At 66.0% G+C, this 112,364-nt stretch carries 110 protein-coding genes, 2 tRNA genes, 2 pseudogenes and 2 riboswitches (1 of these 116 running past the window's edge); of the genes and pseudogenes, 80 read left to right on the plus strand and 34 right to left on the minus strand.

Annotation, left to right across the window (positions count from 1 at the left end; all coding sequences use genetic code 11):
* Positions 1–436 precede the first annotated feature (436 nt).
* Both aroB and QOL68_RS01975 read right to left on the minus strand, forming a co-directional pair.
* Positions 437–1,531, minus strand: coding sequence for a 3-dehydroquinate synthase (gene aroB, locus QOL68_RS01970; RefSeq protein WP_282946473.1), 1,095 nt, complete (start codon positions 1,529–1,531; stop codon positions 437–439).
* Positions 1,519–2,094 carry a shikimate kinase gene (locus tag QOL68_RS01975; protein ID WP_082657529.1) on the minus strand — a complete coding sequence of 192 codons (576 nt, stop codon included), beginning with the start codon at positions 2,092–2,094 and terminating at the stop codon, positions 1,519–1,521. The genes aroB and QOL68_RS01975 overlap by 13 nt, the downstream gene beginning before the upstream one ends.
* Before the next feature lie 274 nt (positions 2,095–2,368).
* On the opposite strand from QOL68_RS01975, the gene QOL68_RS01980 reads away from it, so the two are divergent.
* The 4 genes from QOL68_RS01980 to QOL68_RS01995 all read left to right on the plus strand — a co-directional run bounded on the left by QOL68_RS01980 (position 2,369) and on the right by QOL68_RS01995 (position 7,704).
* A complete protein-coding gene (locus QOL68_RS01980) occupies positions 2,369–4,183 on the plus strand; it encodes a hypothetical protein (RefSeq protein ID WP_282946476.1) in 1,815 nt (604 codons plus the stop codon).
* Between the two features lie 20 nt (positions 4,184–4,203).
* The gene (locus QOL68_RS01985) at positions 4,204–5,127 is read left to right on the plus strand and encodes a tyrosine recombinase (RefSeq protein ID WP_282946478.1); all 924 of its coding nucleotides are present in this window, start codon (positions 4,204–4,206) and stop codon (positions 5,125–5,127) included.
* A 9-nt stretch (positions 5,128–5,136) separates the two neighbouring features.
* A complete protein-coding gene (locus tag QOL68_RS01990; RefSeq protein ID WP_282946480.1) occupies positions 5,137–6,084 on the plus strand; it encodes an acetyl-CoA carboxylase carboxyltransferase subunit alpha in 948 nt (315 codons plus the stop codon).
* A gap of 126 nt (positions 6,085–6,210) precedes the next feature.
* Positions 6,211–7,704 carry a M48 family metalloprotease gene (locus QOL68_RS01995; protein ID WP_502957367.1) on the plus strand — a complete coding sequence of 498 codons (1,494 nt, stop codon included), beginning with the start codon at positions 6,211–6,213 and terminating at the stop codon, positions 7,702–7,704.
* 77 nt (positions 7,705–7,781) lie between these two features.
* Here the strand turns inward: QOL68_RS01995 and QOL68_RS02000 are convergent, their stop codons facing one another.
* Complete coding sequence (locus QOL68_RS02000) at positions 7,782–7,946, minus strand: Flp family type IVb pilin (RefSeq protein WP_282946482.1); 165 nt, start codon at positions 7,944–7,946, stop codon at positions 7,782–7,784.
* A gap of 147 nt (positions 7,947–8,093) precedes the next feature.
* Positions 8,094–8,264 (minus strand): Flp family type IVb pilin, encoded by a 171-nt coding sequence (locus tag QOL68_RS02005; RefSeq protein ID WP_282946484.1) that lies wholly within the window; start codon positions 8,262–8,264, stop codon positions 8,094–8,096.
* 83 nt (positions 8,265–8,347) lie between these two features.
* Here QOL68_RS02005 and QOL68_RS02010 point away from each other — a divergent pair, with 83 nt between their 5' ends.
* Complete coding sequence (locus QOL68_RS02010; protein ID WP_282948244.1) at positions 8,348–8,758, plus strand: (deoxy)nucleoside triphosphate pyrophosphohydrolase; 411 nt, start codon at positions 8,348–8,350, stop codon at positions 8,756–8,758.
* 13 nt (positions 8,759–8,771) lie between these two features.
* On the opposite strand, the gene QOL68_RS02015 is transcribed toward QOL68_RS02010, so the two are convergent.
* Positions 8,772–9,620, minus strand: coding sequence for a class I SAM-dependent methyltransferase (locus tag QOL68_RS02015; RefSeq protein ID WP_282946486.1), 849 nt, complete (start codon positions 9,618–9,620; stop codon positions 8,772–8,774).
* A gap of 43 nt (positions 9,621–9,663) precedes the next feature.
* Here QOL68_RS02015 and QOL68_RS02020 point away from each other — a divergent pair, with 43 nt between their 5' ends.
* From QOL68_RS02020 to QOL68_RS02035, 4 genes are all read left to right on the plus strand, one after another.
* Positions 9,664–10,524: a ComF family protein gene (locus tag QOL68_RS02020; protein WP_283404269.1), complete on the plus strand. Its 861-nt coding sequence runs from the start codon at positions 9,664–9,666 to the stop codon at positions 10,522–10,524.
* Between the two features lie 12 nt (positions 10,525–10,536).
* Positions 10,537–10,797 (plus strand): glutaredoxin 3, encoded by a 261-nt coding sequence (gene grxC / locus QOL68_RS02025; protein ID WP_204993367.1) that lies wholly within the window; start codon positions 10,537–10,539, stop codon positions 10,795–10,797.
* 2 nt (positions 10,798–10,799) lie between these two features.
* Positions 10,800–11,270, plus strand: a complete 471-nt coding sequence (locus tag QOL68_RS02030) for a DUF1178 family protein (RefSeq protein WP_282946489.1) — start codon at positions 10,800–10,802, stop codon at positions 11,268–11,270.
* 47 nt (positions 11,271–11,317) lie between these two features.
* Positions 11,318–11,394, plus strand: a tRNA-Arg gene (locus QOL68_RS02035).
* A gap of 94 nt (positions 11,395–11,488) precedes the next feature.
* Here the strand turns inward: QOL68_RS02035 and dmpG are convergent.
* Genes dmpG through QOL68_RS02050 form a run of 3 tightly spaced genes read right to left on the minus strand, consistent with a single transcriptional unit; the run spans position 11,489 to position 14,262 of the window.
* Complete coding sequence (dmpG, locus tag QOL68_RS02040) at positions 11,489–12,523, minus strand: 4-hydroxy-2-oxovalerate aldolase (protein WP_282946491.1); 1,035 nt, start codon at positions 12,521–12,523, stop codon at positions 11,489–11,491.
* Positions 12,520–13,473, minus strand: coding sequence for an acetaldehyde dehydrogenase (acetylating) (locus tag QOL68_RS02045; protein WP_282946493.1), 954 nt, complete (start codon positions 13,471–13,473; stop codon positions 12,520–12,522). The genes dmpG and QOL68_RS02045 overlap by 4 nt, the downstream gene beginning before the upstream one ends.
* Before the next feature lie 3 nt (positions 13,474–13,476).
* Positions 13,477–14,262, minus strand: a complete 786-nt coding sequence (locus QOL68_RS02050; protein ID WP_282946495.1) for a 2-keto-4-pentenoate hydratase — start codon at positions 14,260–14,262, stop codon at positions 13,477–13,479.
* A gap of 84 nt (positions 14,263–14,346) precedes the next feature.
* Here QOL68_RS02050 and QOL68_RS02055 point away from each other — a divergent pair, with 84 nt between their 5' ends.
* The 3 genes and pseudogenes from QOL68_RS02055 to QOL68_RS02065 all read left to right on the plus strand — a co-directional run bounded on the left by QOL68_RS02055 (position 14,347) and on the right by QOL68_RS02065 (position 15,843).
* Entirely contained in the window at positions 14,347–15,108 is a 762-nt protein-coding gene (locus QOL68_RS02055) for an IclR family transcriptional regulator (RefSeq protein WP_282946498.1), read from the plus strand.
* Between the two features lie 136 nt (positions 15,109–15,244).
* Positions 15,245–15,421, plus strand: a pseudogene (locus tag QOL68_RS02060) (MFS transporter); the annotation flags it as partial.
* A gap of 245 nt (positions 15,422–15,666) precedes the next feature.
* The gene (locus tag QOL68_RS02065; RefSeq protein WP_156416441.1) at positions 15,667–15,843 is read left to right on the plus strand and encodes a hypothetical protein; all 177 of its coding nucleotides are present in this window, start codon (positions 15,667–15,669) and stop codon (positions 15,841–15,843) included.
* 82 nt (positions 15,844–15,925) lie between these two features.
* On the opposite strand, the gene phhA is transcribed toward QOL68_RS02065, so the two are convergent.
* Positions 15,926–16,759 carry a phenylalanine 4-monooxygenase gene (gene phhA, locus QOL68_RS02070; protein ID WP_282946501.1) on the minus strand — a complete coding sequence of 278 codons (834 nt, stop codon included), beginning with the start codon at positions 16,757–16,759 and terminating at the stop codon, positions 15,926–15,928.
* Positions 16,760–16,963: 204 nt separating this feature from the next.
* On the opposite strand from phhA, the gene QOL68_RS02075 reads away from it, so the two are divergent.
* From QOL68_RS02075 to maiA, 9 genes are read left to right on the plus strand one after another with little or no spacing between them, the layout of a single operon-like run.
* Positions 16,964–17,431 (plus strand): Lrp/AsnC family transcriptional regulator, encoded by a 468-nt coding sequence (locus QOL68_RS02075; protein ID WP_058454667.1) that lies wholly within the window; start codon positions 16,964–16,966, stop codon positions 17,429–17,431.
* Between the two features lie 19 nt (positions 17,432–17,450).
* Positions 17,451–18,359 carry a tryptophan 2,3-dioxygenase gene (locus tag QOL68_RS02080; RefSeq protein ID WP_282946505.1) on the plus strand — a complete coding sequence of 303 codons (909 nt, stop codon included), beginning with the start codon at positions 17,451–17,453 and terminating at the stop codon, positions 18,357–18,359.
* The gene (gene kynB / locus QOL68_RS02085) at positions 18,356–18,985 is read left to right on the plus strand and encodes an arylformamidase (protein WP_204993345.1); all 630 of its coding nucleotides are present in this window, start codon (positions 18,356–18,358) and stop codon (positions 18,983–18,985) included. The genes QOL68_RS02080 and kynB overlap by 4 nt, the downstream gene beginning before the upstream one ends.
* Entirely contained in the window at positions 18,982–20,217 is a 1,236-nt protein-coding gene (gene kynU / locus QOL68_RS02090) for a kynureninase (RefSeq protein WP_349252313.1), read from the plus strand. The genes kynB and kynU overlap by 4 nt, the downstream gene beginning before the upstream one ends.
* 10 nt (positions 20,218–20,227) lie before the next feature.
* A complete protein-coding gene (locus tag QOL68_RS02095) occupies positions 20,228–21,238 on the plus strand; it encodes a carbon-nitrogen hydrolase family protein (protein ID WP_204993344.1) in 1,011 nt (336 codons plus the stop codon).
* 20 nt (positions 21,239–21,258) lie between these two features.
* Positions 21,259–22,395, plus strand: coding sequence for a cupin domain-containing protein (locus QOL68_RS02100; RefSeq protein WP_282946510.1), 1,137 nt, complete (start codon positions 21,259–21,261; stop codon positions 22,393–22,395).
* A 33-nt stretch (positions 22,396–22,428) separates the two neighbouring features.
* Positions 22,429–23,337 (plus strand): fumarylacetoacetate hydrolase family protein, encoded by a 909-nt coding sequence (locus QOL68_RS02105; protein ID WP_282946512.1) that lies wholly within the window; start codon positions 22,429–22,431, stop codon positions 23,335–23,337.
* Between the two features lie 11 nt (positions 23,338–23,348).
* Positions 23,349–24,101 carry a maleate cis-trans isomerase family protein gene (locus tag QOL68_RS02110; protein WP_282946514.1) on the plus strand — a complete coding sequence of 251 codons (753 nt, stop codon included), beginning with the start codon at positions 23,349–23,351 and terminating at the stop codon, positions 24,099–24,101.
* A gap of 17 nt (positions 24,102–24,118) precedes the next feature.
* Positions 24,119–24,760 carry a maleylacetoacetate isomerase gene (maiA, locus tag QOL68_RS02115; RefSeq protein WP_282946516.1) on the plus strand — a complete coding sequence of 214 codons (642 nt, stop codon included), beginning with the start codon at positions 24,119–24,121 and terminating at the stop codon, positions 24,758–24,760.
* 11 nt (positions 24,761–24,771) lie between these two features.
* Here the strand turns inward: maiA and QOL68_RS02120 are convergent, their stop codons facing one another.
* From QOL68_RS02120 to manD, 4 genes are read right to left on the minus strand one after another with little or no spacing between them, the layout of a single operon-like run.
* Positions 24,772–26,475, minus strand: a complete 1,704-nt coding sequence (locus tag QOL68_RS02120) for an N-acyl-D-amino-acid deacylase family protein (protein ID WP_282946519.1) — start codon at positions 26,473–26,475, stop codon at positions 24,772–24,774.
* A 43-nt stretch (positions 26,476–26,518) separates the two neighbouring features.
* Complete coding sequence (locus QOL68_RS02125) at positions 26,519–27,232, minus strand: FadR/GntR family transcriptional regulator (protein WP_058454659.1); 714 nt, start codon at positions 27,230–27,232, stop codon at positions 26,519–26,521.
* A 34-nt stretch (positions 27,233–27,266) separates the two neighbouring features.
* Complete coding sequence (locus QOL68_RS02130) at positions 27,267–28,160, minus strand: DUF4861 family protein (RefSeq protein ID WP_282946522.1); 894 nt, start codon at positions 28,158–28,160, stop codon at positions 27,267–27,269.
* Positions 28,160–29,371 carry a D-mannonate dehydratase ManD gene (gene manD / locus QOL68_RS02135; RefSeq protein ID WP_204993338.1) on the minus strand — a complete coding sequence of 404 codons (1,212 nt, stop codon included), beginning with the start codon at positions 29,369–29,371 and terminating at the stop codon, positions 28,160–28,162. Before manD ends, QOL68_RS02130 begins: the two co-directional genes overlap by 1 nt.
* A 121-nt stretch (positions 29,372–29,492) precedes the next feature.
* Between manD and QOL68_RS02140 the strand changes: the two genes are divergently transcribed.
* From QOL68_RS02140 to QOL68_RS02165, 6 genes and pseudogenes are all read left to right on the plus strand, one after another.
* Positions 29,493–30,647 carry a glycoside hydrolase family 88/105 protein gene (locus QOL68_RS02140; RefSeq protein ID WP_282946525.1) on the plus strand — a complete coding sequence of 385 codons (1,155 nt, stop codon included), beginning with the start codon at positions 29,493–29,495 and terminating at the stop codon, positions 30,645–30,647.
* Positions 30,644–31,867, plus strand: a complete 1,224-nt coding sequence (locus tag QOL68_RS02145) for an alginate lyase family protein (protein ID WP_282946527.1) — start codon at positions 30,644–30,646, stop codon at positions 31,865–31,867. The genes QOL68_RS02140 and QOL68_RS02145 overlap by 4 nt, the downstream gene beginning before the upstream one ends.
* Positions 31,864–33,013: pseudogene (locus tag QOL68_RS02150) on the plus strand (alginate lyase family protein). Before QOL68_RS02145 ends, QOL68_RS02150 begins: the two are co-directional and overlap by 4 nt.
* Before the next feature lie 269 nt (positions 33,014–33,282).
* On the plus strand, positions 33,283–35,901 hold the full coding sequence (locus QOL68_RS02155) for a TonB-dependent receptor (protein ID WP_282946529.1): 2,619 nt from the start codon (positions 33,283–33,285) through the stop codon (positions 35,899–35,901).
* Between the two features lie 145 nt (positions 35,902–36,046).
* Positions 36,047–37,660, plus strand: coding sequence for a hypothetical protein (locus QOL68_RS02160; RefSeq protein ID WP_282946531.1), 1,614 nt, complete (start codon positions 36,047–36,049; stop codon positions 37,658–37,660).
* Positions 37,661–37,844: 184 nt separating this feature from the next.
* A complete protein-coding gene (locus QOL68_RS02165) occupies positions 37,845–40,379 on the plus strand; it encodes a TonB-dependent receptor (RefSeq protein WP_282946533.1) in 2,535 nt (844 codons plus the stop codon).
* Between the two features lie 122 nt (positions 40,380–40,501).
* On the opposite strand, the gene QOL68_RS02170 is transcribed toward QOL68_RS02165, so the two are convergent.
* Positions 40,502–43,453 carry a TonB-dependent receptor gene (locus QOL68_RS02170; RefSeq protein ID WP_282946535.1) on the minus strand — a complete coding sequence of 984 codons (2,952 nt, stop codon included), beginning with the start codon at positions 43,451–43,453 and terminating at the stop codon, positions 40,502–40,504.
* Positions 43,454–43,887: 434 nt separating this feature from the next.
* Between QOL68_RS02170 and folE the strand changes: the two genes are divergently transcribed.
* Positions 43,888–44,484 carry a GTP cyclohydrolase I FolE gene (folE, locus tag QOL68_RS02175; protein WP_058454650.1) on the plus strand — a complete coding sequence of 199 codons (597 nt, stop codon included), beginning with the start codon at positions 43,888–43,890 and terminating at the stop codon, positions 44,482–44,484.
* Positions 44,485–44,497: 13 nt separating this feature from the next.
* Here the strand turns inward: folE and QOL68_RS02180 are convergent, their stop codons facing one another.
* The 3 genes from QOL68_RS02180 to QOL68_RS02190 are packed head-to-tail and all read right to left on the minus strand — an operon-like array spanning position 44,498 to position 46,151.
* Positions 44,498–45,145: a heme exporter protein CcmB gene (locus QOL68_RS02180; protein ID WP_058454649.1), complete on the minus strand. Its 648-nt coding sequence runs from the start codon at positions 45,143–45,145 to the stop codon at positions 44,498–44,500.
* Entirely contained in the window at positions 45,142–45,726 is a 585-nt protein-coding gene (ccmA, locus tag QOL68_RS02185) for a heme ABC exporter ATP-binding protein CcmA (protein ID WP_282946539.1), read from the minus strand. Before ccmA ends, QOL68_RS02180 begins: the two co-directional genes overlap by 4 nt.
* Positions 45,723–46,151: a metallopeptidase family protein gene (locus QOL68_RS02190; RefSeq protein ID WP_204993329.1), complete on the minus strand. Its 429-nt coding sequence runs from the start codon at positions 46,149–46,151 to the stop codon at positions 45,723–45,725. Before QOL68_RS02190 ends, ccmA begins: the two co-directional genes overlap by 4 nt.
* A gap of 52 nt (positions 46,152–46,203) precedes the next feature.
* On the opposite strand from QOL68_RS02190, the gene QOL68_RS02195 reads away from it, so the two are divergent.
* Complete coding sequence (locus tag QOL68_RS02195) at positions 46,204–46,491, plus strand: 4a-hydroxytetrahydrobiopterin dehydratase (protein WP_282946542.1); 288 nt, start codon at positions 46,204–46,206, stop codon at positions 46,489–46,491.
* A gap of 102 nt (positions 46,492–46,593) precedes the next feature.
* Here the strand turns inward: QOL68_RS02195 and rplI are convergent, their stop codons facing one another.
* The 4 genes from rplI to QOL68_RS02215 all read right to left on the minus strand — a co-directional run bounded on the left by rplI (position 46,594) and on the right by QOL68_RS02215 (position 49,379).
* Positions 46,594–47,220 carry a 50S ribosomal protein L9 gene (gene rplI / locus QOL68_RS02200; protein WP_058454645.1) on the minus strand — a complete coding sequence of 209 codons (627 nt, stop codon included), beginning with the start codon at positions 47,218–47,220 and terminating at the stop codon, positions 46,594–46,596.
* Between the two features lie 13 nt (positions 47,221–47,233).
* Positions 47,234–47,458 (minus strand): 30S ribosomal protein S18, encoded by a 225-nt coding sequence (gene rpsR / locus QOL68_RS02205; RefSeq protein WP_058454644.1) that lies wholly within the window; start codon positions 47,456–47,458, stop codon positions 47,234–47,236.
* A gap of 11 nt (positions 47,459–47,469) precedes the next feature.
* Positions 47,470–47,835: a 30S ribosomal protein S6 gene (gene rpsF, locus QOL68_RS02210; RefSeq protein ID WP_058454643.1), complete on the minus strand. Its 366-nt coding sequence runs from the start codon at positions 47,833–47,835 to the stop codon at positions 47,470–47,472.
* A 158-nt stretch (positions 47,836–47,993) separates the two neighbouring features.
* Positions 47,994–49,379, minus strand: coding sequence for a Mur ligase family protein (locus tag QOL68_RS02215; RefSeq protein WP_282946547.1), 1,386 nt, complete (start codon positions 49,377–49,379; stop codon positions 47,994–47,996).
* Between the two features lie 149 nt (positions 49,380–49,528).
* On the opposite strand from QOL68_RS02215, the gene QOL68_RS02220 reads away from it, so the two are divergent.
* The 4 genes from QOL68_RS02220 to QOL68_RS02235 all read left to right on the plus strand — a co-directional run bounded on the left by QOL68_RS02220 (position 49,529) and on the right by QOL68_RS02235 (position 52,756).
* A complete protein-coding gene (locus tag QOL68_RS02220) occupies positions 49,529–50,356 on the plus strand; it encodes an LD-carboxypeptidase (RefSeq protein ID WP_282946549.1) in 828 nt (275 codons plus the stop codon).
* Between the two features lie 123 nt (positions 50,357–50,479).
* Positions 50,480–51,418 carry an ACP S-malonyltransferase gene (gene fabD / locus QOL68_RS02225; RefSeq protein WP_282946551.1) on the plus strand — a complete coding sequence of 313 codons (939 nt, stop codon included), beginning with the start codon at positions 50,480–50,482 and terminating at the stop codon, positions 51,416–51,418.
* A 23-nt stretch (positions 51,419–51,441) separates the two neighbouring features.
* Positions 51,442–52,182: a 3-oxoacyl-[acyl-carrier-protein] reductase gene (gene fabG / locus QOL68_RS02230; protein ID WP_282946553.1), complete on the plus strand. Its 741-nt coding sequence runs from the start codon at positions 51,442–51,444 to the stop codon at positions 52,180–52,182.
* Between the two features lie 34 nt (positions 52,183–52,216).
* Positions 52,217–52,756: a hypothetical protein gene (locus QOL68_RS02235; RefSeq protein WP_282946555.1), complete on the plus strand. Its 540-nt coding sequence runs from the start codon at positions 52,217–52,219 to the stop codon at positions 52,754–52,756.
* Positions 52,757–52,819: 63 nt separating this feature from the next.
* On the opposite strand, the gene QOL68_RS02240 is transcribed toward QOL68_RS02235, so the two are convergent.
* Complete coding sequence (locus QOL68_RS02240) at positions 52,820–54,889, minus strand: TonB-dependent receptor (RefSeq protein ID WP_282946557.1); 2,070 nt, start codon at positions 54,887–54,889, stop codon at positions 52,820–52,822.
* Positions 54,890–55,084: 195 nt separating this feature from the next.
* Between QOL68_RS02240 and QOL68_RS02245 the strand changes: the two genes are divergently transcribed.
* From QOL68_RS02245 to QOL68_RS02405, 33 genes are all read left to right on the plus strand, one after another.
* Complete coding sequence (locus tag QOL68_RS02245) at positions 55,085–56,056, plus strand: cysteine synthase A (RefSeq protein ID WP_204993323.1); 972 nt, start codon at positions 55,085–55,087, stop codon at positions 56,054–56,056.
* Positions 56,053–56,436 (plus strand): hypothetical protein, encoded by a 384-nt coding sequence (locus tag QOL68_RS02250; RefSeq protein WP_282946561.1) that lies wholly within the window; start codon positions 56,053–56,055, stop codon positions 56,434–56,436. Before QOL68_RS02245 ends, QOL68_RS02250 begins: the two co-directional genes overlap by 4 nt.
* Positions 56,433–57,581, plus strand: coding sequence for a Gldg family protein (locus QOL68_RS02255; protein ID WP_282946563.1), 1,149 nt, complete (start codon positions 56,433–56,435; stop codon positions 57,579–57,581). Before QOL68_RS02250 ends, QOL68_RS02255 begins: the two co-directional genes overlap by 4 nt.
* 304 nt (positions 57,582–57,885) lie before the next feature.
* On the plus strand, positions 57,886–58,386 hold the full coding sequence (locus tag QOL68_RS02260) for a division/cell wall cluster transcriptional repressor MraZ (protein ID WP_058454633.1): 501 nt from the start codon (positions 57,886–57,888) through the stop codon (positions 58,384–58,386).
* Positions 58,383–59,372, plus strand: coding sequence for a 16S rRNA (cytosine(1402)-N(4))-methyltransferase RsmH (gene rsmH / locus QOL68_RS02265; RefSeq protein WP_282946565.1), 990 nt, complete (start codon positions 58,383–58,385; stop codon positions 59,370–59,372). The genes QOL68_RS02260 and rsmH overlap by 4 nt, the downstream gene beginning before the upstream one ends.
* Entirely contained in the window at positions 59,366–59,980 is a 615-nt protein-coding gene (locus QOL68_RS02270) for a hypothetical protein (RefSeq protein WP_282946567.1), read from the plus strand. The genes rsmH and QOL68_RS02270 overlap by 7 nt, the downstream gene beginning before the upstream one ends.
* On the plus strand, positions 59,977–61,668 hold the full coding sequence (locus QOL68_RS02275) for a peptidoglycan D,D-transpeptidase FtsI family protein (protein WP_282946569.1): 1,692 nt from the start codon (positions 59,977–59,979) through the stop codon (positions 61,666–61,668). The genes QOL68_RS02270 and QOL68_RS02275 overlap by 4 nt, the downstream gene beginning before the upstream one ends.
* Complete coding sequence (locus tag QOL68_RS02280; protein ID WP_282946571.1) at positions 61,668–63,107, plus strand: UDP-N-acetylmuramoyl-L-alanyl-D-glutamate--2,6-diaminopimelate ligase; 1,440 nt, start codon at positions 61,668–61,670, stop codon at positions 63,105–63,107. Before QOL68_RS02275 ends, QOL68_RS02280 begins: the two co-directional genes overlap by 1 nt.
* A complete protein-coding gene (locus QOL68_RS02285; RefSeq protein ID WP_282946573.1) occupies positions 63,104–64,480 on the plus strand; it encodes a UDP-N-acetylmuramoyl-tripeptide--D-alanyl-D-alanine ligase in 1,377 nt (458 codons plus the stop codon). Before QOL68_RS02280 ends, QOL68_RS02285 begins: the two co-directional genes overlap by 4 nt.
* Entirely contained in the window at positions 64,480–65,550 is a 1,071-nt protein-coding gene (gene mraY / locus QOL68_RS02290; protein WP_058454627.1) for a phospho-N-acetylmuramoyl-pentapeptide-transferase, read from the plus strand. The genes QOL68_RS02285 and mraY overlap by 1 nt, the downstream gene beginning before the upstream one ends.
* A complete protein-coding gene (gene murD / locus QOL68_RS02295) occupies positions 65,547–66,854 on the plus strand; it encodes a UDP-N-acetylmuramoyl-L-alanine--D-glutamate ligase (protein WP_282946575.1) in 1,308 nt (435 codons plus the stop codon). Before mraY ends, murD begins: the two co-directional genes overlap by 4 nt.
* A 25-nt stretch (positions 66,855–66,879) precedes the next feature.
* Positions 66,880–68,097, plus strand: a complete 1,218-nt coding sequence (locus tag QOL68_RS02300) for an FtsW/RodA/SpoVE family cell cycle protein (protein WP_282946578.1) — start codon at positions 66,880–66,882, stop codon at positions 68,095–68,097.
* On the plus strand, positions 68,094–69,278 hold the full coding sequence (gene murG, locus QOL68_RS02305; protein WP_282946580.1) for an undecaprenyldiphospho-muramoylpentapeptide beta-N-acetylglucosaminyltransferase: 1,185 nt from the start codon (positions 68,094–68,096) through the stop codon (positions 69,276–69,278). Before QOL68_RS02300 ends, murG begins: the two co-directional genes overlap by 4 nt.
* Positions 69,278–70,711 carry a UDP-N-acetylmuramate--L-alanine ligase gene (gene murC / locus QOL68_RS02310; RefSeq protein WP_282946581.1) on the plus strand — a complete coding sequence of 478 codons (1,434 nt, stop codon included), beginning with the start codon at positions 69,278–69,280 and terminating at the stop codon, positions 70,709–70,711. Before murG ends, murC begins: the two co-directional genes overlap by 1 nt.
* Positions 70,708–70,854, plus strand: a complete 147-nt coding sequence (locus QOL68_RS02315; RefSeq protein WP_156416438.1) for a hypothetical protein — start codon at positions 70,708–70,710, stop codon at positions 70,852–70,854. Before murC ends, QOL68_RS02315 begins: the two co-directional genes overlap by 4 nt.
* Positions 70,851–71,750 (plus strand): UDP-N-acetylmuramate dehydrogenase, encoded by a 900-nt coding sequence (gene murB, locus QOL68_RS02320; RefSeq protein WP_058454623.1) that lies wholly within the window; start codon positions 70,851–70,853, stop codon positions 71,748–71,750. Before QOL68_RS02315 ends, murB begins: the two co-directional genes overlap by 4 nt.
* Positions 71,747–72,673 (plus strand): D-alanine--D-alanine ligase, encoded by a 927-nt coding sequence (locus tag QOL68_RS02325; RefSeq protein ID WP_282946585.1) that lies wholly within the window; start codon positions 71,747–71,749, stop codon positions 72,671–72,673. The genes murB and QOL68_RS02325 overlap by 4 nt, the downstream gene beginning before the upstream one ends.
* Positions 72,674–72,683: 10 nt before the next feature.
* Entirely contained in the window at positions 72,684–73,625 is a 942-nt protein-coding gene (locus QOL68_RS02330; protein ID WP_282946587.1) for a cell division protein FtsQ/DivIB, read from the plus strand.
* A gap of 3 nt (positions 73,626–73,628) precedes the next feature.
* Positions 73,629–74,885: a cell division protein FtsA gene (gene ftsA / locus QOL68_RS02335; protein WP_282946589.1), complete on the plus strand. Its 1,257-nt coding sequence runs from the start codon at positions 73,629–73,631 to the stop codon at positions 74,883–74,885.
* A 152-nt stretch (positions 74,886–75,037) separates the two neighbouring features.
* Positions 75,038–76,489 (plus strand): cell division protein FtsZ, encoded by a 1,452-nt coding sequence (gene ftsZ / locus QOL68_RS02340; RefSeq protein ID WP_282946590.1) that lies wholly within the window; start codon positions 75,038–75,040, stop codon positions 76,487–76,489.
* Positions 76,490–76,608: 119 nt separating this feature from the next.
* The gene (locus QOL68_RS02345; RefSeq protein ID WP_282946591.1) at positions 76,609–78,534 is read left to right on the plus strand and encodes a tetratricopeptide repeat protein; all 1,926 of its coding nucleotides are present in this window, start codon (positions 76,609–76,611) and stop codon (positions 78,532–78,534) included.
* A complete protein-coding gene (locus tag QOL68_RS02350) occupies positions 78,531–79,703 on the plus strand; it encodes a deoxyguanosinetriphosphate triphosphohydrolase (protein ID WP_282946593.1) in 1,173 nt (390 codons plus the stop codon). Before QOL68_RS02345 ends, QOL68_RS02350 begins: the two co-directional genes overlap by 4 nt.
* Positions 79,696–80,343, plus strand: a complete 648-nt coding sequence (locus QOL68_RS02355) for a Rossmann-fold NAD(P)-binding domain-containing protein (protein WP_282946595.1) — start codon at positions 79,696–79,698, stop codon at positions 80,341–80,343. Before QOL68_RS02350 ends, QOL68_RS02355 begins: the two co-directional genes overlap by 8 nt.
* 60 nt (positions 80,344–80,403) lie before the next feature.
* A riboswitch (glycine riboswitch) is annotated at positions 80,404–80,501 on the plus strand.
* Positions 80,502–80,621, plus strand: a riboswitch (glycine riboswitch).
* Positions 80,622–80,676: 55 nt separating this feature from the next.
* On the plus strand, positions 80,677–81,819 hold the full coding sequence (gcvT, locus tag QOL68_RS02360) for a glycine cleavage system aminomethyltransferase GcvT (protein ID WP_282946596.1): 1,143 nt from the start codon (positions 80,677–80,679) through the stop codon (positions 81,817–81,819).
* Positions 81,820–81,822: 3 nt separating this feature from the next.
* Positions 81,823–82,194 carry a glycine cleavage system protein GcvH gene (gene gcvH / locus QOL68_RS02365; protein WP_282946599.1) on the plus strand — a complete coding sequence of 124 codons (372 nt, stop codon included), beginning with the start codon at positions 81,823–81,825 and terminating at the stop codon, positions 82,192–82,194.
* A 37-nt stretch (positions 82,195–82,231) separates the two neighbouring features.
* Positions 82,232–83,050 carry a glycosyltransferase family protein gene (locus tag QOL68_RS02370; RefSeq protein ID WP_282946601.1) on the plus strand — a complete coding sequence of 273 codons (819 nt, stop codon included), beginning with the start codon at positions 82,232–82,234 and terminating at the stop codon, positions 83,048–83,050.
* A gap of 3 nt (positions 83,051–83,053) precedes the next feature.
* On the plus strand, positions 83,054–84,412 hold the full coding sequence (gene gcvPA, locus QOL68_RS02375; RefSeq protein WP_282946603.1) for an aminomethyl-transferring glycine dehydrogenase subunit GcvPA: 1,359 nt from the start codon (positions 83,054–83,056) through the stop codon (positions 84,410–84,412).
* Complete coding sequence (gcvPB, locus tag QOL68_RS02380; protein WP_282946605.1) at positions 84,409–86,001, plus strand: aminomethyl-transferring glycine dehydrogenase subunit GcvPB; 1,593 nt, start codon at positions 84,409–84,411, stop codon at positions 85,999–86,001. The genes gcvPA and gcvPB overlap by 4 nt, the downstream gene beginning before the upstream one ends.
* A 45-nt stretch (positions 86,002–86,046) precedes the next feature.
* Positions 86,047–86,964, plus strand: a complete 918-nt coding sequence (locus tag QOL68_RS02385) for a DUF4440 domain-containing protein (RefSeq protein ID WP_282946607.1) — start codon at positions 86,047–86,049, stop codon at positions 86,962–86,964.
* 9 nt (positions 86,965–86,973) lie between these two features.
* A complete protein-coding gene (locus QOL68_RS02390) occupies positions 86,974–87,318 on the plus strand; it encodes a hypothetical protein (protein WP_058454611.1) in 345 nt (114 codons plus the stop codon).
* Between the two features lie 15 nt (positions 87,319–87,333).
* Positions 87,334–87,783: an ABA4-like family protein gene (locus QOL68_RS02395; RefSeq protein WP_282946608.1), complete on the plus strand. Its 450-nt coding sequence runs from the start codon at positions 87,334–87,336 to the stop codon at positions 87,781–87,783.
* Complete coding sequence (locus tag QOL68_RS02400) at positions 87,780–88,415, plus strand: DUF938 domain-containing protein (RefSeq protein WP_058454609.1); 636 nt, start codon at positions 87,780–87,782, stop codon at positions 88,413–88,415. The genes QOL68_RS02395 and QOL68_RS02400 overlap by 4 nt, the downstream gene beginning before the upstream one ends.
* Positions 88,416–88,519: 104 nt before the next feature.
* Positions 88,520–90,079, plus strand: coding sequence for a fatty acid--CoA ligase (locus QOL68_RS02405; protein WP_282946610.1), 1,560 nt, complete (start codon positions 88,520–88,522; stop codon positions 90,077–90,079).
* 499 nt (positions 90,080–90,578) lie between these two features.
* On the opposite strand, the gene QOL68_RS02410 is transcribed toward QOL68_RS02405, so the two are convergent.
* Positions 90,579–91,196, minus strand: a complete 618-nt coding sequence (locus tag QOL68_RS02410) for a glutathione S-transferase family protein (protein ID WP_282946612.1) — start codon at positions 91,194–91,196, stop codon at positions 90,579–90,581.
* Positions 91,193–92,128 carry a DMT family transporter gene (locus QOL68_RS02415; protein ID WP_058454606.1) on the minus strand — a complete coding sequence of 312 codons (936 nt, stop codon included), beginning with the start codon at positions 92,126–92,128 and terminating at the stop codon, positions 91,193–91,195. Before QOL68_RS02415 ends, QOL68_RS02410 begins: the two co-directional genes overlap by 4 nt.
* Before the next feature lie 92 nt (positions 92,129–92,220).
* Here QOL68_RS02415 and QOL68_RS02420 point away from each other — a divergent pair.
* From QOL68_RS02420 to ligD, 6 genes are all read left to right on the plus strand, one after another.
* A tRNA-Trp gene (locus QOL68_RS02420) sits at positions 92,221–92,296 on the plus strand.
* A gap of 184 nt (positions 92,297–92,480) precedes the next feature.
* Positions 92,481–93,173: a hypothetical protein gene (locus tag QOL68_RS02425; protein WP_282946615.1), complete on the plus strand. Its 693-nt coding sequence runs from the start codon at positions 92,481–92,483 to the stop codon at positions 93,171–93,173.
* Complete coding sequence (locus tag QOL68_RS02430) at positions 93,173–93,652, plus strand: DUF421 domain-containing protein (protein ID WP_058454604.1); 480 nt, start codon at positions 93,173–93,175, stop codon at positions 93,650–93,652. The genes QOL68_RS02425 and QOL68_RS02430 overlap by 1 nt, the downstream gene beginning before the upstream one ends.
* 203 nt (positions 93,653–93,855) lie before the next feature.
* Entirely contained in the window at positions 93,856–94,731 is an 876-nt protein-coding gene (ku, locus tag QOL68_RS02435; RefSeq protein ID WP_282946617.1) for a non-homologous end joining protein Ku, read from the plus strand.
* On the plus strand, positions 94,731–95,216 hold the full coding sequence (locus QOL68_RS02440; RefSeq protein WP_282946619.1) for an MgtC/SapB family protein: 486 nt from the start codon (positions 94,731–94,733) through the stop codon (positions 95,214–95,216). The genes ku and QOL68_RS02440 overlap by 1 nt, the downstream gene beginning before the upstream one ends.
* Positions 95,200–97,716 carry a DNA ligase D gene (gene ligD / locus QOL68_RS02445; protein ID WP_282946622.1) on the plus strand — a complete coding sequence of 839 codons (2,517 nt, stop codon included), beginning with the start codon at positions 95,200–95,202 and terminating at the stop codon, positions 97,714–97,716. The genes QOL68_RS02440 and ligD overlap by 17 nt, the downstream gene beginning before the upstream one ends.
* On the opposite strand, the gene QOL68_RS18935 is transcribed toward ligD, so the two are convergent.
* Both QOL68_RS18935 and QOL68_RS02450 read right to left on the minus strand, forming a co-directional pair.
* On the minus strand, positions 97,673–97,951 hold the full coding sequence (locus QOL68_RS18935) for a TetR/AcrR family transcriptional regulator (protein WP_502957385.1): 279 nt from the start codon (positions 97,949–97,951) through the stop codon (positions 97,673–97,675). The genes ligD and QOL68_RS18935 overlap by 44 nt on opposite strands.
* Positions 97,952–98,024: 73 nt before the next feature.
* Positions 98,025–98,273: a DUF4136 domain-containing protein gene (locus QOL68_RS02450; RefSeq protein WP_282946624.1), complete on the minus strand. Its 249-nt coding sequence runs from the start codon at positions 98,271–98,273 to the stop codon at positions 98,025–98,027.
* 227 nt (positions 98,274–98,500) lie between these two features.
* Here QOL68_RS02450 and QOL68_RS02455 point away from each other — a divergent pair, with 227 nt between their 5' ends.
* Entirely contained in the window at positions 98,501–99,955 is a 1,455-nt protein-coding gene (locus QOL68_RS02455; RefSeq protein WP_282946626.1) for a CYTH and CHAD domain-containing protein, read from the plus strand.
* 269 nt (positions 99,956–100,224) lie between these two features.
* Here QOL68_RS02455 and QOL68_RS02460 read toward each other — a convergent pair whose 3' ends face one another.
* Positions 100,225–100,845 (minus strand): TetR/AcrR family transcriptional regulator, encoded by a 621-nt coding sequence (locus QOL68_RS02460; protein ID WP_282946628.1) that lies wholly within the window; start codon positions 100,843–100,845, stop codon positions 100,225–100,227.
* Positions 100,846–100,956: 111 nt separating this feature from the next.
* Between QOL68_RS02460 and QOL68_RS02465 the strand changes: the two genes are divergently transcribed.
* Genes QOL68_RS02465 through QOL68_RS02475 form a run of 3 tightly spaced genes read left to right on the plus strand, consistent with a single transcriptional unit; the run spans position 100,957 to position 102,495 of the window.
* Positions 100,957–101,325 carry a hypothetical protein gene (locus QOL68_RS02465; RefSeq protein WP_282946630.1) on the plus strand — a complete coding sequence of 123 codons (369 nt, stop codon included), beginning with the start codon at positions 100,957–100,959 and terminating at the stop codon, positions 101,323–101,325.
* The gene (locus QOL68_RS02470) at positions 101,322–102,056 is read left to right on the plus strand and encodes a TspO-related membrane protein (RefSeq protein WP_282946632.1); all 735 of its coding nucleotides are present in this window, start codon (positions 101,322–101,324) and stop codon (positions 102,054–102,056) included. Before QOL68_RS02465 ends, QOL68_RS02470 begins: the two co-directional genes overlap by 4 nt.
* Positions 102,057–102,096: 40 nt before the next feature.
* Complete coding sequence (locus QOL68_RS02475) at positions 102,097–102,495, plus strand: MAPEG family protein (protein ID WP_282946634.1); 399 nt, start codon at positions 102,097–102,099, stop codon at positions 102,493–102,495.
* Positions 102,496–102,636: 141 nt separating this feature from the next.
* Here QOL68_RS02475 and QOL68_RS02480 read toward each other — a convergent pair whose 3' ends face one another.
* Complete coding sequence (locus QOL68_RS02480) at positions 102,637–103,440, minus strand: LytTR family transcriptional regulator DNA-binding domain-containing protein (RefSeq protein ID WP_282946636.1); 804 nt, start codon at positions 103,438–103,440, stop codon at positions 102,637–102,639.
* A 9-nt stretch (positions 103,441–103,449) separates the two neighbouring features.
* On the opposite strand from QOL68_RS02480, the gene QOL68_RS02485 reads away from it, so the two are divergent.
* Together QOL68_RS02485 and QOL68_RS02490 are read left to right on the plus strand one after the other, a co-directional pair.
* Positions 103,450–104,052 carry a DUF1579 domain-containing protein gene (locus tag QOL68_RS02485; protein ID WP_204993285.1) on the plus strand — a complete coding sequence of 201 codons (603 nt, stop codon included), beginning with the start codon at positions 103,450–103,452 and terminating at the stop codon, positions 104,050–104,052.
* Positions 104,053–104,616: 564 nt separating this feature from the next.
* The gene (locus tag QOL68_RS02490) at positions 104,617–105,276 is read left to right on the plus strand and encodes a BON domain-containing protein (RefSeq protein WP_058454593.1); all 660 of its coding nucleotides are present in this window, start codon (positions 104,617–104,619) and stop codon (positions 105,274–105,276) included.
* A 64-nt stretch (positions 105,277–105,340) separates the two neighbouring features.
* Here the strand turns inward: QOL68_RS02490 and QOL68_RS02495 are convergent, their stop codons facing one another.
* Both QOL68_RS02495 and QOL68_RS02500 read right to left on the minus strand, forming a co-directional pair.
* On the minus strand, positions 105,341–105,808 hold the full coding sequence (locus QOL68_RS02495; RefSeq protein WP_282946639.1) for an NUDIX hydrolase: 468 nt from the start codon (positions 105,806–105,808) through the stop codon (positions 105,341–105,343).
* A gap of 329 nt (positions 105,809–106,137) precedes the next feature.
* Positions 106,138–106,314 (minus strand): hypothetical protein, encoded by a 177-nt coding sequence (locus QOL68_RS02500; protein WP_282946640.1) that lies wholly within the window; start codon positions 106,312–106,314, stop codon positions 106,138–106,140.
* Between the two features lie 251 nt (positions 106,315–106,565).
* On the opposite strand from QOL68_RS02500, the gene QOL68_RS02505 reads away from it, so the two are divergent.
* A complete protein-coding gene (locus tag QOL68_RS02505) occupies positions 106,566–108,062 on the plus strand; it encodes a flavin-containing monooxygenase (RefSeq protein ID WP_283404270.1) in 1,497 nt (498 codons plus the stop codon).
* A gap of 73 nt (positions 108,063–108,135) precedes the next feature.
* On the plus strand, positions 108,136–108,588 hold the full coding sequence (locus QOL68_RS02510; protein ID WP_058454589.1) for a potassium channel family protein: 453 nt from the start codon (positions 108,136–108,138) through the stop codon (positions 108,586–108,588).
* Between the two features lie 153 nt (positions 108,589–108,741).
* Here the strand turns inward: QOL68_RS02510 and QOL68_RS02515 are convergent, their stop codons facing one another.
* The 4 genes from QOL68_RS02515 to QOL68_RS02530 form a co-directional block, all read right to left on the minus strand.
* Complete coding sequence (locus QOL68_RS02515) at positions 108,742–109,113, minus strand: SpoIIAA family protein (protein ID WP_282946645.1); 372 nt, start codon at positions 109,111–109,113, stop codon at positions 108,742–108,744.
* Complete coding sequence (locus QOL68_RS02520; RefSeq protein ID WP_282946647.1) at positions 109,101–109,658, minus strand: hypothetical protein; 558 nt, start codon at positions 109,656–109,658, stop codon at positions 109,101–109,103. Before QOL68_RS02520 ends, QOL68_RS02515 begins: the two co-directional genes overlap by 13 nt.
* Positions 109,659–109,955: 297 nt before the next feature.
* Complete coding sequence (locus tag QOL68_RS02525; RefSeq protein WP_282946649.1) at positions 109,956–111,023, minus strand: zinc-dependent alcohol dehydrogenase family protein; 1,068 nt, start codon at positions 111,021–111,023, stop codon at positions 109,956–109,958.
* On the minus strand, positions 111,020–112,364 hold the 3' portion of the coding sequence (locus QOL68_RS02530) for an MBL fold metallo-hydrolase (protein ID WP_282946651.1). The gene runs 365 nt beyond the window's last position; the window shows 1,345 of its 1,710 coding nt (coding positions 366–1,710); its start codon lies off the right edge, out of view; its stop codon occupies positions 111,020–111,022. Before QOL68_RS02530 ends, QOL68_RS02525 begins: the two co-directional genes overlap by 4 nt.

The following is a 112,364-nucleotide window of genomic DNA, read 5'->3' on the forward strand; positions in this document are numbered from 1 at the left end:
GGCTTGGACCTCGCGGCGTGCTGGACGCGCGCGGCAGGCCCACAGGAGCTGAACCCGCGAACCGGGCAGCGACCGCTTTTCGTTCCCCGGATGAATGAGCCGGACGAAGGCTGGCATAGCCGGATAATGTAGGAAAGACCTTTTCGAGGGCGACGGCGGATTTGGGTTGGATTCCAGACACTCGTCACCCCGGACTTGATCCGGGGTCCACGACTTCAACGCCGCGATGGATCCCGGATCAAGTCCGGGATGACGAAGAAAGGAATATCCTCCCTGTCGCGCAGCGATGGGGAGGGGGACCGTCGCCGCAGGCGATGGTGGTGGGGCCACGACCTCGCGCCATTTGCCCCTCCGTCAGCGCTTCGCGCTGCCACTTCCCCATGGCTTCGCCACGGGGAGGAACCAAACGGCAACCTCCAGTCGCTAACCGCCGTCCTCAACGATCGAGGAACGCCGCCACGGCATCCAGCCCATATTCGTCGGTGACGAAGCTTTGTCCGATGCCGCGCGTCAGGATCAGCGGCAGTTTGCCGCCGCGCACTTTCTTGTCGTGCGCCATATGCGCGGCGAGCGCGGCGCCACCGGTGTTGACCCCGGCGCTGGCGAGACTGTGCGGCAGGTCGACGCTGGCCAGATGGTCGCGGACGCGGTCGGCGTCGGCGAGGGGGCACAGGCCGTTCGCTGCGGAAAATTGATGCGCGAGCACCATCCCTGCCGCGACAGCTTCGCCATGGAGCAGGCGGTCCGAATAGCCGGTTTCGGCCTCGAGCGCGTGGCCGAAGCTGTGGCCGAGATTGAGCAGCGCGCGGATGTCCTGTGTCTCGCGTTCGTCGGCGGCGACGATGCGCGCCTTGGCGCCGACGCTGTGCGCGATTGCCTTGTGCCGCGCTCCCGCATCGCCGGCGAGCAGCGCAGCGCCGTTCGCTTCGCACCAGTCGAAAAACGCTGCGTCGTCGATCAGGCCATATTTGACGACCTCGGCATAGCCCGCGCCCAGTTCGCGCCGCGGCAGCGTGGCGAGCGTCGTCGGGTCGATCACGACCAGCGCCGGCTGGTGGAAGGCACCGATCAGATTCTTGCCCGCGGGGACGTTGATCGCGGTCTTGCCGCCGACGCTGCTGTCGACCTGCGCGAGCAGGGTGGTCGGTACCTGGATGAAATGGCAGCCGCGCTTGACGATGCTGCACGCAAAGCCGACGAGGTCGCCGATGACGCCGCCGCCGAGCGCGATGACATGGTCGCTGCGCTCGATGCCTTCGCCGATCAGCCATTCGGTGAGGCGCGCCAGTCCCTCCCAGCTCTTGGTACCCTCACCGGCGGGCAGGACGAGCGAGGAAAAGGAGATATTGTCGTTCGCGAGCGATGCGCCGACCCCGACCAGATAGTGGGGCGCGACATTGCTGTCGGTGACGATCATCGTGCGCGGCCGGCGGAGCAGCGGCGCGACGTGCGCGCCGATGTCGCGGATCAGCCCGTCGCCGATCAGGATCGGGTAGCTGCGGCTGCCGAGGTCGACGGTCAGGCGTTCCACTGCGACAATTCCTCCATGATGGCGCGCACCGTATGCTCGTGCGGGCTCGACGCCGAACTGACGCGGATATGCGCCTGGGCATAGATCGGATTGCGCACCTCGGCGAGTTCGCGCAGCACCGCGCCGGCATCGCGGCCCTTGAGTAGCGGGCGGTGGCCGCGTCGGGCGGTGCGCTCGACCAGCGTCGGGATATCGGCGTCGAGCCAGATGCAAAGGCTGTCCTTGAGGATCAGCGCGCGCGTCTCTTCGTTGACGAAGGCGCCGCCGCCGGTTGCGAGGACGTGCGGCTTTCCCGCGAGCAGCCGCGCGATCACGCGGCGCTCGCCATCGCGGAAATGCGCCTCGCCGAATTTGGCGAAAATGTCGGAGATGGTCATCCCCGCAGCGCGCTCGATCTCGTCGTCGGCGTCTGCAAAGGCCATGCCGAGCCGTTGCGCGAGGCGGCGTCCGATCGTCGACTTGCCCGATCCCATCAGGCCGACGAGCACGATCGACCGCTCGCGGATCGAAGCGGGAAGCGTCGCAGGGGCGGCAGGCGCCGGGCTTTTCGGGTTTCGCGACATGGTGCGCGCGGCTATACCGCGCAGGCCGCGCGGGACAATGGTTTTCGCCGCGCATTTATGGGACGAACGGCGGGCATTGCATATTGCGCGAAACGGGCAGATCGGGAAAAGGCCGATGGAGGCGGCGGCTCGGCTGGCTGCTGCTCGCGCTGCTGGCTTTCCTGCTGTTGCTCTTCTATCTGGGCCGACCGGTCGAGCCCCGGACGATTGAGGTGGATGTGACCGACAAGATTGCCGAAACCGCGGCTACCAGGGACGGACCCAGAGACGAACGATGACGAGGAAATGGCTGACCTTGACGCTGGGCCTGTCGGGCACCGCGATCGCCGCGGCGCTGGTGCTGCCCGCGCTCGCACAGGAATCGCTGTTGCCCGAAGGCTTCGGCAACCCCGCCGAAACGCCGGCGCCCAAATCGTCGCCGACACCGTCACCGACCTCTGCGACGACGCCGTCGCCCTCGTCATCATCCTCTTCGCCGGGCGTGACGCCGCCATCGGTCGTGCCGACAACGAGCGCGGCCAGTGATGAGGAAGGCGAGGACGCTGTTGAGGGTGAGGAGGAGACCGCGGGTGGCCTCAAATATGACCTGCCACCGGGCGCGCGCCGCCTGCTGACGCGGATCGGGCCGCTGACGCCTGAGACCGGCGGGCTCGCCCCCGATGCTTTCGGGGTGCGCGGCCAATATGCCGCTGCGATCATGCGCAAGACCAACGGCGCGCTTGCCTCGCGCTGGGGCCAGATCCTGCTGCGCCGCGCGCTGTCGTCGGCGATCGATACGCCCGAGACGATCAATGGCGCCGACCTCGCCGCCGATCGCGCGGGCCTGCTCCTCAGGATGGGCGAATCGACCGCGGCTCGCTGGATCGTACAATCGGTCGACTATGACCGCGCGAGCCCGCGGATGCTGCAGGTCGCGCTGCAGACTTTCCTTGCCACCGCCGATCCTGCGGGGCTCTGTCCCTATGTCCCGGCGGGCCTCGCGCATGGCGAGGAACAATCGTGGCGGCTCGCCTCGGCGATCTGTTCGGGGCTGTCGGGCGATGCCGGCCCCGCAGGCTGGGCGATCGGCCGCGTCCGGTCGAGCGGCCGCATCAACAATTTCGACATCCTGCTGACCGAGCGGGTGCTTGGCGCGACCGGCGCCGGGCGCCGCTCGACCACGATCGAATGGGACAAGGTCGATACGCTGACGAGCTGGCGCTTCGGCATGGCGACGGCGACCGCGATTGCCATTCCCGCCGAACTGCGCAGCACCGAACCCGCCTATATGCGTGGGTGGACCGTGCTTGCGCCGATGACCGAGATGGCCGATCGCGTCGCCGCGGCGCCCGATGCAGCGGCGCGCGGCGTGCTGTCGAGCGAGGCCTATGTCTCGCTGCTCAGCGCCGCATCGAGCGAGGAAGAACCGCCCGAGGCGCTCGCCGCCCAGATCGACGAACTGCGCAATGCCTTCGGCGCGGCGAGCGGCGCCGATCGCTATACGGCGATGCAGGCACTTTGGGGCGCGGGAGACAATCCGGTGCAAGGCTATGCCGCGCTGGTCGCAACGGCGCGCGCCGCGGCGGGACTGTCGACTTCGACCAAGGTTGGCGACGACCCGTGGCAGCTTCTGGGCTCGATGTTCGCCGGCGGCTACGATCGCAACGCGATGGACTGGGCGTCGCAGCTCAATTCGGGCAGCCGCGCGTGGGGTGTGATGGCGGTGGGCTCGCCGCGGCCGCTTGCGGGCGTTAGCGCCGGCAGCGTCAGCAGCTTCGCGGGCAACGACGACAGCACCGATTATCTGCGCTCGAAATTCCTCGTCGCCGGGCTCGCGGGGCTTGGCCGGCTCAGTTCGGAGCAGGCCGCATCGGCGGCGGGCGATCTCGACCTCAATCTTGGCAAACAGACGCGCTGGTCGCGGGCGATCATGGCAGCGGCCGAGCGGCGCGAGCCGGGGATGGTCGCGCTGATCGCGGCCGCGGGGATGCAGGGCGAATGGTCGAAGATCCCGCCCTATCATCTCTATTACATCGTCCGCGCGCTGCGCGAGGTCGGGCTCGATGCCGAAGCGCGGATGATCGCTGCCGAGGCGCTGGTGCGTGTCTGACGTTCGAGATTTGTCAGACTATGTCTGACGGGCCGCTGATCGACCGCTTTCTGGAAATGATGGCCGCCGAGCGCGGCGCATCGCGCAACACGCTGGCGGCCTATCGCCGCGACCTGGTCCAGGCGGCCGAACTGGTGTGCGGATCGCTGGAACGGGCGGATGCCGACGATCTGCGGGCCTTGATGGCCGAATATCGCTCGCTCGCGGCGAGCAGCGCGGCGCGCAAGCTGTCCGCGCTGCGGCAATTCTATGCCTTCCTGCTCGACGAGGGCGAGCGTGGCGACAATCCCGCGCTCGACATTGCGCGCCCGGCCACGCGGCGGCCGTTGCCGCGCATTCTGACCCATGACGACGTCGAACGCCTGTTCGCGCAGGCCGGGGAGGCGGCGGCGGGCGAGGCGCCGCCCGCGAATGCGGTGCGGCTGCTGCTGCTGCTCGAACTGCTTTACGGTTCGGGTCTGCGTGCGAGCGAACTCGTGTCCTTGCCGCGCCGCGCGGTCACGGGCGGACGCGAATTTCTGATCATCCGGGGCAAGGGCGACAAGGAACGGCTCGTGCCGCTGTCGGACCGCGCGCGCGCAGTGCTCGACCGCTGGCTGCCGCTGCTCGCCGACGGATCGCCATGGCTCTTTCCTTCGGGCAAGGCGCATCTTTCGCGCGTGCGGCTGTTCCAGATGCTGCGCGAGCTGGCGGCGCGGGCGGGGATCGATCCCGCCGCGATCAGCCCGCACGTCCTGCGCCACGCCTTTGCGACGCATCTGCTCGAAGGCGGAGCCGATCTGCGCGCGCTGCAACTGATGCTCGGCCACGCCGATATCGCGACGACCGAGATTTACACGCATGTCGATAGCCGCCGCCTCGTCGAGCTGGTGAACAGGCGTCACCCGCTCGCGCAAATGGAGCTTGGCTCCGCGACCGTTGACGTTGCGGCATCATCGTCCTAGCGACTGCGCATGACAGCCTTTCTGGACTTTGAAAAACCGGTCGCGGCGCTGGATCGGCAGATTGCCGAACTGCGCGAAATGGGGGGAGACCCCTCGCTCAATATCGAGGGCGACATTGCTCGGCTTGAGGATAAGTCCTCGAAATTGCTGCGTGATATCTATGGCAAGTTGACCCCCTGGCAAAAGACGCAGGTCGCGCGCCATCCCGACCGCCCGCATTTCAAACATTATGTCGCGGGGCTGTTCGACGACTGGATGCCGCTGGCGGGCGACCGCAATTTCGGCGACGATCAGGCGATCCTGGGCGGCCTCGCGCGCTTTCGCGGCCGCCGCGTGATGGTGATCGGCCATGAAAAGGGCGACGATATTCCGTCGCGCATGAAGCACAACTTCGGGATGGCGAAGCCCGAGGGCTATCGCAAGGCGATCCGCCTGATGCAACTCGCCGACCGGTTCGGGCTGCCGGTGGTGACACTGGTCGACACCTCGGGCGCCTTTCCCGGCATCCAGGCCGAGGAGCGCGGGCAGGCCGAGGCAATCGCGCGCTCGACCGAGCAATGTCTCGCGCTCGGCGTGCCGATGGTCGCGGCGATCGTCGGCGAGGGCGGCTCGGGCGGCGCAATCGCGCTGGCCGCGGCGAACCGCGTGCTGATGTTCGAACATGCCGTCTATTCGGTGATCTCGCCCGAAGGATGCGCGTCGATCCTGTGGCGCACCGCCGACAAGGCGGCCGATGCCGCGACCGCGATGAAGATGTCGGCGCAGGATCTTCTTGGCCTGAAGATCATCGATCGCATCGTTCCGGAGCCGGTTGGCGGCGCGCATCGCGCCCCCGAACTCGCTATCAAGGCGCTCGGCGATGCGATTGCGCAGGAACTGGACGCGCTGGCGAAGCTGCCATCCGAAGCGCTGCTCAACGAACGCGAGGAAAAGTTTCTCGCCATGGGGCGAGCATAGTCGCCGGAACCTGAAGCGACGTCATCGCGTTGAAATTCCACTTGGTCCGGCCAGTCGTCCACCAGACGGCTTGCCTTGTCCTGTTTCGGGTTTATCCCCGACGGGCGCATAAGTGGGAGGCAATCGATGAAGCGAAAGACGGCAAGCAGGCTGGGGATCATGCTCGCGGCCAGCGTCGCGCTGACGGGTGTGGCGGACGCGCAGCTCAAGGCGATCCGGACGCAGACCGCGATCACGCCGGCCGAGCGCAAGCAGGGCGACGAGGCGCATCCGCAGCTTTTGCAGGAATTCGGCGGCGCCTATGCCGGGCCGCAGGCCGCCTATGTGAACCGCATCGGCCAGAATATCGCCGTCCAGTCGGGCCTTTCGCGCTCGCCGAGCGATTTTACCGTCACCCTGCTCAACTCGCCGGTGAACAACGCCTTCGCAATCCCCGGCGGCTATGTCTATGTGACGCGCCAGTTGATGGCGCTGATGAACGACGAGGCCGAACTCGCGGGCGTGCTGGGCCACGAGGTCGGCCATGTCGCGGCGCAGCACAGCAAGAAGCGCCAGTCGGCGGCGACGCGCAACACGATCCTTGGTGTGCTCGGCGCGGTGCTTGGCGGCGCGATCGGCGACAATGGCGGGCTGCTCGGCGGACTCGGCGGCCTGCTCCAGAACAATGCGATGAAGGTCGCGCAGCTTGCGACGCTGGGATTCTCGCGCAGTCAGGAATTGGAGGCTGACCAGCTCGGCGTGCAATATCTGAAGAAGGCGGGCTATGATCCGCTTGCGCTGTCGACGATGCTCGCGAGCCTTGCCAACCAGACCAGTCTCGAGGCGCGGCTGTCGGGCGGCGATGCGCGCTCGAGCCCCGAATGGGCGAGCACCCACCCCGACCCGGCGTCGCGCGTCCGCAATGCGCAGAGCCTCGCATCCAAGGTCGGCACGGGTGGCGTGCGCAACGCCGACGCCTTCCTCGCCTCGGTCGATGGCGTGCTCTATGGCGACGACCCCGCGCAGGGCGTCGTCGAGGGCCGCGACTTCCTGCATCCGGACCTGCGGCTGAAGTTCACCGTGCCGAACGGCTATGGCATGCAGAACGGGACGAGCGCGGTACTCGTCAGCGGCAATGGCGGGCAGGCGCAATTCTCGACCGCCGCCTATAACGGCGATATGAACGCCTATATTGCATCTATTTTCAAGGATATAGGGGGGAATGCTAGCCTGTCGCCGGGCTCCATCCAGCGCACGACGGTGAACGGCATCCCGGCCTATTATTCGGTCGCGCGCGCCAATACCCAGTCGGGGCAGGTCGACGTCACCGTCTTCGCCTATGAATTTTCGCGGACCAGCGCGTTCCACTTCGTCGCGCTGACGCAGGCGGGCGGGGCGGGCGTGTTCAACCCGATGTTCCAGAGCGTACGGCGGCTGACCGCGAGCGAGGCGGCGGCGATCCGGCCGCGGCGGGTCGATGTCGTGACGGTCGCGCGCGGCGACACGGTGGCGACGCTGGCGCGGCGCATGGCCTATACCGACCTGCAGACCGAACGCTTCCAGGTGCTCAACCGCCTGACCGCGACGAGCCGGCTGACGCCGGGGCGGAAGGTCAAGATCGTCGTTTACGCGAATCGATAAGGCGGACGCGAAAAAGGGGCGGTGGAAACCACCGCCCCTTTCTTTTTTCGGTCCGCCAGGAAATCTGGCGGAAAACCTTACTTGCTAAGGTTCGTGCTGACGTCGGTGAAGGTGTTCTTCACACCGTTGCCGACGGCACCCATCGCAGCGATGCCGGCGACGGCGATCAGAGCGGCGATCAGGCCATATTCGATAGCGGTCGCGGCCTTGGTGTCGCGGACGAACTTCTTGATGAACTTCATGACTGGTCTCCTGATGCTTCACTTACCCTGTTGACGGTCTGGTCTGGGTCAACGTTCACGGGTTTAGGTGAAATAGGTTTTGAAAATCTTAATGAGGGAACCTTGCAACAACATGCGCAGAATCCCAGAATCGTACATTCAAGCGCGCTAGAGTACCTCGCCTGCGGCTGTCGAAACGTCATTCCACATATTGATGGTCGAGGTTCCGACCGCTCCCATCGCGCCGAGCGCAGCAAGGAATATCAGGGCCAAGAGAAGCCCGTATTCGACGGCTGTGGCGGCCCTGGTCGACCGCAGCAGCCCCTGAAACTTGTTCATTGTTCCGCCCCTACTGAAGTTATAGTTCCCGAGGATGGCGAGCGTCGCACAGGAAGGTTAAGAAATTGTCCGTGTCCGAACCGATGAAATCGGCAATGCCGGGCCTGTTCGTAGTGGCGGCCGCCTTGGTCGATCGCGACGGTCGGCTGCTCGTCCAGCAACGCCCCGAAGGCGGGGCCATGGCCGGGCTGTGGGAATTCCCGGGCGGAAAACTGGAGCCCGGCGAGACGCCGGAACAGGCGCTGATCCGCGAGCTGGCCGAGGAACTGGCGATCGACGTCGAGGAGGCGTGCCTCGCCCCCGCCTGTTTCGCGAGCGACCGGATCGGCGACAGGCACCTGCTGCTCTTGCTCTATGTCTGCCGCAAGTGGCGCGGAACGCCGGTGGCGCAGCATGCGAGTGCGCTGCGCTGGGTGCGGCCGGTTGAGCTTCACGGGCTCGCGATGCCGCCCGCCGACAAGCCGCTGATCGGCCTGCTCGAAGCGCTGGTGTGACCGGTCGTCCGGCCTAGTCCTTGGATTTCAGTGCATCGGCGAGCGAAGCTGCAGCGCTGCCGCGCCGCGCGGGCTTCGGCTGGTCCGGGTGCGGGGCCCAGCCGCTGAAGTGGATGATGCGAAAACTTTCGGCCACACGCCCGTCGGGGTCTGCCTGCGCGGCGAAGGCGGAGGCGATGCGCGCCGCCTCCTCGCGCGTCAGCGGCGCCGGGGCGGGGGTCAGCCGGCTCGACAGGCCCGCCGCGCGCAGATCGCGGACGAGCGCGAACCAGTCGCCGTAGCGGACGGTCAGCGCGTCGACATCGACCACGGGCAGGGTGAAACCGGTGCGCTGGAGCAAATTGCCCATCGCGGCGAGGTCGATTTGGGGATGCAGCCGCGCGACCGGCCGCACGCCGTCGCTCATCACCGCGCGGCGCTGGCGCGGCAGGCTGCCGTCGCCGACGAAGGCGCCGAGGAGGAGCCCGTCGGGAGCGAGCAGGGCGCGCAGCCGGACGAGCGCGCCCGGAACATCGTTCACCGCGTCGAGCCCGCCGGGCCAGACGATCAGGTCGAAACTGGCGAACGGCAGGTCGATCGCGTCGGCCTCGCCGACGATCGCGCCCGATGCAGCGGCGAGTTTCGGACCGGCTTCAACGATGGCGAGGTTGCCGCCTCGCACCCGTAAGGCGCCGACGAGCGCCGCGTCATGCGCGCCGATGAGCAGCACGCGTTCAAATTCGCGGGTAACCATCGCCAGTCGGTCGAGCAGCGTTTCGGCGATGATCGGGGCCAGGAAATTCGCATCCGCGGGCAATCGTCCCATGCGGTCGCGTTGGGCTGCGTGGCGGGCAGGGGAAAAGAGCATCGTGGGGGTCGACATGGGCGCGCTTGTGCCGTCCCGCGCGATGCGGCACAAGTCCGTCATGGACGCGGCTTCGGGGGACGCAGGTATCGACGGGCGAGCCGGACAAGGCATCGCCCCATTGCGGCTGTTGCGGACGGTCGGGCGAGCGGTCGTCGACTATGCGCTACCGCCGCGGTGTCCAGGGTGCGGGACGATCGTCGACGGCGACCGGCAGTTCTGCCTTGGCTGCTGGTCCTCGCTCGATTTTCTCGACGGCGCCGCATGCGCGCGCTGTTCGATCCCGTTGCCGACCGCGGTGGCCGGTACGGGCGTCGAATGCGGCGCGTGCATGGCCGATCCGCCGTCCTTTTCGGGCGCGCCCGCGGCCGTTGCCTATGGTCCCGTCGCGCGTACCCTAGCGCTCAGGCTCAAATATGGCCGGCGCACCGGCCATGCACGGCTGATGGCAGGGCTGATGGCGCGCAAGCTGCTCGCGCTCGGCGATCCCGCCGACATGCTGCTGATCCCCGTGCCGCTGCACCGCTGGCGGCTCTGGTCGCGCGGCTTCAACCAGGCGGCGATGATCGCCGACGCGCTGGCGCGGCAGACCGGCGTGCCGCGTGATCACCATTTGCTGCTGCGCAAAAAGTCGACGGCCGCGCTGCGCGGCAAGGGGCGGCGCGAGCGCGAGAAGATCGTTGCCGGAGCGTTCGGCTTGGCCGCCGATGCCAGGGCGCGTGTCGCGAGGCGCCATCTTGTCCTGATCGACGATGTCCATGCCAGCGGCGCGACGCTCCGGTCGGCGGCGAAGGTGCTCCACCGCGGCGGCGCGGCGCAGGTTTCGGCGCTGACCTGGGCGCGGGTCGTTCCCGATGCGCTGACGACCGGCAACATATTTGACTTTGCGGACGTTGATTCCGATATGGTGGTAAAGAGATGACAGGATAGCCGCATGGCAAAGATCGAAATCTATACGAAGGCCTTTTGTGGATTCTGCTCGCGCGCGAAGTCGCTGCTCGATCGCAAGGGGGCCGGTTTTCAGGAAATCGACGTGACGATGGATCGCGCCGGCTTCGACACGATGGTCGATCGCGCGCACGGACGCCGCACCGTCCCGCAAATCTTCATCGATGGAAAGCATATCGGCGGCAGCGACGATCTCGCCGAGCTGGAAGCGAAGGGCGAGCTCGACGCGCTGCTCGGCACGGGGTGAGAATGATCGTCTTCGACCTTTGCTGTTCCGCGGGCGATCACCGCTTCGAGGCGTGGTTTGCGAGCAGCGAGAGCTTTGCCGACCAGCAGCGACGCGGCCTGATCGCGTGCCCGGTCTGCGGCGACGCCGATGTCCGCAAGGCGGTGATGGCGCCGCGCGTCGGTGCGAAGTCGAACCAGATGACGAGCGGCGCGTCGGCGCCGGCACCGGTTGCCGACGACAGCGGCCCCGGACCGGAAATCGTCCGCAAGCTGCTGGCCGACCTTGCCGCGAAGCAGGCCGAGATGCTGCCCCGGTCGCGCTGGGTCGGCCGCGAGTTCGCCGACGCCGCGCGCGCGATGCACGAAGGCCGCGCGGCCGAGGATCTGATCCACGGGCAAGCCTCTCCCGAAGAGGCGCAGGCGCTTCGCGACGACGGTATCGCGGCAATACCTCTGCTTGTCCCCTTCGTTCCGCCCGAAGCGGCGAATTGATCCGCCGATTGACGCTGGCCGCCCGACACCGCTAGACGGACCCCGGCGCGCCCGTAGCTCAGCAGGATAGAGCATCAGATTCCTAATCTGGGGGCCACAGGTTCGAATCCTGTCGGGCGCACCATCCTCCGTTCGCAGTTCGCACCGGTTTGCCGCGATCCGGACAGCATTGGCGACACTCGTTCGTCCGGGGGGCGTCGCCGCCAAAGGCGACGCCATCAGCCGGCCTTCGCGTTCGCCAGCATGTCGAGTGCGACATCGACGATCATGTCCTCCTGTCCACCGACCATCTTGCGGCGACCGAGTTCGACCAGGATCGAGCGCGTGTCGATGCCATATTCGGCGCTGGCCTTTTCGGCGTGGCGAAGGAAGCTGGAATAGACGCCGGCATAGCCGAGGGTCAGCGTTTCGCGGTCGACGCGAACCGGCCGGTCCTGCAGCGGGCGCACCAATTCTTCGGCGGCGTCCATCAGCGCGTAGAGATCGCAGCCATGCTGCCAGCCATAGCGGTCGGCGGCGGCGATGAAGACTTCGAGCGGCGCGTTGCCCGCGCCGGCGCCCATGCCCGCGAGCGACGCGTCGACGCGGATCGCGCCATTCTGCACCGCGACGAGGCTGTTGGCGACGCCGAGCGAGAGATTGTGATGCGCGTGGACGCCGCGCTGGGTTTCGGGTTTGAGCACGCGGTCATACGCCTGCAGCCGCGCCGCATATTGGTCCATGTTCATCGCGCCGCCGCTGTCGGTGACATAGACGCAGTGCGCGCCATAGTCCTCCATCAGCTTTGCCTGGCCCGCGAGCGCCCCGGGATCCGACATGTGGGCCATCATGAGAAAGCCCGACACGTCCATGCCGAGCGTCCGCGCCGCCTCGATATGCTGCTTTGATACATCGGCCTCGGTGCAATGGGTCGCGATCCGGACCGAGCGCACGCCCATGTCATAGGCATGTTCGAGGTCGTGGACGGTGCCGATGCCGGGCAGCAGCAAGGTCGTGAGCACGCTATGCTCTAGCACCTCGGCGACCGCGCCGATCCAGTCCCAGTCCGTATGGGCGCCAAAGCCATAGTTGAAGGACGATCCGCTGAGCCCGTCGCCGTGGGCAATCTCGATCGCGTCGACTTTGGCGCGGTCGAGAGCCTTCGCAATCGCCTTTACATGGTCGAGGCCATATTGGTGACGAACCGCGTGCATCCCGTCGCGCAGCGTCACGTCCTGGATATAGAGTTTGGTCTGCGTCGGATCGAGGGTCATGCCGGTGCCCCCACATGCAGGGTTGCGGCCATGCGTTCGGCGGTGCGAAGGGCGGCAGACGTCATGATATCGAGGTTTCCCGCATAGGCCGGCAGATAGTGCGCGGCGCCTTCCACTTCGAGGAAGATGCTGACTTTCAGCCCGGTAAAGTCCGAACGATCTCCCGCCGTCAGGCCGGGGATGTGCAGCGGCTTGTTCGATCCGATGTGCTCGAACTGCAACGCCTGCTTGAGACGGTATCCGGGGACATAGGTTTTGACCTCCTCGACCATGTCGAGCACGCTCCGCCGGATAGCGTCCTGGTCGGCGTCGTCGCAAAGGCAATAGACGGTGTCGCGCATGATCAGCGGCGGCTCAGCGGGATTGAGGATGATGATCGCCTTGCCGTTCGCGGCGCCGCCGACCTCGACGATCGCACGGCTGGTCGTCTCGGTGAATTCGTCGATATTGGCGCGCGTGCCGGGGCCGGCACTTTTCGACGCGATAGATGCGACGATTTCGCCATAGTGGACTCTGGCGACGCGGTTGACGGCATAGACCATCGGGATCGTCGCCTGACCGCCGCACGTCACCATATTGACGTTCGGGGCGTCCAGATGGGCGCCGCCGTTGACCGGCGGGATCGTGTAGGGACCGATCGCGGCGGGGGTCAGGTCGATCACGCGCTTGCCATGGCTGCGCAATATCGCGTCATGACGGTGATGGGCCCCGGCGGACGTCGCATCGAAGACGATCTCGATATCGGCGAATTCGGGCATCGCGACCAGCCCGTCGATCCCTTCGGCGGTGGTCGGGACGCCGAGCCGCTGCGCGCGCGCCAGTCCGTCCGATGCTGCGTCGATTCCCACCATCGCGGCCATTTCGAGCGCGTTCGAAAGGCGCAGAACCTTGATCATCAGGTCGGTGCCGATGTTGCCCGAACCGATGATCGCGACCTTGGTTTTGCCCATCGTTCAGTGTCCCTTGTAGGAAAAGCTGCACGCGCCGATCCCGCCGACGGAGGCGTGAACCCGGTCGCCCGGCGTCAGCGCCACCATCGGGCCGAGCGCGCCCGCCAGCAGGATGTCGCCCGCCTTGAGCGGTTCGCCGCGCGCCGCGAGCGTCTGCGCGAGCCACGCGGCGGCATTGAGCGGATTGCCGAGCGCCGCAGCGCCGATCCCGGTCGAAACGACCGCGTCGTCGATCCGCATCTCCATCGGCGCGCGCTCGAGATCGAGACCGTCGAGCGACCGGCCGGTATCCGCCAGGACGAAGAAGGCGGACGAACCATTGTCGGCCACGGTGTCGGCAAAGCTGATTTTCCAGTCGGCGATGCGGCTGTCGACGATCTCGATCGCGGCATGAACGCTGGCGACCGCGGCGGCAACCTGTTCGGGCGTGGTGGCGGGGTCGGGCAGATCGTCGGCGAGGATGAAGGCGATCTCTGCCTCGGCCTTCGGCTGAAGCGTGCGCGCCGGATCCAGATTGCCGCCGTCCGCAATCTGCATGTCGTCGAACAATACCCCGAAATCGGGCTGGTCGACGCCAAGCTGGATCTGGACCGCCCTGGCGGTCAGTCCGGCCTTGCGGCCGACGATCCGGCGTCCTTCGCTTTCCCAGAGGCGCGTGTTGATCGTCTGCACCGCATAGGCGCCCTCGGCGTCGACGGGATCGAGTCCGTCGCGCATCGGCGGCACCGCGCCCGATCGATAAGCGTCGCGCAGCCGCAGCGCGAGTTCGTCCCGGGTCGGTCTGGTCATCGGCGATATCCTCTTCCTGTCTGCGCGATGCTAGCGCGATACGCCCCTTGGCACCAGCCGCCGGGCCGGATATGTTCTTACCATATGAGAAATGGGACGCCGCAGATTGCTTCGCTCACCCGGGCGCTCTTGACCCTGGAGGCCATGATTTCCGGGGGCAGAACGCGCAACCTGTCCGACGTGGCACGCGATCTCGGCATGCCTGTGGCGACGGTCCATCGTCAGGTAACGACGCTGGTGGCCGAGGGCTTTCTCGTCCGCCTCGCGAATGGCCATTATGCCGCCGGAGCGCGGCTCGCCCGTATGCTGGGCCATGTCGACGAGAAGCAGTTGATCGCCAGCGCGGCGGCCCCGGTCCTGCATCGCCTTGCCTCCCGGCTTGGCTGCGTCGTCCAGCTCGGCACGTTCGAGAACGACATGGTGACCTACCGGATCAAGACCGGCCAGGGGGCCGGCGACCTGTTCACCAAAGTGGGAATGCAGCTCGAGGCCTATTGCTCGGGAATCGGGAAGGTGCTCCTCGCGCATCTTCCGGAAGGGGAGCGGGAAGATTATCTGGCGGCTGGCCCCTTTCCCGCGCTCACCCCGAACACGATCGTCGACCCCGACAGGCTGCGAATGGCGCTTCGGCACGTCAGGCAGCATGGCTTCGCTACCGACGATGGCGAGATCCACGATGGCATTTTCTGCGTTGCGGTGCCGATCCATAGCGCCGCTGACGATCGCGTGCTTGCCGCGATTTCTGCCACCCGGCCGAAGCGGCCGGGACGGCGCATGACGACCGAGCGGACCGTCCATTATCTCGAGCAGGCGGCGCGGGAGATCGGGGCTGCGGCTTTCGCCTGACGGTTGTCGGGGCCGATCATCGCAACCTACCGGGCGGTAGATGCGGTTCTGCCCTGCGCCGCCATCAAGAGGCCGAAAAGGCTGCCGTTCTTTTATTCACGCGCGCGTGAGTGAACATTGAAAGCGCTGTCGCTGCTATTATATCGGCAATGACTGGATCGGCGGTTTCATGCCGACGATCGGCTTTGCGATGGTCGCGGCGACGGGGAATATCTACCGAGGGCTGTGGTATGCGGTGACGATCGCCGCAGTCACCGCAGTCGTCGGGATTTTCTTCCTGCCGGAAACCTACAAGCGGGACATCGAAGGCTGAGCGCGATCGACCAAGCAGGCGTGCGCGCCGAAGGGCATCCCCGTCGGTGTTGGCGCCTCCGGTCTCTGCGGCCGGCCAAAATGACGAATCCGTAATCCGGCGGTCATCGGACGGGCAGGCGCCCACGCCTATTCCTCGGGCGTCGGGTTGAGCCGGTCCGCTCCATCCCCCTGACCCTGGCAATGGACCGGCTCCCCCTGACACCGCCCCCTAAAGGGTGGATCAACTGACTTAGGAGTCCAATCATGCGTAACTATGCAAAGCTCGTTGCTGCCGGTGCCCTGTCGCTGGCGATGATCAGCGGATCCGCCTTTGCCGCGACCCCGGCAGCCACGCCGGCGCAGTCGCACAAGGCGGTCAAGGCCCCGGTGAAGAAGGCCCCGACGCACGCCGCGAAGAAGACCGACAAGAAGGCCCAGTAAACCGGCCGATCCCGTTCCGTCCGAAAGGCCGGTCCGCACCTTGCGCGGGCCGGCCTTTTCCGTTGGCGCGGGGGAATCGCGGTCAGGTGATGAAGGGAATGTCGCCCTCGGCCGTTTCGCCGGGCGCGAGCAGCGGAAGCGCTTTCAACCGCGCATAGATCGGCGTGAAATCGGTCTCTTCGGTTTCCTTCAGCAGATGCTCGAAACTCTCGATCACGAAATAGGTCGGCTGGAACTCGTCGAAGAGATAGTCGCTGCGCATCACGCGCGCGAGGTCGAACGACAGCCGCCGCGCGTCGGGAGACGTGACCGCATGGACGGTTTCGGCGATGCTCGACAGGAGGCCGGCGCCATAGGCGCGAATGCCGCCCGCCTCGCGCACCAGCCCGAATTCGACGGTGTGGAGGTAGAGCCGCCCGAGATAGTCGGCGGCGCCCAGCGTTTCGGCGCGCAGACCCGCCGTGCCATAGGCAACGAGGAAGTCGGCGAAGACCGGGTTGGTGAGCATCGGCAAATGCCCGAACAGGTCGTGGAACATGTCGGGTTCCTCGCTGTAGTCGAGCGAATCCGCGCCGCGCAGGAAGTTGGCGGCGGGGAAGCGACGTTCGGCGAGGTGCCGGAAAAAGGGTTCGTTGGGGATCACGCCGGGGACCGGCACGATCTCCCACCCCGTTGCCGCTTTGAGCCGCGGGTTGAGATCGGCGAGGTCGGGAATGCCGGGCCCCGCGAGGTGCAATATGTCGAGCCCGTCGAGAAAGGCCTGTGAGGCGAAACCGCCCAGCGCCTGCGACTGGCGCGCGACGAGTTGGTCCCAGGTGCGATGGTCGTCGGCGCTGAACTGGCTCCAGTTCTGCGGCATCGTCCAGTCGGCCGCGACGCCCGCGGGCGGCGCTTCGAAAACATGCGTTGCGGCCATCGCCGGGCTCCCTTGCGTTTCTGCTGGCAGGATAGCGCGCGAGGCGGCGAACATTGTCCCGAACCCGCATTGATCTTGCGCGCATTTCAGAACAATGTTCTGTCCAGTTTGAAGTACAACAAAGGCTGTTCTGACCTTTTGCAGGAAAGTTGGTTGTTTTCCTGTGGCGGGCGGACTGGCCGGTGTGCAGCCGGAGCAGGGAAGATGGACAAGATCGACTGGAAAATCCTGACCGAGCTCGAGGGCGACGGACGCTTGTCGTTCGCCGACCTCAGCGAGCGCGTCGGCCTTTCCAAATCGCCGTGCTGGTCGCGCGTGCGCGATCTGGAGGCCGATGGCGTGATCGGCGGTTATCATGCGCGGATCAGCCCCGCGGCGCTCGGGCTCGCGGTCCAATGCTATGCCGATGTGCGGATCAAGTTCGACGGCCACGCGGCGTTCGAGGCGGCGGCGCTCGCGCATCCGGCGATCATCGAATGCCATACCACCGCGGGCGATAGCGACTATCTGCTGCGCATCTATGCGCGTTCGGTCGAACATCTCGACGAACTGCTTCGCAACGATCTGTCGAAGCTGCCGGGCGTCCACCGGCTGTCGACGACCGTCTGCCTCAAGACGATCAAACAACATGCGCCCCTGACACCATGGGCATCGGAAGGAGCGCGGGCGTGACGCGCGCGGGGAGGACGGCTTGAGCATCAGGCGATTTGTCGAGGACGGGATCGAGACCTTCGAGGCCGAGATCGACGGCGAGAGGATCCAGTGGGACAAGGGATTGTCCTATGCCCGGCATTTGCAAACCGAAAAGCTGCTCTCGGCGCAGGTTCCGGTGACCGACAAGCCCGACGAGATGCTGTTCGTCATCATGCACCAGACGATGGAGCTGTGGCTGAAGCTGGTGCTGCACGAGGCGCGGATCGCGGTTGCCGCCATCCAGGCCGACGACCTCGATCATGCCGGCAAGACGCTCGACCGCATTGCGACGATCCAGCGCCACATGATCCATAGCTGGGAAGTGCTGGCGACGCTGACCCCGCATGATTTCCTGACCTTTCGCGGCTATCTGCGCAAAGCGTCGGGGTTCCAGTCGCACCAGTATCGCGAGCTCGAATATCTGCTCGGCAACAAGCGCGAGGATCTGCTCCTTGTCCACGCCGACGACGCCGAAACCCATGCGCGGCTGAGCGCGGTGCTGAACGCGCCCTCCTTTTACGACGAGGTGCTGAAACTGCTTGCGCGGCGCGGCTTCGCGATCCCCGCCTCGCATCTCGAACGCGACTGGAGCCGCCCTTATGAGGCGTCCGAGGCGATCGAGGATGCCTGGCTCGCCGTCTATTCGGACGTCGAGCACTATTGGGATCTCTACATGCTGGCCGAGAAGGTCACCGCGCTCGAATATTATTTCCAGGAATGGCGCTTCAAGCACATGAAGACCGTCGCGCGCGTGATCGGGCAAAAGCAGGGCACCGGCGGATCGGCCGGGGTCAATTATCTGGTCAAGGCGCTGAACCTCAGCTTTTTCCCCGAACTCTGGGCGATGCGCACGCGCATGGTCGCACCGAAGGCCGGCGGCAATTATGCCGACGGAGATGCCTCGTGAAGATCTGGGATATCTCGCAGGTCGTGCGACCCGACATGCCGGTCTGGCCTGGCGAGCCGCCGGTCCGCGTGATGCGCAACGTCGAGATCGGTGACGGCTGCCCGGTCAACGTCGGCGAGATCGACGCGCCGCTCCACGCCGGCACCCATGCCGATGCGCCCTTGCATTATGCCCCCGATGGCGCCGCGAGCGCCGATTGCGACCTTGCGCCTTACATCGGCCGCTGCGTGCTCGTCGACGTGCGCCATGCCGCGGCGCGGATCGAGATGGGCGACGTCGACTGGGATGCGGTCGCGGGCGCCGAGCGGGTGATCTTTCGGACCTATGATCGCTTTCCCGCCGACGTCTGGGACAGCGATTTCACCGCGATCGCGCCCGAGGTCGTCGCCAGGCTGCGCGAGGGCGGGGTGCGGCTGGTCGGGACCGACGCGCCGTCGCTCGATCCCGAAACATCGAAGACGATGGACGCGCATCACGAAATCCTCGCAGGCGACATGCGCATCCTCGAGGGACTCGTACTCGATGATGTGCCGCCGGGTGACTATGAACTGATCGCGCTGCCGCTGAAGATCGCGGCCGCCGATGCCAGCCCCGTCCGGGCGATCCTGCGGGAGCTTGCGAAGTGAAAGAAATTCTCGCCGAAGTCGCCGATCTCGACGCGCGCGATCCGCTCGCGCCGTTTCGCGACGAGTTCCGGCTGCGCGACGGGCTGATCTATGTCGACGGCAATTCGCTCGGCGCGCTGCCCAAGGCGACGGCGGCGCGCCTCGCGGCGACGGTGACCGAGGAATGGGGCGAGGGGCTGATCACCTCGTGGCTCGGCGCCGACTGGGTCGGTGCACCGCAGCGGATCGGCAACAAGATCGCGGCGCTGCTCGGCGCGAAGGCCGGCGAGGTGATCGCGGCAGATTCGACCTCGGTGAACATCTTCAAGGCGGTGACCGCGGCCGCTTCGCTCCGCCCCGACCGCGCGGTGATCCTGTCGGAGACGACCAATTTCCCGACCGACGTCTATATGATGCAGGGGATCGAGGCGTTCAGCGGCGGGCGGCTGAAATCGGTGACGGTCGATCCCGCCGACGTGCTGGGCCGGCTGGACGAGGATGTCGCGGTGCTGCTGCTGACGCAGGTCCATTACAAATCGGGTCTTATCCGCGACATGGCCGAGGTGACGCGCCGCGCGCACGACAAGGGCGTGCTGGTCGTCTGGGATCTCAGCCACAGCGCCGGCGCGATCGAGGTCGACCTCAATGGTGCGAACGCCGATTTCGCGGTCGGCTGCGGCTATAAATATCTGAACGGCGGCCCCGGCGCGCCCGCCTTCCTGTTCGCGGCGGAGCGCCACCATGGCGCGATGCCCGTCCTGTCGGGCTGGTTCGGCCACGCGAGCCCCTTCACCTTCGAGGAGGATTATCGCGCCGCCGCGGGCGTGACGCGCTTCCTCTGCGGGACGCCGCCGGTGCTCGGGCTGACCGCGCTCGAATGCGGCATCGACCTGATGGCGCGTGCCGACATGCGCGAGCTGCGCAAGAAGTCCGTCCGGCTCGGCCAGCTCTTCATCGAGCGGATGACCGCGCGCTGCGGCGAGTTCGGCTTCGAGCTTGCGAGCCCCGCCGATCCCGAGCTGCGGGGGAGCCAGATTTCCTATTCGCATCCCCATGGCTACGAGATGGTGCAGGCGCTGAAAGAGCGCGACGTGATCGGCGATTTCCGCGCGCCCGACATATTGCGCTTCGGGCTGACGCCGCTCTATCTGCGCTACGCCGACGTCGTCGAGGCGGTCGAGCAGCTGCGCGACATCTGCGTGACGCGCGCGTGGGACAAGCCCGAATATCGCGTCCGCGCGGCCGTGACCTGAGGAGGCGCCGATGCTCGAACTCCCCAAATCGAAGGTCGCGGCGGTCCAGACCGCGCCCGTCTATCTCGACCCCGCGGCGACGGTCGACAAGGCTTGCGCGCTGATCGCCGAGGCGGCGGGCAATGGCGCGAAGCTCGTCGCCTTTCCCGAAGTGTTCGTCGCGGGCTATCCCTATTGGAACTGGCTGATGACGCCGGTCGAGGGGAGCGAATGGTTCGAGCGGCTCTGCCGCGCCGCGATCACCGTGCCGGGGCCCGAGGTCGAGCAATTATGCGCGGCGGCGCGCGCGCATGACTGCACCGTGGTGATCGGGGTCAACGAACGCGACCCGCGCGCGCTCGGCACGCTCTACAACACCAACCTCGTGATCGGCGCCGACGGGACGTTGCTCGGCCGGCATCGCAAGCTCGTGCCCACCTGGGCCGAGAAGCTGACCTGGGCGGGCGGCGACGGCGCGAGCCTGCGCGTCTATGACACGCCGGTCGGCCCGCTCGGGACGCTCGCGTGCGGGGAGAATACCAATACGCTCGCGCGCTTCGCGCTGCTCTCGGCGGGCGAGCTGGTCCATGTCGCCAATTATATCTCGCTGCCCGTCGCGCCTGCCTCGTACAATATGGCCGACGCGATCCGCATCCGCGCGACCGCGCACAGCTTCGAAGGCAAGCTGTTCACGATCGTCGCCTGCTCGACCGTCAGCGAGGAGATCATCGCGGCGATGAGCGCCGGGCGGCCCGAAAACCGCGCGCTGCTCGAGCGGCGGCAGAGCGCCTTTTCGGGCGTGATCGGCCCCGACGGCAATCTTGTCGGCGACCCGCTGATCGACGACGAGGGTATCGTCTATGCCGAGATCGACCTTTCGCGCTGCATCCAGCCCAAACAGATGCACGATATTATCGGCGCCTATAACCGCTTCGACATTTTCGACCTGCGCATCGACCGGCGCCCGCGCACGAGCGCAAGCTGGCGCGATGACGAAGTGCCGCCCGCCGACGACGGCGGTGCGGAGCCGCCCACGGCTTGAGATTGGCAAGGAGAGGCAAGATGGCCAGCGTCGTGTCAAAACCCGATCCCCGCGATGCGCAGCTCGGGCGCTCGCGTGTCACCGATACCGACGAGCTTCGGCAATTCTATGCCGAGCTTGGCGCGCATAATGCCGACGCCTTCTGGAACCGCGCCAATGCGATCGAGCCGTGGGAGCCGCAGAGCCGGTACAATCCGACGCTGTGGAAATATGCCGAGATGCGCGAGCTATGCCTGCGCGCGGTCGAGCTGGTGCGGCCCGAGGATGCCGGGCGCCGCGTCGTGACCTTGCTCAACGACAGCGATGCGGGTCGCGCCAACACCGCGGTCTGCGGCTGGCTGTTCAGCGGCCTGCAGGCGATGCGCCCCGGCGAGATCACCCCCGCGCACAAGCATACCGCCTCGGCGCACCGCTTCATCATGGAGGGCGGCGGCGCCTATACAGTTGTCGACGGGCATCATGTCACGCTCGGCAAGAATGATTATGTGCTGACGCCGAACGGGTGCTGGCACGATCATGGCGTCGCCGCCGACGGCCAGCTTTCGATCTGGCAGGACGGGCTCGATATCCCGCTGATGAACTGCATGGAGAGCAATTTTTATGCGGTCTATGACGCCCCGGCGCAGACCCCGGGCTTTCCCGCCGACGATCTGCCGCTTTCCTATGGCGGTGCGATGCAACCCGACGGCGTCGAGGCGTGGGCGCGGCCCTTTTCGCCGACGATGGTCTATCGCTGGGAACAGGTGCGCGACGCGATCTGGAATTTCGCCAAGGTGTCGGGCGGCTCGCCCTTCGACGGGCATATCATGCGCTATTCGAACCCGCAGACCGGCGGCTGGGCGCTCCAGACGATGGGCGCGCACATGCAGATGCTGAAGGGCGGGCTGCATACGCGCGCGCACCGGCACACCGGCAACGTCGTCTATAATGTCGCGCAGGGCCGCGGCTATTCGGTGATCGGCGGGCGGCGCTTCGATTGGGCGGAGCATGACATTTTCTGCGTGCCCGCCTGGACCTGGCACGAGCATGTCAATCTCGACCCGTCGGAAGAGGCGTTCCTCTTCTCGTTCAACGACTTCCCCGTGATGGAGGCGCTCGGCGTCCGGATCGAGGAAGCGCTCGAAGACAATGACGGCCATCAGCAGGTTCAGGCCTGAACCCTCATCGCAACCCATAACAGGAAAACAACCATGCGCTTCGTGACCTATCGCACGGCCGAAACCGGGCCGCGCCTCGGCCTCGTCCACCAGGGACTCGTCATCGACGTCGAATATTTCGGCGACGCGATCGGGCATGATCTACCCGCGACGATGCTCGATTTCATCGATCTGGGTCCGGTCGCGCTCGGCTTCCTGCAGGAGGCCGTCGCGGCCGCGACGCCCGCCGATCTGGTCGGCACGTCGCTGCCCGAGGGCAATGTGACCCTGCTCGCGCCGATCCCGCGCCCGCGCAAGAATATCTTCGGTATCGGGCTGAACTATACCGAGCATGTCGCGGAATCGGCGCGCGCGCTCGACACGTCGGACGCGCTGCCGAAAGAGCCGGTGATTTTCTCGAAGCCGCCGACCGCCGTGGTCGCGTGGAACGACCCGATCCGCCACAATGCGAAGGTGACGCAGCAGCTCGACTGGGAAACCGAGCTGGCGGTGGTGATCGGGCGTACGGCGCGCCACGTGGCCGAGGCCGACGCACTCGACCATGTGTTCGGCTATACCGTTATCAACGATGTGTCGGCGCGCGACTGCCGCCGTGCGGGGCAATGGATCGTGTCGAAGGGGCAGGACAGTTTCGCGCCGATGGGCCCCGCGATCGTCACCCGCGACGAAATCACCGATCCGCAGAACCTCAATATGTGGACCAGGGTCAACGGGGTCGAGAAGCAGAACAGCAACACGCGTTTCATGCTGTTCAACGTCGCGCAGCTCATCGCCGACATATCGAGCGTGATGACGCTGGAGCCCGGCGACATCATCGCCACTGGCACACCCGCCGGCGTCGGCGCGGGCCGCGACCCGCAGGAGTTCATGTGGCCGGGCGACGTCGTCGAATGCCATGTCGAGGGCATCGGCACGCTGCGCAACCCGATCGTCGCCATCTGAAAGACCGAACCATGACCCGCCCTTTCCGCGTCGGCCAGATCGTGCCGAGTTCGAACGTCACGATGGAAACCGAAATCCCCGCGATGCTCCGCGCCCGCGAGGCGATCCTGCCCGACCGTTTCACTTTCCACAGCGCGCGCATGCGGATGAAGAAGGTGACGAAGGAGGAACTGGCGGCGATGGACGCCGATTCCGACCGCTGTGCCTTCGAGCTGTCCGACGCTGCGGTCGACGTGATGGGCTATGCCTGCCTCGTTGCGATCATGAGCATGGGCCCCGGTTATCACCGCGTGTCGGAAAAGCGGCTGCATGGGCGGACCGTCGAAAACGGCCACGCCGCGCCGGTGGTGACGAGCGCGGGCGCGCTGGTCGACGGCCTGCACGCGCTTGACGCAAAGCGGATCGCGGTGGTCGCGCCCTATATGAAACCGCTGACCGAGCTCGTCGTTTCGTACATCGAGGGCGAGGGGATCGCGGTGCAGGATTCGCTCGCGCTGGAGATTCCCGACAATCTCGAGGTCGCGGCGCAGGATCCCGCGAACCTTCTTGCTCACTATAAGAAGCTCGACCTCGCGGGGATCGATGCGCTGGTTCTGTCGGCCTGCGTCCAGATGCCTTCGCTGCCCTCGATCCAGAAGGTCGAGGATGAAGTCGGGCTACCCGTTGTTTCCGCGGCGGTCTGCACGACGCACCAGATGTTGAAGCGGCTCGGGCTCGAAGCGCGGGTGCCGGGTGCCGGCGCGCTGCTTTCGGGACGCTACTGATCGAAGGGGGACGGGCGGTGAAGCTCTACAGCTATTTCCGGTCATCGGCCGCCTATCGCGTGCGGCTTGCGCTGGCGCTCAAAGGGATCGCCGCCGACCAGGTCGCGATCAACCTGCTCGCGCGCGAGCCGCTGCCGGGCTATCGGCAGGCGGTCAATCCGCAGGGCTTCGTCCCCGCGCTCGACACCGACGCCGACGGGTTGATCGTCCAGTCGCTCGCGATCATCGAATATCTCGACGAAACGCATCCGGAACCCGCGCTGTTGCCGGACCGCGCCGCGGACCGCGCCTATGTCCGCGCCGCCGCGCAGCTCGTCGCCTGCGACATCCATCCGCTCGCGAACCTTCGCGTGCTTCGCTATCTCAAGCGCGATCTGGGGCAGAGCCAGGATGCGATCGACGACTGGTACCGGCATTGGGTCGAGGACGGTCTCACGCGGCTCGAGGCTTTCGTGGCAGCGGAAGGAAAGAGTGGGCGCTTCCTGTTCGGCGACGCGCCGACGATGGCCGATTGCGTCCTTGTTCCCCAGCTTTTCAACGCGCGCCGGCTCGCGTGCGACCTGGCGACTGTTCCGACGTTGGTCGCGATCGACGCCCGCTGCGCCGGGCTCGATGCGTTTCGTCAGGCGCATCCGGACGCGCAGCCCGACGCGGTCTGATCAGCGAGGCCTCAGCTGCAGCGGCCGAACCCCTTGCCTCGCACCGCGCGGCCCGGCGTCGCGCCGCTGTGCCGCCCGTCCTTGAGGACGGCAACCCCGTTCACATAGACGTCGCGCATGCCGACCGCATAGCGATGCGGCTGTTCGAAGGTCGCGCGATCGGCGACCGCGGCCGGATCGAAGACAACGACATCGGCGTAATAGCCGGGCTTCAGCGCTCCGCGTTCGGCGATGCCGAGATTGGTCGCGGGCAATGTCGTCAAACGGCGCACCGCTTCCTCGAGCGTGATCAGCTTCTCGTCGCGCACATAGCGGCCGAGGAGACGCGCGAAATTGCCGTAGGTCCGCGGATGTGCACCCGATTTCAGGAACACGCCCTCGGTCGATTGCGACGCCGCGTCGGACCCGAAGCTCATCCACGGCAATTGCACCTGCTTGCGGACATTGTCTTCCGACATCAGGAAATAGACGGTGCCGACGCGCGACCCGTCCTCGATCACGAGGTCCATCGCGGTTTCTTCGGGCGATTTGCCGCGCATCGCCGCGACCTCGGCGAGCGTCTTGCCGATGAGCGGCTTCAGCGCCTCATTCTTGAACCCGGTCAGGATCATCTTGTCGGCGCCCGCGCCGAAATAGAGATTCTCCCAGTCGCTGCCCGGCTTCTGCATCTCGGCGGCAACGCGCGCGCGCGTCGCGGGATCCTTCAGCCGTTCGATCCATGCTTCGAGGCCGCCTGCCTGCACCCAGGTCGGCATCGCCGCGTCGAGCCCGGTCGCTCCGGCGGTGTAGGTGTACATGTCGGTGGTGATGCGCAGCCCCGCGGCGCGCGCCGCCTCGATCTTCTTCACGACCGCGTCAAGCTTGCCCCAGTTCGAGCGGCCCGCCATCTTGAGATGATAGATTTCGGCGGGCGCACCCGATCGGCGCGCGATCTCGATCAGTTCATCGACGGCTTGCTCCAGCCGGTCGCCCTCCGACCGCATGTGGCTGATGTACATGCCGCCGCACTTGCCTGCCTCGGTCATCAGCGCGGCGAGTTCGTCGGTCTCGGCATAGGAGCCGGGCGCATAGATGAGCGAGCTGCCGACGCCGAGCGCGCCCTCGTTCATCGCCTGCCGGACGAGCAGCTTCATGCGCGCAAGCTGTTCGGGGTTCGGGTCGACGTCATCCTCGCCGAGCTCGTGGACGCGCACCGTCGCGGCGCCGACGAAGCTTGCGACATTCGTCGCAATGCCGCGCTTTTCGAGCCAGCCGAGATAGTCGCCGAGGCTCGTCCATTCGATCGTGTAGCGGATATCGCCCTGCCGCTCGGTCTCCTGCCGCTTCATCGTCGCGTTATACGGGCCCATCGACGAGCCTTCGCCCATCACCTCCAGCGTCACCCCTTGCCGGATGTCGCTTTCGCTGCGCGGATCGGCGATCAGCGATTCGGTCGCCCAGCTCAGCATGTTGATGAAGCCCGGGGCCACCGCCATGCCGCGGGCCTGAACTTCGCGCTTCGCCGTGCCGTCGACCGTGCCAACCATGACGATGCGGTCGCCCTTGATCGCGACGTCGCCGGTGATGGGCGGCGCCCCCGACCCGTCGTAGATCGTACCGCCGCGGATGATCAGGTCATAGGCGGGGCTCGCACCCTTTGCGGCCGCGGGCGCTGCCGCCGGTATCGAGCCGCTCAGCAGCATCAGCGAAAGGACGAAAGGCCGTGGCAGCGTCATCTTTTTCTCCGTGGATGAGCGGTGAGCGTCGTCAAATCGTCCATCAATCCTTCGGCAGCGCCTGCTGAATTGCGCGGTATCGCGCGGCCGATTTCTCCATATGGCGTCGCGCCGCGCGGCGAGCGGCGGCGGGGTCCTGCGCTTCGATCGCGGCATAGATCGCCCGGTGGTCGTTATTGATCGTGCGCGCATAATGCTGGTGCCGCTCGGGGTCGCTGCCTTGCAGGTACAGCTTGCGCGAGGGGACAAGGCGGACGCCGAGGAACTGGGTGAAGCGCAGGAAATAGTCATTGCCCGTCGCCCCGGCGATCGCGGCGTGGAAGGCGGTATCCGCGGCGACCGACGCGTCGACGTCGGTGCTCGCCTCCATCGCCTCGAGCGCACCGCGCAGCGCGGCGAGGTCGGCGTCGGTGCGGCGCCGCGCCGCGAGGTCCGCCATTTCGGCCTCGAACCCCATGCGCATTTCGAGCAGGCGCAGGACATCCTCGATCTCGCCGACCTCGTCGGCGGCGATCTGGAAGGCGCGATATTGCGCGCCGTCGGGGACATAGGCGCCCGAGCCGCGCCGCGACACCAGCAGGCCGCGCGCGGCGAGGCGCGAATAGGCTTCGCGCACGACGGTGCGGCTGACGCCGAACGCCTCGGTGATCGCCTTCTCGGTCGGAAAGCGCGCGCCGGGGGGCATGTCGCCCTTTTCTATCTGTTGTTCAAAGCGCTGGACCAGATCGTCGGCCAGCGACGCTGCCTTGGTCGCCATGGCGGGCAGGGTTATCAAAGCGCCGCGACGCTGGCTAGGGCCGGAAAGCCGGACCTTGTGCCGCGACATAGCTTTCCCACGCCTCACGCGTCGCGAAATCGCCGCGGCGGTCCCACGCCGCGCCGCTATAATAGACGAACGGCTTGCCCGGCGTGACGCGGATCAGGATCAGATAATTGTCGGCGTCCTCGGCGAAGCCGATGAACGCGGCGGGATCGACGATCACCGCGGCGGCCATGCGGCCCTTGGCGCCATCGGGCGGACCCCACCAGCTCATTCGCGCGTTTGCCGCGTCCTTGCTGATCTCGCCGAGCGCGCCGCCGTTTATCGGGCGCTTCGAGAGGCCGATCCCGACGATCAGTTCGGCGTCGCTGCTCGACGTCAGCGTCGAGGTTAGCCGCGTAAAATTGGTTCCCGCGGGCAGGGTGAAGCGCCGCGTCTCGCGCACCGTGCGTAGCGTATCGACCGGCCAGGGATCATAGTCGACCGTGAAATCGGCGACATCGGGTCCGGCGCCCAGGATATGCGGGCGGACATAGTTGCGCGAGGTCCAGAGCTTGTTGTCGTACCAGATGCCGAGCCCGCCCGTGCCGCGCCCGCTGCCGACATTATAGAAATCGAGCCCCTCGCCATGGTCGGCGTGCTGGTCACCGGTGCGGAGCTGGCGATCCATATAGGGCCAGCGGACGCGTTTGCCCCATGCGTCGATTCCCGACGAGGAGGGCGGTTCGGTAGTTTCGAGCGCGCGCGAATAAATACGGTGCGCGATGCGGTCATTCTCCCAGAGCAGGTCGCCGTAACGATAATCGGCGATCACGACCGCGGCCCGCGCTCGCTGCCCGTCCGGCGTGGGGGGACGCAGCGGCGCATGATCCTGCGCGAGTGCGGGCGCCGAGATCAACACGGCGGCGAGGAGCACCCGGCGCATCACCAGCTCCACATCGTCCCGTCCTCGAGCCGGTTCACCGGCAGATAGGCGCGGGCATAAGGATGGTCGGCGGCCAGCGCCTCGTCGATGTCGACGCCGAGTCCGGGGGCGTCGCCGGGATGGAGCATCCCGTCCGCGAAGCGATAGGCGTGCGGGAATACTGCGTCGGTCTCGGGGGTGTGGCGCATATATTCCTGAATGCCGAAATTGGGGATCGCGAGCCCGAGGTGCAGCGCCGCCGCCATCGTGACGGGCGACAGGTCGGTCGCGCCGTGACAGCCGGTGCGGATCTGGTGCAGGTCGGCGAGCGAGGCGATCTGGCGCATATGCGTGATGCCGCCCGCGTGGAGCACGGTCGCGCGGATATAGTCGATCAGCCGGTTCTCGATCAGCGCCTTGCAGTCCCATACGGAGCTGAAGATTTCTCCGACGGCGAGCGGTGTCGTCGTGTGCTGGCGGATCAGACGGAACGCCTCCTGATCCTCGGCGGGAGTAGCGTCTTCGATCCAGAAAGGCCGATATGGCTCCAGATCCTTGCCCAGCCGCGCCGCCTCGATCGGGGTCAGGCGATGGTGAACGTCGTGGAGCAGGTGGACATCCCAGCCGAGCGCCTCGCGCGCCGCCGCGAACAGCTCGGGGACGATGCGCAGATATTTGGCCGTCGACCAGATATTCTCGGTCGGCAGATCGGCGTCGGCGGGCTCGTAGAAATATTTGTCGCCGCTGACGCCATAGGTCGACGCCATGCCGGGCACCCCGCATTGCAGCCGGATCGCCCTGTACCCCTGGCGCTGATAATCGAGCGCGGCCGCGATCGTGTCCTCGATCGTCGCGCCGTTGGCATGGCCATAGACCATGCATCCCTCGCGCGAGGCGCCGCCGAGAAGCTGATAGACGGGCAGCCCCGCGACCTTGCCCTTGATATCCCACAGCGCCATGTCGACCGCGCCGATCGATGCCATCGTCACCGGGCCGCGCCGCCAATAGGCGCCCTTGTAGAGATATTGCCAAATATCCTCGATCCGGTGCGCGTCGCGGCCGATCAGACAGGGCACGACATGGTCGGCGAGATAGCTCGCGACCGCAAGCTCGCGGCCGTTCAGGGTCGCGTCGCCGACGCCGGTCGTACCGTCGTCGCATTCGATCTTCAGCGTCACGAAATTGCGTCCCGGGCTCGTCACGATCACCCGGGCGGACACGATCTTGGGCATGGCCTCTCCATTCGTCGATAGTTGTATGACAACCTTATTGACATGCTCGACGTAAAAGGAAAGAGAGAAGTCGCCGGCGGTAAGGACTGGCGAGCGAACCTTGCGGGAGAGAGCGGTGCCGATGAACTTCTTCGCGCCCCTGATGCTGGTCGCTGCGCCCGCAGCGGTCGCCGACGCCGAACCGGCGATGCCGACTGCGGCGGCGATCCTCGCCGAGACGCGGCGGGTTGCCGACTGGCAGCTGGCCAACCGCACCAACTGGGGGGCGATGCCGGCGGCGCGGCCAAGCGTTCGCAACCCGCGCGACTGGCAGCAGGCTACCTTCTGGGTCGCGCTGACCGCGCTTGCCGACCGCGATCCGCGCTATCGCAAGCCGTTGATCGAGCTGGGTCGCGAGCTTGGCTGGAAGCTCGGTGACAAGCCCTATCATGCCGATGACCAACTCATCGCGCGCGCCTGGATTTGGGCGGCGAAGAATGGCGAGGGGGGAAAGGCGCTGGCGCCTGCGCGCGCCTATTACGACCATGTGCTCGCGAACCGGCCGACGACCGGCCTCGTTTTTGCTTCCAATGCCTCGGGGCAGGGCGATCCCGCCTGCACCGATCGCTGGTGCTGGTGCGATGCGCTGTTCATGGCGCCCGAGACGCTGCTGAAGCTCGCGAAGGCGACCGGCGACAAGCGCTACGCCGATTTCGCCCACGCCGAGTTCAAGTCGACGACCGACTATCTCCACGATCCGGCAGAGCGGCTCTATTTCCGCGACAGCCGCTTCTTCGATCAGCGCGACGCGCAGGGGCGCAAGCTGTTCTGGAGCCGCGGCAACGGCTGGGTGATGGCGGGGCTGGTCGGAATTCTCAAGACGCTGGACAAGGGCGATCCGAAGCGCGGCTATTATGAGGGGCTGTTCCGCGACATGGCGGGACGGCTCGTCACGCTGCAAAAGGCCGATGGCTATTGGCCCGCGTCGCTGCTCGACCAGGGTCCGGCGACGCCTCCCGAAACAAGCGGCACCGCTTTCTACACCTATGCCTTCGCATGGGGTATCGAGGCCGGGCTGCTCGATCGCACGAGATATGAACCGGCGGCGGTGCGCGGGTGGCACGCGCTGACGCGTGCGGTGCAGCCCGACGGGATGCTCGGCTGGGTGCAACAGGTGGGTGATAGGCCCGACAGCGTATCGGCGCGCGAGACGCAATTCTACGGCGCCGGGGCCTTTCTGCTCGCGGGGACGGCGATGGCCGACCTTGCGGAGACGCGCCGGCTGAAAATGAAATGAAGCTTCTTGTCCCCGTCTCGCTCGCGTTGCTGTCGCTGGCTTCGCCCGCCGTTTCTGCTCCATCGGATCACCCGGTCTGCGAAGGCAGCGAGGGCTATGCCGCCAGTTTCGGGGGACGGCGAACCTTCGCTCTGACCCCCTTCGACCTGGAGGCGATCAAGGCGAAACGGACGAGCGACCCGGTCGTCGCCGCGGCCTATCGCGACCTGATCGCGCGGGCCGACCATGCGCTGGCTGCCAGGCCCGCATCGGTCATGGACAAGCAGGCCGCTCCGCCATCGGGCGACCGCCACGATTATGTCAGCCTCGCGCGTTATTGGTGGCCCGATCCCGCCAATCCCGCAGGCCCCTACGTGCGCCGCGACGGCGACACCAATCCCGAGATCGAGACGAACCGCTTCGATCGTATCGCGCTAGCCCGCATGGCACGCGAGGCGGAGACGTTGGCGCTCGCCTATTATTACAGCGGCGACACCCGCTATGCCGATGGCGCGGCGCGGGCGATCCGGACCTGGTTCCTCGATCCGGCGACCGCGATGAACCCGAACATGGATTTCGCGCAGGCGGTGCCGGGGGTGGCGAACGGCCGCGCCGAGGGCGTGCTCGACGGTGTAGGGTTCATCGGGGTGATCGACGCGGCGGGGCTGATCGTACCTGCGGGATCGCTCTCGCCCGCCGAAAACGCCGCGCTCGAAAACTGGTTCGCGCGCTATATCGACTGGATGCAAAACAGCGCGAACGGGAGGGCGGAAGCGGCCGCGGGGAATAATCACGGCCTTTGGTACGACGCCCAGCTTGCGCGCTTCGCGCTTTTTGCGCGGCGCCCCGATATTGCGCGCGACATTGCGCTGCATTTTACCGAGGGGCGCATCGATAGGCAGGTCGATGAATCGGGCGCGATGCCCGCCGAGCTGACGCGCACCCGCAGCTTCCATTATTCGCTCTATGCGCTCGACGCCGCCTATACAGTCGCCGACAGCGCGGCGTGCATCGGCATCGACCTGTACGCGGAAACGGGACCAAAGGGGCGCTCGCTGCGTCGAGCCACCGATTATCTCGCCGCCTATCGCGGGCGCGCCGCGGACTGGCCGTACAAGGAAAAGGACTGGCCCGCCGACAGGCTCGATGGCCTGCTGGTGCGCGCCGACCGCGCGTGGGGGCCGGGGGCCTATCCGCGGCACATTCCTGCAGATCTCGTACTCCGCTATCGGGTGCCATGATTGCGCGGCGCACCCTGCTTCTGGCCTTGTTGCTGGCAGCGCCGGCGGCATGGGCGCGCAATTCGGGGGCGTTCGACATTCGCGCGATCGAGCGCAAGCGGCTGCTGCCGCAGGGGCCGGCGTTGCTGGCGATCGAACCCCGGACGATCGCCGCCATCCCCGCGCCGCGCAGCCCCGCGGGACCGCACGACTATTATTCCGAGGGCGACTATTGGTGGCCCGATCCTGATAATCCGGGCGGTGCCTATGTACGCCGCGACGGGCGATCGAACCCCGACAAGTTTGACGGGCACCGCGACGCGCTGATCGCCTTCGGCCGTACCGTTCCCGCGCTCGCCGCTGTCTGGGAGCTGACCGGCGATCCACGCTATGCCGAGGCGGCAATGCGGCATCTTCGCGCCTGGTTCGTCGACCCGGCGACACGGATGAACCCGAACCTCGACCATGCGCAGGCGATCATCGGCGTGAACAGCGGGCGCGCGATCGGGGTGATCGATACGCTCCAGATCGTCGAGGTTGCGCGCGCTGCGGAGCTGTTCGCGCGCCGCCACGCCCCCGGCTATGCCGCGATTCGGGCCGAGGTCGAGCGGTGGTTCGTCGCCTATCTCGACTGGCTGACGACGTCGCCCTTCGGGATGCAGGAGCGCGACGAGAAGAATAATCACGGTAGCTGCTGGCTGCTCCAGGCATCGGCCTTTGCGGCCCTGCTCGGGCGCGGCGATGTGCTTGAGGCGGCTCAGGACCGTGATCGTCCCGACGCAGGTCGCACTCGACGGCCGCCAGCCGCTGGAACTCGCGCGGACCAAGGCCTATGCCTATTCGCTGTTCAACCTCGACGTGCTTGCCGCGAGTGCCTGGCTGCTCGGCGGTCGCGATCTCGTCGCGTGGGAAACCGGCGACGGGCGTTCGATCGCGAAGGCGATCGCCTTCATGGCGCCTTATGTCGCCGACAAGGCGCGCTGGCCCTTCGCGCGCGACATCGAATATTGGGATGGCTTCCCGGTGCGCCAGCCGAGCCTGCTGTTCGGCGGACTCGCGCTTGGCCGCCGCGACTGGACCGACTTGTGGCAACGCCTCGATCCCGATCCCCGGATTGGCGAAGTTGTCCGCAATTTCCCGGTCCGCCAACCGTTGCTCTGGTTATAAGCGTTGATGTCCCGCGGTGCGGACCAAAGATGTCTGACATTTTTCTTGACATGATGTGGCGAAAGGGCGATCAATAATGACACCGGTTACCAAAATGGAACCGAGACAAGAAGGGAGAGGGTGCGTTCGGCCCGCCGCGTCGATAGCGGGCGCCCGGACATTCCCCGAAATGAGGACAAATGGCGCGCGCCGCTTCATTTGTCCGCAAGAGTAACCGGTGTCATTCCTTGCCAGCGCGGGAATGCATTGTAAAAAGTGGGAGGGATTAGATGGCAAATCGGGCGAAATACGGCGTCGGAATCTGGGCGCGGCTGGCGGGCGGCGCGTCGCTCGCGGTGCTGGCGGTGACCCCGGCGCTCGCGCAGGAACCGGCGGGCGGCAATGCCGCCGATCCGCCAAGCGAGGAAATCATCGTCACGGGCATCCGCGCTTCGCTCGAACAAGCCGCCGACATCAAGCGCGATGCGCCGCAGGTGATGGATGTCATCACGGCGGAGGACGTCGGCAAGCTCCCCGATTCAAACGTTGCCGAGGCGCTGCAGCGCGTCACCGGCGTCCAGATCACCCGCGTCTTCGGCGAAGGCCAGTCGGTATCGGTGCGCGGCCTGCAGCAGGTGCGCGTCGAGGTCGACGGCCGTACCCTGCTCGGCTGGTCGGCGCGCCTGTCGCCGCCCGAGAACGACCAGCTTGGCCGCTCTTCGGGGCTCGATTCGGTGCCTTCCAGCCTGTTCGGCCGCCTCGAAGTCCGCAAATCGCCGCTGGCCAGCCAGGCCGAGGGTGGGCTCGGCGGTACGGTCAATCTTGTCACGCCGAAGCCGCTGTCGTTCAAGGAGCCGACGATTTCAGTGCGCGCGCAGGGCGTCTATTCCGAAAACACCGACAAATTCGAACCCGCGATCACCGGCTTTGCAACGACCAAGTTCGCCGACGGCCGCATCGGCGTCATGATCGCCGGCGAATATCAGAAGCGCACCTCGACGACCCAGACGTTCGAGCGCAACAATTTCCTCAACCGCAACTATACCGGAACGGGCGGCGGGGCGATCCCGACCCCGGTGCTGCTGCAATATGAACAGTTCGTCGTCGATCGTTCGCGGCTCGGCCTCAACGGCGCGATCCAGTTCGAGGTGACCCCGGAATTCACGATCACCGCCGACGCGCTCTATTCGAAGCTCAAGACCGGACGGCACCAGGATTTCTTTGCCTTTCGCCTGCCGACGGGCAGCAACCCCGTCACCAATCGCGTCGTCGAGGACGGCATGGTCGTCGCGGGTAACGCCAACGGCACGGTGACCACCGCGGGGCAGATCCGCAACGAGCCGACCGAGAGCTTCCTCTATGGGCTCAACGGCAAGTACGAGAATGACGGACTGACGGTCGAGGCCGACGGCTATTACAGCAAGGGCACGATCGACCAGACGATCCAGATCATCACGCTGCAGGCAACCGCCGCAGTTCCGGGAGCGTTCGATTTCCGGGACCAGACGGTCCCGTCGCTGACGCTGGGCGGTACCTTCAATCCGACCAACTATGCCTCCTACAATCCCGCGAACAATGGCGTGCGCAGCAACCGGCTGATCGGTCTGCTCGAGGAATGGACCGGCAAGCTCGACGTCAGCTATGAGGCCGACAGCGGCGTCACCATTTCGGCGGGCGTGCGCTATACCGACCTTCATGCGCGGTCGAACGCATTCCGCAGCCAGGTCACCCCGACCCGGACCGAGATCGAGCCCTATCTGAAGCTCATTAATGCTGGCGATATCCTGGCTGATATCCCGGGCAGCTTCCCGCGCAGCTTCCTCAGCACCGCGCCGACCTTCGATTATGTCTTCAACCGCGCGCAGGCGGCCGAGCCCAACCCCGATCCGAATGGCCGTTCGACGCTGCTTCCCAATCTGCAGCGCGACTATGATCTCAGCGAAAAGACAATCGCGGGCTATCTGATGGTGTCGGGCGAGGGCGAGATCCTCGGTGTGCCGTACAAGGCGAATGGCGGCGTGCGCATCGCGGCGACGCGCCTGTCGGTTGACAGCTATGTCAACGTCGGGGCGGTCAGCACGCTCCGCAACGACAAGAACCGCTACACCACCGTGCTGCCGAGCGCGAACATCGCGTTCAACGTCACCGACAATTTCCTCGTCCGCGTGTCGGGGTCGCAGACGATGCAGCGCGCGTCGATCGCCGACCTCGCGCCATCGACCTTCTTCAACGCGACGAACCTGTCGGTTACCGGCGGCAATGTGAACCTGAAGCCGCCGATCTCGACGCAGGCCGACGTCAGCTTTGAATATTATACGGGCAAAAGCTCGCTGATCTCGGGTGCCGTCTTCTATAAGGACGTCAAGGATTTCATCGCCAGTTTCGTGACCTCGGGGGTCGACACCAACCTCGATCCACAGGGCCGGGTGCTCGTATTCTCGCGTCCGGAGAATCTGGCGAGCGCGAAGATCAAAGGCTTTGAAATCGGCATCCAGCAGTTCGCCGATTTCCTGCCGTCGCCGCTCGACGGCCTCGGCATCATCGCGAACTATACCTATTCGGACTCGGAGGACCAGTCGGGCTTCCCGCTCGTTGCGGTGTCGAAGAACAGCTACAACCTCGTCGGCTTGTACGAGAAGGGACCGTTCTCGGCTCGCTTGGCGTACAACTATCGCGACGAGGCGGTGTTCGAATTCTCCGAAGGGCGGCCGAGCTTCATCGGCTCGCGCTCGCAGCTCGACGCGCAGGTCGGTTTCGACATCACCAGGAATTTCGCCCTGTCGCTGCAGGCGCAGAATCTGATGCCGAAGAAATCGGCGACGAAGGAATATAGTGTGAACGAAGTCGCCCTGAACAGCTATGCCCTGTCGGAGCGGCGCTTCTCGGTCGGGCTCCGCGCCAAATTCTGATTCCTTGAGAACGGCGCGGCGCCCGTCCACAAGGGCCGCGTTGTCCACGGACGATATGGGAATGAATTGTATGCGATTGCCTGGCCGGGCCGGACGCCCTCTCCGTCTCGCCCTGTTCCTGTCGGCTGCGGCAGCTTGCGGGACGATGGCCCAGGCTCGGCCGGGCGATCTGCCAAGGGTAGTCTCCGACCGCGCGACGATGGCCGCGAACCCGCTGCCCGATTTCTCCTATGCGGGTTATGGTTTCGGGACGCAGCCGATCCCCGGGGATGACGGGACGGTCGTTGACGTGACCAGCTTCGGCGCGATCCCTGACGACGGGCTCGACGACACGAAGGCGGTGCTGCGCGCGCTGGCCGCCGCGAATGCCGTCAAGGGCAAGGTGACGCTGCGCTTTCCCAGGGGACGCACGCAGATCACCGAGGTGCTGCGGATTACGCGTAGCGACATCACGCTCGACGGCGCCGGCGCGGGGGCAGGGGGCAGCGAGCTCTGGTTCCCGCGGCCGTTGAAGCTGATCGACAAGAGCCATGATTATGACGAGCTGCGCGAATATCTCGTCCGCGAGAAGAAGCAGCAGGTCGAGCCCGAGCATAATATCGACTATCTCTTCACCGAATATAGCTGGGCGGGCGGGATGATCTTCGTCGCGCCCGAAGGAAGTCGGCCGGTTTCCTATGACGCGGCGAAGGATGTCCGCGACCCGGTGCTTGCGAAAGGCGTGGCCGGCACGCAGTTCGCCCGCACCCTGACCGTCGACACCGCGTCGAAGCTGCGCGTCGGCGATGTCGTCCAGCTCCAGTGGTTTTCGGTCGACGGGCCGAAGAGCGCGATCCTGAAATCCCTCTATGGCAACACCGACCTGCCGATCGGATCGCACCACTGGACCTCGCCCGACCGGCCGGTCGTGGTGCAGGCGACCCGCGTGACGGCGGTCAGAGGCAGGACGGTGACGCTGGGCGATCCGCTGCTCCACGACGTGCGCGCCGACCAGCCCGCGGTGCTTGCCGAGTGGCGGCACCTCACGAACGTCGGCATCCAGAATCTGCGCTTCCAGTTTCCCGACGCGCCTGCCTTCGGACATCATCTCGAGCAGGGCTATAACGGCATCTACATGACCGGCGTGTTCGACGGTTGGGTTCGCAACCTTGTTATCGACCAGTCCGACAGCGGCATCCTGACCGACAATGCCGCGAGCCTGACGATTGCGAATGTCACGACGACGGGCGCGCGGCGCGCGCATTACTCGGTGCATGTCGGCGCGGTGCATAATGTCCTGGTCAAGGATCTGAAGGTCGAAAATCCGGTCATCCATCCGCTCAGTGTCAACACGCGCTCGACGCGCTCGGTCTTCCTGCGCGCCGACGTCGCGGCCGGGGCGGTGCTCGACCAGCATAGCGGCTCCAACCACCAGAATCTCTTCGATCAGGTCACGCTTCATATCGACCCCGAGCAGGGGAAGGACGGCTGGGTCTATCGGTTGTGGGTCGGTGGCGGCGCGCCCTATTGGAAGCCGGGGCACGGGCTCTACAACACGCTGTGGAACGCGCGGCTGGTGATTTCGGAGAGTGTGCCGGCCGACGCGACGGTCGCGATCACCAGCGGGATCGAGGGGCCGGGCGAACGGATCGTCGGGCTTCACGCCAACCGCCGGATCAGCGTCCACTATGATCCGGCACCCTATATCGAGGGCACGGGAGAGGCCGTGGCAGGCGCGCCGTCGCTCTACGATTATCAGCTCGCGCGGCGCCGGAAATAGGAAGCGGCGCTCGCTTCCGTAACGTAAACTGTTGCTATTCGGCCACGAATCCACGAAATTTTGCCAATTTTCGCCTGCGCGCGTTGACGCGCCGGTTGCGGTCGCTACAGCGACACGTTGCTGCCGGGCATCTCCCACTTAGGCCTTTGGGCTGCGTCCGGCGGTTTGGAGAGAGAGAGACATCATGACTTTGCGCAACATCCTGTTGGGCGCCACCATGCTGTGCGCCGCGACCACCCCTGCTTACGCCTTTGCCCAGGACGCCGACGCGTCTGCCGACACCGCGACCACTAATGACGAAGCCGAATATGGTAACGAGATCATCGTTACCGCCACCGGCCGTTCGCAGATCGCACAGGATGTACCGATTGCCCTCAGCGTCGTTGGCGGCGAGCAGCTTGCGAACGCCGGCATCTCGGACATTCGCGGTCTCCGTCAGGTGGCGCCGAGCCTTCAGGTGACGACGGGTCAGTCGTCGGCGACCGGCGTCGTGCTGCGCATCCGCGGTATCGGTACCGCTGGCGACAACCCCGGGTTCGAGCCTGCCGTGGGCGTATTCATCGATGGCGTGCTCCGGGCGCGTGCCGGCGTCGCGCTGGCCGACTTGCCCCCGATCGATCGCGTCGAAGTGCTGCGCGGTCCGCAGGGCACATTGTTCGGCCGCAACACTTCGGCCGGTGCGCTCAACATCATTACCCAGAAACCCTCGTTCGACCTAGGCGGCTATGCCGAGCTCAGCTATGGCAATTATGACGAGATCGAGGCCAAGGCAGGCATCACCGGCGGTCTTTCCGAGGCGGTCGCGCTCCGGCTCGACGGTGGCTATCACAAGCGCGACGGCTATATCAAAGACGCCAATTCGGATCGTCGCTTCAACGATGTCGATCGCTGGTTCGTTCGGGGTCAGGCGCTCTTCGAGAAGGATGACATCAGCCTTCGCATCATCGGCGACTATGCCAAGACCGACGAACAGTGCTGCGGCGCGATCAACACCAATTCGGGCTTCCTGATCGCTCCCAACCCGGCCGACATCAACACCGTGCTCGGCTTTGCTGCAAGCAATGTCATCCAGGCCTTTTCGGCCAACCCGCTGCTCGGCGGAGCGGTCGGCCGCGTCGGCATCGTCCGGCCGTTCGACGCCAAGTCGCGCACGATGGCGACGTCGCCGAACCGCGACCTGTCCGAAAAGGTCAAGGAATGGGGCGTTTCCGGCGAGTTGAACTGGAATCTGGGCGATGTGACGCTGACCTCGATCACCGCCTACCGCGACTGGAAGGCGCTGCGTAACCAGGATATCGATTTCTCGGGTCTCGATCGCGCCTATCGCGATGGCTATCGCACCGGTCTGACCGACTTCACGCAGGAAATCCGTTTCAACGGTTCGGCGTTCGACGGTGGTCTCGACTGGCTGGTCGGCGGTTTCTACCTGAACGAAAAGACGACGCTGACCGACCGGGTGCGCTTCGGCACCCAGGCCGACCAGTTCGTCGACGGCATGTTCAACGCGCTGACCGCCGGTCAGCCGGGCCTGCCGGCGCAAGGCCTGCAGCTTTACGGCACGCTCGGGCCGCTGGTGCCGGTCTATGGCGGGGTGCCGCTGCCGCGCACGCCCGACGGGGGCGGCCAGGTTGCCGACCAGTATAGCGTCAAGACCGAAGCCTTCGCGCTCTTCACGCACAATATCGTCAACTTCACCGACCAGCTCTCGCTGACGCTCGGCCTGCGCTACAACCACGAGAACAAGGACATCAAGGCCAACCTGAACTCGGTTGTTCCGGCCTGCTCCTTCCTGCAGAGCCCCGGTGCTGCCGCCTATCGCGCCGGTCTCGGTGCGCGCTTCCCGCTGGTCTATCTCTATGCCTGCAACCCGACCGTCAATTCGGAGTTCAACGGCAACTACACCGGCGACCGCAGCGAAAGCGAGTTCACCGGCACGGCGAAGCTGTCGTTCAAGGTCACGGACGATGTCCTGCTCTATGGTGGCTACGACCGTGGCTACAAGTCGGGTGGTTACAACCTCGACCGCGGCTCGTTCGACAGCGTGCTGCTGGGCGGCAACGGTGCGCAGATCACCGATCTGGAATTCGGCAACGAAACGGCCGACGTTTTCGAAGTCGGCGTGAAGAGCAATTTCGGCCACGCCTTCCAGGTCAACGCCTCGCTGTTCCACTCGACGTTCAAGGGCTATCAGAACAACGCGTTTGAAGGGACGCGCTTCGTGGTCCGCAACTTCGACAAGGTGATCTCGCAGGGCGTCGAGCTCGACACGATCATCCGCCCGGTGAGCGACCTGACCTTCCAGTTCGGCTACACCTACCTCGATACCGAGGTGAAGGATCCGCTGGCGGGCAGCGACAACGGCAAGCCGCTGACCAATTCGCCGCGCCATGTCATCACCTCGGCAATGACCTGGACGCCGCAGCTCAGCAGCTCGGTCGGCGGTCTCGTCCACATCGATGCGCGGACGAACAGCGACTCGAATACGCTCAACTCGCCGCTCGGCGTGCCGTTCACGAAGAATGACGGCTATTCGATCGTCAACGCGCGCGTCGGTCTGAACTTCAACGACAACAAGTTCGGCATCGAGGCCTATGTCGAGAACCTGTTCAACAAATATTATAATATCACGTCGTTCCCGGTTCCCGAGCAGGGCACGAGCTTCGCGGTCTATCCCGCGCCGCCGCGCTTCTATGGTGTGAAGCTTCGCGCTTCTTTCTAAGCGACGTATAGCGGAAAGGGCGCGTCGTTCCGGCGCGCCCTTTTTGGTTTCTTGCTAGGGCAAAAGAAAGCCCGGCCTCTCGATGGAGAGGCCGGGCCATTTTGTTTACGCTGTGCGCAGGGTCAGAATTTGACCCCGGCGCCGATGCCGTAACGGCGCGGTTCGAGCGTGAAGATGTTCGTGAACAGGCCCGACGACTGGTCGGTCAGGTACAGACCCGTCGTTGCGTTGCTGTCGAAGATATTCTGCACGAAACCACGCACATACCAGCGGTCGTCCCTGCCGTTGAGCTGGATCTGTGCATTGGCTTGCGCATATCCCTTCACCTTGTTCACCCGGCCGTTGAAGATATTGCCATAGCTGTCGCCGGTGTAGGTGAGATCCATGCGCGGGACGAGCGACATGCCGCTGTCGAAGTTGATCGTGTGCTGGACACCGGCCGAGAATTTGACGTTCGGCGCCTGCGGCAGCTTGTTGCCCTTGATGCTGATCGGCACGCCGCCGCCATAAGCGGTGATCGCGCCGCCGGTGCCCGCAGCCGCAGCAACGAGCGCGTCGCAGCTCGAGAAGGCTCCGCTGCCGGCACCGAGCCCCGAGTCCGACGGGAAGGCGGTCGGCCCGCGCAGGCCGTTGGCTGCGGTCAGCCCGCGGCTGGCGTTGATGCCGTTGTTCACCGCGGTGACGAAGGCATCGGCTGCCGCTTGGCCGCCGACATTGGCGACGATGGCGCAGTTGAACGCCTGGCCGATGTCCTTGATGATCACCGAGTTCGGCAGACCGCCCGACGGGTCGCGCTGGTTGATGAACAGCGTGTCGTCGGTGACCTTGGTGTTGAGGTAGCTGAAGCCGAGGTTGATCAGCCAGTCCGGGTCGGGCCGGACGATCCCTTCGACCTCGACGCCCCAGATGTCGGCGTCGACATTGTCGTTGAGCGAGGTGCGCGCGACGATGCGGCTGAGCTGCAGGCCCTTATATTTATAATAGAAGCCCGTCAGGTTCAGCTGCAGCTGGCCGCCGCCGAAGGTGTTCTTCGAACCGATCTCGAACGCGTCGACGATTTCGGAATCGAAGGTTTCGGTCACGCCGGGAATGATCACCTGCAGCGCCGGGTTGATGCCGCCAGATTTGTAGCCGCGCGAGTAGGACGCATAGAGGAGATTGTCGTCGGTGATCTTGAAGTCGACGACGGCGCGGCCGGTGAACTCGTCGAACTTGAAGGTCCGGTCGCGGAACCGCTGCGGCCCCGGTAGCCCGGTCGCGCCAGTGTCGGCGTCGAACGTCCCCGAATAGGGCGACTGGAAGATGTCGCCGGTCGTGGAGTAGGGCACCAGGAAGTTCGCCAACGTCGAGTTCGAGATGTCGCGCTTCTTGTCGTTGTTGTAGCGCAGGCCGACGGTGAATTTCAGCCGGTCGCTCGCCTCGAAATAGGCCTCGCCGAAAATCCCGTAGGAAGTCAGCTTGAACACCTCGTCATGGTTCCGGAAGTAGGGCGAGCCGAGGTAGGACGGCGGCAGGCCCCGCGACAGCGCGGTAAAGGTGCCGAACAGGGATGCGAAATAGTCGATCGAGAAGGCGTTGACATAATAGTCGCCGTTGGTCGTTTTCGATTGCGAATAGATGCCGCCCAGCAGGAAGTTGAACGGTCCGTCGAAATCGCTGGTGATGATCGCCTCACCCGCCCAGCTCTCGTTCTTCGCGACCGAGCGGTCGAAGGCGAGCGGCGTCGCCGCACAGATGCCGTCGCCGCCGAAAACACCAAGCCCGTTCGGATTTGTGTTCGACGTGCAGACATTGCCCGCCGGTCCGTTCGGGATCAGCGCCGCCGCGATCGGCGCGAAATAGGCGTTCGTGCCGGGCAGGCCGGGGATGCCGTTGGCCGCGAGGAAGGCCAGCGAATTCAGGCCCTGTTGCAGCGGCGCGCGGCTGGCGACGTCGAGGTTGTAGTCCTGCCGCGAATCGACCCGCGTGCGCTGATAGATACCCGTCAGGCCGAGATTGATCGTCCCGAAGCTATGGTCGAGATGCGCCTGCGCCTGGATTTCGTCGGTGAAATATTCGGGCGTGAAGTCGGTGTTGACCGTCCGCACATCGGCCGGTTCGACCGATGTCGCGTTGATGTCGGCGCCGTAGAGGCTGCCGGTTCCAAGCCCGAGCGCGGGCGAAATGCCGTTGAGGCCGAACACTTCGCGCGAGCCCAGCACGCTGGGGAAGGTCGCGTTGCCGTTGACCTTGCCATATTCGCGGCGGTTGTTGAGGCAGCCGAGCACGCCGGTCGGATCGCGCTGGCAGAGCTGCTTCTGGATACGAAGGCGGTCATCCTTTTCGCGGAAATAATAGCCCATCAGGTCCAGCGTCGTGTCCGGGCCCGGCTCCCAGCGCAGCGAACCGCGGATCGCGTACATTTCGCGGCCGTCGATGTGGCTGCCGTCGAACAGGTTTTTCGTATAGCCGCCGCGCTTCAGGTAGAAGCCCGCGGCACGGACGGCGAGCGTGTCGCCCAGCGGGACGTTGACCATCCCCTTGACTTTCCACGCATCGAAATTGCCATATTCGCCGTCGACCGACGCTTGGAACTCGCCGGGCTTGGGCTTGGCGGTGACGAAGTTGACGACGCCCGAGGTCGCGTTGCGGCCGAACAGCGTGCCCTGCGGTCCGCGCAGCACCTCGATGCGCTCGAGGTCGAAATATTCCGTCTCGAACAGGCGGGTACCGAACAGCGGCGAACCATTCACATGGATAGCGGTCGCGCTGTCGCAGCTGAAGCCGACGCAAAGGTCGCCGATGCCGCGGATGGTAAAGCTCGAGCCGGTGAAATTGCCCTTGGAAAAGGTGACGTTGGGCAGGGTGAGCTGAAGGTCGGACGCATTCTCGATCTGCTGCGATTCCAGTGCCTCGGCCGAAAAAGCGCTGACCGCGATCGGCACGTCCTGCAGGCGTTCGGCCTGGCGCTGCGCCGTGACGACGATCTCGCTTCCGTACGCATTGCTGCTTTCGTTGTCCGCGTTTTGCGCATGGGCTGGTGTCGCCACCGCCATCGCAACGACCGACGAACCGATCAGTGCCTTGAACTTCATCAACATCCTCCCTTTTTCGAACCCGCGCCTGCGGGCCGCCCAAACTGAATTGTGCTAAAGGGGAGGGGCTGAGACCAGACGTGGCAAAGCGCGCCGGGCCGGAACGGCCAAGTGCCTGCGTGTATCCCGCTTGCCAGCAAGGCTGGTCATCGTCCTCTCCCACCGGCGTCGGGGAAGTACGCCGGCATCTCCTGATTACGGCCCGCTCGAGCGAACTCTGTAATGCCCCGAAGGTGCGCCGAGTTGACGAAAGCGTCAAGTCACTTGTTACGCCAAAAACCGTCGGAAATTCAGGCGAGTCCCGAAATGGAAAAAGCGCAGATTCCGCAACGTAAACTTGGCAGGGGCCGATAAATTATTGACGTACCGGGGTTGCGCATCGCGCGCTTCGCGCCGAAATGTGCGGCATTGATGCAACAGTGAAGGCAGGGTGGATGGCAAAGGTGGAACTGGGCGCGGACGGCAAGCCCGTGGTCCCGGACGAGGTGCTGGGGGCGGTGCGCACGCTGATCGAATGGGCCGGCGACGATCCGACGCGCGAGGGGCTGGTCGACACGCCGCGGCGCGTTGCGCGCGCGTGGCTCGAATATTGCCAGGGCTATGCCGAAGATCCGGCGATCCATCTGTCGCGCACCTTCGAGGAGGTCGGCGGCTATGACGAGATCGTGATGCTGCGCGACATTCCGTTCCAGTCGCATTGCGAACACCATATGGCACCGATCACCGGCAAGGCGTCGATCGCCTATCTGCCGCGCGACCGGGTCGTCGGCATTTCGAAACTCGCGCGCGTGCTCAACGGTTTCGCGCGGCGCCTGCAGGTGCAGGAGCGGCTGACCGCCGAAGTCGCCAAATGCATCTGGGACAATTTGCACCCGCACGGCGTTGCGGTGGTGATCGACGCGCAGCATGGCTGCATGACCGGGCGCGGCGTCCGCACGCCGGGCGTGGGCATGGTCACCAGCCGCCTGCTCGGCTGCTTCCTCGACGACGAGCGCAGCCGCAAGGAAGTGCTCGCGCTGATGGGATATTGAGGGAGCGCCGCTCCTATTCGCGCAAGCCCCTGAGCGCCGCGCCCGCCGCGAAGGGGCCGATCACCGTCAACAGCAGGCTCGCCGCGCCGAGCAGCTTCATTGCACCGCGCCCCGAGGGGTCGAGCATCCCCGCACCGAAGATAAGCATCGGGACCGCCAGCGGCAGAACGAGCAGGCCGCCGATCGCGCTGCCGCCCTTGAGGTTGGCAGTGAGCGCCGCGCTCAGCACCGCGAGCGAGGCAAGCGCCGGGATCGCGAGGGCAAGGCCCGTTGCGAGCGTGTGCACCCGCGTCGCATCCTGCGCCAGCAGCGCGGCGGCGGGGAGCAGCGCGACGAGTAGGGGCAGGCCGAAGCCGACGGCATGAGCCGCGATCTTGACCGCTGCGACCGCCTCGTCGGCGAAGCCGCGCACCGCCAGCTGGTCGAGCACCCCTGCCTCACGATCGGGACGCACGAGCCGGTCGATCGGAAGCAGCGCGGCGAGGAGTGCCGCGACCCACATCATCCCGCCGCCGGTCCGCGCGAGCAGCGGCGCGTCGGGTCCGACCGCGAAGGGAAAGGCGGTCGCGACGAGCAGAAAGAAGACGACCGGCAGCCACAGCGCCCCGCTACCCCACGCGCGGCGCAGGTCGCGCCAGAACAGTGCGATGAGCGCCGTCATGCGAGCGCGCCCATGTCGAGTTCGGCGAGATCGGAAATGCCGAGCGTGAAATGCGAGGCGAGCAACACAGCGCCGCCGTTGGCGCGATGCTTCGCGATCGCCGCGACCAACCGCGCCTGCGCCGCATCGTCCATGCCGTTGGCGGGTTCGTCGAGCAGCCAGATCGGCGCGCTGCTGGCGATGACGCGCGCCATCGCGGCGCGTTTGCGCTGGCCGGTCGAGAGCATCGAGACCGGCACTTCGGCGAGCGAAGCCAGCGCCATGTCGTCCATCGCGCGCGTCACGACAGGACCGTCGACGGTATCGACCCGCGCCCAGAAATCGAGCGCCTTGCGCAGCGGCAGCTCGGCATCGAGCGCCGCGGCCTCGTCGACCATCGCGATGCGCTCGCGGCGTGTCACCGTCCCGGCCGCGGGCCGCAGCAGCCCCGCGGCGAGCCGGATCAGGCTCGACTTGCCGGCGCCATTCGGTCCGCGCAGCCACAGCGCTTCGCCCCGGCCGAGCGCCAGCGACAGCCCCTCGAACAACAGCCGCTCGCCGCGGATGCACGCCACGCCGTCGAGCCGCAAAAGCTCCGTCACGCCATGTCTTCCAGCGCGTGCATGTCGTCGTCGGAAAAGCCGAAATGATGGCCGATCTCGTGGATCAGCACATGGCGCACCAGCCAGTCGAGGCGCTCGCCGCCCTCGATCCATTCGACGAGAATGGGAATGCGGTAGAGCGTCACCCGGTCGGGCATCCCGCCGCTCTGGTCGATGCTGCGCTCGGTGAGCGGGCGGCCTTCGTACAGGCCGGTGAGGTCATAGGGATGTTCGATATCGAGCGAAGCGAGCGTTTCGTCGTCGGCGAATTCCGAAATCTCGATCACGACGTCGCGGATGTGCGGCTTGAAGACGGCGGGCATGGTCTCGAGCGCCGCCTCGGCCATCGCGAAGATCGCATCGGCATCGGGGGCGGTTCCCGTCCAGCCGGGCGGAAGTCGGGTCGTGGCACTCTTGTCGCTCATCGCGCCCTTCCTTATGGCGGCGGCTCGGCCTTTACCAGCGGGAGAAAATGCGATGGTCCGGAAACTCGACGATGCGGAGCGCGCGGCGCTGTTCGCGCGCTTTCCCGAATGGACCCACGAGCCGGTGCGCGACGGCATCACCCGCCGGTTCAGGTTCGACGATTTCGCGCAGGCCTTCGGCTTTATGGCGAGCGTCGCGATCATCGCCGAGAAAATGGACCATCATCCCGAATGGTCGAACGTCTATAATCGGGTCGACATTTTGCTGACGACGCATGACGCAGAAGGACTGTCGGAACGCGACCTCGCGCTCGCCGAAGCGATCGAGGCTTTGCTCTAGGGGAGGGGGCGGGATTCCGCCCGACCTCGTTCTTCCGGCAAGAAAAAGGCCCCGGAACCTTGTCCCGGGGCCTTTCCTGTCTCTTGCGAGAGGAGAGGGAGCTTAGGCTTCCTCGCCTTCGTCCGCGGCGGGCGCTTCGGCAGCCAGCTCCGACGGGGGCGTGGCGTCTTCGAACTCGTCTTCGCTGTCGGGCTCGAGGGCCGAGGCAACCGCTTCGGCCTGTTCTTCCTCGAACATGGCGGCGATCACGTCGATGCCCTGCTTCTGCATTTCGGCTTCGTCCGGCGAGCGCGCGACGTTGACCTGAACGGTCACGACGACTTCGGGGTGCAGCTTCACCTTGACGTCGAACAGGCCGAGCGACTTGATCGGGCGTTCGAGCTCGACCATCGCCTTGGTGATGTTCGCGGCGCCGTCCTCGACCAGCGCGTCGACGATGTCACGCACCGAGACCGAACCATAGAGCTGGCCGGTGTTCGACGCCTGACGGATCAGGACGACCTGCTTGCCGTCGACATCCTTGGCATGGCCTTCGGCGGCGGTACGGCGTTCGGCGTTGTCGGCCTCGATCTTCGAGCGGTTGGCTTCGAACAGCTTGCGGTTGGCTTCGTTCGCGCGCAGCGCCTTGTTGTTGGGCAACAGGAAGTTGCGGGCAAAGCCGTTCTTGACGGTGACGACATCGCCGATACCGCCCAGTTTCTCGATACGTTCGAGCAGGATGATTTCCATCGGTCCGCGCTCCTTACTTTACAATGTAGGGGAGCAGGCCGATGTGGCGGGCGCGCTTGATCGCCTTCGCCAGCTCGCGCTGCTTCTTGGTGGACACCGCGGTGATCCGCGACGGGACGATCTTGCCGCGCTCCGACAGGTAACCCTGGAGCAGGCGGACGTCCTTGAAATCGATGACCGGTGCGTCCTTCGCGCTGAAGGGGCAGGTCTTGCGGCGGCGGAAAAAGGGTCGTGCCATTGTCGTTATCCTTATTCTTCGCCGTCGCGGTCACGACCGCGGCCACCGCGGCGTTCCTGCTTGCGCATCATCACCGACGGACCCTTTTCGAGTTCGTCGACCTTGATGGTGAGCCAGCGGATGATATCTTCGTTGATCGACGCCTGACGCTCGATCTCGGCGATGGCTTCGCCCGACACTTCGGCCGACACCATCACATAATGGCCCTTGCGGTTCTTCGCGATCTTGTACGCGAGCTGCTTGAGGCCCCAGGTTTCGGTCTTGTGGACCTGCCCCTTATATTCGGTCACGATTCCCGCGACACCTTCGGCGAGCGCATCGACCTGAGCCTGGCTCAGGTCCTGACGCGCGATAAAGACATGCTCGTAAAACGGCATGGTTTGCGTCCTTCGATTTGGCCGATCGCTGATTCCGCGCCAATCGCGAAACCCCTCCGGCTGTCGTCCGGCTTTGCGTATTGGTGCAAAGCAAACGGGGCGATGGCAACGTGGCCTCGCCCCGGATGAGCGCGCCTATACAGATTCGCGCGCGGAAATCAAGCTTGGCCGAGCTTTTCCAGCAACTCCCGCCCGAATTCGGTCAGCGTGTCGTCGCGCGCGCCGAGGATCAGGATGCGGTCGCCGGGCTTCGCTTCACCCAGTATCGCGGCGCCGCATTCGGCGCGGGTGGCGAGATGCACCGCGTCGCCGCCGCCTGCGACGATATCGGCGACGAGCTTTTCACTGCCGACGCTGCGGTCGACGGTGCCGCCGAAATAGACGGGATCGCTGACGTACAGCTTGTCGCCTTCGCGCATGCCCTTCGCAAAGCTCGCCGCGAGTTCGGCGCCCATCTGGCGGAGCGGGCCGTAACCGTGCGGCTGGAAAAACAGCAATGTGCGGCCCGGCAGTTCGGCGACCGCGGCGAGGGTCGCGGCAACCTTGTCGGGATTGTGCGCGAAATCGTCGATCACGGTGACGCCGTTCGCCTGACCGAGCACCTCATAGCGGCGGGCGAGGCCCGCGAAACCGGCCAGCGCTGCCACCGCCTCTGCGACGGGAACGCCGGCGGCGTGCGTCGCCGCAATCGCGGCGAGCGCATTGGCGGCATTGTGGCGGCCGGGCATCCGCAGGGCCGCGGCGTGGGCTGTGCTTTCGACATTTACGGTAAAGCGGCACCCATCGGGAAGGGCTGCGAAGTCGCTGCCACGCACGTGCGCCGTGTCCGTGAAGCCGAAGCTGGCGACATTGGCGCCGACGAGCAACGGCGCTGATTCGGCGTCGTCGGCGTTGATAACCGCGACGCGTGCTTTCGCGGCGAAGTCGCCGAAGAGTTGGTGGAGCTCTTCGAGGCTCTTGTGGTCCAGGCTGATGTTGGTGACCACCGCAACGTCGGGCCGGTAAAGCGCGATCGACCCGTCGCTTTCATCGACTTCGCTGACATAGGTGGCGGCATCGCCGACGAGCGCGCTTGCGAAGGGCATCGTGTCGCTGGCGAAATTACGCATCACCGCGCCGTTCATGACCGTCGGCTTGGCGCCCGCGCTTTCGAGAATCCACCCGATCATCCCCGTCACGGTCGACTTGCCGCTGGTGCCGCCGACGCCGATCGCCTGTTCGGCCTCGTTGAAGAGCGCGGCATTGAGGTCGGCGCGGGTCAGACGCGGCAGGCCGAGCGCGTTCGCGGCGGCGACATCGGGCACGCCGTCCTCGACCGCGGCCGAGGCGACAAGCGCCTGCCCTGCGGTGACCCCGCTCCCGTCCTGGGGGAACAGCGCGATGCCCTGCCGTTCGATCCAGTCGAACTTGTCCGGCGAGCGCCCCTGGTCGCGGCTGCGATCGGAGCCCGCGACCGCGCTTCCGCGCGCCGCGACGATCATTGCGAGCGGCAGCATGCCCGACCCTCCGATGCCGCAGAAGAAATAGGATTTGTTTTCCGACATGGCGGCGCGATATGGCCTTGAGGGAGGGTTTGCAACTGGCACTCGCCCCGATTTCCGTTCGTGTCGAGCGAAGTCGAGATACCTGTCGGGATGGCGCAAGGCTGAAGGGCATCTCGACTTCGCTCGATGCGAACGGATATGGGGGATTCATGCGTATAGGAATCGTCGCCCCCAGTACCCCCATCCTGCCCGACGATGCCGAGGCGGTGCGCGCGATCGCCAGCCTTGGCTATCCCGACGTCGAGCTGGAATTCGACCCGCAATGTTTCGCGGTCCACGGTCATTTCGCGGGCGAGGACGGGCACCGTTTTGCCGCGCTCGTCGAAATGGCGAACCGGTCCGATATCGAGGCGGTCTGGTTCGCGCGCGGCGGCTATGGCGCATGCCGCATCGCCGAGGATGCGGTCGCGGCAATGACTCCGGCGGCGCGCGGCAAGGCTTTCCTCGGCTACTCCGATCAAGGCAATCTTCTCGGCGCGCTCTATCGCGACGGCTTCGATCATGTGGCGCACGGACCGATGGTCGCCGACGTGCGCCGCGAGGGCGGCGATGCCGCGGTGGCGCGCGCGCTCGACTGGCTCGTCGCGCGCGATCCGGCGGCGTGCGAGCCGGGGCTGGCGCACGGCGCGCGGCACGCGGCGTTCAACCTGATGACCTTGTCGATGCTGCTCGGCACCCCGCTCGAGCCCGATCTGTCTGGGCATATCCTGATCGTCGAGGAGGTGAGCGAATATCTCTACGCCTTCGACCGCGCCTTCTTTCATGTCGCGACCTATCTCGCGCCGCGCGGGCTCGCGGGGATCCGGCTCGGCCGCGTCAGCGACGTGCCCGAGAACGACCGGCCGTTCGGGGTGGAGGCCGAGGACATCGCCCGCGACTGGTGCGCGCGCACCGGCATTCCGTATCTCGGCCGCGCCGACATCGGCCATGACGCGGCGAACAAGGTGGTGCCCTTCGGCTTGCATCGCGCGGGGTGAGCGAATAGGCGCCCACTCGTCGCTCCCGCGAAGGCGGGGGCCGTTGTCGGCCTAACCCGACGGCGAAGTATAAACCTCCAGCGGTCCCCGCCTTCGCGGGGGCGACGATATAGGGACAGGGTCATGCGCGCATTCATCTTTCCGGGTCAGGGCAGCCAGTCGGTCGGCATGGGCAAGGCGCTCGCCGATGCATCGCCGGTCGCCCGCGAAGTGTTTCAGGAGGTCGACGAGGCGCTCGGTCAGAAGCTGTTCAAGCTGATGAGCGATGGCCCCGAAGACCAGCTGACCCTCACCGAAAACGCCCAGCCCGCGATCATGGCGAACGCGATCGCGACCTTGCGCGTGCTGGAGAAGGAAGGCGGCGTCACGCTCGCCGCCACGGCCGATTATGTCGCGGGCCACAGCCTCGGCGAATATAGCGCGCTCTGCGCCGCCGGTGCCTTCGACCTTTCGACGACAGCGCAGCTGCTCAAGACGCGCGGGCAGGCGATGCAGGCGGCGGTGCCAGTCGGCATCGGTGCGATGGCGGCGCTGCTCGGCGCGGACATCGACACCGCGCAGAAGCTCGCCGATGCCGCGGCCGAGGGCGAGGTCTGCACCGTCGCCAACGACAATGATCCGTCGCAGGTCGTGATCTCGGGCCACAAGGGTGCGGTCGAGCGTGCGGTGGCACTGGTCAAGGATTTCGGGATCAAGCGCGGCGTGCTGCTACCCGTGTCGGCGCCCTTCCACTGCCCGCTGATGCAGCCCGCCGCCGATGCGATGGCCGAAGCGCTGGGCACGAACCCGCCCGCCGCACCATTTGTACCCGTCGTCGCGAACGTCACCGCGAGCCCGGTCAGCGATGCCGGCACGATTCGCGACCTGCTGGTCAGCCAGGTCACCGGCCGCGTCCGCTGGCGCGAAAGCGTCGGCGCGATGGAGGAGATCGGCGTCGGCCAGTTCGTCGAATTCGGTGGCAAGGTTCTCTCGCCGATGGTCAAGCGCAGCGCGTCGGGCGAGGTCGAGACCGCCAGCCTGATTGCGATGGACGATATCGAGGCGTTCCTCAAAACGCTCTAAGCTTCAGATTTCAGGAGAATAACATGTTCGATCTCACCGGCATGACGGCCCTCGTCACCGGCGCTTCTGGCGGTATCGGTTCGGCTATCGCGCAGGCGCTTGCGGCGCAGGGCGCGCGGCTTGCGGTTTCAGGCTCCAACGCCGAAAAGCTGAACGCGTTTCGCGACACGCTCGGCGGCGATCATGTCGCGCTCCCGTGCAATCTCGGCGACGGAGCCGCGGTCGATGCGCTCGTTCCTGCGGCGGTCGATGCGCTGGGGCGGCTCGATATCCTCGTGAACAATGCGGGGGTCACGCGCGACAACCTGATCATGCGCATGAAGGACGATGAGTGGTCGGATGTCATCCGCATCAATCTCGAAGCGAATTTCCGTCTCGCGCGCGCTGCCGCCAAGCCGATGATGAAAGCGCGCTTCGGGCGCATCATCTCGATCACCAGCGTCGTCGGTGCGACCGGTAATCCGGGGCAGGCGAACTATGCGGCGTCGAAGGCGGGGGTGACTGGCATGACGAAGGCGCTGGCGCAGGAACTGGCAAGCCGCGGCGTCACCGCCAATTGCGTCGCGCCGGGCTTCATCGTCACCGCGATGACCGACGATCTGCCCGAGGCGCAGAAGGAGGCGCTGAATCAGCGCATCCCCGCGGGCCGGATGGGCGAGGGGAGCGATATCGCCGCCGCCGTGGTCTATCTCGCGTCGAAGGAAGCGGGCTATGTTACCGGCCAGACCTTGCATGTGAACGGCGGCATGGCCATGCTCTCCTGACGGATTGATCCGTGGGGGTGGAAGGAACCGGTTGATGTTCAGGACTTTGGCGGGAAGCGCGGCTTTGGTGCTGGCGGCGATCTCAGGAGGGGCGTCGGCGCAGGAAGGCGCAAAGTTCGACTGCCCGTTCGCCGCATCGGCACCGGCCTTCCGCGCTTCGCTTGGCGAAGCGATGGTGGGGCAGGGCGATCCTGCTGTGCGAAGCGCGCTGGTCGAGCAGCTTCGCAAGACCGTCGATGGCTGCGTCGCCAGCCAGGGGGTCGCCGAAGCGCAGAAAGCCGATTATTTCGACTATAGCCTCGCGCGGATTTCGCGCGAATGGCTGATCGGCGCCATTGCCCGGGCGAACCTGAAGACGGAAATCGTGGACAAGGCGCTCGATTTCGGGCCGGGCCGCGCGAACCCCGACCTGTCGGGCGACATGACCGAAGACCAGATCGTCCTGATCGTTCAAGGCTATGTCAACGCCGGGGTCGACATCGAAAAGGTCGACCAGTCGGTCTGGGAAAAGGTCGGGGCCTATGCGGCCGCGACCTCGATCTATTGGAACAAGCGCCAGCGCCTGCCTTTTTGAACCTTCGACAGGGACCGGGTCCGGCGGCGGCGCCGGACCCGGCCGCCGCCGGGCGCGCCGAGATCAGAAGCTCGCCCGGGCAGTGATGCGGATATCGCGGCCGGCGAGCGGCACATAATCCTTGGTGAAGCTCGCGTGACGGCGGGCGTCGACGTCGAAGATATTGTCGGCGGCGAGTGTCAGCGACAGATTCTTCGTGTCGGGCAGAGGTCGCCAAGTCAGCGATGCATTGACGAGCGTGAAGCCCTTCGTCGCCGTCTCGAACGGCGCGATGCGGGTCTGGTCGTCGGTCCATTCGACCTCGGCGCGCGCGTCGATGCGTTCGCTCGACGCTTCGAGCCCGCCGCGGATGCGCAGCGGCGGGATGCGCGGCACATAGGGCCCGTCGACGATCTTCGCGCGCGTCATGTCGGCGGTCGCGTCGGCGGTGATGTGGAAGCCGCCGACCTGCGCGATCGGGGCGGCGCCCTCGAACTCGAAGCCCCAGGTGCGCGCCTTGTTCTGGCGGAATTCGAACAAGGGCAGGTCATCGGCGATCAGGCCGGTGTCGGTTTCATAGATGAAATTGTCGAACCAGCTCGCATAGCCGGTGATCCCCGCCGACCAGCCGTCGCGCTTGAATTTCAGCGATGCTTCGCCGCCCCAGCTCGTTTCCTTGGCGAAGTCCGGGTTGCCGCGCTCATAGGTCAGCGTCGCGGCGTGCGGACCGTCCGACAGCAGCTCTTCCGCCGACGGCGCGCGCTCGCTGCGCGAGACCGAGAAGCTCGCCTTCAGGCCGTCGGCGAGCTGGTAGGACAGACCCGCCGCGCCCGAAAAACTGTCGAACGAGCGATCGAAGCCGATGCTGTTTGCGGTCACCTTCGAATTTTCGAAGCGCAGCGCGCCTTCGAGCGTGACCGGGCCGCGTTCGAGTTCCTGCAGGGTGAACGCCGCGATGCGCGTCGTCTCGTTCGCCGGCAGGAAGGCTTCGTCGCCGATCGCCGCGAAGTCGCGGAAGCTGTACTGGATGCCGCTCGCCCCACGCCAGCCGCCGCGGTCGTTCTGCGCCAGTTCGGCGCGCGCCTCGATCCCCTTGTTGGTGAAGCGCGTCCCCGGCTCGCCATCGTCGAATTCGGTGTGGGCATAGTCGGCATAGGCGCCGCGCACGCGCAGCTTTTCGAACAGCCCGTCGCCCAACTCGACCTCGCCGCGCAGGTCGACGCGATATTGCCGGGCCTTGATCGTCGGCACTTCGTCGATGTCGGCGCGCGGCGGGATGCCGTAATCATCCTCGAGATAGCCGAAGCTGATGCCAAGCGAGCCGCCGTCGTCGATGAAGGCGGCGCCGACGCCCGCGCTCTTGCTGGTGCTCTGGCTGTTCGGCACCTTGCCGCGGCTGTTCGCGGCATCGGTCAGACGCGTCGCTTCGGCAGCGTCGCCATCGGCGTTCGCGTCGGCGGCGAGGTCGAGCAGATGTTCACGCAGTTCGGGTGCATAAATCAGCCCGCCGACGCGGACATTGTTCGAATCGCGGTAATTGCCGTCGGCATGGACGACGAAGCGCTCGCCCAGCGGCACGTCGACCGACGCGCCGATGCTTTTGTCGTCGGCGGCGGTTCCATAGCTTGCGAGCGCATCGAGATGGAGAGGCGCTTCGGGGATGCCGCGCGGGATTCGCCGGTCGAAGACATTGACCGCGCCGCCGACCGCCTGGCTCGAAAAGAGCAGGACCGAGGGACCGCGCAGGATTTCGATGCGCTCGGCGGTCAGCGGATCGATCGACACCGCATGGTCGGCCGAGGTCGAGGAGGCGTCGATCGCGCCGAGCCCGTCGACGAGCACGGCGGCGCGCTCACCCGAAAAACCGCGCAGGATCGGGCGCGAGGCGCCGGGCGAGAAGCTGCTCGACGACACGCCGGGCTGCGAGGCGAGCGTGTCGCCGATCTGGCCGCGTATGTCCTGCGCCAGCTTTTCGCCTTCCATCACCGAGACGTTGCCGAGGATGTCGAGGCTGCGCACGAAGGGCGCGGTGACGACGATCGCCTGGTCGGTATGATAATCGTCGTCGCCGGTCTGCGGCGCCGTATCCTGGGCAAAGGCGGGGGCGGAAATCAGGACAGCAAGGGTGAGACCGGCGGCGGAGAGCAGTCGCATGTAGGGGAGATCCTGTTGTTCGTGACGTGAATTCGGGCTCGCAGTAATGTTATACTGTCACAAACGCAACCCGCAGCGCTTCGCCCGAAATGCCGTTCGTCGGCGTTCGCGCTCCGTTGGTCGACAAAGGCGCGCGATGGCGCTTCCTAGAGAAGCTGTCTTGCGGCGCCGCGGGCTGCACCTTAGATCAGGGGCATGACCATTGCCAGAACGAGCCTCGAGCTGATCGGCAACACCCCGCTGGTGTTGCTCGAAGGGCCGAGCAAAGCCACCGGGTGCGAAATCTGGGGCAAGTGCGAATATGCAAACCCCGGCGGATCGGTGAAGGATCGCGCCGCGCTTTATATCGTCCGCGATGCAGAGGCGAACGGGAGCCTGCGCCCCGGCGGCACGATCGTCGAGGGGACGGCGGGCAACACCGGGATCGGGCTCGCGCTCGTCGGCAACGCGCTGGGGTACAAGACGATCATCGTCATGCCCGACAACCAGAGTGCCGAGAAGATGGCGACGATCCGTGCGCTCGGTGCCGAACTGGTGCTGGTGCCGCCCGCGCCCTTCGCCAACCCCGGTCATTTCGTCCACACGTCGCGCCGCATCGCCGAGGAAACCGACAATGCGGTCTGGGCGAACCAGTTCGACAATATCGCGAACCGCAAGGCACATATTTTCGGCACCGCCGAGGAAATCTGGGAACAGATGGAGGGGCGCATCGACGGCTTCACATGCGCTGCGGGCACCGGCGGTACCATCGCGGGGACGGGGCTGGGGCTCAAGGCCAAGGACCAGACTATCACCGTTGCGCTCACCGATCCGCACGGCGCCGGACTCTATAATTATTACCAGTGCGGCGAGTTGAAACCCGAAGGGTCGAGCGTGGCCGAGGGTATCGGCCAGAACCGCATTACCGCCAACCTCGAAGGCGCGCCGATCGATACGCAATTCCGTATCTCGGACGAGGAGGGGCTGAAGATCGTCCGCCAGTTGCTCGACGAGGAGGGGCTGTGCCTCGGCCTATCGTCCGGGATAAATGTCGCCGGCGCGATGGCGCTCGCGCGAAAGCTCGGGCCGGGCAACCGGATCGTGACGATCCTCTGCGACAGCGGCTTTCGCTATCTGTCGACGCTCTACAATCCCGAATGGCTGGCAAGCAAGGGGCTGGCGGCATGACGAACAAGACAACCGCAGCCCGGTCGGGCGTCGAACCGCCGCCGGTGCAGGTCAGCGATTCGGTGCGCCGGCTCCAGATCGGCATCGCGGGTGTGCTGACGGTCTTGCTGCTCGTCGGCATGGCGGGGCTGATCGGCGATCGCGCCCGCGAAAGCGCCGCGCAGCAAGCCGCCCCCACCGCGCAGGCGGTCGCGCCCGGCGCGACGACGCCCGCGGGCAGCGCCCCGCTCGAGGAATTGGGGGTCCAGCCGGTCTCGAAGGACCAGAATGTGCCGAGCGACGCCAAGGCGCCGCAGGCGGCGCCGGTCCCGCCCACATCGACGGTGCCCGACCTTGAACCCGATCCGGCGCTCGCACGGGCTCGCCAATCGAAGCAGTGACGCGCGGCGGATCGCTTGCGATGCGCGCTGCGGCGGCGGCGCTTGTCGCGTTGTCGCTCGGATGGATCGTCGGCGGGCAATGCGCGCTCGGACGGGTCGATCCGGCGCTGTCGCTGCCGCTGGTGGCCCTGCCGACGCTAATACTCATATGGAGCCTGCGCTCCGCTACGCGCGGCGGACGGTGGCGGGCGATCGCGCTCTCCCTGCTCATTCTCCTCGCGGCACAAACGATTGTGGCCCTCGCCATGTCGGATGGATCGCCGTGGCTCCAGCTCGCGCTGGTTGCCGTGGGATGGATGCTCGCCGCAACGGTCGCCGACACGCTCGTCCAGTGGCGGAGGGGCGCGGCGCTGACCTTCTTCATGGCGGCGCTGTTCGTCGCCGGCTGGTTTGCCGCCGGGCATGTGCTGCTCGCCGCGCTTTACCGGCCCGCCATTGCGTCTGGGCCGCCCGTCACCCTGCTCACGGGTTTGCCGCTGCGCTGGTCGGCGGGCGAGGATATGGCGGCGATGATAGCGGCGGGCACGAACGAGGATCCGGTGCTGGCCCGCCTCCGCGCGAGCGGCCCGGTCGAGATTGTCGACAGCCTCGTCGATCATCCGCCGGCATCCGGTGGCGCGCTGCTCCTCGCCCATCCGCGCGCGCTGGCGCCGCAGGAGCTGGTCGCGATCGACGCCTTCGTGCGCGGCGGCGGACGCGCCGTCATCCTCGCCGATGCGTTGACGGGCTGGCCGGTGCGCCATCCGATCGGCGATCCGCGCAATCCGCCGGTGACGAGCCTGCTGACCCCGCTGCTCGACCATTGGGGCGTCACGCTCGCTGCCGCGCCGGCTGGCGAGAAAGGGCGGTCGGTGGACGTCGAGCGCGCAAGGCTGCGCCTGTTCAGCGCCGGCCGCTTCGAACGCCTGCCGCCCGCGTGTCAGGCGTTCGCTGCCAGCCGCATTGCGCGATGCCCGATCGGCCGCGGTGAGGTCTGGCTCGTCGGCGATGCCGACCTGCTCTTCGCGCCGCTGTGGCAAGGCGATCCCGTCTGGGCAAACCATCTGCGCCGGGCCGACACGATGGAATGGCTCGCCGCCCGCTTGTGGCCCGACGCGCCGCGCGCCCTACTCCGTCCGCTTTGGGCGCGATTGCCCGCCGAATAAGCGCCTCAAAGCAGAGACTTCCCAAGCTCCGGACGCCAATTCACCGCCGCATGCCCGTGGCTGCCCCGGCGCGCGGTTTGTTTTCGCGCGCCCCGACCCGTCGGGTTCCTCGATTCACCCCAAAATTACCCTTCTGGGGCATAGATTCCCCATACTACCCTAAATTTCCCCTTTTCACCCCGATGGAGTCTTGATAGGCAGGAGTCGGAGAGGGGCAATCTCCACCTGAGTCTTTCGGCGCGGAATCGGTGATTCCGCGGGCAGGAAATTATTGCCCGGAGGCGCGAGACGGGGGGCTACAGCGATGGCGGTTGTTACGCCCGGCCGGTATTCGGGCACCAACTTCGCCGCGATCGATGGCAAGGGACGCATCGCCGTCCCCTCGCAGTTCCGCAACAATGTGCCCCTCAATGCGGACGGCCAGCGCGTGCTTTGGGTCGGTTTCCACGAAAAACTCCCGTGCCTCGTCGCCTATGGCCAGGATCAGTATGATCGCCTGTCCGACGAGATCGAGCGCGACCGCGACACCGCGCTGACCCGTAACCTCGATTTCGACGAGGACGAGGCGTTCAAGAAGCGCTTCAGCTATACCGAGGCCTATACGCTCGACGACAGCGGACGCTTCCTGCCCAACTTCACCGCGCGCGACCGGGTGGGTGAGGCGGGGGCGACCGCCTTCGTCGGCTCGGGCCGCCGTTTCGAAATCTGGTGGTTGCCGAGCCTCGCCGAATGTGTCGAGGCCGACCCGGTCCTCAAGCGGCTCGCGACGGCATGGGAAGAAACGAAGGGGAAGGCGCGAAAGTGACCGAGCTTGCCCCCGACCTTCCTCGGGATCCCCGCCACGACCCGGTCCTCCGTGAAGAAGTCATCGCCGCCCTCGCCATCCTGCCCGGGGAGCGTCATGTCGATGCGACTTTCGGTGCCGGCGGCTACACCCGCGCGATGCTCGCGGCGGGCGCGGACGTCGTTGCCTGCGACCGCGACCCCGACGCGATTGCCGCAGGGCAGGCGCTCGTCGCCGAAGCCGACGGCCGCCTGACGCTGATCCACGGCCGCTTCGGCGAGATCGACCGGCTGCTCGCCGAACGCGGGATCGACGCGGTCGACGGCATAACCTTCGACATCGGCGTTTCGTCGATGCAGCTCGACCAGGGCGAGCGCGGCTTCTCGTTCCAGAAGGACGGCCCCCTCGACATGCGTATGGCGCAGGAGGGCGAAAGCGCCGCCGACTGGCTCAATCGCGCCGACGAGGAAGAAATCGCCGACGTCCTCTATCATTATGGCGACGAGCGCCAGTCGCGCCGCGTCGCGCGCGCGATCGTCGCCGCGCGCCCGCTCAGCCGCACGGCCGAGCTCGCCGCCGTGATCCGCAAGGCGCTGCGTCATCCGCCCGGCGCGCCGAAGGATCCGGCGACGAAGAGCTTTCAGGCCATTCGTATCCACATCAATGGCGAACTCGACGAGTTGGTCGCGGGGCTGAGTGCCGCCGAGCGCATCTTGCGTCCCGGCGGCCGCCTCGCGGTGGTCAGCTTCCACAGCACCGAAGACCGCATCGTGAAGAATTTCCTGCGCGAACGCAGCGGCGGCGACGCCGGTGGTTCGCGGCACCGGCCCGCGCGTTCAACCCCCGCGCGGGCCGCAACTTTCGATACCCCGGCGCGCAAGGTGCGCCCCGGCAAGGCGGAGGAAGCTCGCAACCCGCGCGCGCGTTCGGCGACGCTGCGCAGCGCGGTGCGCACCTCGGCCCCCGCCTGGCCCGAAAACTCGACGAAGGAGTCCATGTCATGCTGATGGCGGCGCGCAAGCTACAGGGGATCGGCCTGGTCCTGCTCGTGCTCATCTTCGCGATGATGCTCTACCCCGTCTCGCTGAAGGTGGCGGCGACGCGCAGCGAGCTGACGCGCGTCGAGCGGCAGATCGACCGGACGCGGGCGAACATCCGCTATCTCGAATCCGAACTCGCAGTGCGCGCTTCGATGCGCCAGCTCGAACAATGGAACGCCGAGAGCTTCGGCTATTCGGCGCCGTCGGCGTCGCAATATCTCGCCAACGAACGCCAGCTCGCTTCGCTCGAAGGCCTGCCACGCGCCCGCGGCGCCAACGAGGTCGCGCCGGTGCTGATGGCGATGGTCAGCCCGGTCGGTGCGACCGCAGCAACGCCGGCGACAACCAAGGACGAGACCGTGAAGCCCGCCGCCATCAAGTCCGCGACGGTCAAGCCCGTGATCCTCGCGCAGGCCGAAACCAGCGTCCGCAGCGACGTCGCGCCGCGCATGGCGCCGACCCGCCGGCGCGAGCAGCTCAAGATGATCGAGGACCAGCTCCTCGCCGAATCGACGCTCGCCGACCTCAAGAAGGCGGCGGCGCGCGAAGCAAGGGAGGGCAAGGCCGCCCAATGAACACGCTGGTCGTCCGTCCGACCCGGGTCCGAACCGCAGGGGTGCGTCAGCAGATCTTGCTGACCGCGCAGCAGCGTCTGATGATGCTGATGCTGCTGTTCACGGCGGCGTTTTTCCTGATTTCGGTGCGTCTGCTCTATTTCGCGCTGTTCGATACCTCGTCGGGGCACGGCAATGGCTCGGCGGCGTTCATTCCCGCCCGCGCCGATATCGTCGACCGCAACGGCGTGCCGCTGGCGCGGACGATCGACGGCTATTCGATCCGCGTCGTGCCTTCGAAGCTGCTCAACAACCGCCAATATCTGGCCGACGAGCTGGTCAAGATCTTCCCCGACACGCCGCGCGAGGAATTCGTCGCCAAGCTGTCAGGTTCGAAGCCTACCTATATCCGCCGCCGCGCGCTGCCCGACCAGGTCGCGGCGGTGAACGCGATCGGCGACGTCGGCTTCGACTTCCCGCGCGAGAAGGAACGGCTCTATCCGCAGCTCACGCTCGCGGCGCACGTCCTCGGCTTCACCGATGCCGAAGGTCACGGCGTTACCGGCATCGAGGGCGCGTTCGACAAGCGGCTGATCGACAAGGCGACGCGCGGCGAGCCGCTGACGCTGTCGATCGACGCGCGCGTCCAGGGTGTGCTCGAAAGCGAGCTTTACAACGCGGTAACGAACCTCGAAGCGATCGGCGGCGCTGGCGTCATTCTGGATGTCCACACCGGCGAGGTGCTGGCGATGACCTCGTTGCCCACCTATAATCCGAACAAGCTCGTCGCCGCCGACGCGCCCGCGCGTCGCAACGCCGTCACCTATAATCTTTACGAGCTCGGGTCGACGTTCAAGCCGCTGTCGATCGGCGCGGCGATCGACGACGGCGTCGTCACCAGCATGGCGCGGCGCTATGACGCCAGCCAGCCACTCGCGATCGCGGGCTTCCGTATCCGAGACAGCCATCCCGGCCGCTGGTACAACGTCCCCGAAACGCTGATCCAGAGCTCGAACATCGCGACCGCGCGCATCGCCGACGAACTCGGGCGCGAAAAGATGGAAAAGCTGTTCCGCAGCCTCGAATTCAACAAGCGGCCGGAGATCGAACTCAAGGAGCGCGCCTTTCCGTTGTGGCCCAAGGAATGGGGCCGCCTGTCGACGATGACGACCGCATACGGCCACGGCATCGCGGTGACGCCGCTGCATCTGGCGAGCGCCTATGCCGCGCTCGTCAATGGCGGCCTCTGGCGCCCCGCCACGCTCGAAAAGCTGGGCGACAAGGCGCCGCCGCCGGGTCGCCGCGTGTTCAAGGCGTCGACCAGCGCGCGGATGCGCCAGCTTCTTCGCCTCATCGTCACCGACGGCACCGGCAAGCAGGCCGACGCGCCGGGTTTCCGGGTGGGGGGCAAAACCGGATCGGCTGAAAAGCCGGGGGTCGGCGGCTATCGTCGTAGCTCGGTCGTCGCGACGTTCGCCGCCGCCTTCCCCATGGACAATCCGCGCTATGTCGTCGTTGCGATGGTCGACGAGCCGAAGGGCAATGCCTATAGCTCGGGCCAGCGCACCGCCGGCTGGACTGCGGCGCCGGTGGTCAAGAAGGTGGTGATGCGCGCGGGGCCGATGTTGGGCGTCTATCCCGACGAAAGCCGCGACGTCGACGTATCCGAACTCATTCCGCTCGTTCGGAGAGACGGGGAAAACGAATAATGCGTCTCTCCGCGCTGCTCGGCGATCATGGCGCGGCAGGCGAGGGTCCGGTGGTAACCGGGCTCGCAATCGACCATCGCAAGGTCGCGCCGGGCACGATCTTCGGCGCCTTCGTCGGCGAGAAATTCAATGGCGAGGACTTTATTCCCGCCGCGATCGCTGCCGGCGCCATTGCGATCGTCGCGCGGCCGGAAGCGAAGGTCGAGGGCGCGGTTCATATCGCCGACGCCAATCCGCGCCGCGCCTTCGCGCATATCGCCGCGCGCTTCTTCCACCGCTTCCCGGCGACCTGCGTGGCGGTGACGGGGACCAACGGCAAGACCTCGACGGTCGAGATGACGCGCCAGCTCTGGCGCATGGCGGGCTTCAACGCCGCGTCGATCGGGACGCTCGGCATCACGACGTCGCAGGACAGCGCCTCGACCGGTCTCACGACCCCCGACATCGTCACCTTCCTGTCGAACATGTCGGGGCTGGCGGCCGAGGGCGTGACGCACGCGGCGTTCGAGGCGTCGAGCCACGGGCTCGACCAGTATCGCACCGAGGGACTGACGGTGAAGGCGGCCGCCTTTACCAACCTCAGCCACGACCATCTCGACTATCATGGGATGATGGAGGCCTATCTGGCCGCCAAGCTCCGCCTCTTTACCGAAGTGGTCGAGCAGGATGGCGCGGCCGTCGTCTGGGCGGACGACGAATATTCGGCGCCGGTGATCGATTCGGTCAGGACACGCGGCGTGCGTCTGTTGACCGTCGGCGCGCATGGCGATGCGCTTCGCCTCGTCTCGCGCGAACCGACCCAACTCGGCCAGTCGCTCGTCATCGCGGCAGGCGACCTCACGCAGAAAGTCAATCTGCCGCTGATCGGCGCCTATCAGGTCGCCAATGCGCTCGTTTCGGCGGGACTCGTCATCGCGACCGGCGGCGATGTCGGCCAGACGCTTTCGAACCTTGCGCGGCTTCAGCCGGTGCGCGGTCGCCTCGAGCGCGCGGCGATCACCAGGGCGGGGGCGCCGGTCTATATCGACTATGCGCACACGCCCGATGCGATCGAAGCGGCGCTCGATGCGCTGCGTCCGCACGCGGGCGGGCGGCTGATCCTGGTCTTCGGCGCCGGCGGCGACCGCGACCAGGCGAAGCGGCCCGAAATGGGCAAAATCGCGGCGGCCAAGGCCGATCTGGCGATCATCACGGACGATAATCCGCGCGGCGAAGACCCCGCTGTCATCCGCGCCGCGATTGCCGAAGGCGCTCCGGGCGCCCGGATCATCGGCGACCGCCGCGCGGCGATCGCCGCCGCGATTGCCGAGGCTCGCGCCAACGACATCGTCTGCATCGCGGGCAAGGGGCACGAGCAGGGCCAGATCGTCGGGTGCGGTGAGGAAATGCGGGTCATTCCGTTCGACGATGTCGCGGTCGCGCGCGAGGAGGCGGCATGACTGCGCTCTGGACCGCACGCGCCATCGCTGCGGCGACCGGTGGAACCGCGACCGCCGACTTCACCGTAAACGGCGTCGCCTTCGACTCGCGCGAGGTGACGAAGGGCGACCTCTTCATCGCGATGAAGGGCGAGGCGACCGACGGTCATAAATTCATCGACAAGGCGATCGCGGCGGGCGCCGCCGGGATCGTCTGCGAAACCGAGATCGACTTTCCGCACGTCCGTGTCGCCGACAGCGTTGCCGCGCTGAATGCACTCGGTATAGCGTCGCGGGCGCGCAGCCATGGCCGCATCATCGGGGTCACCGGATCGGCGGGCAAGACCGGGACGAAAGAGGCGCTGTTCGCCGCGCTCGATCGCTTCCGGCCCGGCAAGGCGCATCGTTCGGTCAAGAGCTACAACAATCATGTCGGCGTGCCCCTCAGCCTGTCGCGGATGCCCTCGACCGCCGATTTCGGCGTGTTCGAAATGGGGATGAACCATGCCGGCGAGCTCGCGGCGCTGACTCGCATGGTGCGCCCGCACGTCGCGATCGTCACCACCATCGCCCCCGCGCACATGGAATTCTTCAGCGGCGAAGAGGCGATCGCCGACGCGAAGGGCGAGATTTTCGAAGGGCTCGAACCCGGCGGCACCGCGATCGTGCCGTTCGACAGCCCGCATTACGCCCGCCTCCGCGCCAAGGCCGAACAGCACGCCGCGCATATCGTCAGCTTCGGGCTGGGCGAGGGCGCCGACGTCCGCGCGGTCGACTGGCTGTCCGACGGGCAGGGCGGCTCGCTCGTCACCGCACAGGTGCAGGATGCGCTCCTCTGCTTCACCATTTCACAAGCGGGGGCGCATTGGGTGTCGAACGCGATGGCGGTGCTTGCGGCGGTGAAGGCGGTCGGCGGCGACCTGCCCGCGGCGGGGCTCGCCTTTGCCGAGATGGGCGGGCTCGCGGGGCGCGGGGCGCGTCATCGGGTGCCGGTTCCAGGCGGCCATATCCTCGTCATCGACGAGAGCTACAACGCCAATCCCGCTTCGATGGCTGCGACGATCGGCCAGTTGGCGACCGAGTCCGGTGAACGGCGGATCGCGATTCTGGGTGCGATGCGCGAGCTTGGGCCGGGCAGCGAGGCCTATCATCAGGGGCTCGCGGCTCCGCTCGTCGCGGCCGGGGTGCAGTTCGCCCTGCTTGTCGGCGAAGAGATGGCGCCGCTCGCCAAAGCGCTTGAGGGGCGTATCGATTTCGAGCATGTGGCCGCGCACTCGGCCGCGACTGGGCGGCTAAAGGACTTGATCCGCCCCGGCGACACGGTGCTGGTCAAGGGGTCGAACAGCGTCGGCCTGTCGCATGTTGTGACGGCGCTGACCAACGGGGATTATTGATGCTGTACTGGCTGGCGGAATGGCTTGGCTTTCCGGGGGTTCTCAATCTCATCCGCTATCTGAGCTTCCGCTCGGGCGCGGCGGTCGCCACGGCGCTGATCATCGGCCTCTGGATCGGGCCGCGCTTCATCCTCATGCTGCGGATGCGGCAGGGGAAGGGGCAGCCGATCCGCGACGACGGCCCGCAGAGCCATCTCGCGAAAAAGGGCACGCCGACGATGGGCGGCCTGATGATCCTGATATCGCTGATGATTTCGGCGCTGCTGTGGATGGACCTGTCGAACCGCTTCGTCTGGGCCTGCATCTTCGTGACCGGCGGTTTCGCGCTCGTCGGCTTTCTCGACGATCTCGACAAGGTCACGAAGGCCAGCCACCGGGGGATTCCGGGGCGCGTGCGCCTGCTGGTCGAGTTTCTGATCGCCGGGGTCGCGGTGGTGCTGATCGTGTCGCGCACCGGCACCGACCTGTATCTGCCTTTCTTCAGCGGCGTGGTGCTCGAACTCGGGCCCTTCTATTATCTCTTCGCGATGGTACTGATCGTCGGTTTCGGCAACGCGGTGAACCTCACCGACGGGCTCGACGGGCTCGCGACGTTCCCGGTGATCATCGCCAGCCTGACCTTCCTCGTCATCGTCTACCTGTCGGGCAACGTGAAGTTCGCTGGCTACCTAGGCATCCCGCACGTCCCCGGCGCGGGTGAGCTTGCGGTGTTCGCCGCCGCGATCATCGGCGCGTGCCTCGCCTTCCTGTGGTTCAACGCGCCGCCCGCGGCGGTGTTCATGGGCGACACCGGCAGCCTCGCGCTTGGCGGCGCGCTCGCGACGATCGCGGTGACCGCGCAGCACGAACTCGTCCTGGTCCTCGTCGGCGGGCTGTTCGTGGTCGAGGCGCTGTCGGTGATCATCCAGGTGTTCTGGTACAAGCGGACGGGCAAGCGCGTCTTCCGCATGGCGCCGATCCACCATCATTTCGAACAACTCGGCTGGCCCGAATCCACCGTGGTCATCCGCTTCTGGATCGTCTCGATCGTCCTCGCGCTCGCGGGGCTCGCGACCTTGAAGCTCCGGTGATCACCTCGCGCGTCTTTGCCGGCCGCCGTTACGCGGTTCTGGGACTGGCGCGCTCGGGGCTGGCGACCGTCGAGGCGCTCGTCGCCAGCGGCGCGGGGGTCACCGCATGGGACGAGCGCGAGGAGGCGCGCGACGATGCAATGGCGCTGGGCGCCGATATCGGCAATCCGCTCGATATCGACCTGATCGGCTTTGCGGGCGTCGTCGTCTCGCCCGGCGTGCCGCTCAACCGTCACCCGATCGCCGCGCACGCGCGCACGGCGCACGTGCCCGTGATCGGCGACATCGAAATCTTCGCAGAGGCGGAGGGCGCCCTGCCGCCGCACAAGGTCGTCGGCATCACCGGCACCAACGGCAAGTCGACCGTAACCGCGCTGGTCACCCATATGCTCGAAAGCGCGGGCGTGCCGACCCTGATGGGCGGCAACATCGGCCTGCCGATCCTCAGCCGCGATCCGCTGCCCGAAGGCGGCGTGTACGTCCTCGAACTGTCGAGCTACCAGATCGACCTGTCGCACAGCCTCGCCTGCGACGTCGCGGTGCTGACGAACCTCAGCCCCGACCATCTCGACCGCTACGACGGCTTTGCGGGCTATGCCGCGTCGAAGGCGCGGCTCTTCAGTCTCCAGCACCGCGATCAGGTCGCAATCGTCGCTACCGACGACGATCCGTCGCGGATGATTGCGGGGCGCATCAATCATCGTCTCCACCGCGTCTCGGCAAAGGATATCGACCCCGTCGATCAGGCGCGCTGGCCCGCGCTGCAGGGGCCGCACAATGCGCAGAACGCCGTCTGCGCGATCGCGGTCTGCCGCGTGCTCGGATTGAACGACGAACAGATCGAGCGGGGGCTCGCGACCTACAAATCGCTCCCGCACCGGATGGAATTGGTCGGCGAAGCCCATGGTGCCCGCTGGTTCAACGACAGCAAGGCGACCAACGCGGCTTCCGCTGCACCGGCGCTGGCGGCTTTCCCGCCGGCGCCGGACCAGCGTCTTCACTGGATTGCCGGGGGGCAGGCCAAGGGCGACGGGCTTTCCGCCTGCCGTCCCTGGTTCGGACACGTCAAGCGCGCCTATCTGATCGGCGAAGCGATGGACGCCTTCGCGGCCGAGATCGGCGACGCGATCCCGGTCGAGCGCTCGGGCGACCTTGCGGCCGCGGTGGGGCAGGCGGCGGCGCTGGTCGCGCCGGGCGACGTGGTGCTGCTCTCGCCCGCCTGCGCCTCGTTCGACCAGTTCAAGGATTATGAGCAGCGGGGGGACATGTTCCGCGACCTTGTACGGGCGCTGGAGCGTGAGTGACGAGATGCGCGGGGGGAGCGAACCGATGGATGCAGCCGAACGACCGGTGATCGCCGCGACGACGCGGACGGCGAAGCGGCGCGGACCGCGCCTCAGCCGCGCCGACCGCACCCCGCTCGGCCTGTGGTTCTGGGAAATCGACCGCGTGCTGCTGCTGCTCGTCTCGATGCTGATTGCGACCGGGCTCGTCGCCGTCGCGGCTGCCTCGCCCGTGGCGGCGCAGAAACTGTCGACCGCGACCGCCAGCCTCGACCCGCTCTATTATTTCTATCGCCAGCTCATGTGGGTCGTCGTCGGCGTCCCGGTGATGCTCGCAGTGTCGATGCTACCCAAAGCGCAGGCACGGCGCTTTGCCATCTATGGCACGATCGTTTTCATGGCGCTGCTGTTCCTCGTGCCGCTGATCGGCACGACGGTGAACGGCGCGCAGCGCTGGCTTGGCAGCGGCATCTTCCGCCTCCAGCCGTCGGAGTTTCTGAAGCCGTTCTTCGCGGTCACGCTCGCGTGGATCCTGTCGCTGCGCCTCCACGACCAGAGCCTGCCCGTTGTCCCCTTGTCCTTCCTGCTCACCGGCGTGATCGGCGTGCTGCTGATGGGCCAGCCCGACCTCGGGCAGACGATCATCTTCATCGGCACCTGGCTGGTGCTCGTGATGGTCGCGGGGCTTTCGATGCGGATCATCGGCGTCCTCGCCGCAAGCGGCCTTGCCGGGATCGTCGTCGCATACTTCACCTATTCGGTCGCGCATCAGCGCATCAACAGCTGGCTGTTCGGCGAGGGCGACAGCTTTCAGGAGGACAAGGCGCACGCGACGATCACCGCCGGCGGGCTCATTGGCTCGGGCCCCGGCGCGGGGCTCGCCAAGTTCAAGCTGCCCGAAGCGCATACCGACTACATCTTCTCGGTGATCGGCGAGGAGTTCGGGATCATCGCGTGCATCGCGATCGCGGTCCTGTTTCTCGCGATCATCGTCCGCGTGCTGGTCCGCCTGCTCGACGAGGAGGACAGCTTCCTGATCCTCGCGGTCGCGGGGCTGATCGCGCAGTTCGGCGGACAGGCAACGATCAATATGGCAGTGAACACGCAGCTGTTCCCGTCGAAGGGCATGACCCTCCCCTTCATCAGCTATGGCGGCTCGTCGTTCATCGCTTTGTCGATCGGTATGGGTTTGCTCTTGTCGCTGACCCGCCGGAACCCCTATGCGGCGCGGGTGTCCCTCACCCGCAACTGGAACAATAAATGACAGCGACCCGCCACTTCCTCCTCGCCGCCGGGGGAACCGGGGGGCATATGCTGCCCGCCTATGCCCTCGCGGGCGAACTGATCGCGCGCGGGCACCGCGTGGCGCTGGTGAGCGACGATCGCGGCCTGAAGATTCCTGGCGCCCCTGCCGATCTCGAAACGCATGTCCTTCCCGCCGGCCGCGTGTCGGGCGGCCCCGTCGGCTGGGTCAAGGCGGCGTTCGCGATCCGCAAGGGGCGCCGCATGGCCATCGACCTGATCGAGGAATTCGACCCGGCGGTCGTCGTCGGCTTCGGCGGCTATCCCTCGCTCCCCAGCCTGCTCGCGGCGGGCGCGACCAGGCGCCCGCGGGTGATCCACGAACAGAATGCCGTGCTCGGCCGCGTCAACCGGTTGATGGCGCCGCGCGTCGACGCAGTCGCGGTTGCCTATCGCAATATCCAGCGCTTTCCGGCGGGGCATGAGCTCAAGAAGCATATCACCGGCAACCCGGTGCGCGACGAAATCGCCCAAATCCGCGACGAGGGCTTCCCGCCGCTTCCCGAGGACGGCATCGTCCGCCTGCTCGTCGTCGGCGGCAGCTTGGGCGCCACGGTGCTGAGCGATGTTGTCCCCGCCGCAATCGCGATGCTGCCGCGCGCGCTGCTCGACCGGCTGCAGGTCGTGCAGCAGTGCCGCGAGGACGATATCGAGGCGGTGCGCGCCAAATATGCCGACCTCGGCGTCGCTGCCGAATGCGCGCCCTATATCAAGGATTTTCCTGAGCGGCTGCGCTGGGCGCATCTGGTGATCGCGCGCGCGGGCGCATCGACCGTCGCCGAACTCGCCTGCGCCGGGCGTCCCGCGATCTTTGTCCCCTATCCGCACGCGATGGACAATCACCAGACCTATAACGTCGTTGATCTGGTCGAGGCAGGCGGGGCGATTTCGTTCCAGCAGCCCGATTTTACCGCGGCAGAGGTTGCGAAGCATATCCAGCGCATGGCGCTCGAACCCGGCGCGCTCGAAGAGGCGGCCGAACGCGCCGCGAGCTGCGGTCTTCCGAATGCGACGCGCGACCTTGCCGATCTTGTCGAGTCGCTCGCCGCACCGCCGATGATGGACGTGATCCGCGTCGGATCGCCTTCGCGTGGCGCTGCCGTTGCGTCCGGCGTCGCCGCGACGCGCGCGGGAGAACGCTGATGCGCGGCGTTGCGACCGATATCGGCATCATCCACTTTATCGGCATCGGCGGCATCGGCATGTCGGGGATCGCCGAGGTGATGCACAATCTTGGCTATCAGGTGCAGGGCAGCGACATCGCCGACTCCTATGTCGTCGAGGGACTTCGGGCGCGCGGGATCAAGGTCGCGATCGGCCACGACGCTTCGAACGTCGACGGCGTCGCGGTCGTCGTCACCTCGACCGCGGTCAAGCGCGGCAATCCCGAGGTCGAGGCGGCGCTCGCGCACCGTATCCCGATCGTCCGCCGCGCCGAAATGCTCGCCGAGCTGATGCGCCTGAAGTCGACCGTCGCGATCGCCGGCACGCACGGCAAGACGACGACGACCAGCCTTGTCGCCGCGCTGCTCGACGCGGGCGGGATCGACCCGACGGTGATCAACGGCGGCATCATCAACAATTATGGTTCGAACGCGCGTCTCGGCGCGTCGGACTGGATGGTGGTCGAAGCCGACGAGAGCGACGGCAGCTTCCTGCGCCTCGACGGCACGATCGCGGTCGTCACCAATATCGATCCCGAACATCTCGACCATTATGGCAGCTTCGACGCGATCAAGGACGCCTTCGTCGAGTTTATCGAGAATGTACCCTTTTACGGGGCGGCGATGCTCTGTCTCGACCATCCCGAGGTGCAGGCGATCATCCCGCGCATCCGCGACCGCCGCATCGTGACCTATGGCTTCTCGGCACAAGCGGACGTGCGCGGCACCAATGTCACGCCCGGTCCCGACGGCAACCGCTTCGACGTCGTCGTCCGCGACCGCGACGGGAACAGCCGCACGATCGAGGGCATCCATTTGCCGATGTCGGGCCGCCACAACGTCCAGAACGCGCTCGCGGCGATTGCGGTGGCGCTGCACATGGGCGTCAGCGACGACAAGATCGTTTCGGGCTTCAACGGCTTTGCGGGGGTCAAGCGCCGCTTTACCAAGGTCGGGGAGATCGCGGTCAAGGATGGCGTCGTCACCGTCATCGACGATTATGCCCACCACCCGGTCGAGATCCGCGCCGTGCTGTCGGCCGCGCGCGAGGGAGCAGGGGCCGGGCGCGTCGTTGGCGTCGTCCAGCCGCACCGCTTCACGCGTCTCCGTGATCATATGGACGATTTCCAGCAGGCGTTTAACGACGCCGATATCGTGTTCGCGCTGCCCGTCTATGCGGCCGGGGAAGCGCCGATCGACGGCGTGTCGTCGGATGCGCTGGTCGCGGGCCTGCGCGACCGCGGTCATCGCCAGGCGAATGTCGTGGCGGATGCCGGGACGCTGGCTGGGAGCATCGCGGATAGCATCAAGGCGGGCGATCTCGGTGCGGGCGATATGATCATCTGCCTTGGCGCGGGTGATATTACGAAGATGGCGGCGGGGCTGGCGAGCGCGGTGGAGGGGCAGAAATGACCCTTTCCTTCACTCGTCATGCTGAACTTGTTTCAGCATCCATGGCCGGTCTTCTCGATCAACGCGGCGCATGTTTCGAGGTCCGGCCATGGACCCTGAAACAAGTTCAGGGTGACGAAGAAAAGAAAGGTCGCGCAATATGAATGCGACCGCCACCCTCCCGGCCGTTCGCGGCAAGCTGACGGCAAAGGCCCCGCTGGCCCCGCTCGTCTGGTTCAAGTCGGGCGGCCCCGCCGACTGGCTGTTCGAGCCGAAGGACGCCGACGATCTCGCCGCCTTCCTCCGCGATCTCGATCCCGCGATCCCGGTGATGGCGCTCGGCCTCGGCTCGAACCTGATCGTCCGCGACGGCGGCTTTCCCGGCGTCGTCGTCCGGCTCGGCAAGGCGTTCGCGAAGGTGGTTGTTGAGGATGGGCAGACGCTAAGCTGCGGCGGCGGCGCTTCTGGCATTCTGGTCTCTTCGACGGCACGGGATGCCGGTGTAGGCGGCCTCGAATTTCTTCGCTCCATTCCGGGCACCGTTGGTGGCTTCGTCCGCATGAACGGCGGTGCTTATGGTCGCGAGGTGAAAGACATTCTGATCAGTTGCGAGGTCGTGCTTCGGTCAGGTCAGCGCAAATTCCTTGCTTTGGAAGACCTCGGCTACACTTATCGCCACAGCGAATTGCCCGAGGGCGCGGTCGTCGTCGGCGCAACCTTCCGTGGCTATCGGGATGAACCCACAGCCATTCAGGCCGAAATGGACCGCATCTCGGCGAGCCGCGAAGCCTCGCAGCCGCTGCGTTCGAAGACCGGCGGCTCGACCTTCAAGAACCCCGACGGGTACAAGGCGTGGCAGCTTGTCGATGAAGCCGGCTGCCGCGGCTTCGCGGTCGGCGGCGCGCAGGTTAGCGAGAAGCACACCAACTTCCTGATCAACACCGGCGACGCGACAAGCGCCGATATCGAGGCGCTCGGCGAGGAAGTCCGCCGCCGGGTGAAGGACAAGAGCGGCATCGATTTGCAATGGGAGATACAGCGCGTGGGTAAGCCCGAATGAGCCGAGGGCCGTGGCATGTCGCCGTCCTGATGGGGGGCTGGTCGGCCGAACGCGAAGTGTCGCTGATGAGCGGCAATGGCGTCGCCGACGCGCTTGAAAGCCGCGGGCACAAGGTCACACGTATCGACATGGATCGCGACGTGGCGCTGCGGCTGGCGGAGGCAAAGCCCGACGTCGTGTTCAACGCGCTTCACGGCGTCCCGGGCGAAGACGGGACGGTGCAGGGCATGCTCGACCTGATGGGCCTCAAATACACCCATAGCGGCCTCGTCACGTCGGTGATCGCGATCGACAAGGAATTGACGAAGCAGGCGCTTGTCCCGCATGGTATCCCGATGCCGACGGGGACGATGGTCGACAGCGAAAGCCTTTATTCGGTCGACCCCTTGCCGCGTCCCTATGTCCTCAAGCCTGTGAACGAAGGCTCGTCGGTCGGGGTCGCGATCGTCAAGGACGACAGCAATTACGGCAACCCGATTGCGCGCGATGCGGTCGGCCCCTGGCAGGAGTTCGACCGGCTGCTCGCCGAGCCCTTCATCAAGGGGCGCGAGCTGACTGTCGCGGTGCTCGGCGACCGGGCGCTCGGCGTGACCGAACTGCGCGTCAAGTCGGGCTTCTACGACTATGACGCCAAATATACCGAGGGACTGACCGAGCATGTCTGCCCCGCCGAAGTCCCGGACGACATCGCGCAGCGGATGAAGGATCTCGCGGTGCAGGCGCACCGCCTGCTCGGTTGCAAGGGCGCGTCGCGCTCCGATTTCCGCTGGGACGACGAACATGGCCTCGCGGGCATCTTCCTGCTCGAGGTCAACACCCAACCCGGCATGACGCCGCTCAGCCTCGTGCCCGAGCAAGCGCGCGCCATCGGCATGGATTATGCCGAACTCGTCGAACGTATCGTGGGGGAAGCCCTGTCATGAGAATGAAGTCATGAGCAGTACGAAGATCAAGCGCGGCAAGGCCGCGCCGCGGCGCCCCGCGCGCACGACGAAGAAGCGGCGCTCGGTCCAGAAGTCCCGCCTCAACGCTGTGATCAATGCGCTGCCCGTATCGCCGCAGCAGCTTCAGCGCGTCGCCAACTGGACGATCGGCCTCGGCCTCGCCGCGCTGATCGTGCTTGTCGCGCACGCGACCGGCGTCACCGCGAAAATTCACGAGGAATATGCCCAGGCGGTCGGCCGGGCGGGCTTCATGGTCAAGAAGGTCGAGGTCGTCGGCGCCGACCGCATCGACCGGCTCAAGGTCTATGACATCGCGCTCGCGCAGAAGGACCGCTCGATGGCGGCGGTCGACCTCGAGGATGTGCGCCACGACCTGATGCAATATGGCTGGATCAAGGACGCGCGCGTGTCGCGCCGTCTGCCCGACACGCTCGTCGTCGACATCGTCGAACGGTCACCCGCCGCGATCTGGCAGCACAACAATCGCCTCTCGCTGATCGACGAAAAGGGCGTCGTGCTCGAACCCGTCAGTGTCGCGACGATGCCCGACCTGCCGCTCGTCATCGGGCCGCGCGCGAACCAGCGCGCGCAGGATCTCGAACGCCTGCTCGCCGAGGCGAGCAGCCTCAAGGAATTGCTCGCCGGGGCGACCTGGGTCGGCAACCGCCGCTGGGATCTGCGTTTCCGCAGCGGTGAGACGCTGTCGCTCCCCGAGGGTGAGGGCGAGGCGAAGGCCGCGCTTGCCAGGTTCGCGCATATGGACGGCGCCAACCGGTTGCTCGGGCGCGGCATATTGCGTTTCGACATGCGTGACCCGTCGCGTTTCGTGCTACGCTTGCCGCACGAAGGGCAGGTGGCGCCGACGAAGCTCGAAGACGCGCGCGATGCGGTCGACGCCGTTGCCGGGGCCAGCTCGGCGGTGAAAGGATAAGCCATGGCGCCGCCGCGCATCGAAAAGATCATCACCGCGCTCGATGTCGGGTCGTGGAAGGTCTGCGCGCTGATCGCGGGACAGACGGCGGACGGTGCGCTCCATGTCCTCGGCACCGGCCAGCGCGAGAGCCGGGGCGTCCAGCGCGGCTATGTCGCCGACATGGAACAGACCGAGCATATCGTGCGCGAGGCGATCGAGCAGGCCGAACGCATTGCAGGGCTGAACATCGACGATGTCTGGGTCAGCTTCTCGGCGGGCAGCCTGCTCAGCGATGTCGCGCCGATCGAGAGCGAGCTTGGCGGCCACCGCATCGAGCAGGAGGATATCGACGACCTGCTCGCCGCGGGACGCGCCGGCATCGACCCCGAGGGACGGATGATTCTGCACGCGCAGCCCGCGCTCTATACGCTCGACGGCCTCACCGGGGTCAAGAACCCGATCGGCCTTCACGCCGACCGGCTCGGCGTCGACATCCATATCATCATGGCCGATGGCGCGCCGGTGCGGAACCTAGAGGCTGCGGTGCGGCAGGCGCATCTCGACGTCAACGCGGTCGTGGCGTCGCCGATCGCCGCAGGGCTCGCCTGCCTGTCGGACGAGGAGCGCGACCTCGGCGTCGCGCTCGTCGAGCTTGGCGCGGCGGTCACCACCGTCTCGCTCTACGCGGGGGGGATGCTGGTCGAAATGGCGTCGCTGCCCTTCGGCGCCAGCGACATCACGGACGATATCGCTTCGGCCTTCGGTATCCGCCGCAGCCAGGCGCAGCGGTTGCAGAGCTTCTATGGCTCGGCCTCGGCCAGTCCGCGCGACAATAACGAGATCATCGAGCTTGACCCTTCCGCGCCCACCGGGTCGGATTCGCCGCGCATCACGCGTGCGCAGCTCGTTGCGGTCATCCGCCAGCGCCTCGACGCGATGATGGGAGACGTCGGGAGGACGCTGAAAGACCTGCATTTTGTCGGCCCGGTTGGCCGCCAGGTCGTGCTCGTCGGTGGCGGCGCCGACCTGAAAGGGATCGCCGATTATACCCAGAGCGCGCTCGGCCGCGCGGCGCGCATCGGCCGGCCGCGCGGTCTGCACGGCCTGCCCGACGCGCATTCGGGCCCCGCTTTCGCGACGCTCGCGGGACTGGTTCTCTACGCCGCGTCGGACCCGGTGGACCTTCGCGACCTGCCGATGATGGCGCAGGATGTGTACCGGCCGAAGAGCACCGGGATCATCAACCGTTTGATGGCCGCTCTCAAGAGCAGTTTTTGATGTCCAGGGGACGAAAAGGTTAATTTTTTGGGTGATTCCGAGGTCACAATAGTGCAATGCAATACCAGAATGCCGGACGGTGGGACTGACGTCCGGATGGGTCGCAAGGTGAGGGAAGCGGCGCAGGTCCGCCGCTGCAGGGAGATTAGTGGATGAGCATCAATATTGGCCCGCCGCAGGTCGATGAACTGAAACCGCGTATCGCGGTTATCGGGGTTGGCGGCGCCGGGGGCAATGCCATCGCCAACATGATCGCCTCGCGCGTCGAGGGCGTCGATTTCGTCGTCGCCAACACCGACGCGCAGGCGCTGAACGCATCGCCGGCCGAACGCCGCATCCAGCTGGGGACGCAGATCACCCAGGGGCTGGGCGCGGGTTCGCGGCCCGAGGTCGGCCGCGCGGCCGCCGAGGAAAGCATCGCGCAGGTCGAAGAGGCGCTGAACGGTGCGCATATGTGCTTCATCGCCGCGGGTATGGGCGGCGGCACCGGCACCGGTGCGGCGCCGGTGATCGCCAAGGCGGCGCGCGACCGCGGCATCCTGACCGTCGGCGTCGTGACCAAGCCCTTCACCTTCGAGGGTAATCGCCGGATGCGCTCGGCCGAGGCCGGTATCGCCGAGTTGCAGGATCATGTCGACACGCTGATCGTCATTCCGAACCAGAACCTCTTCCTCGTCGCCAACCCGAACACGACCTTCAAGGAAGCGTTCACGATGGCCGATGAAGTGCTCCAGCAGGGCGTTCGCGGCATCACCGACCTGATGGTCATGCCGGGCCTCATCAACCTTGACTTCGCCGACGTGCGCAGCGTGATGCGCGAAATGGGCAAGGCGATGATGGGCACCGGCGAGGCCGAAGGCGACGGCCGCGCGCTCGAGGCGGCGCAAAAGGCGATTGCCAACCCGCTGCTCGACGGCGTGTCGATGGCGGGCGCGAAGGGCGTCATCATCTCGATCACCGGCGGCGAGGACATGCGCCTGATGGAGGTCGACGAGGCGGCGAACCACATCCGCGAGCTGGTCGACCCCGATGCGAACATCATCTGGGGCAGCGCCTTCAACGAGGGGCTTGAGGGCAAGATTCGCGTGTCGGTCGTTGCGACCGGCATCGACGGCACCGGCGAGGTCGCAGCCCCCGCGGCGGCGATGACGCGTGGTTTCTCGTTCCAGCCCGCGCGCGCCGCGGCGTCTGCGCCGGTCGCCGAGGAAATGCTCGTCGAACCCGAGGCCGAAGAAACGCCGGTCGAGGCGGCCGCCGGGGAATTCGCCAGCGATCCTGCGCCCGGCTTCTCGCTCGGCGAAGCGCCCGAGGCTCGCGCTGCCGAGGTGGCAGAGGAGGAGCCGATGGAATTGTCGCAGGTCGCGGCGACCTATGACGACACCACCGACGAGCTGGTGCTCAGCGAACCCGAGGCTCCGGCTGGCGATGCCGGCCCGGAATCAACGGCTGCTGCCGAAGAGGCGCCGGCGCGTTCGCTCGGCGGCGGTACGTTGTTCGAACGCATGTCGCGCCTGTCGCGCGGCGGCGGCGCGGCCGAACGGGACGAGGACAAGGACGACGGGGTAGACCTGCCGCGATTCCTCGGTCGCCAGAACAACCAGTAACAGGGCAGCGATCGGCCGCCCGTCAGGGCAAGGCAGGCCGACAAGCGGGATGATCTGACTTGCCCCTGCGGCACAAGACACTGAAGACCGGGCCCCGGCGGACGCGGCGTTTCGCCGCCATGGTCGGGGCCCTTTTGCTTGGCACCTGTATCGCGGCCCCGGTCGCGGCGATGCAGGCGGCGGCGCCCGACGCGGCGACGCGCGCCGCGCTTGAAAAGCGTACCGCGGCGCGGACGATGTTGTCCTCGGCGGTCAGTCGTCTGGCGACCAACGCCAACGACACGTCGGCGCTCCTCGACGCCGGGCGCGCCTCGATCGAGCTCGAGGATTATCGCGCGGCGATCACGTTTCTGACCCGCGCCGAACAGGCGAGTCCGCGCGACGGCGCGATCAAGGCCGCGCTCGGTTCGGCGATGGTCCATATGGAAACGCCGACGCGGGCGCTCGACTATTTCGGTGAAGCCCAGCTTCTCGGCGCCCCCGAGCGGCTATTCCTCGCCGACCGTGGGCTCGCGCGCGACTTGCTGGGGCAACAGGATGCGGCGCAGCGCGATTACCAGCTCGCCCTGTCGCTCGCCCCGAACGAAGAAACCGTCCGCCGCTATGCGCTGTCGCTGGCAATCAGCGGCGAACCCGATCGCGCCATCCAGTTCTTGACGCCGCAGCTCAAGGCGCAGGATCGCGCCGCCTGGCGGCTGCGCGCGATGATCCTCGCGATCAACGGTCGCAACGACGAAGCGACCGAGATCGTCAATGCGACGATGCCCGCCGCCCTTGCGCAGAATATCATTCCCTACCTCGTCAAGCTCGACCGCCTCAACCCCGCGCAGCAGGCGGCGGCGGCGCATTTCGGTCGCTTCCCGAGCGGCCAGCTCGGTCCGCCGCGTAAGCCGGTCCAGATTGCGGCCGCAACGCCGCAGCCCGCTCCCGCGCCGGTGGCGACCGGCAAGCGCAACAAGCCGCCCGCGGCGACGCCCAAAGCTGCCGTGAAACCGACGCCGGCGCCGGCAACCGCTCGTCAGCCAGCTCTTGCGAGCGCCGAGCAGTACCCGCCCGGTTTTTCGCCGACGCCGAAACCGGCGGCCGCTCGCGCGCCGGCTCCCGCCGGTACCGAACAATTACCGCCGGGTTTTTCGCCCACGCCGAAACCGGCTCCCGCCCCTGCGCTTGCCGGTACGCGCCCGGCGGCTGCGGCGATCACGCCGACGCCGGCATCTGGTGCCGCCGCGTCGGGTCCGCCCGAACTGCCGTCGCCATTCCGGCCGACGATCCGGCCGGCGACGTCCGTGCCGCCGGCCGGTCCGGCTGCGGCCCCTGCGTCGCCGCCTGCGAGTTCACTGCCGGCGTCGGCGAGTGCGACGACGCCAACGTCCGTCGACGCCGCGCCGGCCAAGCCTCCGGTCGGCCCGGGATTCTCGATCAACGATCTCGGCAGGTCGGCCGACGCGGCACCCGTTCCCGCTGTAAGCGCGTCGTCCGCGCCCGAGACGGCGGCCGTCATGCCGCCGCCCGCGCCGCCTCCATCCCCCGCGGCAAGCGTCGATCCCGCGCCGCTGGCTTCGCTGGCGGCGATCGCCAGTTCGATCGAGATTCCGACCGAGGAGCTTGCGCAGGCCGACAATGCGATCGGCGCCGACACGCTCGCGAAGCTGCGCGAAGAGAAAAGGCGCGCCGATGCCGCCGAGGCGGCGAAGCGCGAGAAGGACGAGGCCGCGGCGAAGGCAAAGGCGGAAGCCGATGCGAAGGCCAAGGCCGAAGCGGCGGAAAAGAAAGCCAATCCCGCACGCCTCTGGGTCCAGATCGCGACCGGTGCCAATCCGAAGGCGCTGGCGACCGACTTCGGCAAATTCGCGAAGAAGAGCCCCGATCTGTTCAAGGGCAAGGCGGGCGCGACGACCGAATGGGGCAAGACGCGCCGCCTGCTCGTCGGCCCGTTCAAGGACAAGAAGGCCGCGCAGGACTGGCTGGCGAGCTACAAGAAGGCGGGCGGCGACGGCTTCCTCTTCAACAGCGAAGCCGGCCAAGACGTCGATCCGATCAAATGAGCGTTGCCGCCTGCGCCAGCGACCCGGCGCGAAGTCGCGGGCGATGGCATGACGAACCGGGCCGCGTCGTGCGCGGGCCGCGCGATATGTTCCAGCGCGACCGCGACCGCATCATCCATTCGATTGCCTTTCGCCGTTTGCGACACAAGACGCAGGTCTTTATCGCGCCCGACGGCGATCATTATCGCGTGCGCCTGACGCACAGTATCGAGGTCGCGCAGATCGGCCGCGGTATCGCCCGCGCGCTCGGCCTCAACGAAGATCTGACCGAGGCGCTGTGCCTCGCGCATGACATCGGCCATCCGCCCTTCGGCCACGCCGGTGAGGACGCGCTGAAAGCCGCGATGTTCGGCCATGGCGGTTTCGACCACAATGGCCATACGCTGCGCACGCTGGCGCGGCTCGAATGCCCCTATCCGCTGTTCGACGGGATCAACCTGACCTGGGAGACGCTGGAAGGGCTCGCAAAACACAATGGCCCGGTCCGCCATCCGGGCTGGGCACTCGCCGATATCGACGCCGAATTCCCCCTCGACCTTGCCAGCCACGCCAGCCTCGAAGCGCAGATTGCGGCGGTCGCCGACGATATCGCTTATGACAATCATGATATCGACGACGGCCTGCGTGCGGGGTTGCTCGACCTCGACCAGCTGATGGACCAGCCGTTCGTCGCCGCCAATTTCCGCGCCGTCGAAGCACGCTTTCCCGATGCTCCCCGCGACCGGCTCTTGCGCGAACTGGTGCGCGACCAGATCGGCGTCATGGTCAACGACGTCATCGCGGCGACCGAAGCCAATGTGATCGAGGCAGGCGTGGCGTCCGTCGCCGACGTGCGTGATGCTGGTCGCATGCTCGGCGGTTTCTCGCCCGACCTTGCGCGGCAGGAGCGCGACCTCAAGCGTTTCATGTACGCCAATCTCTATCACCACCCCTCGCAGCTCGCGGCTGCCGCCGGCGCGAAACAGGTGATCGTGCGGCTGTTCGAAGCCTATGCCAACGACCCGCGTCTGATGGGCAGTGACTGGTCGTCGCGCCTGCCCGGCGAAGAATGCGCGACAATAAGACATATCGGCGACTATATTGCCGGCATGACCGATCGTTTCGCCATCGACCGCTACGCCGCGATTTTCGGGCGCGACGCGGTGCCCGAGGCACTGGCGCATGTCTGACGTACTGCTCGTCGGTGCGACCGGAATGATCGGTCGTTCGGTGATCGAACAGGCACCCGCGTGCGCGCTCACGATCCTTGCGCGCCGCGAGGTCGAAGAAGGGCTGGGGGGTCATGGCGTCATCGTCGCGCCGTCTGAGGGCTGGAGCGAGCTGATAGCCGCCCGAAAGCCGGCCACGCTGATCTGCTGTCTTGGCACGACGATCCGGCAGGCGGGGTCGCAAGCGGCGTTTCGCGCCGTCGACCACGACCTCGTCCTTGCCGCCGCCGAGGGCGCGCGGCGCGGCGGCGCGCGGCAGATGATTGTCGTCAGTTCGGTCGGTGCGGCGGCGAAGAGCGGCAATTTCTACCTTCGCACCAAGGGCGAGACCGAGCAGGCCCTCCGCGCCCTCGGTTTCGAGAGGCTCGACATTCTCCGCCCCGGCTTGCTCACCGGCAACCGGGCCGGGCCGGCGCGTTTCGGCGAGGGGCTGGCGATGATCGCGGCGCCGCTCACCGACGCGCTCATGCACAGCTCGCTCCGTCGCTATCGCTCGATCCCCGGCGCATTGGTCGCGCGCGCGATCGTCGCGCTGGTCGGCCGGACCGAATCCGGCGCGTATATCCACGAAAACGACGCAATCCGCGCGCTCGCCGATTGACTCCGCAAAAGGCGGGCGCCAAGGCTCGGACGTCCGTCGCATCCCCCTGCAGGGGATTCGACCGGTCGCGCGGGAGAGCGCGGGACAGGGCAACCTGATCCGCCACCGAAGGAGCAACCGCCCCGGAAACTCTCAGGTCAACGGACCGCGCTGGCTGGAACGGACACTCTGGAAAGCGTTCCGGCCGCCTCGACTGGGTGAGGATCGGAACCACCGAAGGGGTAACTCCATCGCCTGATGGAGGAAAACTCTCAGGTTCCCGTGACAGAGGGGGCATGGCGGAAACCGCGGCAACCCGCCGCGCGTTCGCCATGTCAACCGCGGGAGACTGACATGACTGAAACGGATTTTACGGGCGAAGAGGCGGTAGAGACCGCAACCCTGCCGCTCGACGCTTGGCACCGCGCGAAGGGTGGCCGGATGGTCGAGTTCGCCGGCTACTGGATGCCGATTCAGTATGAAGGCATCATGGCCGAGCACCAATGGGTCCGCGAAAACGCCGGCCTGTTCGACGTCAGTCACATGGGCCAGCTCTATTTATCGGGCGAAGGTCTCGACGAGGCGCTCGAGACGATCGTGCCCGGCGATGTGAAGAGCCTGGCGGTCGGTCGGATGCGCTACTCGCTACTCCTCAATGAAGAGGGCGGCATTCTCGACGATCTCATGCTCAGCCGCTGGCCCGAAGGCATCTACATGGTCGTCAATGGCGCGGTGAAGTGGGAGGATATCGGCCACCTTCGCGAAGCTTTGCCCGATGCGATCACGATCAACCATTTCGAGGACCGCGCGCTGCTTGCGCTGCAAGGGCCGAAGGCGTTCGACGCCCTGAAGCGCCATACGACGGGTCAATGGGGTCTCGACGCGCTCGTCTTCATGATGGGCGGGCCGTATCAGATCGGCGGCGTCGATGCGTGGATCAGCCGCTCGGGCTATACCGGCGAGGACGGGTTCGAGATTTCCGTCGATACCGACAAGGTGCAGCACGTTGCCGACCTTCTGTGCGGCGAGCCCGAAGTGAAGCCGATCGGCCTCGGCGCGCGCGACTCGCTCCGCCTCGAAGCCGGGCTGCCGCTCTATGGTCATGACCTCAACGAAGAGATCGATCCGATCGAGGGCGATCTGGCTTTCGCGATCAGCAAGCGCCGCCGCGAGGAAGGCGGCTTCCCCGGCGCGGCGCGCATCCTCGGTCATCTGGAGGGCGGCGCGCCGCGCAAGCGCGTCGGCCTGCTCGTCGATGGCAAGCTGCCCGTCCGCGAGGGCGCGAAGCTGTTCGACGGCAACACCGAAATCGGCGTCGTGACGTCGGGCGGCTTCGCCCCCAGCGTCGGCGCGCCCATCGCCATGGGCTATGTGCCGCGCGACCACGCCGTGCCGGGCACAGCGATCGCCGCCGAGGTTCGCGGCAAGCGCGTGCATTGCACCGTCGCCGCGATGCCCTTCATTCCACACCGCTATGTCCGCAAACAGGGAGGCTGACCGATGCCGCGTTATTACACTGAAGAGCATGAATGGATCGACGTCGACGGCGACGTCGCGACGGTCGGAATCACCGACTTCGCCCAGAGCCAGCTTGGCGACATCGTCTTCGTCGAGGTTCCCGATACCGGCGCGGAATTGAGCGCGGGCGGCGACGCTGCGGTCGTCGAATCGGTGAAGGCGGCAAGCGACGTCTATGCGCCGGTCGACGGCACCGTGACCGAGGGCAATGGCCAGCTCGAGGAAGACCCCGCGCTGGTGAACAGCGACCCCGAGGGCGAGGGCTGGTTCTTCCGCATGACGCTGAGCGACAAGAGCCAGCTCGACGGGTTGATGAACGCCGACGCGTACAAGGCCTTCATCGCCGATCTGTGACGCCATGGTCCCTCCCGCGGAGGAGGGTGGAGGATGTGTGAGTAGCGACGCCGCGCTTGCCGACTGCCGCCTGATGGTGGCGACGCCGATCTATGACGGCGCGCAGGGCAGCTATGTCCGTGCGGCGCTCGATCTTGCGCTGCGCGCGCAGGCGGCGGGCATCGCGGTGCGCTTCGAATTCATCCTCTACCAGCCGGCGATCGGCCGCGCGCGCGACTTGCTCACCGCCATGTTTCTGGCCAGCGATTGCACGCACCTGCTGTTCGTCGACGCGGACATCGATTTTTCGGCCGACGATGTCTTTTCGCTGATCCGCGCGATGGGGGCGAACCCCGACGTGGGGGTGATCGGCGGCGCCTGTCCGCGCCGGATGATCAACTGGCAGAATGTCGCGCGCGCGGTCGAGGCGGGGCTCGCGAAGGACGACCCCGCCGATCTTGCGCGCTATGCGGGCGATTTCGCGCTGCACTTCCTGAATGAAGGGGAGAGCTTCAAGCTCAACGAGCTTGTCGAGCTGTCGCGGCTCGGCACCGCGATGATGCTGATCCGCCGCGCGGTGCTCGAAGCAATGCGCGGCGCGCTGCCCGACCTCGTGTTTCGTCCCGACCCCGGCGAGCGCCAGGCGCATGGGATCGGCGAAACCGAACCGTCCTTCTTCTCCCCGCTCATCGATCCCGAAACCCGCGCCCTGCTGTCGGACGATTATGCCTTTTGCCGCCGCGTTCGCGACGCGGGTTTCCGGATATGGCTCGCCCCCTGGATTCGCACGACCCACACCGGCCCCGCCGTCTTTTCGGGGACGCTTGCCGATACCGCCCGTCTTTTTTCAACAAAACCCGCTTCTTCTCCGGAGTAGTTCATGCGCTATCTGCCTCTCACCAGCGGCGACCGGTCGGCGATGCTCGCCGCCGTCGGCGCCTCGTCGATCGACGACCTGTTCGTCGACGTTCCCGCCGAAGCGCGGCTCGACGGCCCGATCGCCGGCCTGCCGAATCATGCGAGCGAGCTCGCGGTCGAACGCCATATGGCGGCGCTGGCGCGGCAGAATCGCGCGGCGGGCGACGGGCCCTTCTTCCTCGGGGCGGGTGCCTATCGCCACCATGTGCCGTCGAGCGTCGATCATCTGATCCAGCGCGGCGAGTTCCTGACCGCCTACACGCCCTATCAGCCCGAAATCGCGCAGGGCACGCTGCAGATGCTGTTCGAATTCCAGAGCCAGGTCGCGCGCCTGCTCGGCACCGACGTTGCCAATGCGTCGATGTACGACGGCTCGACGGCGTGCTGGGAAGCAATCGTGATGGCGCGGCGCGTCACCAAACGGGGCAAGGCTTTGCTCTCGACCGGCCTTCACCCGCATTACCGCAGCGTCGCGCGGACGATGGCGAAATATACAGGCGACGTGCTCGTCGATGGCGACCCCCGCCTCGAAGCTGGCACCGACTGGGCGGCGCTGGCGCAAGCGATCGACAAGGAAACGAGCTGCGTCGTCGTTCAATATCCCGACATCCTCGGCCGCATCGACGACATGACGGCACTCGCGAGCGCGTGCCAGGCAGCCGGCGCGCTGCTGATCGCGGTCGTCACCGAGCCCGTAGCGCTCGGCGCGATCAAGGCGCCCGGCGAGATGGGGGCGGACATCGTCGTCGGCGAAGGCCAGTCGCTCGGCGTCGGGCTCCAGTTCGGTGGGCCCTATGTCGGCCTCTTCGCGTGCAAGGCGAAATATGTCCGCCAGATGCCCGGCCGCCTCTGCGGCGAGACCGTCGACGCCAATGGCAAGCGCGGCTTCGTGCTGACGCTTTCGACGCGCGAGCAGCATATCCGCCGCGAGAAGGCGACGAGCAATATCTGCACGAACTCGGGGCTTTGTGCGCTGGCGTTCAGCATTCACATGACGCTGCTCGGCGAAGCGGGCTTGCGTCAGCTCGCGGCGATCAATCACGGCCGTGCGAAGCTGGCTGCCGCCGAATTGGCCAAGGTGCCAGGCGTATCGGCGATGAACAGTGCCTTCTTCAACGAATTCACGCTGCTGTTGCCGACGGCAGCGCGGCCGGTCGTCCACCAGCTTGCCGAGAAGGGCGTGCTCGGCGGCGTGTCGCTCGGCCGCCTTTACCCCGACAATGATGGACTGGCTAACGGGCTCGTGGTGGCGGTGACCGAAACCGTGACCGAGGATGATATCGCCGCCTTTGCCGCGGCGCTGAAGGAGGTGCTGGCATGACCGCGCTCAACCGCGCCGGCTGGCGCCCCGAAATGACCGCCGGCGGTGCCGACGATAACGTCACCTTCACCGGCAACCGCGCGCTGATGCTCGAAGAGCCGCTGATCTTCGAGATCGGCTCGAGCGAAACCACGGGCGTCGATTTCGACGAGGAAACCCCTGTCGCCGATCTCGGCAATCTCGCGCGCTCGACGCCCATCGGCCTCCCGGGGCTCAGCGAGTCCGAAACCGTGCGGCACTACACCCGGCTGTCGCGCCAGAATTATGCGATCGACCTTGGCCTGTTCCCGCTCGGCAGCTGCACGATGAAGCACAACCCGCGCCTCAACGAAAAGGTCGCGCGGATGCCGGGCTTCGCCGACGCGCATCCGCTGCAGCCGCAAGAGACGGTGCAGGGCGCCTATGCGGTGATTCACGAACTCGCCGAATGGCTGGTCACGCTCACCGGGATGCACAGCGTCGCGATGTCGCCCAAGGCGGGCGCGCATGGCGAGCTTTGCGGCATCCTCTGCATCAAGGCCGCGCTCGAGGCGCGCGGCGAGGACCGCCGCGTGCTGCTCGTCCCCGAAAGCGCACACGGCACCAATCCCGCGACCGCGGCCTTCGCGGGCTTTTCCGTCGAGGATATTCCGGCGACCGCCGAAGGCCGCGTCGATCTCGCGGCGCTGAAAGCGCGCCTCGGCCCCGATGTCGCGGGCGTGATGGTCACCAACCCCAACACCTGCGGCCTGTTCGAGCGCGATATGCGGGCGATCTCCGACGCGGTCCATGCTGCGGGCGGCTATGTCTATTGCGACGGCGCAAACTTCAACGCGATCGTCGGGCGCGTGCGGCCTGGCGACCTCGGCGTCGATGCGATGCACATCAACCTGCACAAGACCTTCTCGACCCCGCACGGCGGCGGCGGCCCCGGTTCGGGCCCGGTCGTGCTGTCCGAAGCGCTCGCGCCCTTCGCGCCGCTACCCTTCGTCGCAAAGCAGGCCGATGGCGGCTTCCGCCTGATCGAGGAGGAAAACGCGGGAGAGGATCATCCCGAAACCTTCGGCCGCATGACCGCCTTCCATGGCCAGATGGGCATGTTCACCCGCGCGCTGACCTATATCCTCAGCCACGGTGCCGACGGCCTCAAGCAGGTCGCCGAGGATGCGGTGCTCAACGCGAACTATATCCTGCGCAATCTCGAAGACGTGCTGGATGCGCCGTTCGGCTTCTCGGGGCCGTGCATGCACGAGGCGCTGTTCAGCGACAAAGGCCTCGCCGAGGGCTTCTCGACGCTCGACGTCGCCAAGGGGCTGATCGACGAGGGTTATCACCCGATGACGGTCTATTTCCCGCTCGTCGTCCACGGCGCGATGTTGGTCGAACCGACCGAGACCGAGTCGAAGGCGGTGCTAGACCAGTTCATCGGCGCGCTGCGCAGCATCGCGCTGCGCGCGAAGAACGGCGACCCGGCGCTGAAGACCGCCCCGCATTTCGCCCCGCGCGCGCGGCTCGACGAGACGAAGGCCGCGCGTAACCCGGTGCTGGCGTGGAGCGAACCGGCGGCTGCGCCGGGCGTGCCGGTCGCGAGCGAAGTCGGGGGCGGCTGACCGGGGCTTTCCTCCATCGGCGCCCCGCCAAAGGAAGGAATGCCCATGTCGCCTCTTCTGTTCTGGTCGATCCTTGTCGCGGCGGTTCCGGGCGTCGTGCAGAGCGCGGAGCCCGCTGCTGCCGTCGCACCAACCCCGGCAGTGCAGCTCGCCGAGCTGGTCGCAGCCGACAAGGCCTTCGCCGAAAGGGCGCGCGAGCTGCCGTTTCCCGAAGCAATCGGCGCCATACTCGCGCCCGATGCCGTCATGCCGGCGCGCGGTGCAAAGCCGTTCCTGCGCTCGCGCGAGGAGATCGTCGCTTACCTCAAGGCCAACCCCACCGCGGCCAACGCCCGCGCCGAGTGGGTGCCGGTACGCGGCGGGGTTTCGGCCGACGGGAAGCAGGGCTTCACCGCCGGCTATCTGACGATCACCCAGCCCGACGGTACCAAGCAGCCGGGCAAATATATGACCTATTGGGGCCGCACCGCCGACGGTTGGCGAGCGCTAGCCTACAAGCGCGCACCGCGGCCCGAGGGCGAAGTGGACAGCGTTTTCCGCGCCCTCGGCTTGCCCGACGCTGCGGCTTGGCGCGGCACCACGCAGCACGACGCGCTGGATACGCTGCTCGCCGCCGAGCGCGCCTTCGCGGCCAAAGCGCAGCTGATCGGCGTCGGCCCGGCCTTCGCCGAATATGGCCGCGCCGACGCGATCAACATGGGCGCGGGCGCGGGCTATACCGAAAGCGCCGCGGCGATCGCCGCGGGTTTCGATCCCGAGCCGGTGCCGGGACAGTCGATCGACTGGGGCCCCGACTTCGGCATTGTATCGGCGTCGGGCGACCTTGGCGTCAGCTTCGGCCGGATCATCCCGAAGCAGCGCCCGCCCGGACTTGCGGCCTACGCGCCGATCCCGGTATCGCCCTTTTTTACGATCTGGCATCGTGATACGCCGGCCAGTCCGTGGCGTTATATCGCCGAATAGGGAGTATCTATGGCGGGGTCCGATCCGATCGACAGCGAGACCCGCCGCAGCGTCGGAGGTTGCCTTGCCGCCGGCGCGCTGTTCGCGGTCGTTTTCGTCGCGGTGTGGCTTGCCGCGATCACGGTGTACGGCCTCGTCGTCGAACAATGGGAGATGGTGAAGGTCCGCCGCGAGTTCGGCTATGACTGGGCGTTCCTCTATGCCCCGCTGATCGCGTTCGGCCTCGGCACCGCCGCGGCGTTCGTCGCGACCCGGCGTCTGCCTGCGGCGCGTCTGACTCTGCTGATTGTGACCGTTGGTCTGGTTGCGCTGTTCGTGGGCATCCTGCTCTTCGGACTTGGCGGCTTGTTCTAGAAAAAGGGGGACGTGATGAGCTGGAACACCATCTATCTGCTGGCAAACTACTGGGCGTTCGCGGGCTGGGCGTTGCTCGCCTTCGCGCCGCGCAGTCCGCGTATCCTGTCGTTCGTCATGTATGCCGGGGTGTTCCTGCTCTGCCTTCTCTATATCGTCCTGATCACCGGCTTCCTGTTGGGCGGGATCGATCCGGGCGGGCAGGGTAGCGGTGGCGATTTCTCGTCGCTCGCGGGCGTGATGAAATTGTTCGACACGCCCGGCGGCACGACGATGGGGTGGGTGCATTATCTCGCCTTCGACCTCTTCACCGGCATGTGGATCGCGCGCGATGCCGATGCCAAGGGCTTCGGCCGCATCGCGCAATTTCCGTTCCTGTTCCTGACCCTGATGGTCGGGCCGGTCGGCCTGTTCCTGTGGCTGATCGTGCGCGAGCGCCGCGCGCGGGCGCAGGCGAAGGCGTGACATCGGCGCCCTGGACACTGGGCGACGGCGGGAACGAAGCCAAGCGCCACGCGCCCGCGACGCTGCGCAACCGGGACGCCATCGTGGCGGTGCTGGCCGATTGGCTGCCGCCCGCTGGCACCGTGCTGGAGGTCGCGAGCGGGTCGGGCGAGCATATCGTCCATTTCGCCGCCGCCTTTCCGCATCTGGACTGGCAGCCGAGCGATCCCGATCCCGACGCCCTGACGTCGATAGCGGCCTGGAGCGCCGAGGCCGGGCTGGCCAACCTCGCCCCGCCGCTGATGCTCGACGCGGCTTCGCCCGATTGGCCGCCGGCGAGCGCCGATGCGCTGCTGTGCATCAACATGGTCCACATCAGCCCCTGGGCCGCAACGCCCGGCCTGTTCGCGGGCGCTGCGCGGCTGCTTCCTGCCGGGGCGTCGTTGATCCTCTATGGTCCCTATGTCGAGGCCGATGTCCCTACGGCCGAGAGCAACCTTGCGTTCGACGCCAGCCTCCGCGCCCGTAATCCCGAATGGGGCCTGCGCGACACCGCCGATGTCAAGGCAGCGGCCACCGCAGCCGGCTTTGCGCTCACCGAACGCCGCGCGATGCCTGCCAACAATCTGATGCTGCTGTTCCGCTACGGCTGACTGGCCGCCGTGGCGGGTCGGTCAATCGCGGCTTTACGTCGCCGCCCGAGCCGTTAGCCTCTTCGAAACCGCGCAAAACGACGCGATTCGATGGAGAGAGATGGATGGCCCGCGATGTTTCGGAGCTTTTTACCTTCGACGAATTCCTGACCCATTGGGCCGAGGACCGGCCCGACCGGCTGGCGATGCGCGAGGAGGACCGGCTTTTCACCTATGCCGAGGTCGAGGAGCGGACCGCGCGGGTCGCCACCGCCCTGCTCGCCGCCGGCCTGCAAAAGGGCGACCGCGTCGCGTGGATCGGCAAGAACAGCGACCTCTATTTCACCCTCTTTTACGGCGCGGCGCGCGCGGGGATCGTGATGGCCCCGATCGGCTGGCGCCTGTCGCCCACCGAATGGGCTTATGTCGTCAACGACACCAAGGCGAAGATCGTCTTTACGGGGCCGGGGTTCGAGGCGGTGCCCGACCAGCTTGCCGGCAAACTCGAGCACGCCCCGCGGATCATCGGCGCCGCCGAGGCGCGCGCGTTGATCGCGAACACCGCCCGCGCGCCGTTCACCCCCTCGCGGCAGGACGATGCGGTGCTTCAGCTCTATACCTCGGGCACCACCGGCAATCCCAAGGGTGCGGTGCTGTCGAACCGCAACCTCTTCGCGCTGCGCAAACATTCGAACGAAGCCGACATGCCCTACACCAAGTGGGAGGATGACGAGGCCGTGCTCGTCGCGATGCCCTGCGCGCACATCGGCGGCACCGGGCTCGGCATCATGGCGCTCGCTGCGGGGCTTCCAGGCATCATCCTCGCCGAATTCAACCCCGACGGGGTGTTCGACGCGGTCGAGCATCATGGCGTCACGCGCTTCTTCATCGTGCCCGCAGCGCTGCAGATGCTGCTGATGCATCCGCGCTGCGCGAGCGTCGACTACCGCCGCCTCAAATATATCCTCTATGGCGCGGCGCCGATCCCGCTCGAGCTTCTGCGCCAGTGCATCAAGATGTTCGGCGCCGACTTCATCCAGGCCTATGGCATGACCGAAACCACTGGCACGATCTGCATGTTGCCGCCCGAGGATCATGATCCGGAGGGCAACGCGCGGATGCGCTCGGCGGGCAAGGCGCTGCCCGGCGTCGAGATCCGCATCCTCGGTCCCGACGGCCAGAGCGTCCCGACCGGCGAGGTGGGCGAGGTCGTCACCCGCTCGTCGAACAATATGATCGGTTACTGGAACCTGCCCGAGGCGACCGCGAAGACGATGACCGCCGACGGCTGGATCCACACCGGCGACGCCGGCTATCTCGACGAAGACGGCTATCTCTTCATCCACGACCGGATGAAGGACATGATCATCTCGGGCGGCGAGAATGTCTATCCGGCCGAGGTCGAGAGCGCGATATTCGGCCATCCCGCGGTGCAGGAGGTCGCGGTGATCGGCATTCCCGACCAGAAATGGGGCGAGACGGTGAAGGCGGTCGTCGTGCCCAAACCGGGCATGAGCGTCGAGGAAGCCGACATCATCGCCTGGGCGCGCGAACGCATCGCCGCGTTCAAGGCGCCGCGCAGCGTCGACGTGATCGAAGCGCTGCCCCGCAACGCCAGCGGCAAGATCCTCCGCAAGGACCTGCGCGCGCCCTATTGGGCGGGTTATGAGCGGATGGTGAATTGAAGGGGGGGTAGCACCGATTGCGGACGTAATATCCTCCCTGTCGCGCAGCGATGGTGAGGTGGCAGCCCGCAGGGCTGACGGAGGGGCCATGGCGCTGCCGTCGCGGCCCCTCCACCACCGCTTCGCGGCGGTCTCCCTCCCCACTGGGAGCTTCATCAACGCCCGCTTCCCACCCGTCCTAGCCTTCGCTGCCGATCTGGATGAAATGACAGCTACCGACCGGAAGCTGCCCTAACCATCATCGTCACCCCGGACTTGATCCGGGGTCCATGACTTCAGCGCTGCGGTGGATCCCGGATCGAGTCCGGGATGACGAATGACGGGAAACGACCGGTTGCTGACATTCCTTTTCTCGTCACCCTGAACTTGTTTCAGGGTCCATGGTCTGCCGTTTGATCAACCGCCGCGTGGGACGAGAGGGCCGGCCATAGATGCTGAAACAAGTTCAGCATGACGAGGTTTAAGGGCAGCTTCCCACCCCAAAAAGCGGACGTTACCGCTAGCCCTTCTGCCGTTCGCGCGCGCGCTTGAACCCGTCGCGCGCCATACAGCGCTCCAACCACGCCGTCGTCGCGTCGCCCAGCACATCGTCGGCGCCCAGCGTCGTCGCCAGAAAGGCGGCATAGCCGGTCACGATATCGGCGATGGTGAAGCGCCCCGCGACGAGCCATTCGCGGCCGTCGGCAAGCGCCGCCTCGATGCTCTTCGCGCGGCCGCCGAAGAAGGCTTTGTAATCCTCGACTGCTTGGCGCAGCCGGCGTTCCTCGGGCTCGACGCGTGTGTAACGGATCATGATCGCGAGCGGAAAGGTTAGCGTCGCGTCGCTGCGGTGCAGCCAGTTGCGCGCATCCCAATAATCGGCCTCGTCGCGGCGCACATCGAGTGGCGTGCCCTCGGCGATGCGCTCGCAGATTGCGGCCGATTCGGTCATCAGCCGCCCGTCCTCGACCCAGCCGGGGATCGTCATCAGCGGGTTGACCGCGCGGTAGTCGGGCTCGAACGCGCGCGGGGGGAATTTGAGGAGGCGGAGGTCGACCTCGATGCCGGTCTCCTCGACCGCCCACAGGCAGCGCAGCGAACGCGCATCGGCGCAGTGATAGAGAATGGGTAGCGTCATGCAGCGACTTCCTTCGGGCGGTCGATGTGGCGGCGATGCTCGCGCCAGGCGATGAACAGCCCGCTCGCGACGATCAGCGGCGCACCGACCCAGGTCGTGTCGGCGGGCAAGGTGCCGAAGAACCACCAGCCGCACGCGATCGACCAGAGCAGCGCCGAATAATCCATCGGGATGACGACCGCGACTGGCGCAAGTCGCAGGGCGCCGGTCAGCGACAGCTGCACCACCGCGCCCGAAAAGCCGAGCCCGACAAGCAGCAGCCATTCGTGCGCGCTGTGCGGCGTATAGACGAAGGGCAGGGCGATCCCGAGCGGGATCATCGAGAGCAGACTGAACCAGAAGACGATCGTCGCCGCGGGCTCGGTGCGGCCGAGGTCGCGCACGGCAATGGTGATCAGCGCAGTCATCACCGCGCCCGCGAGCGCGATCAAGGTTCCCATGCCATGCGCGCCGCCGAAGCCGCCCGCGAAGCTCGCGCCGGGGTTGAGCACGACAAGGACGCCGACGAAGCCGACGATCACCGCGCTCCAGCGCTGCCAGCCGGTTTGCTCGCCGAGCAGGATGGCGGCAAAGATCACCGCGAAGATCGGCACCGACAGGTTGATCGTCGTCGCCTCGGCCATCGGCAGGAAGATCATGCCGCCGAAGTTGCACGCCATGCCGGTGAGCCCCATCATCGCGCGCCGCGCGTGCGCGCCGATGCGCTCCGTCTTCAGCGAGGCGAAGCCGCCGGTCGTTGCGCGAATCCAGACGAGCAGGACGGGCAGGACCAGCGCCTGCCGCCAGAACAGACTCTCGGCAAGGTGAATGCCCGCCTGATCGATATATTTGACGAGTACGAACATGAACGACAGGCTTGCCATCGCGAGCAGGCGCAAGGCTATGCCGCCCAGATAATGCTGCGGCGGGCCGGAAGAGGAAGCAGCGGTCATGCGACTTTGCGCATATCAGCCAAGCCTGGATGCGCAACCCGTCATACCCCTTGCTACCGTCCTGCAATCGGGCTAGGGGCGCACTCCGGCCTAGGGGTATAGCTCAGCTGGTAGAGCATCGGTCTCCAAAACCGAGGGTCGCGGGTTCGAATCCTGCTGCCCCTGCCAGGCCGGGGTCCCAGGGGGACCCAGAAGGGACCAACGTGTCCCGGAAAATTCAATAAAGACACTGGTTGCAGTGAGCGGGTCGTCCCATGACGTCCCACTTGGTTCCTCTTGCAGCCCAGACCGATTGTTGTCGGGTTGTGGGTATCCAATGCTCGATTGTTGGTACGCCAACGCGCGCGCTACCATGACCATCGCCCTTCGCTTATGTTTTCCCTGGCTGGCGACCGATGTTCCGAATGAATTGGAGGCCGATTTGCCCGGGCCGTTCATGCGGCGAGGCGAAGGCGACGGGCGGACGGGCAAGGCAACCAGACTTCGCGTGCGACGTTATCTGGCGATGGAATGCGATGCCGACGAACCGACCGAGCGGCCCGACGGAGTGGGCGAGCCGATTGTCCATCGCGGGCTTTGGCAGCGCCACGCGAGCCCGATTGCCTTGCTGATGCTCGGGACGGTCCTCGCGCTGGCCTTCGCAGGTTTCGCCGGCGGTCAGCCAAGCCCGCGCAACGAGAGCGACTTCGGCGGCGCTGCGCTCAGCATCAAGACGCCGACGATCATCCGCAATGGCGAATTCTTCGAGACCGATATCATTGTTCGTGCCGCCGCGCCGATCGACGAAGCGGTGCTCGCAGTCGACGCAGGGCTATGGCGCGACATGACGATCAACACCATGATTCCAGCGCCCGCCGACGAAGAATTCAGGGATCACTCATTCCGGTTCTCCTACGGTCCTCTCAAGGCGGGCGAGGCGCTCCGCGTCAAGATCGACGGCCAGATCAATCCGCCCTTGTTCGCCGGGACGCGCGGCGGCATCGCCATCTACGACGGCAAACGGCTTATCGGACGCCAGCCGCTCCGCATCAAGGTTTTGCCCTGATGGACATCGTCCTGCGCGCGACGGCGATGTTCGCCTTCCTGTACATCCTCATCCGGTTGCTCGGGAAACGGGAACTCGGCCAGATGACGCCGTTCGAACTGGTTCTCCTCATCGTGATGGGCGACCTCATTCAGCAGGGCGTGACCCACAATGATTTCAGCCTTACCGGCGGCCTGCTTGCCATTTCTACCTTTGCTTTCTGGGCGCTCGTGCTCAGCTGGACGACTTATCTTTTTCCGAAGGCCAAGGATCTGCTCGACGGCACGCCGCGGGTGATCGTTCGCGATGGCGAGTTGATCGAGGAAAATATGCGCCGCGACCGGCTCACGCGCGACGAAGTCCTCTCCGAGATGCGGCTCGCCGGCATCGGTCGCCTGTCGGAGGTGGCATGGGCGATCCTCGAACCACAGGGTAAGATCAGCTTCATCGCCATGGACGACGGGCCGACGCCGCAACAGGATCGCGCCGAGCCGGTGTGAGTGTGAAGCGTGCGGCACGGCGGAAACGTCGGCCCGGCTTTCCCGTTCTGGAAGAGATTGGGGGCGGGCAGCGTTGGACGGAAGCCGGAATGGAACGCCCGGCCCCGACGCCACCCATGTTTTCGCCAAGGGTCATCGCGCCGTCGGCAAGTGGAACGCCAATTGGTCTTGAGCATTTTCTTGGAGGAAAGTGAGAAAAGGTCATGGCTGCACGCGCCTATTGGAAGGGACAGATCCGCCTCGCTCTCGTGTCGATCCCCGTCGAAATCTATTCCGCGACCAAATCGGGCGCCGCGGTCAGTTTCCGCCAGATTCACGAACCGAGCGGCAAGCCGGTCAAATATGAAAAGACCGTCCCGGGCATTGGCGCGGTCGATCATGACGACATCGTCAAGGGCTTCGAACTGTCGAAGGGCAATTATGTCCTGCTCGACGATGAGGAGATCGAGGCGGTCAAGCTGGAGAGCAAGCGCACGCTCGAGCTGGTCCAGTTCGTCGACGCCGGCGACATCGACGTCCTCTATTATGCCAAGCCCTATTATGTCGTCCCCGCCGACGAACTGGCCGAAGAAGCCTATATCGTGCTCCGCGAAGCGCTCCGCCGCACGAAAAAGGTCGGGCTCGGCCAGCTTTCACTGCGCGGGCAGGAACAGCTGGTCGCGCTCCGTCCCTGCGGCAAGGGCCTCGTGCTTGAGGCGCTGCGCTATGCCGACGAAGTCAACAAGGCGGCCAATTATTTCCGCGACGTCGGCAACGCCAAACCCGACGCCGACTTGCTCGACCTCGCCGAAACGCTGATCGAAAAGAAAAGCGGCGCGTTCGACGCCGGCGACTTTCGCAACCATTATGTCGATGCGATCGAGCGGCTCGTCGCCAAAAAGGCGAAAGCAAAAGGCAAGCGTGTGCTCGAGGATGTCGAGGAGCCTGCCGATACCGGCCGCGGGTCGAACGTCATCGATCTGATGGCGGCGCTGAAAGCCTCGGTCGACGGGAAGAAAAAACCGCCCGCCGCCGCGGCGAAAAAGCCCGCCGCCAAAAAGGCGCCCGCGAAAAAGACAGCCGCACGGAAGCGCGCCTGATGCTGCTCAACGACGCGCTCTGGTGGGACGCGCTCAGCCGCGAGGTGCTGCTGCGCCTCGGCGTTGCGACGCTCGCCGGCCTGCTGCTGGGACTCGACCGCGAGCTAAAGGGCTATGACGCCGGGCTGCGCACGCACGGACTGGTCGCGCTCAGCGCATCCTTGATGACCGTCGTCGCGATCGCGCTTTATCACCAGCTGGGCGGCGCCGGATCGTCGATCGACCCGCTGCGCGTGATCGAAGGCATGGCAGCGGCGATCGGCATCATCGCCGCGGGGCTGATCATCGTCAAAGGGGGCGAGGTCCGCAATCTCACCACCGCGGCGCACATCTGGCTGACCGCAGCGATCGGCATTGCCAGCGGCGCGGGCTATTTCGCGCTGGTCATTATCGCGGCGGGGCTGGCGCTGGTCCTCCTCGTCCTGCTTCGTTTCGTCGAGCGCCGCCTGCCTGGGCCGGAAGACAGCGATGCCCAGCCGCGCTGACCCCCTCGCCCAATATAACGCCAAGCGCGACTTCAAGCTGACCCCCGAACCCGCGGGCAAGGTCGAAAAGGGCGCGACGACCGGCGGCGGACGCTTCATCGTCCAGAAGCACGACGCGACGCGGCTTCACTACGACTTCCGGCTCGAGGTCGACGGCGTGCTCAAAAGCTGGGCGGTGACCAAAGGACCGAGCGCCGACCCCGCCGACAAGCGGCTCGCGGTGCGCACCGAGGACCATCCGATGAGCTACGCCGACTTCGAGGGCGTGATCCCCAAGGGCGAATATGGCGGCGGCAGCGTGATGCTGTGGGATCGCGGGACGTGGAAGCCCGTTGCGGGCAAGAGCGCGAAGGACATCGACAAGGGCCATCTCCACTTCACCCTCGACGGCGCGCGGATGAAGGGCGAATGGCTGCTCGTCCGCATGAAACCCCGCGCGGGCGAAAAGCGCGAAAACTGGCTGCTCCGCAAGGTCGACGACGCTTATGCCGGGGGTTCCGACGATCTGGTCGGCCGGCATTTGACCAGCATCCTGACCGAGCGGACGATGGCCGAGATCGCAGGCGACGAAGGCGGCAAACAATCGCTGAAGGGCGTGAAGGGCGCCGCCTTCACGAAGAAGATGGCCGCCGCCGCCGCGCACAACAGGCAGGCCGCGAAGCCAAAAGCCAAAGGCAAGCCGCCCAAATTTCGCCCGCTCCAGCTCGCGACGCTCGTCGATGCGGTGCCCGCCGGCAATGGCTGGTTCCACGAGATCAAATATGACGGCTACCGTGCCGAGGTCGCCGCCGCGGGCGACGATGTGCGCGTCTATACGCGCAGCGGCCTCGACTGGACCGACAAATTCGCTCCGCTCGCCCGCCACATCGCCGCGCTCGATCTGCCGCCCTGCCTGATCGACGGCGAGATCGTCGCCTATGGCAAGGACGGCAATCCCGACTTTTTTGCGCTCCAGGCGGTGCTGAAGCGCGGCCATGGCGCGCAGGACGACGGCACCGACCTCCATTTCTTCGCCTTCGACCTCATCGAACTCGGCGGCAAATCGCTGACGAAGCTCGGCAATCTCGAACGCAAGGAGCGGCTCGAAGCGCTTCTGCGCGATGCCGCACCGCCGATCGCGGTCGCCGACCATGTCATCGGCGCGGGCGAGCAGCTTTACGCCGCGATGTGCGGCGCGGGGCAGGAAGGCATCATCTCGAAACGCGCCGACGCCGCCTACACCGGCCGCCGCAGCCGCAATTGGGTCAAGGTCAAATGCACCCGTCGCCAGGAATTTATCATCGTCGGCTGGAACCCCTCCTCGGCAAAGGGCCGCCCCTTCGCCTCGCTCCTCCTCGCGCAGCGCGAGAAGGGCGAACTCGTGTACAAGGGCAATGTCGGCACAGGCTTCGATACCGAGACGATGGCCGATCTTGCGAAGCGTTTCGCGCAGCTCGAACGCAAGACCGCCCCGCTCGAGGTCGACGCCGCCACCGCGCGCAAAGCGCACTGGCTCCGCCCCGATCTCGTCGCCGAAATCGCCTTCGCCGAATTCACCGCGAGCGGATCGGTCCGCCACGCAAGCTTCCTCGGCCTGCGCAGCGACAAGGAGGCAAAGGATGTGACCCCCGAGAAGAAACAGCCCGCGCCGGCACCCGCCAGCGACGTCACGATCAGCAGCCGCGACCGCGTGATCTTTCCCGAAGCCAAAGCCACCAAGGGCGACCTTGCCGATTATTATGCCGCCATCGCCCCGCTGATGCTCCCGCACATGGCGCGCCGCCCGCTCAGCCTCGTCCGCTGTCCGCAAGGGCGCGCCAAGAAATGCTTTTTCCAGAAACATGATTCGGGCAGCTTCGGCGCGCATGTCCACCATGTCCCGATCCGCGAGAAGGACGGCGGGTACGAAGATTATCTCTATGTCGATGACGCCGACGGCATCCTCGCCTGCGTCCAGATGGGAACGATTGAATTTCACGGCTGGTCGAGCCATGTCGACGCCATCGAACGGCCCGACCGCCTGATTTTCGACCTTGACCCCGACGAAGGGCTGGGTTTCGCCGAGGTCAAAAAAGCAGCGCTCGAAATCCGCCGCCAGCTCGCCGACATCGGCCTCGTCAGCTTTGCGATGCTGTCGGGCGGCAAGGGCGTGCACGTCGTCGTGCCGGTCGATCCCGGCCATAGTTGGGAAACGCACAAGGATTTTGCCAAACGCTTCGCAGAGGCGTTGAGCCTCGCCGAGCCCGACCGCTATGTCGCGACGATGAGCAAGGCGAAGCGCAAGGGCAAGATCTTCATCGACTGGCTGCGCAACCAGCGCGGCAGCACCGCGATCGTGCCTTGGTCCGTCCGCGCTCGCGAGCAGGCGCCGGTGGCCGTACCGGTCAGCTGGGCTTCTCTTCCCGAAGTCGGGAAAGCAAGTGCGTGGACGATCAGGGATGCAGAAGAATTGCTTCAGCGCGCCGCTGCTCCCGACCTCAAGGGGTGGGGATTCGTAAGTCAGTCTTTGCCATCAATTTAAGATCCAGACTATCTGGCGAACCGCAGCTTCGGATGCATTGTTGCGGAGAGCGGGCGGGCCTGCAGGCAGTGATATAAGGCGCGGCGACGTCGTCGATCGACGTTGCGTCGAAGCCGCGCTCGGCGAATAGCTCGGCCGCGACAGTGGCAATCTGACGCTGCCTGTCGTCGCTCTTCGCGCTCATCGACAATCCTGTCGAAAACGGGCCGCGCGGGGCGCGTCGGCCACCGGGCATTGGCGATGGGAACAGGGGGAAGGCGAGCGAGGGGGCAGAGGGGCGGCGCCACACCTCGCTCGCCGGCACCGGCCTATTGGGTAGGCAGTGCCTTGGTCATGTCGCGGAGCAGCCGGGTGAGCTTTGCCTCGGTCACGTCCTTACCGGTGACGCGCTTTTTCGACGTGGCGCGCCACGCCAGCCGACCCGTGTCGGCGTCGATCAGATCCAGCACGAGCGTGCCCTGCGTATGCTGGCTCGCGTCGAGCCGGTAGTCGCCGCCCGTCGGGCAGAAGGGAAGGCCGCAACCCACGCCGTCGGCCTCTCTTTGTTTGGTCGTCAAAAGCCGACCGACGCAACCGGCCAGACGCGGACGTCATAGTTCGGTTACGGGCTTAGAGCAGCGGGGCAGTTGCGACACACTTGGAAAGAGTCGCTCCAACCTTTGGGCCTCGTCGGAGCCGCCGTTTTCTTTTCGGCGACGGTTCGTGCTAGATCGACGGTAGGATGGTTCATCCTATTGACGGATATCTTTCCGAGAACCCCTTTACGCAACGGGACCGACGTTCCATGGGCGACGAAATCGAACTGAAACTTGACTTGTCCTCTGCCGACGCGGATCGAATCGTCGCGTCAAAGCTGTTCGGTGACAAGGGCAGGGTCGTAGAACAGGTTTCGACCTATTTCGATACCGATGAAAATGCGCTTGCCAAGGCCGGCTTTTCACTTCGCATTCGGCGCACCGGCAATACGCGCGTTCAGACGATCAAAGCCGGTGGAGGAACTTCGGCCGGACTCTTTGCCCGCACCGAATGGGAGCGTGCGGTGGACGATGACGCCCCCGTGCTCGACTATGCGACCCCGCTGCCGGCCCTCATCGGCGACAACGCCGACAAGGTTATGCCTCGTTTCATCGTGAAGGTCGAGCGGTGCAAATGGCTTGTCGAAGAGGACGGGACGACAATCGAGGTCGTTCTCGACCGCGGCGATGTCAGGGCAGGCGACCGGTCTGACCCCGTCTGCGAGATCGAGCTCGAGCTGAAGTTGGGTGACTCGGCGGCGCTTTTCGGTCTTGCGCGCACGATCGAAGCCATCGTTCCGATGCGCCTCGGCGTTCTGACCAAATCGGAACGTGGTTACCGGCTAGCAGAGCCCGATCGGGCGAGCGTCAAGGCCGAGCCTATTTTGCTGGGAGCCGATATAAGCACCGCCGAGGCGTTCAAGCGGATCGTTCGATCAGGCATTCGCCACTTCCGGCTCAATGAAGACCTGCTCCTTTCGAGCCGCAGCGCCGACGCGCTGCACCAGGCGCGTGTAGCAATCCGCCGGATGCGCTCGGCCTTTTCGGTTTTCAAACCGATGACCGGGGGCGATGGCGCGGGCCTGCGCGGGGAGCTCAAATGGCTCGCCGCCAGCTTTGGGGAGGCCCGCGACCTCGACGTGCTTCTCCAACGGGCGCCGTCGGAAGCCTTGCGCGATTGCATCGCCGCCGCTCGCGAGAAATCCTATGACCATTTGATCGAGACGCTGGCGGATCGCCGGGCCCGCATCGTGATGTTGAACGTCGCGCACTGGCTGGAAGAGGGCCGCTGGGCTGACGGCAAGGGCGGAGAGGTCGATGGAAACGATCCGGCTCGCGCCCTTGCTGAAAACGAGCTCGCGCGCCTCCGGCGCAAAGTCAAACACCGGGGTAGGGGGCTTGCATCCGCCACCGACGAGACACGTCACCAGCTCCGCAAGGATGCAAAAAAGCTACGCTATGCGAGTGAGTTTTTCGCTTCCCTGTTCGATCGAAAACGCGAGCAGCGGAGGCACGGGCGTTTTGTCGCGGCGCTAGAAGGGCTGCAGGATTGTCTTGGCAAGCTTAACGACCTCGCTGCTGCCCCGGTCCTGCTGAATAAACTTGGAATCTCCGATCAAGATGGAGCAACTGCGCTTCTTTCCAGTGAAATGGACAAGAAGGAAATGCTCGAGCGCGCGGAACGTGCGTATGGCGAGCTGTTCGACACCAAACGCTTTTGGTGATCGCGCCGATTGCTCTGCCCTGGGTGGCTGGGCCCACGCACCAAATGTGCAAAGACAATGGCAGCTCTTGTCGCTTCGGCGCCAAGATCTGACTGGCCGCCCATGGCCAATTTTGACCAGAGTCCGCCCCTGTTGAATATCCCGTTTCGGCCAGAAACAGATGGTCGCTCATCGGTTTTTTTCGGCAACACCGCGGTGCCGGACCGGGCCGCGGCGGAGAGACGGCAACCGGGAACAACGTGCCGCCTCTGATGGCAGGCGCCGGGCGCTCATGCGTGCCAGGCGCGGACAAACGCCTCGGCGTGCGCGACCAGCAGCGTATCGAGGTCGAGCGGGCGCACCGCGGCGCCGCCGAGCGGGCGCTGGTGCAGCACCGCGACGATGATCGGCGCGGCCAGCTGGACGGCAGCGAGGCGTGTTTCTCCCGCCCGCATCTCGCCAGCGCGCACATGATGCTCGAGCCGGGCTTCGACTGCCTGCAACATCGGTTCGAGCAAATTGCCGATGAAAGCCGGGCCAAGGACCGGATGGCCAAGGCCTTCGGCAAGCCCCGCGGCGATCATCCGGTCGAGGTCGGCGTTCACGAGCCCGGTCGCGAGATGCGCCACCGCGTCGCGAACCGAAATATCGAACGCGCCGCTCGGCTCGGCCATGATCGCCATCGGCGTCGCCCCATGCGCGCGTTCGTCTTCCATGACCGCGCGGATGATATCCTCACGCCGTCCGAAGTGATGCGTCAGCGACGACAGGCTGACGCCTGCGGCCGCCGCGAGGTCGCGCCAGGACGGTGGCCCTTCGCTGCGGCTGCGCAGGCGCGCGCGCATCTTCGCCAGCAGTTCGGCGCGCCGCTCGGCAGTCGAGCGGTTAGGGGTTCCCGAATGGCGTGCCATGTATCACTTGAACCAATCTATAATCTCGTGCATTGTATCATTCGATCCATCCTAACACCGGGCCGCGTGAGGCTCCACGGAAAACGGGACTATCGAAATGCGGCGCTTCCCATGACCGACGATATGCTTCTCCGCCTCGCGTACGGCGCCAACATCCTGATCCTCCTGCCGGTCGTCACCGCGCTCCTGTGGTCGGGCACGGCGGCGGTGTTCGGCCCCGGCGTGCCGGAATCGGCGGGACTGCGGCTGCTCGTCGCCGCGCTCTGGGGCGCGATCCTGCTTTGCTCGGTCATCGGGCTTGCGTGGCCGCGGCCGATGATGGGCATATTGCTGCTCCAGATTCTCTACAAGACCGGCTGGCTGCTGACTTTTGTCCTGCCCGCGATCCGCGCGTCGGAGCCTGTTCCGTGGGGTCCGACCCTCGTTTTCATTCCGATCATCCTTCTCTGGCCGCTCATCCTGATACGGGTCTGGCTGTGACCGCGATCGACATCTTGCGGGCGGCGCTGGTCATTGTCGCCGCTATTGCCCAAGCGGTCGTGGGAAGCTGGCCGCAATGGCGCCGATGGGAGCATAGCGTTCCCGAACGCTCGGCGCGCCTGCATCTCCCGATCGTCCCTTGGCCGCCCTTTTTCGCAATCTGGGGCGTCATCTTCCTCGCAAGCTTCGGCTTTGCGATCTGGCACGCTCTGCCCGCCAATCTCGATGATCCCTTGTTGCGTATGCTCGGCTGGTTCGCCGTTGCCGCCTGGACGCTCAATACCGCTTGGGAATGGCATGTCCCGCGCCGCGACATCGACTGGACAAGCCTCGTCCTGATTGCGGCGGCGCTCGCGGTCCTGCTCGCCGCGATGGCGACGATCGGCCGCGCGCCTTCGGAACGCGGGCTGTCCTTCTGGCTCGGCATCGCGCCGATCCAGCTCCTCGCCGGATGGATATCGGCCGCTGTCTGGGTGAATTTGGGCTCAACCCTCAAATGGAGCGGCGTCCCGGTTCGCACCGCGTGGCAGATCGTGCTGCTGCTCGGCGCCGGCGCGCTGGGATCGATGGTCGCCTGGTTGTCGGGATCGCCCGTTTACGCCGGCGCGATCGCTTGGGCGCTGGCCGGCATCGTTGTGCAGAATATTGTCCGCGACCGGAATCTGCCGATTTCGCTCACTGCCGCCTTTCTGGCGCCAGCCGCCGTGGTCGCGGCGCTGATGTCATCATGATCGAGCATCCTCGACCGACTTTGCCCGACCCTGGAGGACCATGATGCTTTCGCATACCTTACCGATCGTTCCGCTATACGCAGCCGCGCTCGCCGTCCTCTTCCTCGGCCTCTCGGTGCGCGTGATCGCCTACCGGCGCCGCGAACGGATCGCCTTTGGAAGCGCTGGCGATCTTGAACTCGAACGCCGGATCCGCGTCCATGGAAATTTTGCCGAATATGTTCCGCTCATCCTGCTTCTCCTGCTGATCGCCGAAAGCCGCGGAGCCTCGGTGCTTGGCGTCCATGCTGCCTGTGTCCTGCTGCTGCTTGGCCGTCTTGCCCACGGCATCGGTGTGTCGCGCAGCGCGAGCGACGATGTCGGCCGGATCGTTGGGATGACGGGAACGCAGTCGGCGGCACTTCTCGCCGTCGGGCTGATTGTCTCTACCTATATTTGATGGGTTGGTCCGGAGTGGCTGGTGCTGGATCGGTTATTCGGACGCACCGTCCGGTCGCCGCAGGCATGTTGTCGCCGCGTCATCAGACTAAAAGGTGGCAAAATCAGCCATGTCGTTCCAGCTGGATGCAAGCGACATTCGCTACAACCATCCGCGGGCTCGAAGGTCGGCGGCCGCTGAAGGACTGACCCCGATCGATCGGCCATCCTTCAGCGAAACATGCCATTGGCGACCGCGCCGCTCGATCGTCTGCACCGACGATGCCGCGACCCAATGGCCGCGCCGGATGACGGCTCCGTCGGCCGCCTCAAGTTCGGAGACCAGATCGCCGAACCGCGCATGAAGCAAGCTGCTCGAACCGTCGCTTCGCCAGATACGGCAATAATGATCCTCGGCCGCAATCGCGGCGATCGCGTCTGCATCCCGGAACCCCCCGCGCCAGAGCAGCCCTTTCGAGAAGTCGGGGCGTGTGGTCGCGGGCGCCGGGCGTATCGCAACGACGAGCACAAGCAGAAGCGCGAGGCTGATGGCAGCGGCGCTCGCCCAGCTTCTCGTCCAGTCGACCGGCATCGGGAGTCCGAGAAGCTGGCCGTACAGACCGATCTCGGCAGGCAGTGGCAAGTTGATGACGACCATCCCGAGCAGCGCCGCGCGCCACCAGTCGGTGGGCCCGCGCACGCGCCACGCGAACCACAAAACCCATAGCAGCACGTTGGAGCCGATGAGCAGCGACCAGAATGCGAGCCGGGTTGCGAGCGGTATATCCAGCGTGCCGAACGCGCCCGCCGTCGTCATCAGGAGGATCGCCGCTCCTCCGCCGACGAAATAGATGGCAAGCCCGGGCAGGTTCCGGACGCGGTTGGCGAAGGCAATGACGCGGTTCGCGAAATAAGCTTTGCGATCCGGGCTCGCCTGTCCTTCCGAAGCCAAAGCGCGATTGTCCATGGCGAACTGATGGCACTGCGCATCAGGAGGAACAAGATGAGAATAGCGACCGGTTTGTCAGGTGCGATACTTCTGGCCGTGACCGTGCCGTCTTCGGCGCAGCCGGTCCAGCAGGACCCCGGGGCTTTGCTCGCCGCCGAGCGCGAGGCGATGCAGGCCTTTGCCTGGATGGATGGCGAGTGGCGTGGCATTGCGGTCACTCAGACCCCCGGCGGCGAACACCGCGTGACGCACACCGAACGGATCGGACCGTTGCTTGGCGGGTCGATCAGATTGGTTGAGGGGCGTAGCTATCGCGCCGATGGCTCGACCGGATTCAACGCCTTGGCGATGCTCAGCTTCGACCCGATGGCCAAGACTTATCGGATGACCAGCCATGCTGACGGTCGATACGGAAGTTTCGCAATCGCTCCGAATGCGACGGGATATGTTTGGCAGATCCCCGCAGGTCCGATGACGATCCGTTATACGGCCACGCTGCACGATGGCGTGTGGACCGAGATCGGCGAGAGGCTGGTCGATACGAAGCCGCCCGTGCCCTTCTTTCGCATGGAATTGCGGCGCGTCGGAGATAGCGGCTGGCCGGCGGAAGGCAGCGTAGCGCCAAATTGAAACTTTGGTGTGAGTGTCCCCCTCTCCAGCCTTGATAGGCTGCGGCAGGCCGTAGCCAATGCGTACAACCCGGCACGGGGACGTATTTGCGAGTCGGCGGGTGCGAGGTCATATCGTGATCGCAAGCGGTCAAGTTATCGACCAGCGACGGGAGGTCGTCGAGATAGTTGGTACGAAGGGCGTGCGGCGAACATCTCAATCCGAAATTGTGAACGATCGGAGGAGCGCTCCTTGAAAAGCGCGTGCTTCCCCGGCCCAATTTGATGTCTAACGTCTGACTTTGCCAGCGGGCATCATTGGGGTCGGGCGTGCGCGGGTACCATGCTTTCGATCAGCAAGGGCTACGGATGTAAAGCAGCGGCGAAATCCGCTTCTCGCCACCGGCGCCTCTAGGCCGACCGACACGTCGCTGACGTGCGACGCCATTGGCGGCCGGCGCTACCCTTACGGATGTTTGCGAATAGGGCTGAAGCGCAGGGCAGGTGAAAATCTCCGAACCGAAACCATCGGGTTCTGCCGGCCTGCTGCCGGGCGGCAACCCTTCAGGCGAAGAGGAGACAGATAATGTTGAAGAAAACAGATGGGCAGTTGCAGCGCGACGTGATGGACGAACTCGAATGGGAGCCGAGCGTCGATCACGCCGATATCGGCGTTGCCGTGACCGATGGCGTCGTCACCCTGTCGGGTTATGTGAAAACCTATCCCGAGAAGATCGCCGCCGAGAAGGCGACGCGGCGCGTCGCCGGCGTTCGCGCGATCGCCGAAGAGATCAAGGTTCATTTCGCGTCCGAGCCCAAGATGGCCGATCATGAGATCGCCAAGCGCCTGCTCGACATGATGGCCTGGACCGTGTCGATTCCGACCGAGAAGGTGAAGGTCAAGGTCGAGCATGGCTGGGTGACGCTGAGCGGCACGGTCGACTGGGATTATCAGCGCAAGGAAGCCTTCCGCGCTGCGAGCCGGGTCACGGGCGTCGCCGGTGTGAGCAACCTGATCGAGGTCAAGCAGCACCCGGCGCCCGCCGACGTGAAGGAGCGGATCGTCTCGGCCTTCAAACGTCAGGCCGATCTCGACGCCGCCGGGGTGACCGTGTCGACCGAGGGCGGCACCGTGAAGCTCGGCGGCAAGGTGAAGGCGTGGGCCGAGCGCGGAGTCGCCGAGAGGGCCGCATGGTCCGCGCCGGGGGTAACCCGGGTCGAGGATAATATCATCATCGCGCTTTGACCGGCGCGACTGACGAGATCGCGTTGGTGGCCGTCCCGGCACCGGGGCGGCCGCTGCGCCCCTTTCAGCCCCCCTTCGCCAAAAATTTGCTCAGCCGATCTGGAAATGGCCGCTGACTGGGCAGCATCATCGTGCCGGCCTCGGCCATCGTGAACCACCGTGCGGCATCGACCTCGGGAAACGACTGGCGCCGGCCACTTTTGGGCGGCCACTCCAGTTCGAAGCAATTGCTTACAATCGCGGCCGCCTCGATATCCTGCCCGAGCGCAAAGGCATGAACAATCTTTCCGCCTGCCTGCCGAAGCTGCCCCAGAGCAGCAAGCGGGCCCTTAAGCGCGACGCCAAGTTCCTCCCGGGCTTCGCGGCGTGCGGCGTCTTCCGCGCTTTCTCCGGGCGCGATCAGCCCCTTGGGAATCTGCCAGGCGCCGCGGTCGCGCCGGCGCCAGAAGGGACCGCCGGGATGGACAAGCAAGACCTGTAGCGCCCCGGCTGACCGGCGATACAACAAGATTCCGGCGCTCTGGCCGGTCACGACGTGCGATGACGGCGACGATCGGTTTCCATTGGCCGCCTCTCCTCAAATCCATCGACTGGCTGCGCTGGCGCACAGGGCGCGGCTTGCTCCCTTCAAGGCCAGACCAAAGCGCATAATGCAGCTCCAAGCTTTGCGTGACATGCGGGAATTTGCGTATTTCCTGTATCGCGCGCGTCGCTCACTCTCGCTCCATACCCTGGCTATGGAGGCTGAGATGGATATCCCCAACGTCGGCACATCGCTCGCCAAGCTCGGCGTGCCCCGCCGTACGCGCAAGAAAATCGGTCGCATATCGCGCTCCCCCAAAATGCGGGCCGCGGCGGCGCTTATTCCGCTTCTCGCCGCAGGATTTCTCGCTGCGCGGACGGTCGCGCGGCGCGGATCATGACGATGAGTCCGTCGGAGATCGACGACCCGTTCGAACGTGATCGCGAGCGATCGGCGGCCATCCGATTTTGGATCGCGTTTATCGCGTTCACGATATTGGGAAGCATCTGGTTCATGCTCTTCCGTCTCTGACACGTCGAACCTTTATCAATCCTGGCGGACGTCGCTTCGCGGTCCGGCAGCCGAAGCGCCGCTACCTTGCGGGCCCCCCTACGCCGGTTTCCTGTCCGATCTCTGGTTGACCAGGATCAATGTATGCAGCGCTCCCGCCGGCGATATTCGAACCGTATCAAAGAGGAGGAAGAGGAAGATGTCACGAGCCGAAGCTCAAGGGGCGGGAGGTCGGGTCCGGCCCCTTCATGTCGATGTGCTGATCGTTGGCGCCGGTATCTCGGGCATCGGCTCGGCCTACCATCTTCAGCAGCAGTGCCCGGGCAAGAGTTACGCGATACTCGAGGCGAAACCGACCTTCGGCGGGACGTGGGAGACTCACAAATATCCCGGCGTACGGTCGGACTCGGACCTCTACACCTTCGGCTATCGCTTCAAGCCCTGGGTCGGCGCGCCAATCGCCAGTGGCGCCGAAATCCTCAAATATATGGGCGAGGTAATCGAGGAGAACGAGATCGGCGTCCATATTCACTATGGCCATCGCATCACCGCCTGCCACTGGTCGAGCGCCGCCAATCGCTGGACGATCGAGGCAGTGCGCGCGTCGGATGGCGCGGCGGTCACCTTCACGGCCAGCTTCCTGTGGATGTGCCAGGGCTATTATGATCATGACAAGCCCTACATTCCCGATTGGCCGGGTCTTGAGGATTTTAGAGGGCAGTTCATTCACGCCCAGCTCTGGGATCCGACGATCGATTATGGAGGCAAGCGCGTACTCGTCATCGGCTCGGGCGCTACCGCTGCGACCATCGTCCCGGCCTTTGCCGAGAAAGCAGCGCATGTGACGCTGCTTCAGCGTTCGCCGACCTATTTCTATTGCAGCGAGAACAGGAACGAACTTGCCGACCGGCTGCGAGAGGTCGGGATCGACGAGCCGACAGTCCACCGCGTCGTGCGGGCTCAGATCATGCACGACCAGGATCTGATGACGCGGCGGTGCCAATCGGAGCCCGATGCGGTGTTCGAGGATCTGAAAGCGCTGATCCGGGCTTATTCGGGCGATCCCGACTTCGCGTTCGAACCGCATTTCACGCCGAAATACCGGCCGTGGCAGCAACGGCTCGCGTTCTGCCCCGAAGGCGACATTTTCAGGGCGGCGGTGCAGGGCAAATTGACCGTCGTGACCGACACGATCGACTGCTTCACTGCGACAGGTGTCCGCACCGCGAGTGGCGAGGAGATCGAGGCCGACATTATCGTCGCCGCGACCGGGTTCAATTTATCGGTCATGGGTGGGATCCCGTTCGATATCGACGGCGCACCGGTCGATTGGTCGAAGACGATCACCTATCGCGGGATGATGATGACCGGCGTCCCCAACCTAGCCTGGGTTATGGGCTATTTTCGGGCCAGCTGGACGCTCAGGGTCGACATGATGGGCGACTTCGTCTGCAACCTCCTCAACCATATGGACGACATCGGCGCGAGAAGGGTCGAGGTCGCGCTCAGGCCCGAGGATGAGGGCATGCAGATCCTGCCGTGGATCGAGGAAGACAACTTTAATCCGGGCTATCTTATGCGCGGCCTCGACGCGATGCCGCGGCGCGGCGACAAACCCGAATGGCGCCACAATCAGGACTATTGGGCGGAGAAGGACGCCTTCCCGAAGATCGACCTGCGCGGAGCGGAGTTCGTCTATGACGGTGAGCGCTCGGGGTGGTCGGCCCGCACCGACGCGGAAATTGCGGCCTGATGGCGCGGCCGCGCCGCGAGGCCGGCCAGGGGCATAGGCCCGCCATCATACAGGCGGCCGCCGGGAGCGAATCATGACGCTCGCCCACCAGCTCGGTCTCGCCACTCTCGTCGTCGGGCTCACGGTCGTCGTGCACCTCGCGGGACTTGCGCTGCTGCTTGCGATCCTTCGCCGCTACCGGCGTGCATCGCGACGCTATCTTGTCATTCTTCTCAACGGGGGGGCGATTCTTGTCGCCGCATTCGGGCTGTTCGCGCTGCACTCGGCCGAAATCTGGATCTGGGCAGGGATCTACCAGCTTCTCGGCGCTTTCATCGACTTCGAACATGCCTTGTATTTCTCGACATCGACCTACGTCACCATAGGCTATGGCGACATCGTCCTGCCCCCGGGGCTGCGGATCCTTGGCGCGATCGAGGGCGCGAGCGGGATCATCCTGATCGGCTGGTCAACGGCCTTCTTCTTCTCGATCGTCGATCGTATGAAACTCCTCGAACGCAGTTTCGATACCGATCATGGCCGATAAGGAATCGACTGGGACGCCGCGTGGCCGTCGACACGATCCCGTCGTTCGTCCCGAGCATCGATGCCTGCTGTCAGCCCGTCCGCGATACGAGATGGGCTTCGCGATCATTGTCGCGCGAGGACGGCCAAGGACCGGGCAGGACGGTGATCGTAATCAGTTGCGCCCTTCGACCCACATCAGGGCCGCGCCGCGATCCTCCGGCTTGAACACCCGATAGCTGATATGCGGCAGAAGTGCGCTTTCGATCCGTGTGAGCGCCCGGATCCAGACTTGATCGGCGACGACCGCGACGCGTCCGAACCGGTCGAGCTTGGCGAAAAGCGGTGCGGCCCGGGCGATATGCGCGGCCAGCCCGCTGATCTCGATACCGTCGATCGACCGCGTCTCGGCATAGACATGCACAGTCTCGTTCGCCGCCATCGCGGTGTCGAGCCGGTCCATGATCGAGGCCAGATCCTCTCCCGTGATTTTGCCGTCGATACGGACGGCGAGCACATCGTCCTTCGTGTCGATCATTTCGAACATGACGGGGCCTTTCCGGTGACGCTCGCCAGCATCGCAGCGACGGCGAGCAGGTCGAGCGTGAGGCTCTGCGCCGCGGGGAGGATCGAGGCGAATGGCCAGGCGAACCCGATCGCGAGCGACACCATCAGGCTGACCGCGCCCGAGAGATAGAGCCAGCCGCGGCCCGCATGGTTACGTGCGAGCGCGAGCGTCAGCCGCGCCGCTGCTCCCACCGCGAGAACGCCCGCCATCGCCATTGCACCGTGATAACCGCCAAGCAGCGGATCGACGAACAGGATGATCGCCTGAATCAGGCAGACGAGCGCGCTGACGAGCCAAAGCCGACGATCCAGCCGATCGGCGCAGGTCGCCGCCATGCGGACCTGGACGAGCGCGGCGAACAGCAACGCGGCCACCAGCATGTAAAGCGCCGCGATGGTCTCCAGGAAGGTGCGCGACAAAATGAAAAGGATGAGGAGGCACACCGCCACGCCAATTTCGAGGACCGAGATTTCTTTCCAGAGGCTGCTCTGCACCGGGCGGCCGGGCGCATCGGTCACAATCATCAATCGTCTCCCTTGCGGAAAATGGCGGTGGGGGCAGGCATAACGCGATGCTGGAAGCGCCGCATTGCGGGATTCTACGGACCTCCGTTGCTGCGCGTACGCGTGCCGCGACGAGGCGGGCTAGAAATGCGCGAACGCTCGTCTTGAGCTTCCGTTGCTCGATCACGATGCCGCGCTCAAATTCGACAAGCTGGTCATGAACGCGCACCCCCAGCGCGCTGCGCCGAGGTTCGATCTCGCGATTGAGTTCGGCCTGCCGATCGACGATGGTCCGCGCGATCCCTTGCATGCGCTGGGCTACGAGGCGGACCTCGCCGCAGCGGGATCGGCCGCTTCGATGATGACCTTGAGCGCCTGCGTCTCGGCTGCCCTGGAGAAGACGTCATAAGCGTCCATCATGTCGGCCATTGCAAAATGGTGGGTGACAAGCTGTTCGGGATCCAATTGTTTCGCCTCTACCATGCGCAGCAGCTGCGGCGTCGAGACGGTGTCAACCAATCGCGTCGTGATCGTGATGTTGTGGGACCACAGACGCTCGAGATGCAGGTCGGCCTTGGCGCCATGCACCCCGACGTTCGCAATCGTTCCTCCGGCTGCGACGAGCAGCTGGCAGAGTTCGAAGGTCGCGGCGACGCCGACCGCCTCGATCACCGTATCGGCACCGCGCCCACCCGTCATCTCCATCAGCGCCGCTGTGGCGTCGCGCGCGCCGCTGTTGATCGTGTCGCTGGCGCCGAACCGGCGCGCAACAGCGAGACGGCTGTTGTCCAGATCGATCATGATGATCCGGGCGGGCGAGAAGAGCTGCGCGGTGAGCAGCGCGGCGAGACCGATCGGTCCCGCGCCGACGATCGCCACGGTCGATCCCGGGGCGACCTTGCCGTTGAGCACGCCGCATTCGAAGCCGGTCGGGAGGATGTCGCTGAGCATGACCAGCGCATCCTCGTCCGCCTGCTCGGGGATGGCGTAGAGGCTCGTGTCGGCATGCGGGATGCGAACATATTCGGCCTGGGTGCCGTCGATCATATTGCCGAGGATCCAGCCCCCCGTCGCGCAATGCGATTGCATGCCCCGGCGGCAATATTCGCAGCGCCCGCACGCGGTGATACAGCTGATCAGAACATGATCGCCGGGCGCGAAAGCCGTTACGCCCGTCCCGATGCTATCGACGATGCCGACTCCCTCATGCCCGAGGATGCGGCCGGGCGCGCAGCTAGGGACATCGCCTTTCAATATGTGGAGGTCGGTGCCGCAAATGGTCGTCTTGGTGATGCGGACGATCGCGTCGCCCGCATCCCGCACCTGGGGGACCGGCCGCTCCTCTATAGTCTTCAGGCCAGGGCCGTTATAGACGAGGGCTTTCATTCGAAACCTCCTGTCGTGAGGGGAGGGGCGTCTGGACCGTTGCCTTGGCGGCTCGATCGTGTCGGCACCGCGGGATGCGAGGTTTCTGCCTTTGCCGCACGGCGGCGCCGTTTCTGTTCGGTGCGCGCCGCGTCATAGCTGGCGAGAACCCGCCGCATCTCGTCGAGCGCCTTGCGGCGACCTCTCTCGCTGCGGATATGCTCGAGGTTGTGCTTCAGATTGGCGGCGAAATCGGCATAGTCATTCTGCCAGTCTTCGCCCGCGAGCTGGGCAAGATCGATGCGTCCGGTCTGGATTCGCTTGGGCGGCACGCCGGGGGCGAGCGCGAAGCTCTCGCCGATCGCGGGAGCGACGACGGCGAGGCCCGGCGTTTCGGATTGGACGAGCGAGCGAAGCGCTTCGATCGCTTCGCTCTCGCCATGGTCCAGAAAAAGTCCGCCGCGGATTGGACCACGTTCGCGAATCCAGGCCGCAAGCTCGTCCCGGTCGGCATGCGCCGAATAGCTTTCGATGCGCCGGATGGCGGCACGAACGTTGATGTCCTTGCCCGAAAGCCGCACGCGCTCGGCCCCATCGAGGATGACCCGCCCGAGCGATCCGCGCGCCTGGAATCCGACGAACAAGATCGTCGACTGGCGCCGGTGCAGATTATGCTCGAGATGGTGGCGGACGCGCCCGCCCTCGCACATGCCCGAGGCAGCGAGGATGATGGCGCCCGACACGCTGTTGAGACGGATCGATTCGGCGACGTCCTCGACATAGCGGATCGAGGGATGACGGAAGACGTCACTGCCCGCGAAATCCTCGAGCTCGGCCGCGTGCGCCGCGAAGACTGTCGTTGCCTGGCTCGCAAGGGGCGAGTCGACGAAGATGGGAATGTTCGGGATGCGGTTCGCCTCGGCGAGGCGGGCGAGGTCGAGAAGCAGCTCCTGCGTCCGCTCGAGCGCGAACGCCGGGATGATGAGGTTGCCACCGCGCGCGAGCGCCGCCTTCACTTCGGTTTCGAGGAGCTGACGGCGGTCCTCGATCGTCAGTTTCGGCCGCGGCCGGTCGCCATATGTCGATTCGCATATGATGAAGTCCATGCCCGTGGGCGCATCGGGATCGCTCTGAAATGCCTTGTTGCCGGGTCCCAGATCGCCCGAAAAGAGCAGGCGAACGCCGCCCGCCTCAAGCTCGACCGAGGCCGACCCCAGGATATGCCCGGCATTCCACAGCCGCGCCTTGAAGCCCGGTGCGGGCTCGAACCAGGTCCCAAGCTCGGCGGGCTGGGTCAGGCGCCACGCCCGCAGCCCATCGGCCTCGGTGTAGAGCGGCTCGAACATCGCCTCGCCCGCGCGG

The sequence above is a fragment of the Sphingopyxis sp. Geo25 genome (genome assembly GCF_949769135.1).
GTDB lineage: Bacteria > Pseudomonadota > Alphaproteobacteria > Sphingomonadales > Sphingomonadaceae > Sphingopyxis.

Coding starts and splice junctions, on each gene's coding strand:
- QOL68_RS02520 (WP_282946647.1), bottom strand. CDS start 109,658: ATGATTGTGACCGATGCGCCCGGCCGCCCGGTGCAGAGCAGCCTCTGG.
- rpsR (WP_058454644.1), bottom strand. CDS start 47,458: ATGGCACGACCCTTTTTCCGCCGCCGCAAGACCTGCCCCTTCAGCGCG.
- QOL68_RS02045 (WP_282946493.1), bottom strand. CDS start 13,473: ATGGGCAAAACCAAGGTCGCGATCATCGGTTCGGGCAACATCGGCACC.
- QOL68_RS02110 (WP_282946514.1), top strand. CDS start 23,349: ATGACCCGCCCTTTCCGCGTCGGCCAGATCGTGCCGAGTTCGAACGTC.
- QOL68_RS02350 (WP_282946593.1), top strand. CDS start 78,531: ATGAGCGTTGCCGCCTGCGCCAGCGACCCGGCGCGAAGTCGCGGGCGA.
- QOL68_RS02170 (WP_282946535.1), bottom strand. CDS start 43,453: ATGAAGTTCAAGGCACTGATCGGTTCGTCGGTCGTTGCGATGGCGGTG.
- QOL68_RS02270 (WP_282946567.1), top strand. CDS start 59,366: ATGCTGATGGCGGCGCGCAAGCTACAGGGGATCGGCCTGGTCCTGCTC.
- gcvT (WP_282946596.1), top strand. CDS start 80,677: ATGACTGAAACGGATTTTACGGGCGAAGAGGCGGTAGAGACCGCAACC.
- murC (WP_282946581.1), top strand. CDS start 69,278: ATGCGCGGCGTTGCGACCGATATCGGCATCATCCACTTTATCGGCATC.
- QOL68_RS02050 (WP_282946495.1), bottom strand. CDS start 14,262: ATGACCAGACCGACCCGGGACGAACTCGCGCTGCGGCTGCGCGACGCT.
- QOL68_RS02315 (WP_156416438.1), top strand. CDS start 70,708: ATGACCCTTTCCTTCACTCGTCATGCTGAACTTGTTTCAGCATCCATG.
- fabG (WP_282946553.1), top strand. CDS start 51,442: ATGTTCGATCTCACCGGCATGACGGCCCTCGTCACCGGCGCTTCTGGC.
- QOL68_RS02235 (WP_282946555.1), top strand. CDS start 52,217: ATGTTCAGGACTTTGGCGGGAAGCGCGGCTTTGGTGCTGGCGGCGATC.
- QOL68_RS02065 (WP_156416441.1), top strand. CDS start 15,667: ATGCGTAACTATGCAAAGCTCGTTGCTGCCGGTGCCCTGTCGCTGGCG.
- QOL68_RS02220 (WP_282946549.1), top strand. CDS start 49,529: ATGCGTATAGGAATCGTCGCCCCCAGTACCCCCATCCTGCCCGACGAT.
- QOL68_RS02215 (WP_282946547.1), bottom strand. CDS start 49,379: ATGTCGGAAAACAAATCCTATTTCTTCTGCGGCATCGGAGGGTCGGGC.
- gcvPB (WP_282946605.1), top strand. CDS start 84,409: ATGACCGCGCTCAACCGCGCCGGCTGGCGCCCCGAAATGACCGCCGGC.
- QOL68_RS02105 (WP_282946512.1), top strand. CDS start 22,429: ATGCGCTTCGTGACCTATCGCACGGCCGAAACCGGGCCGCGCCTCGGC.
- QOL68_RS02510 (WP_058454589.1), top strand. CDS start 108,136: ATGACGCTCGCCCACCAGCTCGGTCTCGCCACTCTCGTCGTCGGGCTC.
- QOL68_RS01990 (WP_282946480.1), top strand. CDS start 5,137: ATGACAGCCTTTCTGGACTTTGAAAAACCGGTCGCGGCGCTGGATCGG.
- QOL68_RS02160 (WP_282946531.1), top strand. CDS start 36,047: ATGGCCCAGGCTCGGCCGGGCGATCTGCCAAGGGTAGTCTCCGACCGC.
- folE (WP_058454650.1), top strand. CDS start 43,888: ATGGCAAAGGTGGAACTGGGCGCGGACGGCAAGCCCGTGGTCCCGGAC.
- QOL68_RS02020 (WP_283404269.1), top strand. CDS start 9,664: ATGGACGCGGCTTCGGGGGACGCAGGTATCGACGGGCGAGCCGGACAA.
- ligD (WP_282946622.1), top strand. CDS start 95,200: ATGCCCAGCCGCGCTGACCCCCTCGCCCAATATAACGCCAAGCGCGAC.
- QOL68_RS02440 (WP_282946619.1), top strand. CDS start 94,731: ATGCTGCTCAACGACGCGCTCTGGTGGGACGCGCTCAGCCGCGAGGTG.
- QOL68_RS01995 (WP_502957367.1), top strand. CDS start 6,211: ATGAAGCGAAAGACGGCAAGCAGGCTGGGGATCATGCTCGCGGCCAGC.
- ftsA (WP_282946589.1), top strand. CDS start 73,629: ATGGCGCCGCCGCGCATCGAAAAGATCATCACCGCGCTCGATGTCGGG.
- QOL68_RS02480 (WP_282946636.1), bottom strand. CDS start 103,440: ATGGACAATCGCGCTTTGGCTTCGGAAGGACAGGCGAGCCCGGATCGC.
- QOL68_RS02155 (WP_282946529.1), top strand. CDS start 33,283: ATGGCAAATCGGGCGAAATACGGCGTCGGAATCTGGGCGCGGCTGGCG.
- QOL68_RS02010 (WP_282948244.1), top strand. CDS start 8,348: ATGAAATCGGCAATGCCGGGCCTGTTCGTAGTGGCGGCCGCCTTGGTC.
- QOL68_RS02330 (WP_282946587.1), top strand. CDS start 72,684: ATGAGCAGTACGAAGATCAAGCGCGGCAAGGCCGCGCCGCGGCGCCCC.
- mraY (WP_058454627.1), top strand. CDS start 64,480: ATGCTGTACTGGCTGGCGGAATGGCTTGGCTTTCCGGGGGTTCTCAAT.
- ku (WP_282946617.1), top strand. CDS start 93,856: ATGGCTGCACGCGCCTATTGGAAGGGACAGATCCGCCTCGCTCTCGTG.
- fabD (WP_282946551.1), top strand. CDS start 50,480: ATGCGCGCATTCATCTTTCCGGGTCAGGGCAGCCAGTCGGTCGGCATG.
- QOL68_RS02355 (WP_282946595.1), top strand. CDS start 79,696: ATGTCTGACGTACTGCTCGTCGGTGCGACCGGAATGATCGGTCGTTCG.
- QOL68_RS02000 (WP_282946482.1), bottom strand. CDS start 7,946: ATGAAGTTCATCAAGAAGTTCGTCCGCGACACCAAGGCCGCGACCGCT.
- QOL68_RS02275 (WP_282946569.1), top strand. CDS start 59,977: ATGAACACGCTGGTCGTCCGTCCGACCCGGGTCCGAACCGCAGGGGTG.
- QOL68_RS02515 (WP_282946645.1), bottom strand. CDS start 109,113: ATGTTCGAAATGATCGACACGAAGGACGATGTGCTCGCCGTCCGTATC.
- QOL68_RS02260 (WP_058454633.1), top strand. CDS start 57,886: ATGGCGGTTGTTACGCCCGGCCGGTATTCGGGCACCAACTTCGCCGCG.
- QOL68_RS02075 (WP_058454667.1), top strand. CDS start 16,964: ATGGACAAGATCGACTGGAAAATCCTGACCGAGCTCGAGGGCGACGGA.
- QOL68_RS02130 (WP_282946522.1), bottom strand. CDS start 28,160: ATGCGCCGGGTGCTCCTCGCCGCCGTGTTGATCTCGGCGCCCGCACTC.
- QOL68_RS01985 (WP_282946478.1), top strand. CDS start 4,204: ATGTCTGACGGGCCGCTGATCGACCGCTTTCTGGAAATGATGGCCGCC.
- QOL68_RS02490 (WP_058454593.1), top strand. CDS start 104,617: ATGTTGAAGAAAACAGATGGGCAGTTGCAGCGCGACGTGATGGACGAA.
- QOL68_RS02240 (WP_282946557.1), bottom strand. CDS start 54,889: ATGCGACTGCTCTCCGCCGCCGGTCTCACCCTTGCTGTCCTGATTTCC.
- ftsZ (WP_282946590.1), top strand. CDS start 75,038: ATGAGCATCAATATTGGCCCGCCGCAGGTCGATGAACTGAAACCGCGT.
- QOL68_RS02525 (WP_282946649.1), bottom strand. CDS start 111,023: ATGAAAGCCCTCGTCTATAACGGCCCTGGCCTGAAGACTATAGAGGAG.
- QOL68_RS02465 (WP_282946630.1), top strand. CDS start 100,957: ATGACCGACGATATGCTTCTCCGCCTCGCGTACGGCGCCAACATCCTG.
- QOL68_RS02055 (WP_282946498.1), top strand. CDS start 14,347: ATGAGAAATGGGACGCCGCAGATTGCTTCGCTCACCCGGGCGCTCTTG.
- QOL68_RS02475 (WP_282946634.1), top strand. CDS start 102,097: ATGATGCTTTCGCATACCTTACCGATCGTTCCGCTATACGCAGCCGCG.
- QOL68_RS02245 (WP_204993323.1), top strand. CDS start 55,085: ATGACCATTGCCAGAACGAGCCTCGAGCTGATCGGCAACACCCCGCTG.
- rplI (WP_058454645.1), bottom strand. CDS start 47,220: ATGGAAATCATCCTGCTCGAACGTATCGAGAAACTGGGCGGTATCGGC.
- QOL68_RS02250 (WP_282946561.1), top strand. CDS start 56,053: ATGACGAACAAGACAACCGCAGCCCGGTCGGGCGTCGAACCGCCGCCG.
- murG (WP_282946580.1), top strand. CDS start 68,094: ATGACAGCGACCCGCCACTTCCTCCTCGCCGCCGGGGGAACCGGGGGG.
- QOL68_RS02100 (WP_282946510.1), top strand. CDS start 21,259: ATGGCCAGCGTCGTGTCAAAACCCGATCCCCGCGATGCGCAGCTCGGG.
- murB (WP_058454623.1), top strand. CDS start 70,851: ATGAATGCGACCGCCACCCTCCCGGCCGTTCGCGGCAAGCTGACGGCA.
- QOL68_RS02460 (WP_282946628.1), bottom strand. CDS start 100,845: ATGGCACGCCATTCGGGAACCCCTAACCGCTCGACTGCCGAGCGGCGC.
- QOL68_RS02410 (WP_282946612.1), bottom strand. CDS start 91,196: ATGACGCTACCCATTCTCTATCACTGCGCCGATGCGCGTTCGCTGCGC.
- QOL68_RS02455 (WP_282946626.1), top strand. CDS start 98,501: ATGGGCGACGAAATCGAACTGAAACTTGACTTGTCCTCTGCCGACGCG.
- QOL68_RS02405 (WP_282946610.1), top strand. CDS start 88,520: ATGGCCCGCGATGTTTCGGAGCTTTTTACCTTCGACGAATTCCTGACC.
- QOL68_RS02390 (WP_058454611.1), top strand. CDS start 86,974: ATGGCGGGGTCCGATCCGATCGACAGCGAGACCCGCCGCAGCGTCGGA.
- QOL68_RS02005 (WP_282946484.1), bottom strand. CDS start 8,264: ATGAACAAGTTTCAGGGGCTGCTGCGGTCGACCAGGGCCGCCACAGCC.
- QOL68_RS02500 (WP_282946640.1), bottom strand. CDS start 106,314: ATGAACCAGATGCTTCCCAATATCGTGAACGCGATAAACGCGATCCAA.
- QOL68_RS02345 (WP_282946591.1), top strand. CDS start 76,609: ATGGTCGGGGCCCTTTTGCTTGGCACCTGTATCGCGGCCCCGGTCGCG.
- QOL68_RS02120 (WP_282946519.1), bottom strand. CDS start 26,475: ATGACGCTGCCACGGCCTTTCGTCCTTTCGCTGATGCTGCTGAGCGGC.
- QOL68_RS02415 (WP_058454606.1), bottom strand. CDS start 92,128: ATGACCGCTGCTTCCTCTTCCGGCCCGCCGCAGCATTATCTGGGCGGC.
- QOL68_RS18935 (WP_502957385.1), bottom strand. CDS start 97,951: ATGCCCGGTGGCCGACGCGCCCCGCGCGGCCCGTTTTCGACAGGATTG.
- QOL68_RS01975 (WP_082657529.1), bottom strand. CDS start 2,094: ATGTCGCGAAACCCGAAAAGCCCGGCGCCTGCCGCCCCTGCGACGCTT.
- grxC (WP_204993367.1), top strand. CDS start 10,537: ATGGCAAAGATCGAAATCTATACGAAGGCCTTTTGTGGATTCTGCTCG.
- gcvPA (WP_282946603.1), top strand. CDS start 83,054: ATGCGCTATCTGCCTCTCACCAGCGGCGACCGGTCGGCGATGCTCGCC.
- QOL68_RS02140 (WP_282946525.1), top strand. CDS start 29,493: ATGAACTTCTTCGCGCCCCTGATGCTGGTCGCTGCGCCCGCAGCGGTC.
- QOL68_RS02280 (WP_282946571.1), top strand. CDS start 61,668: ATGCGTCTCTCCGCGCTGCTCGGCGATCATGGCGCGGCAGGCGAGGGT.
- QOL68_RS02425 (WP_282946615.1), top strand. CDS start 92,481: ATGACCATCGCCCTTCGCTTATGTTTTCCCTGGCTGGCGACCGATGTT.
- QOL68_RS02285 (WP_282946573.1), top strand. CDS start 63,104: ATGACTGCGCTCTGGACCGCACGCGCCATCGCTGCGGCGACCGGTGGA.
- dmpG (WP_282946491.1), bottom strand. CDS start 12,523: ATGACCCTCGATCCGACGCAGACCAAACTCTATATCCAGGACGTGACG.
- gcvH (WP_282946599.1), top strand. CDS start 81,823: ATGCCGCGTTATTACACTGAAGAGCATGAATGGATCGACGTCGACGGC.
- QOL68_RS02030 (WP_282946489.1), top strand. CDS start 10,800: ATGATCGTCTTCGACCTTTGCTGTTCCGCGGGCGATCACCGCTTCGAG.
- QOL68_RS02395 (WP_282946608.1), top strand. CDS start 87,334: ATGAGCTGGAACACCATCTATCTGCTGGCAAACTACTGGGCGTTCGCG.
- QOL68_RS02430 (WP_058454604.1), top strand. CDS start 93,173: ATGGACATCGTCCTGCGCGCGACGGCGATGTTCGCCTTCCTGTACATC.
- rpsF (WP_058454643.1), bottom strand. CDS start 47,835: ATGCCGTTTTACGAGCATGTCTTTATCGCGCGTCAGGACCTGAGCCAG.
- QOL68_RS02190 (WP_204993329.1), bottom strand. CDS start 46,151: ATGAGCGACAAGAGTGCCACGACCCGACTTCCGCCCGGCTGGACGGGA.
- QOL68_RS02385 (WP_282946607.1), top strand. CDS start 86,047: ATGTCGCCTCTTCTGTTCTGGTCGATCCTTGTCGCGGCGGTTCCGGGC.
- QOL68_RS02300 (WP_282946578.1), top strand. CDS start 66,880: ATGGATGCAGCCGAACGACCGGTGATCGCCGCGACGACGCGGACGGCG.
- QOL68_RS02095 (WP_204993344.1), top strand. CDS start 20,228: ATGCTCGAACTCCCCAAATCGAAGGTCGCGGCGGTCCAGACCGCGCCC.
- phhA (WP_282946501.1), bottom strand. CDS start 16,759: ATGGCCGCAACGCATGTTTTCGAAGCGCCGCCCGCGGGCGTCGCGGCC.
- QOL68_RS02165 (WP_282946533.1), top strand. CDS start 37,845: ATGACTTTGCGCAACATCCTGTTGGGCGCCACCATGCTGTGCGCCGCG.
- QOL68_RS01980 (WP_282946476.1), top strand. CDS start 2,369: ATGACGAGGAAATGGCTGACCTTGACGCTGGGCCTGTCGGGCACCGCG.
- manD (WP_204993338.1), bottom strand. CDS start 29,371: ATGCCCAAGATCGTGTCCGCCCGGGTGATCGTGACGAGCCCGGGACGC.
- QOL68_RS02195 (WP_282946542.1), top strand. CDS start 46,204: ATGGTCCGGAAACTCGACGATGCGGAGCGCGCGGCGCTGTTCGCGCGC.
- QOL68_RS02325 (WP_282946585.1), top strand. CDS start 71,747: ATGAGCCGAGGGCCGTGGCATGTCGCCGTCCTGATGGGGGGCTGGTCG.
- QOL68_RS02180 (WP_058454649.1), bottom strand. CDS start 45,145: ATGACGGCGCTCATCGCACTGTTCTGGCGCGACCTGCGCCGCGCGTGG.
- QOL68_RS02125 (WP_058454659.1), bottom strand. CDS start 27,232: ATGGCGACCAAGGCAGCGTCGCTGGCCGACGATCTGGTCCAGCGCTTT.
- QOL68_RS02485 (WP_204993285.1), top strand. CDS start 103,450: ATGGCACTGCGCATCAGGAGGAACAAGATGAGAATAGCGACCGGTTTG.
- QOL68_RS02145 (WP_282946527.1), top strand. CDS start 30,644: ATGAAGCTTCTTGTCCCCGTCTCGCTCGCGTTGCTGTCGCTGGCTTCG.
- QOL68_RS02015 (WP_282946486.1), bottom strand. CDS start 9,620: ATGTCGACCCCCACGATGCTCTTTTCCCCTGCCCGCCACGCAGCCCAA.